Below are 115,343 nucleotides of genomic sequence, written 5' to 3' on the forward strand. Positions count from 1 at the left end.
CGCGATTTTGGCGTCGGTCCAGCCAGGTCCTTCCGTGTCAGCTTTGAGAAGGATCAGCGCCCGCCGTACCTTCTGCGAGGAGCCTTTCAGCTTCTTTACAATCGCCTTCAGTTCTTCCCGTTCTGTATCCGAAAGCCGAACGATATACTTCTTAATCATCGAATCCTCCGTGACTCGTGGGGCAATCGACCTACAAACTCCCGGATTCTTCCGATTCAGGAAACCCCAATTCCTAAGGCTGACAAAGCACTAGGTTAAGCCAGGAAGGACTCCGGTCTCCAATTCGGTCAAGTCAAACAGGCCAAGTTCCGCCAGGAAGCCATTGCTGATGGCCATGCTGGCGTAAGAACTACGCGACGTACGCCACGCGGTCATTCGCATCTTCTGGAGGTCACCACGTACGCCGACCTGCCGCAAGCGGCGAATCAGACGCGTCGGTTTCTTCCACAACGCGAGTTGCTTGGCCCGTAATCGTCGCCGAATCCATCTAGCCAACTCGCGATACAGACCTTTGCAGTTCGCCATCCGGAAGTAGCTGCCCCAGCCGCGAAGCACCGGATTCAGGTCAGCAATGACCTTCTCCAAGTTCACCGGGCTGTTCTTGCGAGTGATCACTTTGACCTTCGCCTTGAAGGCCGCGACTTTCTCGGCAGCAATGCGGGTGTGCATGCTGCCGATCACGACGCCCAAGAACTTCACACCCTCACAGGCTGAAGTCAGGTGCGTCTTATCGCGATTGACGGTCAACTTCAAATCACCTTCCAGAATCTCCACTGCAACGCTCATCGCATGAGCCGCCGAGCGCTTGCTCCGACACAGGATCAGAATGTCGTCGGCGTACCGAACGATTCGGTAACCACGACGCATCATCTCCTGGTCGAAAGCATCCAGGTAAATATTGGCGATCAGGGGACTGACAACACCGCCTTGCGGGCTGCCAAGCTCCGTCGCCTCCCAGACACCTTCGTTCATCACTCCGCTGGTCAAAAACATTTTGATCAGATTCAAAATGCTGCCATCGGTCACCCGACGACGGATCGACGAGAGAATCAAGCCGTGATCCAACCGGTCAAAGCATTTCGAGAGATCCATATCGACGACTTGGTCGAGACCATATCGCCGGATGAACATCGTTGCTTTGGCGACTGCCTGTTGGCAACTGCGGCCCGGTCGGTAACCGTAGCTTGATGGATGAAAGTCAGGATCAAAGATCGGCTGCAGGATGTCCAGCAACGCTTGCTGGACGACTCGGTCGCGAACTGTTGGGATGCCAAGATGCCGCTGGCCGCCTTCCGGTTTCGGAATCGAAACTCGGCGGACCGCACTGGGCCGGTAAGTCTTGCTCCGCAGCTCGCTCACCAACCGCGTCAGCTCCCCCAGCAAATCAGCTTCAAACGCATCGATCGCTTGCCCGTCGATGCCAGGTGCACCCTTGGCACGTCGGACTTTCTCGAACGCGCGAGCCAAAGCTCGGCGATCAAGCAGTCGGTCGTAGAGGCTGTAGTAGGTTCGCTTCATGACTGTCGGTCGGTGGTCTTTCGTTGGGTCGATCGCTTTCTGTCGAATCGGTTGGCAGGGTGGCGGTTCACTCAGCGGGCGCCTCGTGTGCTATTCCAGTAGAGGACAATCGCGAGGCGTCGAGTTTGCTGAGTTACTTCCACGCCGACGGACGAATCGAGCAGCTTAGCAGTTCCCCGCATCGCCACTGTGGACCGGTCCCCGGAGTCTTCGATCTCTCCGGATCGTGTCGGCTGCCGGTTGTTCGTTTTCGGTGTTCTCTCCAATCACAAGTAAAACTTCACCCCTTCGCATCCAGTGATGACCTTTTGAGTCATCTCTGTCCGGCGTGACTCGCTTCGGTTACCGCCGATGCTTTGCACGTCGTCGCCACGGTTTTGTCCTCCAGACTGTTACCAGCTTTCACGGGCCGCGACTTATTCACTACTACGGGTTCATCTGACTCCTGACACCACATCGATCGCTTCTTGTGTTTCCACTTGAAGCGACCTTACCGGCTTCTCACGCTTCGCCTTTGGGGGAGCTAACGCGGCCACGGATAATGTCAGGTCTCCCCAGTTACTGCACTGGCTCCCTGACGATGATGACGTCCCCAAACACTTCCGGCGGCTGTTCATGTATCGGGCATCGCGACTTTTTGCACGCTCGCCCCCGCCGGCAGCCGAATCGGGTTCGCTTTCGCTACGTTCCATCGTCCTCCTATCGCTTCCTTCAGACCCGCAGTCACCGGCGGAACCCTTGCGAATCGGATTCAATTCCCCATGAACAGGGCTTGGTCGGTGACAAGCACCGACTGGGTTTGCCAGCTTCGCTGGGCAAACAAAAAAGCGGCCCGTTTTGGGACCGCGTGTCTGCAAATCTGGGCGTCGTCGCGGAACGATCGACGCCAATGGCAACGTCAGCTGGCGTTACTTCTTGACGACTTCGAAGCCGGTCTTGAACGCTTTTTCACCAAACAGCATTTCCAGCTGAGCGTCCCCTTCGGCTGCCGCTGCTTTGCCTTTGCAGCCGCCACAGCAGAACGCAACTTTGTGGTTGTCGACGGTGACCGATTGATCGGGGTTCGCATCGCGGCCGGCGATCGGGCAATGGACCTGCTTGGCCTGGCCGGTGACGAACAACTGCAAGTTCGCTTTGGCTGCGTATTTCTTCTGATCGGCGACGAATCGCTTCATGCAGCCAGGGCAACAGAAGTAGACCTTCGCATCCTTGTACTGGGTCGATGCGGCGGCATCGCCGACGGTGAATTCGGTCCCGGCAACGGGGCACTTGCACTTCTTGGTCGCAAGCGTGTCGTCAGCCGCACTGGCAAAGCTGGTGAGTGTGGCAACGGCCAACAGAACGCAAATGACAGGATTGGAAGAGCGCATGAATTTCCTCTTGGTGCGTGGAACGGAAGGATGGGAATCCAGAATCGAAAAATCGCGGCTCCCAACAGGAATGGTAACCAAGCCCGACCGAGATCGCAAACCTTCCCCAAGTCGACTGAATTAAAACGTCTCGGGATATATCACGATTTCGACGCGGCGGTTGGCGGCGCGGCCGACGGCGGTTGTATTGTCGCCGCGGGGGTAATTGGATCCTTGCGCGAGCGTGAACAATTGCTGCGGTGGCAGATTGTTGCGTCGCGTCAGATGCTCGAAGACCGCTGATGCTTGGGCGGCGGAGAGTTGATGGTTGCTGCCATACATTCCGCCGTACAACTGCTGGTCGTCGGTGTAGCCTTCGATGCCAATCTTTTGGCGGGGAAAGTTCTGCTGAATTGCGGCTGCGATGGGATCGAGCATCGCCGCGGCGCCTCCAACGATCTGAGCTGAATTCCGCTGGAACAACTGGTCCGAAGGAATACGAATTCGGATCGCTTCGTTTTCGAACGAGACAGGCAACCCGCCCAGGCTCAATTGGCTGGCCGCTTGACGGAGATTGGTGTTGGGCGTGATCGTCGCGCCGCCACGAAAGCGGCTGGAAGCCTGCAGTCCCTGGAACTGCTGTTGAGCGTCGGCGGCGGCGAGGTGCGCCTCCTGCATCCGCCCGGTGACTTCGGCCAACTGAGTCCGCATCAGATTGACTTCATCTTTGTAGACCTGCGACTGCTGTTCGGCTTGGGCGAGTTGTGTATGCAGTTGGCGGTTGTTATCGTCCAAGTGCCGGACGCGGCGTTCGAGATCGGCCAACTGGGCTTGCGCCGCTTGCAGCGAATTCGGATCGGCGGCCATCGCAACTCCAGGCTGCCCGCCGGGCCATGCCGCGCCGGGGTTGCTGGCTAAGCGAGGGTTCTGCGTACAGCCAGCCAAACCTGTTGTAAGACAACAGACCCAAAGCAAGGCGATCGTGTGATTGGTTGTACGCATGTCGGTTGATGTTGAAGTGACCTTCGCAGAAACATCCTTGGGGCCAAGCGTAGCAAGGCTGGCAAAACCACAGCAAGAGCAGTAATGGATGCGGGGGCAGTGATCACACCGCCAACAATTGCTAGCTCAGGCTGGACCGCATAGACAAGTGTCCTACACGATCTCGACCTGAAAGAAAAATAAATGCCAACGGCAGCGCGGCGTTCTGACAAACGAGAACGCGCGGCTCACGGAACCATCTCTGACCAGACGTCTTACAACATGATTGTGATAGGAATCATCGGTCCGCCTGCGGGCGGTAAATCCACCGTTGCACGGGCTCTTGCGGAACAGGGAGCAGCGTGGATCAACGCCGACCGCTTGGCTCACGCTGCGCTGCGGATGGGTCGGGTAAAGAATAAGCTTCGCGAGCACTTTGGCGATTCTATTTTTAATACCGCCGGCGCGGTCCAACGCCCCGCATTGGCAGCGAAAGTTTTTGGGGATGACCCTACCAGTAGACGGCAGTTAGAATATATTGAGAGCGTGCTACATCCGGTCGTTGGGCAGTTGGCGGCCCGGAAATTGCAACGTCTAGCTGCTCAACAGCAGTCCGTGGTCGTAATCGATGCACCGCTGTTGATCGAAGCGAATTGGCATTTCCAATGCGACGAAATTTGGTATGTCGATTCTCCGTGGGAACAGCGGATCCAATGGATTGCTAAGCGATCTTGGACGCCTGAACAACTTCGCCAACGCGAAGCGCGTCAGCTATCGCTTGCGGAAAAACGAAGATACGCAACGCGGATCCTCGACAACTCCCAGGGGCCTCCTCACACCAGGCGGCAGATACTTGCTCTCTGGAGGCAGCTAACCAAATAACAACAAAATCCACCGCAGCGATGGCTGACTGTCCGCGCTATTGCTTTGCCGTGTAAGATAGTGACTGCAAAGCTCTTATCCCAAAGCGTTTGTCGATGCAGGATGCATCCTCACACAACTCAACAATCCTGCCGACAACGATTACCCATCTCCTTCCTGATCGCCCGCTTGCTCGCAAGCTAGGTTAGCTCTCCTATTCGATTGATCCTAATCATGGAACCTCGCAAACCCAATCGCCAAAATTCGTCTCGCCCTCTGCAACGCGGCCGCAATCAGAGCTTTGGTGGTGGTTCGCGACCGCGTCACCCCGACGCTGAGGTCGATCAACGCATCCGAGAACTCGACGCCGAGCGCGACCCGCTGTCGCTGCCCGAAGAGATCGTCGTCGAAGCGACCCGCGCCGGCGGTTCGGTCGGCGTGCCACAACAACGCAGCGACAACGCGCCGATGAACCTGGCGCAGTTGCAGTTGTTGTCGCGCGATGAACTTGTCGCCCTGGCCGAGGCCGAAGGGGTGACCGACATCGAAAAGTGCAGCCGCTTGGATCTCAGCTTCAGCGTGCTCAAACGCCGGATGGCCAATAACGGTTTGATGTACGGGGAAGGGACGCTGGAGATCCTGCCCGACGGGTTTGGGTTCTTGCGCAGCCCCGACGCTCATTACATCTCCTGCCCCGACGACATCTACGTCTCCCCCAGCCAAATCCGCCGCTTCGGTTTGCAGACCGGCAGCTCGGTCGCCGGCCAGATCCGACCTCCCAAAGAAAACGAACGCTACTTTGCGCTGCTCCGCGTCGAAGCGATCAACCGCCGCGATCCGATGGACCGCCAACGGAACGTTCGCTTCGAAGACCTGACTCCGCTGCATCCCAACGCGCGGATTATCATGGAGACCGACGCGCACGAGATGTCGACTCGAGTCATCGATCTGCTGGCACCGATCGGTTTCGGCCAACGCGGCTTGATCGTCAGTCCACCGCGAGCCGGTAAGACCGTCTTGATGCAGAAGATGGCCCGCTCGGTTCTGGAAAACTATCCCGATGCCTACGTGATCGTGCTGCTTGTCGACGAGCGGCCCGAAGAGGTCACCGACATGGAGCGGGAGGTCAAAGGCCCGCACTGCGAAGTCATCAGCAGCACGTTCGACGAACCACCGGCGCGACACATCCAAGTCGCTCAGATGGTGATCGAGAAGGCCAAGCGAATGGTTGAATACGGCATCGACGTCGTGATCTTCCTCGATTCGATCACACGCCTGGGCCGCGCTTACAACTCCGAGGGCGGCGGTACTGGCAAACTGCTCTCGGGCGGTTTGGACGCCGGGGCGTTGCAGAAACCCAAAGCCTTCTTCGGATCGGCTCGCAAGCTGGAAGAGGGTGGATCGCTGACGATCCTAGCAACCGCACTTGTCGACACCGGCAGCCGCATGGATGACGTGATCTTTGAAGAATTCAAAGGGACCGGCAACATGGAGATCGTGCTGGATCGCAATCTGGTCGATCGACGGATCTGGCCCTCGATCGATCCGGGCCGTAGCGGCACGCGACGCGAGGAGATGCTGATGGATGACGAAGAGCATCGTCGGATCAGCATCTTGCGGCGCGTGATGGCGGAATTGAATCCGCCCGAAGCGATGGACATGCTGATCAAACAACTCAAGAAGACCCAAAACAACGCTGAGTTTTTGCTCAGCCTCAAGGAAGTCGACTGATCATGAAGACAGAGATTAACGGAACTCAAGGCCCTCTGCCCGAAGGCAAGGTCGCCATCGTGGTATCGCGGTACAACGAATCGATCACCGGTCAATTGCTGCAAGGAGCCCGCGAGACGCTGCAGGCAGCCGGGCTCGCCGAAGAAGACATCCAAGTGATCTGGGTCTCGGGAGCGTGGGAACTGCCGCTGCCGACCTCTTACGCCGCGCGTCGCAAGGAAACGCTGGCGGTGATCACTCTAGGCGCGGTGATCAAAGGGGAAACGACACACGACGAACACATCAACCGCAGCGTCTGCAACGCATTGATGGACATCGGCCTGGGGACGGGCAAACCGGTCCTGTTAGGCCTGCTGACCTGTAACACCGTCGACCAAGCGATCCAACGCGCCGGTGGCAACATGGGGAACAAGGGATCCGAGTGTGCCGAAGCGGCGCTGGAGATGATCCGCGTCGTCGACCAGATGCAAGACCAAGGGACTCCACGAGTCGGCTTCCATCGCTAAACCGATCGGTTCCTCAAATCGAAGCGACTGCACCGTGGAGCGTCGCGGCGTTTAGCGCAGCAGCGTCCAGAAGCGTGGATCCAGGCGACCGATGATCCATCGCGGCAATCCGCTAACCTGGCGGATGCGGCGCTTGGTTCGTCGCTGCACTTCCAAACAGGTCTGCCGGGCTAGTCGACTGCCGTGGCCGTAGCGTTGTCGAAGATGAAACTCGGTCAGCTTGGCAAACTCCGGATAGATTGACGTCACCCGCGCGGCAAACTCCATTTGCGTTTCGCCATACTCTCGCTGCACTCCCGTTTCAGCCAACTGCAAGATCGTTGCCCGCTGGGTGACGCGGATCAGTTCCTGATCGGCGGCGAAGCGAGGCGACAGCAGGATCCAAGCCTTGGCGGCGTACAACAACGCGATCGCAGCCAACAACGCCCACGGCAGATGGACCATCCGCAACGGAAAGCCACGCGGCGGCTGGACCGCTTCTTGGACCTGCTTCTTATGCTGGTCCTTCTTCCTCGCCTTGTCGGCCAGGAATTGGCTGACCGTTTTATCTGGTTCTGGGGGTACCTGCGTCGACTCGTCGATCTTCTCGGGCATCGCATCGATGATCACCCAACCCGCGGCCTCCAGATAAATCTCTGCCCAAGCATGCGCATCGGTCGATTGAATCAAGATCGATGACGACTTGCCGCTACGTTCGGTGGGGACCATGTAACCAGTACCGATCCGCGCCGGAATGCCAAGCGAACGCATCAGGTAGACGCTAGCGTGGGCGATGTGAACGCAATAGCCATGGCGGGCACCAAACAGAAACTGCTCAGCCGGATTGTTGTGAGGGTCTTCGAATTTGGGGTCGTGCGAATACGTTGTGTTCTTCTCCAGCCAACGCTGGATCGACAACGCCTTGATCATCGCGGAATTTTCCAGATCGTCTTCCAAGTCGGTTGTCGTCTGCTTGAGAACGATCTCATCGGCCAACGCTTTGTAGCGAGGATCGTCGGGAGCTTTGGTGTAGTGGGCCCACACGGCATCGTCCCAGTCGGCGTCGCCGGGATCGTGATAGAACAAGCTGGCGTATAAGTCGTAGACCTCCTCGTCGACGACCGGATCGGTCAATACACAACTGGTCGCGCGATAGGACTGACGAAAGTACTGCGGGTCGGGGTTCGGCAGCGGAGCAAACGAAATCATGCTCGGCAGAGCAAACGGCCGCGGTTGGTCGGCGATCAGATTGACGACCATCGGCACGATCCGATGCATATCCTCGGGCAGCGGGATCCCGCCGATTAGCACCTCGTCGTTGGAAAAGCCGCTGGGAATGTCGGTGTCGAACCGATCGTCGGACGCCACCACCAACCGCTTGCCGTTGAAGTGACTGACGGCCGTCTGACGAAAGTACCAGATCTTCTCGTAGGGCTGAATGTCTTCTTCCAGCAGGACCAAGGCGATCGGTTGCGGAGTGTGCTGCGGGGACGAGGCCGAGGGAAACGGATCGTCATCGGCCGCTCCTCGCGGCGCCGAAGCGGCTCCGCCCCCCGAAGCACCGCCTCCCTGTGAGCCTGCGTCACCCGAACCGGAACCTCCTCGACCGCCCGCCGCCCCCGAGCCGCCAGCTCCCGCGACACCACCTTCTGTTCCCGCGACACCGGAATCGGCCGCGTCTCCACTGCCATCGGATGCGGCGACGGGGCGCACGCCTCCCGGAGGCTCAATGAAATCGGGCGTTGGGTTTCGCAAGAACCGACCGCCGATCCACACCAGCAGAACGAACAGTGCCATCAGCGTCAGAACCGACGTCGCGGCATGCCGTCCCGTCGTCCGTCGCATGTTGGCGATCAGCCCGGTCGTCAGCGCGGCCAGTCCAAGCAAGACGAATAGCGTCGGCAGTTCGTAACCCTCGATCCCTGCCCAGTCGGAGAGGAACCGCGGGTTCCCCCAGTGATAGTTCCGGTGAGCGGCGAACCGCAGACAGATCGCCGCGATCATGACCACTGGGTCGAGCATCGAAAACGCGCGGCAACTCCGGCTGATCGATCGAACCAACAGCACGACGCCCATCGCCAACATCGCCAGCGTCATCCCTTGTATCGCGATCAACGTCGCCGGAATGCCAATCAGAGACGGCACCAACCACCAACGGCCCAGCAGTGCCGGCCCCACCAACCCGACTGCGATCAACGCCATGCCGATCGACGCCGGCACAACATTGCGTAACGATTGGCCAACGTGCCAGCGGTACAGCCAGACTCCCGCAACGGCACCGATCCCAGCGGCGAGCACCGCGGCGGGACTGGCGACTGCGGAGCTGAGCAGCATCGCCGACAAGCCATACCCAGCGGTCAACAGGATCGCCTGCATGCGAGTTTCAGGCTGCCGTGCTTCGACGCCAGAGGCAACTTGGTTCGGCGGAGCGTTTGCGTGACTCATGCGACCTCTCCTCGATATCCGGCGGTCGACCACGCTTGCCCCGAGCGTCGATGGATGATCCGTGTCGAGATCCCAGCGGCCGACAACCGGTCGACCACGGTCTGCACTTGCTGCAATTGAATCATGTCGCCCGGATCGCGATGAAACGCCCACGAGGGAAAGAAGCGATGGCGTCGCGGCGGCGCCGGTTCATCGACGCCGATGATCGCATCGATCTGCAACTGCGACGCAGCCTGGCCGGCGACGACGCGATCGATCCAAGTTCCCGGTTGGCTCGGAACAAACGCGACGCAATGTTTGATCACATGGTCTTGGATCGTCGATCCGATCCCCGCGACGATCCCACCACCGCTCTGCCGCGCGTCGGCCGACAGAATGATCTGCTCGATCGCTTCGGCTGAACTATCGGTTGCCGCCGCCGATCCATCCGCTTGGAACAAGATCTCTTCGCCCGCCTGCTTCAATTCGGTCACGATCGTTCGGGCGACGCCAGCCGACGCTTGGTCGCCAGGCCCCGCAACAAAACACGCGATGGTTTGCGACATGCTGGCGATCGAATTCTCCGGTTGCCGAACCAACAATTGACGCGTTCGCGCATAGTGTTTCCAAAGCACCAATTTCAAGGGATCGCCCGGCCGATAATGTCGCATTTCGACCAGGTCGCCATGCGGTTTGCCATTGGGATGAACCAAGTCATCGCCCTGTTGGTCGCGACGAACCTGCGCGATGCTGCATCCGGCGGCAGGCAACGGTTCGACGCGGACGGCTTGCGCAAAGGTTCTGCAAAACTTCACGCTGCTCAATCCAAAAACGTCGCCGACTTCGAACTGCCGGACGATCTCGCTGCGCTGCATCCGCTGGCTGACACGGATGGTTTCGTGACAACCGTCGCGACCGCGCGACAAATCGACCTGCACGCCGTCGCAATTCAACCAACGCATATTAACGACGACACAAGGAATCGACGCGAGCAACGGCAGCGTCAATCCGGTCTCGCACTGGACCGACTCCATCGCGTCGATCCGATCGGGAACCGGCAGATTACGAAATCGCAACCACAGTCCGGTCGCCAACACAGCTAACGCCATCACCGCGATCACAAACAACCCGCCCACACAAGCCGCTAACAGCAAACGATCATGCTCCTGAAGCGCCAGATACCGCAGCGCGACTCCGGCCACGACAATCGAGACTGCACCGCGCGCGGTCAGCGGGATCCAGTCGAAGCACGCCCGAAGAGAGCGTTTCACCGTATTGAACATACGTATCCTCGCAGCGGACTTGGTGATAAATGGCGTTGGAGCGACCGCACGGCGAACCCAATATTTTTAGAACGATTCGATTAAGATACCGAAATAATGGTCGACTGCAGGGATGCTTTCACTACTTCCTTCAGCTATTTTTTAGATTCCTGCAATGACTACACCGCCTTGTCTCGCTTGCCTTCCCCACGGTTCCGAGGCATCGCAATAGCAGTCGGCGAGTAGCAACCAGTCATTTAGTTCCAACGCGAGCCAGGCACAGTGCAAACGGTTACGACCCTTTCGGATGCCTCCCAAGTTTATCGATCGCTCAAGGCATCCTGCGAAGCGGAGGTGCAGGGGCGTTCCGATGTGATCGATCTGATTCTGATCGCATTGTTCGCCGATGGACACGTGCTGCTGGAAGACCATCCCGGATCGGGAAAGACGACGTTGGCCAAAGCGCTTGGCAATTGCATCCATCGTCCTTCCGATGCCGATCCACGCTTCGCGGCGTTCCGCCGGATTCAATTCACCCCCGACCTGCTGCCATCGGATGTGACCGGCACGACGGTCTTCGATCCCAATCAAAATCAACTGACCTATCACCCCGGCCCCGTTTTTGCCAACGTCGTCTTGGCCGATGAAATCAACCGCACCAGCCCCAAGGTGCAGTCGTCGATGCTGGAAGCGATGGCTGAAAAACAGGTAACGGTCGACAACGTGACGCATCCGTTGGAAGAGACGTTCCTGGTGATCGCGACGCAAAATCCACTGGACCAAGCCGGCACCTACCCGCTTCCCAAAGCCCAGCTCGATCGCTTCTTATTCAAGGTTCGGATGACGTTCCTGTCGCGGGAGCACGAATTGGAAGTGCTGGCGATGAAGTACCCGCAGTGTCGCTTTGATTCATTTGTTGCGGCTGAATTGCTCGATCCGCCGATGCGAGAGATCCGCCCCGAAACGATTGCCCAGGCGCGGCAGGTGATCCAACGGGAGGTCAAAATCGATCGCTCGATCACCGAAGCATTGGTCGAGATCGCCGGTCGCTTGCGCGACGAACCACGCGTCGCCCAAGGGATCTCGACTCGCGCTCTGGTCGTCACGATCCCGGCACTCCAGGCGCGGGCGATGATGCAAGGCCGCGACTTCGTTTCCCCCGACGACATCAAATCGCTCGCGTTTCCGATCTTCAGCCATCGCTTGGAACTGCAACCGGGCATCTCCAGCGGCGACCTGGTTGTCGAACAGGTGATGTTGCCGGTGATCGAATCGTTATGCCGCAAGTCGATCCGATGAACTGCACCCACAAGACCATCACGACGTTCGCGCCGCGTCTGATTTTGGACGGGGTGCTTCTTTTGATCGTGTGTTTCGTTGTCGGCTGCGACAGCGAAATCGACATCTATCCGCCCGCTCCCTTCGAACACGTCGGAGAAGGATTCCCGGAGATCATTGCGCTGACTAGCGAACCGTTGGTGGACGACCAACCGGCATTCGACGAGTACTGGGAGCGAAGGACTGCGGTTTTCGAAAAGGCACGAAACGAGACGATCCTGGCGGAGGCACCAGAAATCGAAAAGGATCTCTTCGACGCAGCCCACGATGAGAACTTCGCGTTGGCTCGCAAGTTGGCCGATCAGGTTCTACAAGAGAATCCCGATTCGCTTGTCGGTCTGTACGCGATGGCTCACGTGGAAGCCTACGCCGAAAACGACTTCGCCTACGCGCTCAATTCGATCCGCCGAGCGCGAGCTCAAGCCGAGGCGATGGGGCGACGCAACCCACGCGATCCAATCGGGCAGGAGTGGTACATCTGGATTCTCGCGACCGAGTGGCACATCCTGTTTTCGCTGGACCGGTCCGAAGAAGTCATCGCGGCGGCGGAGCGAATCGAACAAATCTATGCGCCGGTCCCTTGGATGAAAGATTTTTCGTTGATCAAGCTGGAACGCTTCGACGAGGCCCGCGCGGAGATCGCGAAGTATCGCGGATTGGGGACGTTCGACCTCGATGCCGACAATTCCGTGATGGTCATCGAAGACAAACTGAAGCGACGTGAGTCGAGCCTGGAGGCGGCGCGAGCGATGTGCCAACGGTTCCCCGAACGCCGCGTGCTGCAATACAACCTCGGCTTGGCCGCCATCTCCAACGCGAGTTTTGCTGAAGCGGAGCAAGCGTTTTTGGCGGCGGCCGCGGCGACCGATGACTCAGCCAGCACGACACCTTACGTCCCTTTGGCGGCATTGCTGGTTCAACAGGGACGTTTTCCCGAAGCGCTCGACGCCCTCAAGCAAGCCCAGATCGATCGCGGACAACGCGAGCCCTATACGCTCCATAACGACGAGGCGAATACCAACTTGGCGATCGCGTCGGTCCTGCTCGCGTACAACGAAGCGGACTTGGCATTACGGTTCGCGCGTCGCGCCACCGAATCGCCCGATCGCGCCGGTTCGACCTCCATCAACGAACGCGAGCTACGGATTTCGGACGGCTTGGTCCTCTGGACGATTCAAAAATATGCGCGCGAGGAATTGCAGGAGCAGCTGTCGATCGGCGCTGTGCCGTCGGCCGCCGCACTCGCTCAACTAGCCGGCTTGCAATCCGCGCTGTGGCAGACGAAGCAGAAGTTCACAAGCGAACTGATCCACTCGCTGACCGTCGACCTGGTCCGTCCGCACCGGGCGGGCGGTATCGGGATCGAATCGCAGATCCTGTCGTGGCACCAATTCATGCTGTTGGATCTGATTCCGCTGGGCGTTTTGGAAGTCGCCCTCTCCGCCGCCGAAAAGGGAGAGACACCGGATTGGGTATCGCCCTATCAGCAAGCGATCCGAGCGGGCATCCGGCTGCGGAAGCACGACGATGCCGAGGCGCTGCGACTGGCAACCGCTGCGCTCGAAGAATTACCGCCGCGCGCCGAAAAGGTATTCCGTGGCTTCGTCGCTGCGATCGCGGGACAAGCCGCATGGCGGCTGGATCAACCCGACGAAGCGATCGGACACTGGAGCACCGCGATGCGCGATTTCCCGCAAGCGTTCCGATTGTTAGATATCCAGATCCCAATTCGGCTGAGCCACCAGGGTTCCGACTTGGAACAAAAGGTCGTCGCGACATTGGCGGCATCGAGTCGTTTTTTTGAAGACCCTCGCGGTTGCGAAATCATTGTTCGCCCGTTTCAGGACCAACAGCTATTGATCGAAATGTTCCGCAACGATCGTTCGAGGCATTTGGAAATATTGGTTCCGATCAGCAGCGAAGAGGGCTTTGTCGAAACGACGGTCGAGCTGTTTCATCAGCGATTTTTCCAGCCGCTTGTCGAATTGACACAAGCCGATCTGGGATCGTTGGATGGATCGCCTGTCGCAGCTCGGATGCGAAGAGAAGTCGATCAATTGCTCTCCGACTTTATCCAGGCGGAACAACCGAGCAATGATCCGGAGCCGCAAAGCGACCCGATGTAATCTCATCAGATGCCGCGTCTTCGCTGGCATACAGAAGCAGGACCGCAGCGCTGGCAGTTTGCAGAATGAGCTAGTGACGGCTCAGCGATCCAAGTGTGACGCCACAGCGGAGAGCGTGATCGAGACACGCTTCCTCCGCGAGATCCCACGACGCGGTGGCTTCATCGATTACGAAGCCACTACGTCCGGTCGGTAGTAACCTCGGTGGGTTACGACGTCGTCAATTGATCGAGACGTCCGGTGCTGTCGCCGATCGATTCGACGGGAGCTCCGACGATATCGAGCATCGACATGAACAGATTCGCCATCGGTGTCTCTTCGCCCAGTTCGATATGGCGATTCGTCTTGATGCGACCGCGGGCACCGCCGGCAATCACGATCGGCAAGTCTTCGTGACGGTGACGATTTCCATCGCTCAATCCGCTGCCGTACAGGACCATCGAATGATCCAACAGCGTTCCGCCCGCCTCTTGAACCGAGTCGAGTTTTTGCAGGAAGTAAGCCAACCGTTCGGCCAAGTGAGCGTCGATCTTCTGCAGGTTGGCAACCTTCCCTTCGTGGTTGCTGTGATGGCTGATCTGGTGATGGCCATCGTTCACGCCGATGTCGGGATAGCTACGGTTGCCGCCGGCATTATCCAACATGAACGTCGCCACGCGCGTCGCATCGGTCTGGAACGCGACGACCATCAGATCGGACATCAGGTCGGCGTGTTCGACAAATTGCTTCGGTCGCCCGTGCGGTAGTTCCAGATCGGGAACGCCCTTGCGGTCTTCCGCTTCGGTCATTTCGATCCGTCGCTCCAGCTCGCGAACGCCGGTGAAGTATTCGTCGATCTTGCGGCGGTCGGTCGTCCCCAGCTTCTTGTCCAGCTTGCGGGCATCCTGAGCAACGACGTCCAAGATACTCTTGCGATAGAAGTCGCGTTCTCGCGTTGCTGCGTTGTCGCCGGTTCCAAACAGTCGCTCGAAAGCCAACCGCGGCACGGTCTCTTTGGCAGCCGGTTGATTCTCGCTTCGCCAGCTGACGTTGGACGAATAGGCACAACTGTAACCGGAGTCGCAACTACCGGCGTTGCGGCTGCCTAGAACACCCAGTTCGATCGATGCCAAACGTGTCTCTTGACCGATCTGTTGTGCCGCCAATTGATCGACCGAGACGCCGACCTTGATGTCGGTCGATGTCTTCACCGGGCGAGCGGCGGTCAGGAAGGTCGAACCGGCACGGGCATGATCCCCGGCACCGTCTTTCTTCGCGCGACCGTTGTCCAATGCCAAGCCAGAAACCATCGTCAGCTTATGCTTCAGCGGTTGCAGCGCCTGCAACGATTCCCCGAGCACCAACTCCGGTCCCTTGGCGGGGCGCCATTTCGGAACGATTACACCGTTGGGAAAGAAGACGCAGGCCATTCGCGTCGGCATCGTTTTCGACGACGGTGCAGCCATCACCGAACGAGCCATCGGCGTCATCGCTTCGAGCAGCGGCAACCCCATCGCGACTCCCAGGCCACGCAACATGATTCGTCGGTTGATTTGTTGATTATGTATCATCGTTTTCATCCTCGAGAACAGGGGCCGTTTGGTATCGGAAAGGTCTACTCAACACGATCGCCGTCGCGATGTCCCGGAATTTCCAGCCATCCGCTTCGGTCGCCGCGACGATATCTTCCACCACACACTCGTCCTGCCGCGTCAATTCGCGGCCAAGTGCGTAGGTCATCAATCGCCGGGTGAGTTCGGTTACAAACATCGTGCCGCGAGTCTCTCGCAGCATCGCAATCATCTGCTGTGCATCGTCGAACGATTCTCCGCTAGGGAGCGTTCCGGAGGCGTCGATCGGATGTTTCCCATCGCGATCTCGCCACTGCCCGGTGACATCAAAATGTTCGAAGCTGAAGCCGATCTGATCCATCACGCGGTGGCACGAGGCGCACATCGCATTGTCGCGATGGATCGCCAATTGCTCGCGTAGCGGAGCGTCGGGATTCGACTCGTTAGTCGCCTCCAATTCGGGAACGCCCGCGGGTGGATCCGGCGGCGGCGTACCAAGGATGTTCTCCATCACCCACTTGCCTCGCTTCACCGGCGAGGTGCGGGTGGGGTTACTGGTCAGCATCAGGATGCTGGCCTGAGTCAGGATTCCCTTGCGACCGGTTCCCTTCAGCGAGACGCGGCGGAATTCATCGCCCTCAACGCCTTCGATACCGTAGTGATCGGCCAAACGTTCGTTCAGGAAGGTGTCTTGCGAATCCAACAGGCTCAGCACGCTGCCATCGCCTCGCATGCAATCCGTAAACGTCAGACGCGTCTCCTGGATCATCGCCTCGCGCAGCTTTTCGTCGAATTTGGGGAACTGCTTTGGATCGGGAGCCAAACCGCTGAGGTTTCGCAAGCCGAGCCATTGGTCGGCGAAGTTCTCCACCAACGCTTCCCCCTTGGGCTCTGCGAGCATCCGTTTGACTTCGCTTCGCAGCACCGCTTCGTCGGTCAATTTTCCCTGCTTGGCAAGATCGCGGAGCCGATTGTCGGGCATCGAAGCCCAAAACATGTAGGACAACCGACTGGCCAATTGATACGGATCCAGTGCGACCAGTTCGCCCGGCTTCGCACCTTCGCTTGGCAATTCGCTGCGGAACAGGAAGCGAGGCGAAAGGAGCGACGCGGTGATCGCGACTTGCATGCCCCGTTCAAAAGTCTCTTCGCGTTGGACAGCGACATCGACAAGCGCCGCATAACGAGCGACGGTTTCGTCGTCGACGGGCGAACGGAACGCCAGCGGCAGATAGTCTTTCAGATTCTCTTTGGCAGCATCGAGTGTCGACCGTTTGTTTCGTTGGGGGCGATGGCGAAGCAGTTGCCAGTGCGTTCCCGAAAGTCGCTCCTTAGGAATCCCGTAAGGACCTTCGAAGTACATCCCACGCATCCGGAACTTCGGCAGCGTGTCGTCGTCCTTCTTCTCGTCGTCCTTCTTCTCGTCGTCCTTCTTCTCGTCGTCCTTCTTCTCGTCGCTCTTCTTCTCGTCGCTCTTCTTCTCGTCGCTCTTCTTCTCGTCGCTCTTCTTTTCGTCGCTCTTCTTTTCGTCGCTCTTCTTCTCGTCGCTCTTGACGGCGCGAATGTCGATCGTGTGCTTTCCCTTGGTCAGCTTCACTTTGAGCGTTTGGCGATGGACGCCACCGGTGCTATCGCGGAATTTGAAGGTCGTCTTGCCGAGCGAAGTCTCGCCATCGAGGAAAGCTTCGAGCGTGACCGTCGAATCTTTTTCAACCGCAGCGGCTTCGACGATCAATCCATAATCGCCGTCGTAGGGCGATTCGAACTCGCCGTAGATCTCGCCATCGCCATCGATCGTATGGATTTCAAAGTTATTTGTCGTGTAGTTGCCTTTGATCTGGACCTTGTCGGATTGCCAGCGGGCGTCGATCTTGGTCAGCGTCTTCGGATCGGTGACGGCGACGGCAGCAACCGTCTCCGCCGCTTCGACATATTTCTCCAACAGCATCGGCGGCAGGGTCAGCACGTCGCCGTTGTTGTCGAAGCCAGCTCCCACCTCGTCCGATGGGAACGCGTCGGCGGGACGGATCGTCACGCCAAACAGATCGCGGATCGTGTTGTTGTATTCGTTTCGATTCAGCCGCCGAACGGTCACCTTCCCCGGTTTGGCATCGAGATCGCAATCGTCGCCATAAAGCGCCCCCTCGATCAGCGCCAGCAAAGTCTTTCGCTCTTCGTCGGTGGGCTGGTCCATATCGCCCGGAGGCATCGAACCGAATTCGACCTGCTTGATCGTCTCTTTCCACATGCTCTCCGCAGCGATCAAACTCTCCGCAGCCGCGAAGCCCTCCAGATTGACTTCCGCCTCCTGCGTGTCGTTGCTGTGGCAATCGAAACAGTACTTCTCCAGCAACGGAACCGCTTGGGCGGGCCATAGGTCATCGCCGCGGAGCGCCGTTGCAGCCAAGCACTGTGATAGCAATAGGCCAAACAGAAATCGGAGCTTATACATGCGCAAGCTGTAGCAGAGGGTGTTTGGAGGGGAAGGTTGTTAACCGCCGCAGGCAGTCATTTTCAGGCGGGATTTGTGGCGGGGTGACTATTCATTGTACCAAACCGGCATGCTGCGTCCACTGTGAAATTTTGCCAGCGGAAGTTCGTCCGGGTTGGGATTTGCGGGCCGACACCGTTGCGGTAATCTATTCTCCTAGGCGAAGGGTGGATTGCCAGCAAGCGCAAGTTGCGAGCATCGGTTCAGGAGAGAGACAGCGTGCCGAAAGTCATTCAAGATCAAGGGGAAAAGCCCCTTATCGTTCATTCGGAACTTCGTGGGCCCATTCGCGAGCTGAGTTTCTTAAGGCGTTCATTATTGTTCGCCGAACTCTCGATGATCAGCTACAACGACGAGCGAGAAGCCAGGGAAGCGGCCGAGGCGATCGGCTTTACCACCGTTAAGTTTTTTAACAACGATGGCTCCCAAGCCTACCAATTTGCCAACGATTACGACTGCGTAATCGCGTCGCGGGGGACCGAACCCAACGAATGGAACGACATCCAAGCCGATGCCAACGCAGCGACGGTCTTGGCCGAGACCGCGGGCCGCGTCCACCGCGGCTTCAAAAAAGAGGTCGACGATCTGTGGCCGATGCTCGAAGTAGTGCTCAAAAAAAATGATCGGCCACTGTGGTTCTGCGGCCATTCGCTCGGCGGCGCGATGGCGACGATCTGCGCAGGGCGATGCTTCTTGTCTTACATCGCTAGCAATCCCGAAGAGCTTTATACGTTTGGCAGCCCACGTGTCGGCGACCGGCGCTACGTAAACTACGTCAAACTGACGCACTACCGCTGGGTCAACAACAACGACATCGTCACCCGCGTGCCACCGACGTGGCTGGGATATCGGCACCGGGGCAACGAGATCTATCTCGATTACCAGGGCCGAATCCGCAAGCTCGAAGGCTGGTGGCGAACTCAAGATCGCTTGCACGGATTTTTGCGTGGCTTGCGGAAATTTAACATCGACCACTTCAGCGATCATTTGATTCATATGTACATCGAGGCGATCTTGCGAGCGACGTACGAGGAGGAGGGAATCAGTGAGCCGCCCGAGCCGGTCAAGCTCGCCCCGCCAGCACCTCATCTGCCCGAGAGCCAGCCCAGCCGCTCGACGACGAAATAACGAGCAGCGCTTCGACCGATCGGTGCAATCCACATCGATCGAACGCTTGCAAATTCAAAGCAGGCAAGCTAGGTCGTGTCACGCGAACAGCCAAGCGTTTACGACCCTCCCGATGATTCCAACCGTTCGGCCTTTGACGGTCGATAACGTGGACTGACGCAAGCCGATCGAGTTGCAGGGGTGCACTGCACAGCGATTCGATGGAACGACTTGCGAAACACGTTCCACATCTCTGTTGGCAATCCATCGGGACAAAATCGAATGCGTCCATTGCGTGATCTACTGCTTGGCAAGTCGAAAAAAACCACCTCGAAGAAGAAGCGGGCTCGCCGTGGGCTGCGACTCGAATCGCTCGAGGGGCGGCAACTGTTGGCCGCCGACTTCGGCGGGATCACCGGCACCGTCTACAACGATTTGACCGACAACGGCCTAACCGGCGACGATCTCGCACCATCGACGGTGACGTTGTACCTGTTTCGCGATGGCGGCAACGGCACCTTCGATTCCACCGCCGGCGTGGCCGGTGGCGACGATGTGTTAGTCGACACGCAAACGACCGATGCCAATGGCGAATACGCCTTCGACCGTTTGATCGAAGGCGACTACTTCGTCGAACGGATTCTGCCCGCCGGCCTGATCGCCAAACCGGGTTCGGACGTGTCGGCGATGACTTCGATCACCGCTTCGGAAGCTTCGGGCGTCGACGCGGGTGTCCAGGTCGACGATTTCTCCGAAGGCAGCCAAAGCTTGGAAGCCGATGCCGGAACAACCAGCGACCAAGGCTTCTTCTCTGCTCCCGCCGGCAGCCAATCGATCCTGGGACGCGAACGCGACCTGATGCTGAACTACACCTCCGGATTCCGAGTGAACCTGGACGTCGACACCAACGCGGGCGTGTTGACCTACAGTTCAACCTCCGGTGCCTTCGGCGGCTACACCGTCGATTACGATGGCATCGATGGTTCCTCCTCTCTCGATGCGACGGGACTTGGCGGTGTCGACCTGACCAACGCCGGCAGCGCCGATCAATTGATGGTGATGATGGGAGCCGATATCGCTGGCGTTCCGATCACGATCACCGTCTACACCGACGCGGCAAACTTCTCGACGTTCTCGACAGTAGTTCCGGTCACCGCCGGTGGCGTCGCTTCGGACGAACTGCTGATCCCGATGACCGCGTTCGATACCAACCAGACGGGCACGGGAGCCGATTTCAGCAACGTCGGTGCGATTCGCGCCGAGATCAGCGGCGCGGCGGCGTTCGACAGCCAAGTCTCTGTGGTGGGAACCGTTGGCCAAACCAACAAGACCGTCGACTTCGCCTTGTACGAACCGTTGACGCTCGGCGATCTGGTCTGGGATGATCTGAACAACAACGGTCTCTTCGACTCAGCGACCGAATCGGGGATCGGAAACGTTGCCGTCAACCTCTACGAAGACACCGACGGAAACGGAGCGTTTACGCCCGGCACCGATCTCTTGGCCGACTCGACGACAACCAACGCTTCGGGCATTTATACGTTCACCAATCTGCTGCCGGGCGATTACATCGTCCAGCTTGCCGAATCGAACTTTGGCACCGGCGGAACGTTGAACAACTTTGTCTCCAGCAGCGGCGTTGCCGATCCAAACAACGACGTCAACGACGACGACAACGGGGAAGCGTTGGCAGGCTATGGAATCGTGTCGGCCGCGATCACCCTGCTGGCCAATTCCGAACCAAGCACCGATGGCGATGCCGACAACGACACCAACTTGTCGCTCGACTTCGGCGTTGTCTCGACGCTCGATATTCAGATCGTCAAATCGCTCAGCACCACAACTCCCAACGCAGTCGCGGGGGACGAACTGACCTACGTCCTGACAGTCACAAACGCTGGGCCGATCGACGGCACTGGCGTGACGGTCACCGACACGCTGCCGGCTTCGCTATCGATCGTCAGCGCGACGACCAGCCAGGGATCGGTCACATCCAACGGAAACGGACTGACCGCCAACTTGGGAGATCTGGCTAGTGGAGCGACGGCGACGATCACGGTCGTGACGACGTTGGCTGCATCGGCGACGGGAACGGTTTCGAACACCGCCAACGTGACTTCGAACGAAACCGATTCGGATCCCACCAACAACCAATCGACGGTCGTGAATACCATCTCACAGGAGACCGACCTGTCGATCACCAAGACCGACGTCGGCGACCCGACATCGCCGGGCAACACGATCGATTACACGTTGACGGTTACCAACAACGGGCCGTCCAACGCGACCGGCGTCGTCGTGACCGATAACCTACCGACCGGCGTGACCTTCGTCAGCGGAACCGGATCGCAGGGAACCGTCACAAACAACAACGGTGTGATCACTGCAAACGTCGGGAATCTCGCGTCGGGCAGCACCGCCACGGTATCGATTCGCGTGAGTGTTGCTTCGGGCACGACCGGAACGATCTCCAACCAGGCGACAGTGACGGGCAACGAAAACGATCCGATCACGAACAACAATAGCTCGTCGACCACAACCACGGTCCAACTGGCTAGTCTCAGCGGTTTCTCCTACGTTGATGCCGACAACGACGGAGTGTTCGACGCCGGTGAAACGCCGCTCGAAGGAACCACGGTTCAATTGATCGGCACCGATCTGTTAGGAGGCGTGGTCAGTCGAACCACGGTCACCGACGCCACCGGCGCCTACGCGTTCGACAATCTAAATCCCGGCACCTACCGTGTCGTCGAGACGCAACCGGCGGGCTACCGCGACGGCATCGTTACCGCCGGCACCGGTGCGGACAATAACGGTACCGCGGGCAGCGGCATGATCGACGGAATCGTTTTGGGAACCGGCGACGCTGCGGTGAACTTCAACTTCGGCGAACTGCTGGAAATGTCCAAACGCCGCTTCCTCGCCTCGTTCGTCAACGGACAATAGGCGATTCGGAAGCGACCGGATTCAGCTAACGTGGAGATCGAGCGAGCAGCTCGATCCCACTGCCGGGAACGGAACTGAAGATAACGCGTCCGTTTTCGATCCGGACGCCGTCGGCGGCGTCTTCGGCCAGCAGTGTCGCTCCGTCGAGATCGGCATAGTCCAACAACGGCAGCAGATGAGCGGCGGCCGAGATCCCGACTGTCGATTCGATCATGCAACCGACCATCGTCTTCATCCCGAGCTGACGGGCTTGTCGCAACATCCGACTGCCCGGTGTCAGTCCGCCACACTTGCACAGCTTGATGTTGATGCCATGAAACAAACCGTGGCACTTCTGAACATCCTCTTCCGTTCGACAGCTTTCGTCGGCAATGATCGGCAGCCGGCTGTGCTCAAAAACGTCCAACTGTGCGGCTCGCGGCGCTTCGGCTGGTAGCGGTTGCTCGATAAACTCGACTCCCAACTCCGCCAGCGCTTCGGAATTTGTGATCGTCTGTTCGGGCGTCCATGCGCAATTTGCATCGACGCGAATCACCGCTTCAGTCTCCCGACGCAAGGCGCGAACGATATCCAGATCATGTGGCGTGCCGAGCTTGATCTTGTAGATCGGCCAGTCCGGTTGGGCGCGATACTTCCGCACCATCTGGTCGATCGAATCGATTCCCAACGTATAGCTGGAACAAATTTCGCCGGGCTCTGACAGCCCCAACGTCTCCGTCGTCCGAACGCCATGCAGTTTGCCGTAGAGATCGTAAGCGGCGGCATCGACCGCTGAGAGCGCAAACGTGTCGTCGGGAATCACAACTTGGCAACGTTCGAACAGATCGCTTGGATGGACCGCGTCGCAATCGGCCAGTAGACCCTCGATCCGCTGCAGCGACGCCTCCAATGACTCATACGTATGCCCGTAATATCGATTGCAGGTGACCTCGCCATAGCCGGTGACATCCGCGTGCGAGAGGGTAACGATCAAACACTGTTGGTGATGCATCGTCCCGCGAGCGATCGTAAACGGATCTTTTAAAGGGAGTTCGATCCGGTGCCATTGCAGCTTCACGATCCGCTCCTTTCTTGCATTTGCAAAACAGCATCGACCAGCGGCCCGGGACCGTCGCGGTAGACGTCGCAGACCGGCAATCCCAACTGCTCCTGGACCTCACGTTTCTCGATCTCCGCCTGCTCCGCCGTCAAATTCCGTCCGTTCATCGCAACGCCGATCACCTGCGCCGGCGAACGTGCGGAGGCTAACGCTTCGTATAATTCGCGATAGTGTTGCAGCGATTTCAATGCAACATGAGGCATCCCTTTGACATGCGGTCGGCCCGCTTCATAACAGAGAATCAGCCCCTGCGGAGCGCATCCGTGCAACAAGCCCAGCGTCACCGCGGAGAAGGCGGGATGTGTGATGCTTCCCTGTCCTTCGATCAATAGGATGTCGTGTTCTTCGTTCTGTTGAACCAGGTTTTCGACGGCGCCGTTGACAAAATCGGAGACGACACAATCGACCGGTACGCCGTTGCCGACGACCATGATCCCGGTCTGACCGGTTGCGATGAACTTTGCATTCCGCTGACGCTCCTTCAGCCCGCGTTCCAGTTCCAGCATCGTCACCATTTTGCCGACGCTGCAGTCGTGCCCGACGGCGTGGATTCGCAGGCATCCGTCGCGAAACGCGATCCCGCCGGCGGTCTTGCGATGCAGGTTCCGACGAACATCGATCAACCGACTGCCGCTCTGCTGCGCCGCCTGCCACAGTTCGTCGTCCTCTACCAAAAATTCATGCAGCCCCGAGATCACATCCAGACCGCGATCCACTCCTTCACCGATCGTCGTCCGCAGCGACTGTGGCATCGCTCCCCCGGCGGGAGAAATCCCAATGAACATCGCGTCGGGCGATGCGACGTCGGCGATCGACGCAACGATCGGCGTCTCTCCGCCAACACCGTACACCTCCTGCGTCGTCTTGCCGCGATGAGCGGGATCGATCACCGCAACACAATGCTCCCCGCGGTACCGCAACAAACTGATCGTTGTCTTGCAGTTCGACAGCGGCGCGTCGGTCCCCACGGCGATCGCGATCCGTCGATATTGGAGGATCGAATCCAGCCCAGCCACCGCGGACCTGGAGGTTTCAAGAACAGTCGTATTCATGATGTCATCCTGTCGGTTTCAATTTGTTCTGACGTCGCGGCACACCTTGCCGATCATCGGGCACACGCCCGACCGCGGTCGTAATCTCCACAGCATCGCCACCGCTTGAAGTGCGGCGAGCGGCAACAGTCTTGCGGTCTGACGGCGTCCATCCTACCCGCGGCGACTTGCACCACAATCCGAGAAAGCGCAAACTGATATCGAAAATGCGCACAGCGAAGTTTACTCCTTCCGGGACCTTTCGATGCCCTCCCGCCACGCTCTCACGCCACCGCCAACGATCCCCCACAACAAACAGATCGCGTTGTTGATCGATCCCGATGACACCTGGGGCCGCAGCGTGATCCAGGGAATCGCCTCGGCCGCGCGGAACGTGCTCCCTTGGAATTTGTGGATCGCCCCCCGCGACGATCAAGGACGACTGCGCGTACCGCGCAACTGGCGTGGCGATGGCATCATCGCGGCGATCCGCGACGACAAGACCGCCGAACACGTCGACTCGCTAAAGCTCCCCACCGTGATTGTCTCTTCGTGGGAGAAGGGACCGTCGGATTGGCACCGCGTGAATACCGACGATCGGAAGCGAGCCGAGATGGCGTTGGCCCACTTTCGCCAGCGTGGGCTGAGTCACTTTGCCTACTACGGTCCTCCCAGCCAAAGGTATTCGCCCAGTCGCGGCCAACGGTTCCAAGAGGTCGTCCAGCAGGCGGGGTTCTCGTGCGATACGTACCGCAGCCCATCGCGGCGGCGGGACAAGCAATCGCTGCAAGAGCGAACGCTGCAATGGCTGCACCAAGCGGCGCGTCCGCTGGCCGTTTTTGCTGCCGATCCCCATTCGGGAATCGTGCTCTCGGAAGTCTGCAACGCCGTCGGATTTCGCGTCCCCGAAGAGATCGCAATCCTCGTCGGCGATACCGACGACCTGTTGTGCGAGATCTCCGACCCGCCGCTTTCGAGCATCGTGCTGGCTAGCGAGCAGATCGGAATGACAAGCGTCGGCGTCTTGGAAAAGCTACTGGAGGGAAAGCCGGTCGCGGCGAAGGCTCAGTTTATTCCTCCGCAGCGCGTGATCGAGCGGCAGTCGTCGGAGATGTTAGCGGTCGAAGACCCGTTGTTTGTCGACGCCCTCCGCTTCATCCGAGAACAAGCGCACACCGGGATCCAAGTTGGCGACGTGTTGCGCGTCGTCCCGATCTCTCGCCGTTCGTTGGAACAGCGGTTCAAGCAACTGCTCAACTGCACCCCAGCCGACGAGATCCGCCGGATCAAGTTGGAACGCGTCAAACAGTTGCTGATCTCAACCGAAAACACCGTCGAACAGATCGCTGAGGGCTCCGGATTCTGTGGCCCCGCACAGCTGTGCTTCACGTTCAAGCGACACGTGGGGCTGACGCCGATCGCGTTCCGTTTGAGCAGTCGGCGCGGGATCGCTCCCTGACGGAAGTCACCCGCGCGGCCCTGCGACGGTCAAATCGATCTACTTCGTCACCGGCACAAACTGCACCGAATCAGCGATCACATAACCGTTGGATCCCTGGGTGCCGATCTCGACGGTCGCAGAGCTACCGAAGTCAAAGGCACCGATCTTCGTGAACAGCCCGTCGATCTCAGGAGTCTTGCGTTGGTTGATCGAGTGCGTCGATTCCCCCTCGGCGTGGATAACCTTCACGGGAACCATCGTCGAGCGATTGTTGTTCGCCGGATAAGAAACACGCACCTCGTAGCGGCCCGGTTTTAGTTCGGTTTCAAAACGGGCCAACCGCTCTCCCTGTTGCTCGTTCTGATTGTGAACGTATCCGCTGTCGACAAACTTCTGGTTCGTCGCCGAATGGCTCCAACTGCCGACTAACTTGGCCGCGTTATCGTCAACCACGACGCCTGGCAACTTGCGCGACGAGATCCGATTGGGATCATCCATCAAAAGCACCTGTCCGTCGTCGACCAAACGCTGTTGCAGCAATTGATACGGAACATCTTGGACCGCTTCGCCGCGTTCCAACGCAATCGATGCCGCCGTCGCCGCCGACTGGCCCAAGATCATGAAGACAGGTTCCATCCGGATCGAACCAAACGCGATGTGGCTGGAAGAGACACAGACCGGGACCAGCAGATTTTCGCACTGCGATTTTTTGGGAACGATCGCGCCATACGCGATCTCATAAGGACGCGGCAAGTGGACGCCGATGTCCCCTTCGTTTTGCACCTGACCATCGGGCGTAACGTACCGGCGGACGTTGTGCGAATCGAGCGTGTACGATCCCATCCCGATCGAATCGGGGGTCTCCTTGCGATCCAAACAATCGTGTTCGGTCATCACGTATTCGCCGATCATCCGACGCGCTTCGCGGATATACAACTGATGCGGCCACCCACCATTGTCCAGGAATTCATCCTTCGGCAGTCCCCACTTGGACATCGCCTCGCGAACATCCGCAGGCACCTTCGGATCGTTGGCCATGAAATACATCAGCCCCTGTTGATATACCTTATGCTCCTCGATGATCTCTTGGCGACGCTCGTAATCAGCCTCGGGATAATCGTAGTTCATGCCGATGTTATCGGTGCTGAAGGGACCGTGGTTGTTGGTGTCGGTCTTGTGGTTTGGCATCGGATCGAACTTGCGAAACATCTCTCGCCAGCCGGAATCGAAGACGCGGACCAACAACTGATACCTCGCCCGGTCGTAACCCTCGGGCTTTGGAAACGGAATCCGATTCTCGGGCACGTTGGTCAAACACATCCGGAAACAATACGCCTGTACGCGATGATCCCCTTCGCCGCGAGTACCTGGCGGATCGTCGCTGATCCCGGGCAGCAATTTGCCTCCGGTATCGCCCGATTTGATATAGGGATCGATCGGTTCCTTGAACCAATGCGCGTGATGCAACACGCCGACCTGATTGCCGTTCCAAGTCTCGCCGTAGACCGAATTCGCTTCGCGGCCAACGTGATAGTCGACGCTGGCAGCGGCCATCAAATCGCCTTCGTAAGTCACGTCGACAAACATCTTGCCGTGAAAGACATCGCCAGCGAGGGTCCGAATCGATTTGATCCGCCCCTCTTTTTTGACCACACCGCCGTCGCGATCGAGCCATTGATCGCGGTAGACGGGAATCTTCTCTTCCGCGACCCAGTTGTCGTAGATCTGTTCCGCCACATGCGGCTCGAAGACCCACATCCGCGCCTCATCCTCATCGCCGCCAAGCCCGCTCTGATTGCGATTGCCAAACTTCGACTGCTCTTCCCAATTCCAAGCCTCAGGATTTTGGTAGTGCTTCCAAACGCGATGATAAAACTCACCGCTCAATCCACCGATCGCGGCTTTGTTTCCCGAATCGGTCCACCCCAGCCCGCCTGCGGTCAGCCCGCCGAGGTGCTTGTCGGGACTGACGATCACGACCGACCGACCCATCTGCGTTGCCTGAACCGCCGTAGTCACCGCGGCGCTGGTGCCGCCATAGATCACGATGTCGTGATGGTATTCTTTGGCAAAGGCGTGGGAAAAAGAGAGACTTAACAGCGCAGCGGTCGCGCAGAAGATGGACTTAATTTGCATGAGGGGGAGGGTCTGCAAAAGGCGTAAGTACGCGGATGCACCGGCGTGCAATGGAACGCGCAGAAGAGAGACATTCTGGTCGCTCTGGTGCCAACAAGCAAGCTTTGCAGCGAAACCGCCCCCTGAGCTGTTGAGCAGCCAGTAAGCAGGCATTTTGTTGAACCGCAATACGGTTCAACGAAGGAGCCTCGGACCGTCGAAAGAATTCGCGGCGGGATGTAGTGGACGAGCTTACGAGCCCCAGCCATTTGGTCTGATGCATGCAAAAGGACTCGTAGGCTCGTCCACTACGCTTAGGTGTTTGTGCGTTGGCAACTTAGCCGGCGTGCAACCGGTCCCGGCGCGGCAAGAGCCTCCGACGCTATCGCGTGCCGGCTGATACCGCAAATCGAAAGAGAGACCTGTCCGGCGGAACGAGCCAGGTCACGGCTGGCCCCTGCTTGAGTCTGACGTCAGAAACGCTATTGAGCTGCGGCGCGAAAGACATCCATCAAGTTGCTCGGCTTCGGCTTCGCCACAGGAAGAGCAACCGGCTTGATCGTCTCCGGCTTGCTTGGCACAGGTTGAGTGAACAACGCTTGCGCGGTACCACCGGGGGCGACCGGTGTCGCCATCGAATAGGGAGCTCCAGGCGGAATGGTGGTCGCCGTCGACGCAAAAGCTGCGGCCGGGACGACGCGGCTTTCCGGATATTCGGGCCGTTGGTTCGCGGGCGCCGCAAGATTTGGAGAACAGCACTCACAATGGTTCAACGCGACGGTCGCCTGCTCGCGAACCGCAGGCACCAGCTCTCCTGGATTTCCATCGACGTCGGTCCCCGCGATGCAGACTTGCAGCGCTTTGATCAGTGGCGGCGTGCAGACCGGTAGCGTCGCGATCGTCTTGGCCGCTTCCAATCGCACGCAGACCGAAGAGTCGGCGCGGAGCGCGGAGATCAGCGTCGCTTCGGCTTCCGGATAATAACGGACATCGATTCCCTGCAGTTGAGCGATCGCAGCCTGCCGCTGCGGAGCTTGCATTTCAACCGCCTTGACCTGCGCGGCGGTTCCCTCGGGACCGGGCTGTTCCTGTTCACCGGGCAGCGGCATCTTTTCGCCGGGAATCATCCCACCGGTCAATGCACTCAACGGCCTCAGCAATCCGTCCAACAACTGGCAGACGGGTGAAGCTCGCAGATGGGCGCAGACGCCGCGGCCAGCCGACGCCATCGACTCGATCATCGTCGGCTTCGGCGGATAAGACTGGACCACCAAGCCGGAAAGGCTGATCGGCTCCGGTTCGGCTGAAGCTGGCAAAGTTTGCTGGGCGGAGACCGATGCCCCGGGCAAGCCCAATGCGAAGGCAAGCATCAGCGTGGCGGCGGTTCGAAGGGCCAGTCGCATCCCAATCCCCAAAACGGAAACAAATTTTCAAAGCAGGCGGTGCATTGCTAGCGGCAAACACCGCCGGCCGCACCCGATGGAAGCACTGTTAACGATTCCGCCGACGACACGTCAAGGTCGCTCACAAACTGGAAAATAAAGGCCGATCGGCCTTGAGTTGCTGGCCCGTTCTAATCTACAACCCCGCCGCCAGATCGAGCGATCGAGCACACTGCTCGCTGACCGTCGAGGTCAATGAAACGCTCGTGGGTTGCAAACCCAAGATTTTAAAACCGGATGCCGTCATCGTCACTCTGCCGATTCGCGATCCTGCCGCTGATGTGGTTGTTGGGGATCGCTGCAGTCGGACAAGAGCCGCTGATCCTGCCGCAACCTAGCGGGCCCAGCGCGGCGGGGACGCCTCAACTGCTCCCCTCACCAAGCGCCACGCTGCAACAGCCCGAATATCCCGCCGGCACCGTCGGCGAACCGATCGTGTTGTCCGATCAATCGCTGACCGACATCGGGTACTGCGATTCGGGATACTGCGGTTCCTGCAGCGACGATGGCTCCTGCGTTTCCTGCGGCACCAACAACGCACACAACGACACCTTCAGCGGCCGACTGTACTCCGCCTTCTCCGCAGCACTGTGCGATGGCGATCCGTGTTACATCCCCGAATGGCACCTGCTGGAGTCCGCTTCGTTCTGGGTCGATTCGGCTCGCACGCAGAACCGTACACGCGTCCGCTGGGATTATGGGATCGGCATGATCCTGCCCGATCGCAGCGAATATTTCATGGCCAAGATCGGCGGCAAAGGCCCCTCGCCGCAACCTGGATCGGCTTCCATCAACCGCCTCGACTACCACGAGATGAGTTTCTATACCGAGACCGCTCGCGGAAAGTTTTCGATGTTTACGGTCACGCCCTATCGATCGCTGTACATGGAACAAGCAGGGCACGGCGCGGGATTTGGCGACATCCAAATCGGGACCAAAAGCATGCTGCACGACACGCGGATGCTGCAAGTGACGCTACAAACGACGACGTCGATCCCTACCGGGCGAGCAAAACATGGAGTCGGCACGGGGCACGTTTCGCTGGAACCGGCGCTGCTGATGGGCCTGGCGTTGACCGACCGCGACTTCCTCCAGGCGCAGGCCGCCGAATGGATCCCACTGGGCGGCGACTCCCAGTACGCCGGGGCTCTGCTGCGATGGGGCGTTGCCTGGAACCGGATCGTCTGGCAGCGCGACGCAAAGAATCTGATGACCGTCAACCTCGACTTCGTCGGCTGGTCGTTCCAAGACGGTGCTTACACCGATCCGGTCCTCGGCACGCAATCGTCGAGCAATGGCACCTACGTCTACGTCGGTCCCGGAACACGGTTCCTGTTCTGCGGGAAGTTTGAATTCGGCATCGGCGGACTCTACGCGCTGTCGGAACAACACTTCGCCGAACACCTGATGCGAACCGAACTGACGATGCGCTACTAACGATTCGTATCGCATGCCCTAGGCAGCGGTTCCAGAATCACCGCCGCGTCGATGACGATCGCCAAGCGAAGCGGTGGGCTAGATAAACTCTTCGCGTTTGGGACGGCCAGCGAGCAACTTTCGCAGCGCGGTCCGCAGTTCCAAAACCTTCAACGGCATCGACAACAAGACGCGATGTGGTGCCATTTTGGCCTGGCGAATCAAATTCTGTTGCGATTTATCGGCTAATAGAACCGCCGGGATATCGGCGGTATGTTCATCGCTTGCGAACCGATTAAACGCTTCCAACGCCAACGATCCCAATTCCGAAGCGGAGAAGATTACGCAATCCGCAGGCGGATCATCGCCGGGGACAAACCGCCCCAACGCGCGGACGGGATCGGAAATAACGAGCACGCGGTAGCCACGTTTTTTCAGTCGATCGCGGACGACGTCTTGCAGCGACGCCTTCGATTCGACAAGCATCACAAAACGCCCTTCGCCTTCGTTGGTTGGCATTTCGCCCGACGCGACCTTCGCCGCGACAGCGGGACCTCCCTCGCGGATCTGCTTCATCCGCTCCAACGCCTGCTTCCCTTCCAACTGCAGCGCCGCCGCGCTCTGCAGTCGCTTCTCAGGATCGAACTCCAACGCCTTGGCGACGACTTGGATCGCTGGCACCGGAAGCGTGGGATCGATCTGCCCGATCGGTTTAATATCTTGGAACCGCCCGACATTTAGGCGTTTCATCCGCTCCCGCGTCTCGGTCAACGGCGGTTCGCCACAGAGCATCGTGTACAACATCGCCCCGGCGAAAAAGACGTCGCTGCGTGGATCGTCCTTGCGGACGTTGGTGCCACGCTCGAGAGCGGCATAGTCGATCGCCCGGGCGTTGGGACAATCGGCTACCTTTTCCGGGTTCTCGCGATCGGCCAACGCCGCCAAACCGAAGTCGACAAGCTTGGCTCTTCCCTCCGAAGAGACGAGAACGTTGGACAATTTCAAGTCGCGGTGCGAAATCCCCAGCGAAGCCGCATACGACAGCCCCGATGCGATATCGACCAACAACTTCATCGCGACCTCGGGCTGCAGCTTGCCGCGGATCCGGACCAGATCGCGAAGCGTCTCACCCTCGACAAACTCCATCACCATGAAGGGGTTCTTCACGTTCGGATCGACTTCGTAGATCGAAACGATGTTGGGATGACGCAGTCGCAGCCCCATCCTTCCCTCGCGAAGAAACTGCTCCATCTGAGCGACTTCATCGCGATAGCGTTTCCGCAGCACCTTCAAGGCCACGACCTGATTCGTCTCGCGATGGGCGGCGCGATAAACGCGGGCGAACGTACCCGCACCGATCAGGTACATAACTTTGTATTTGCCGTAGAAGTAGCCTGAACGCTCACCGCGGCGGAGCTTATCGAGCTGCAGGTTCGTCAACAGTCCCTTGCCATGCAAGATGTTGATGAAGTCCTGAATCGTCGATTCACCGGTCCCGACCTCCGAACGCGCCGCCTCCACTTCGGCCATCGGCGCCAGCCCGAGGTCGATGATTCGTGATGCGAGTTGTTCCGGGGTGAATTCAATCATGAGCTTATCGCGTCGCGCGGGTGCGACTTATATAGAAGGGCTTCCAGAAATATGGAATCGGGCAAGGGGGGCAGGCTGCCAAGCGGGCGGCATTCCAGCGAGTGCGGGTTATTCGTGGTCGCCGTTGTTGGTCCCTTCGATCTGGTCTCGCAGGGTGTCGCGTTCGCGGCGAGTCGCTTCGAGATCGAAGACCAGGTATTTCATATCCAAACGCAATTGAGCCAGCGCTTCTTGGACGAGGTTCAAGATCCGTCGACGACGCGAACTGCATTCAACAACGCGGAGCAGCGAAGGAGCTAGCGTTTCGCGATGCTCTTGGGGCAGAGTATCGAACGCTTGGATCAGCTCTTGAATCTCGATCGGGGTGTCTTCGCTGGTCTGTGGTGCGGTGAATGCCATGGGCTCGAACTCCAGTTAAAAAGAAAAGGTTGTCGTGTGGGTGGTAATTGTGGTAGAGCAGTCTCAGTGCCAATTAATCCACCCGAACCATGTTTCGTCCCGCAACTCCTTTGCTGGAAACAACTTACAGCGAATCAGCCTCATGTGTGGGTTGATCTCAAGGTTGCATAAAAGCAACACACCAGACCGTCCATGTTGCCGTAAACGTCTGCCCTGAAACGACTTACGAACCTGAACCCACGCGTCCCCATCGCGATGCTTTAAATCAACAGATGAAGCGACCGCCCCTATCGATTGGCATCCGAAGGCCAAGTGCTATGTGCACTTCCGCTGATAACCATCTTCCGCAACGGGAGCGGGGCGGTCAACAATTAGTCTGGGTAACCTTAGCGATTGCGGTAATTTCTCCGCTGTTTTTCCCAAAATATTCTCGCGCCCAGATCCAGGACTCATTCGACGGCGGCGCTCCCATCTGGCAACTCGACCGCGACGATTGCGGCGTGCAGGTAATCGCTCATCAAAGGATTCCATCGGGGGGGCGTGATGCCGGCCCCTGCGAATCGCTCTCCCTGCAAACCGGTCCCGGCACGCGAGCTGAATTCATCTACCGGATCGTTCCGACCGAGGTGATCAACGAATTGGTCGCATCGGTCTGGTACTGGTCTCAACGTCCCGGAGCGCGGATGTCGCTGCGGGTCCGATTCCCGTTTGCCATCGATCCACGAACCGGGCAACCCGCGGTCGCGCGGATCGGCAACGTCGCCTACACCCAGCCGGGACAATGGCAGCAGTTGTCGCTGACCAATGCCCAGCAACAACTTGTCGTTCAACAGGCGGTGCTGCGGAATTCGATGGGACGCGAAGTCGATCTGCGACAACCGTATATCGATGCCGTCACGATCAACACCTACACCGGACCGGGAACCGAAAACGTTCGCTTGGACGACCTGCGCATCGATCGCGCGCTGCCGGTGCAATTGAACCGCCTGGAAAACCGCAGCACCACAACGATGCAAGCCGACGCCGCGACGCGCGACGCGTTTCCGGTTGGCGTCGTCAAACGCTTCATCGAATACAACGGCGAGGCTTTGCCGTGGCTGAAAGCGAACGGCTTCACCGGGATCCTAATGCAGCGAGTCCCCGACGCGGCGATCTTGCGTGAAGCCAATCAAGCGGGGCTGGAGATCATCGCCCCCTACGCAACCGTCGAGCGGAAGGACCTCGCGAATCTGCTGGCCCCGGTCATCGCTTGGAACCTCGGCGACGCGCTACTGGAAAAGGACCTCCCTCGCAGCGTCGATATCGCCGGCCGACTGCGCCGTCTGCCGGGTGTGTTGCGTCGCGAATTGGTAGCGTTTCCGATCGAATCGCATCGCCAATACCGATCGGTCAGCGATTGCTTGGCGATCGACCTGCCTCCGCCCGTTCGCGGCCTGACACCCGCCGAAGAATCGGCGTGGCAGTCCGAAGCGATCTTGAGCGCCGGGCACGCTCCCCATTTCCTAACCGCGATCGCCAGTGGCCCCAGCGGCGCGCTGCGCGATCAGATCGAAGGGCTGGCACGTTTTACCGACACCACGCCGATCGACGATTTCGGCTGGCATGCGACTTGGCTGCAGACGATGCGGGCGCTCGAGACATCTCCGCGTGGGATCGTGTTTCGATCCAGCGGCGCTTTGGACAGCGGACGCGCCGAGGATTTCCAGCGCGCCGGCGTGCTGCGGTTGATCAACCGCTTCATCACCCTCACCCAAACGATCGTCTCGGCGGGAGCTGCGACGACAGAGCTGACATGTTACGACGCCGCCTATCGGGCGCGGCATGTCCGCAACGGCAATCTCGGCTTGATCATCGCGACGTCGACCAGCAGCGTCGGCACGATGCCTCACGCCGGCAACGGCAAGGTCTTGCGGATCGCGATCCCTCCGGCGCTCCGCGGCCAACAGATCTTTCGCTTCAGCGGGATGCAGTTGGAACGGATGAAGCTGGATGCGACGCCGGGCGGGTCGGCCATCGATGTCGTCGCTCCCGATTTTGTGGAACTGTTTCTCGTCTCCAACGACTCGGCAGCGACAGCCCGCTTCGATCGCCAGCTGCATCAGACGTCCAGCCAAGTCGGGTTCGATCGCTGGCAATTGGTTCGCGAATCGTTGAAGCGAACGACCCGCGACTGGGACACGATGCGTCAGACCGGCCTGTCGGCACCCACCGATCGCGCCTACGCAGTTCTCCGGCAAGGCAACCAAGCGTTGGATGAATCGGCGCGAGTCCATCAATCGGGCGACGTCGCTTCGGCCTACCGCCTGCTCCGCCGCGCCGACGCCTGGAACGTTCAAGCCACCGGGCAATTGATCGATGCATTGGCCTTCGACCAAGACCGAATCGTCAGTCATCCGGCGCTACACGCCCCCAACTCCGCTGCTCTCTATATCGGCATGTTGCCGCAATCCGACAACGGCCATTGGCAAGCTGATCCGACGGTTCTCAACCCGTTCGAAAATCCGCAGCTCTGGGAGCGATCGGGTTGGACTCACGATCGTCGCCGCGAAGACCTGGCTCGATCCGACGTGCAGATCACCGAACGCCCCGAATCCGGGCGAACCGCGCTGACGCTGTCGGTGCAGAGTCTCAGCGGGCAACCGTTGCCCGGTGGTTACGCCGGCACGATGTTGCGCGGTCGCAGCCAAGCGATTCGCTGCCAGCAAGGCGATTGCCTGCGGATCGACGCGCGGATTCGAGTCCGCAGCCAGGGACCGATCCGGCCGCATCGCGGCGCCTTGATCTACGATTCGTATGCCGGTTCGGAACTCGGCCTATTCGTCCGCCCCGACAACAAATGGCACGACATCCGACTGTACAGGGTCGCGACGAACAACCAACCGCTTCAAACGACTTTCGAATTGATCGGCGAAGGCGAACTGCAGTTGGAACAGTTCTCGGTCTCCAAGTGGGTTCCCAAATCGGCCCCCTTGCCGATCCGTCCGTTGGTCGGCGCCCGCCCCGACGCTCTTATCAATGAACCGGTCCGCTAACCGGATCGTCTTTACATCGCCGGCACGCTCTCTGCCTCCGGCACCGGTGTCGGCATATCTGATTGACATCGCAGAACCGGCACAATCGCGCAACTCGGTTCAAGCATCACGGACAACCTAATTCCGGCATCTTTTCAGAACGCCTGCAGCGCACGCCGATACTCCATGTGTAAGGCGAACTCAAACAAAGCTTTTGCTCTACGGCCGTCCATCACGCGACCTCCCAATCCGCGACGGAACGGCCTTTGTTTCCTCCCAATTGTGCTGAAGGCAATCCCATGGTCGAAGAACTAGTGGCTGTTGATCCAGGTCTTGAAGATATCAAAGCGGCGCGTTCACGAACGACTGTGCGAGCCAAAGATCCCGCCGTCCAGTCGCCCCTGGAAACGTATCTTCGCGAGATCAATGAGACAGCACTGTTGTCGGCGGAAGAAGAGCAGCAGTTGGCCGGCGGGATCGCTCAAGGCGACGTGATGGCTCGCGACCGAATGGTCCGCGCCAACCTGCGATTGGTCGTCAACATCGCTCGCGGCTACACCGGCAAAGGCCTCGGCTTACAAGACTTGATCGAAGAGGGGAACCTGGGCCTGTTGCGAGCTGTCGAAGGTTTCGACCCCAACGTCGGCACGCGGTTCAGCACCTACGCCAGCTATTGGATTAAACAGTCGATCAAACGCGCTCTGATCAACAGCGCCAAGACGATTCGGATCCCTGCCTATATGGTTGAATTGCTCAGCAAATGGCGTCGGGCCACGGCGCGGCTGACCGAAGAACTCGGCCGCACCCCGACCAATGAAGAGGTCGCTCGCGTGCTGGGCCTTCCGAAGAAGAAGCTGCCGATCATCAAAAAAGCGATCCGCATCAACAACAGCACGCCGCAGAGCGATCAATCCGAATCGGGATGGTCGCTGGGCGAGATGGTGATGGATGAGAAGCAGAAGAGCCCCGACGACGCGATGCAAGATGACGACATCATGCACCACGCGCTGCAAATGCTCGGCCGCCTGGAATCGCGTGAAGCGACAGTGATCAAGATGCGATTTGGACTCGACGGCAGCGCCCCCCACACGCTGAAAGAAATCGGTGCCGAACTGGGACTGACCCGCGAACGCGTCCGTCAAATCGAAACCGAAGCGCTCAACCGCATGGCCGATGCCCTCAAAGACCCCAAAGAACGTATCGGCCTGGCATAAGTAGAACGCGCCCGAAGCCCCACTTGGATCAAGCGCGTAATGGATCCGAAGGAACGTATCGGCCTGGCATAACCAGAACGCCCCTGATGGCTACGCCTTCACGATAAAGTTCCGCAGGAAATCATGGCTCTGCCGCAGCGCAGCCTTCCGCGATTCCAACGTCCCTTCGTACGCTCGATCTTCGACCTCCACGCAGACCGGGCCGGCATAACCACTGTCCCCCAAGACCGACAGAAAACGCCCCCAATCGATCTCGCCAAGCCCCGGCAGTTTGGGACAGTGGTATTCCAGCGGATTGGCCATGATGCCAACTTGGTTCAAGCGATGCCGATCGACGCGGACATCCTTGGCGTGCGCGTGGAAGATCCGATCGGCGAAGTCCCACACCGGTTGGATGTGATCGATCTGCTGCCAGACCAAGTGCGAGGGATCGAAGTTCAAACCAAAGTGATCGCTCGGGATCGCATCGAACATCCGTCGCCAGATTGCCGGCGTCGTCGCCAGATTCTTGCCGCCGGGCCATTCGTCGTCGGTGAAGAACATCGGACAGTTTTCGATCCCGATCCGCACTCCGTGCTGTTCCGCCGCCGCGATGATCGGTCGCCAGGTTTCCAAGAACCGCGGCCAGTTGGCGTCGACCGATTTGGTCCAGTCGCGGCCGACGAAGGTGTTTAATTGCGGGATGCTCAACTGCTGGCAAGCTTTAATCAGCGCGTGCAGATGTTCGACCGCTGCCGCCGCTTCGTCCAGATCGCCGGCTAGCGGATTCGGATAATAACCGAGTCCCGAAATCGCCACGCCATGTTGTTGCGTGAGTGCCCCGATCGCGTCGACCTCCGCCGGGCCCAGCGCCGCGGTATCGATATGCGTGATCCCGGCATACCGCCGCTCCGCCTTCCCCTGCGGCCAACACATCACCTCGACACAGTCGTAACCGATCTCCGCGGCGACCGAGAACACTTCGTCCAAGGACAACTCGGGCAAAATCGCACTCACAAAACCTAATTGCAACACAGCGGTCAAACTCCTTCAAATCGGTTCAAGCGGTGGCAGATGCCCGCGGCGATGCGGTTGCGGCGACCGCGTCGGCTGCCAGCCACAAGACACAGGTTCCCGAGGCATCAGCGGATCCCCGAGCGGGACGCAGCGAAAACGCTGGATTATACGGGCTGATTCGCGCTGTCGGAACCATCGACGGGGCATCGGATCGGGGCCCGCACCATTGCCCAATACAGCCTCGCCCGGTAGATTCGCTGCATATCTTCAATTAAAGCATTTACTTAAATTGAGATCGCCAGGTTAAGTCTCCTTCCCCCATATAAAAAACATTCCATACGCTGATGTCTACGACCAACTCCGAAACAAACTCCGCGGATCCTTACTTTCAGTCGCTGTTTGCCGAACGGATTGGTGGCAGCGGCTACGGCAAAGGGACGGCGATCTACAAATTCGAAAAGATCAAGCGCGCCAAGCGGAAAGCGTTGGCCGATTTCCCCGATCGCCAGCTGATCGATTTCGGCATCGGTGAAAACGATGGCGTCGCCGACGCGAAGGTCCGCGAGCGGATGGCGGTCGAGATCAACCAGCCCGAAAATCGCGGCTACGCCGACAACGGCATCGGCGATTTCCAGCAGGCGGTCGCTCGGTTCATGCAGCGGAACTTCAACGTCACGCTCGACCCCGCGACCGAAATCAACCACTGCATCGGCAGCAAGACCGCGCTGTCGATGTTGCCCGCCTGCTTCATCAACCCCGGCGACATCACGCTGATGACCGCACCGGGATATCCCGTCGCGGGAACTCACACGACCTATTATGGCGGCACGGTTCATAAGCTTCCGCTGTTGGCCGAAAACAATTTCCTGCCCGATCTCGATTCGATCACCGACGAGATCTGGGAACGCGTCAAGATCCTGGTCCTGAACTATCCGAACAGCCCGACCGGCCGCTTGTGCCCGCCGGAGTTCTTCGAGAAGGTCGTCAAGTTGGCCAAGGAGAAGAAGTTCATCGTCGTGCAAGACGCGGCGCACATCATGTTGACCTTCGACGGACGGCCGACAAGTTTCCTGGAGACTCCCGGCGCGAAGGAGGTCGGCGTCGAAGTCCATTCGCTCAGCAAAGGCTTCGACATGATCGGCTGGCGTTTGGGCTGGGTCTGCGGCAACCCAACTCTGGTCCGCGCCTTCTCCGACGTCAAAGACAACTGCGACAGCGGACAATTCATCGCGATCCAAAAGGCAGCGGTGACAGCGCTCGACGACGAATCGATCCCAAAGCGAGTGAACGCCAAGTATCGTCGTCGCTTGGAAAAGCTGGTCACGATGTTGAACGAATGCGGCTTCGAGTGCCAGATGCCCGGCGGCAGCTACTTCCTGTACACCAAAGCCCCCGTCGCTTCGGCGGACGGCGGCAGCTTCGATTCGGGCGAAGCGGCCAGCCAATATCTGATCACGCAGCACTCGATGGTCACCGTTCCTTGGGACGACGCCGGACCTTACATCCGTTTCAGCGTCACCTACGAAGCGGCTGACGAAGCGGCCGAAGATGCGTTGATGGCTGAATCGAAGAAGCGTCTGATGTCGGCCGGCCTGACCTTCTAGGTCAAGCCGCCAATTGCTTCCGTAGCGGAAGTCGTCAAGACTTTCGAAAGATCACGCCGCCGATCGAAACTCTTGACGAGTTCCGCTACGTGTTAATTCAGTTTCGGTGGGGACCTCCTGCCGATCGAAAGTCTTGACGACTTCCGCTACGACTCACATTACCTTTCGAAAGTCTTGACGACTTCCGCTACGCCCAGAACTTAAAACTTGAAGAGAGCTACGATGGCAGATCCTTCGCCAACCGTCGGCGTGATCATGGGCAGCAAGTCCGATTGGGAAACGATGCGGCACGCCGACGCGATGTTGTCGGCGCTGCAGATCCCGCACGAATGCAAAGTCGTTTCGGCGCATCGGACTCCGCAACGGATGTTCGAATACGCTCAAATGGCCGCCGATCGCGGGATCCAAGTGATCATCGCCGGTGCCGGCGGCGCGGCGCATCTGCCCGGCATGGTCGCTTCCGAAACGCTGCTGCCCGTGCTGGGCGTGCCGGTTCAGAGCCGCGCGTTGCAGGGACTCGATTCGCTGCTTTCGATAGTTCAGATGCCCGGCGGCGTTCCCGTCGGGACGCTTTCGATCGGGACTTCGGGAGCGAAAAACGCAGCCTTGATGGCGGCCCGGATCCTGTCGCTGACCGATCCCGCGCTGCAACAACGGCTCGCCGATTTCGTCGCGCAACAAACCGCAGACGTCCTAGAGGACGCGGAGATCGAAAACGCAGATCTCGAGGATCTCCAACGATGAACCCAACAGCGATCGTCCCACCGGGATCGACCATCGGCGTCTTTGGCAGCGGGCAATTGGGCCGCATGTTTACGATGGTCGCTAAACAGATGGGCTATCGCGTGGTGATCTATTCGCCCGACGCCGATTCCCCCGCCGGACAAGTTGCCGACCGCGAGATCGTCGCCCAATACGACGACCAATCGGCTGTCGAAGACTTTGCTCGTCAGTGCGATGTGATCACGCTGGAATTCGAAAACATCCCCGTCGAAACCGTCGGCTGGGCCGGAGCGATCACGCCGGTCCATCCCGATGCCCGCGTCCTACACGTGGCTCAAGACCGGATCATCGAGAAGCAAACGCTGGCCGATGCCGGACTGCCAGTCACTCCCTTCCGCCCCGTCTTTAATGCCGACGATGTCCGCCGCGCGGCTGACGAACTGGGCTACCCGATCGTCCTAAAAACCGCCCGCAGCGGTTACGACGGCAAGGGACAGCGGATCCTTCGCGATCCCGAATCGATCGAACCGGCGCTAGCCGAACTCGGGTCGGACCGCCTGGTCGCCGAAAAGATGATCGACTTTCAGCGCGAAGTCTCGATCCTCGTCTACCGCAGCCGCAACGGCAGCGTCGGGACGTACCCGCTAATCGAAAACCACCACGCCAACCACATCCTCGACTACTCGATCTGCCCCGCCGCGGGCAGCGACACGCTCCGCGACGCCGCGCGACAGATCGCGATGACGACCGCCAAGTCGTTGGATCTCGTCGGTTTGCTGTGCATCGAACTGTTCGTCCAATCGGATGACCGCTTGCTGATCAACGAACTCGCGCCGCGGCCTCACAACTCCGGCCACCTCACGATCGAAGCGTTCCCCTGCTGTCAGTACCAACAGCTGTTGCGAGCGATCTGCGGTTTGCCATTGGGAACCGAACCGCAAACGCGTCCCGCCGCGATGGCTAATCTGCTGGGAGACGTCTGGGACGGCGGAGCTCCCGCGTTCGAGAACGCCTTGGCGATCGAAGCGGTCCAGCTGCATCTGTACGGCAAGCAAACCGCTGCTCCAGGTCGCAAGATGGGCCACCTGACCGCGACGGCCGATTCGATCGAAGCCGCCCTCGCGAATGTGCTTGCGGCACGCGACCAGCTGAAACGCTAACGCAATCTTCACGGATTGAATCCAGTAACTTCACAAATCTTCTTCGCCCACATTTTACGATGAGGCTCTAAACATCCCCAGCCGCTGCGAAGGAGACGACCATTGAGTGACCAATACGCCGAGCATCTGAATCGACTGCAAGAAGAGTTCCTCGATTCGATCGATGAAGAGATTGAATTGGAGCTGGATGATTCGCGATTTGAGCAGCTGAGTGCGCGTGGCGAGGGTGAGTACGATGCGAAACGGCTGGCCCGCACGACCTACTTCCGCGAGCTGCTGCGGCTGCAACGCGAGCTGGTCAAACTGCAAGATTGGGTCGTCAAAACAAACGCCAAGATCGTCGTGATCTTCGAAGGACGCGACGCGGCGGGGAAAGGGGGAGCGATCAAACGGATCACGCAGCGACTGAACCCGCGGGTCTGTAAAGTCGCCGCGCTGCCGGCCCCCAGTGAACGCGAGAAATCGCAGTGGTACTTCCAGCGATTCATCGCTCACCTGCCCGCCGGCGGCGAGATCCTGCTGTTCGACCGCAGCTGGTACAACCGCGCGGGCGTCGAACGGGTAATGGGTTTCTGCACCGATAAAGAATACGAAGACTTCCTGCAAACCGCTCCCGTCTTCGAAAAGATGCTTGTCGATTCGGGAATCCATCTGATCAAATACTGGTTCTCGATCACCGACGAACAGCAAGAGTTCCGTTTCAATTGCCGGATCCACGATCCGTTGAAGCAGTGGAAATTGAGCCCGATGGATCTCGAATCGCGACGTCGATGGGAACAATACACCGTGGCGAAAGAGCGGATGTTGCAGGCGACGCATCGCCCAGAATCCCCTTGGTGGATCATCGAAGCGGACGACAAGAAGCGAGCCCGACTGAACTGCATCCGCCATCTGTTGGATCAGATCGACTATGCCGAAGTCGAACAGTCGACAGTCGAACTGCCGAGCCGACAGCGCGAACCCGACTACGAACGCAACCCGATCCCTTCGGACATGATCGTCCCCGCGTTTTATTAGTCAGTGAGTCGCTAAAGGAGTCGTGAGGCCGCCAGTGCGCAGCAGAAACACCGGAAGGTGCCGGCTCTAAAAGCCTTCCTCACAGGCGGCTATATAAGCTGGTGCATCGATTCGGTGATCGCCGATTCTGCAGCCCGACGAACCGACCAGCCATATAGAAAACGGCGGGCAACGCGAGCGCTAATACCAAGCCGCTTCGCTGTTTTGTCGTGGCTCAGTCGGAAGTTCCACGCTTTCAACCGAATATCGTCGAGCGGGTCGGTTGTCACGCGAAGATCTTTCGCTGTTAGCCCCATACGCCGGAGGGCGTCGTCGAGACACGGTTTGCGTGATCGGTATTCACGGGCGTGCACGATGTATCCGTCGGTCGGCGTGATTTCCCAGCACCACCAGCGAAGAACGACTTGTTCGCCATCGTAGGCGCGGCCATCGTGAACCAATGCAACGAAGATCCGGCGACTGCCCTCTTCGTACCTCGTCCACGGCCTGCCCGACTCATCCAGTGGCAACGCCGCCTTTCCATCAAACGGATCCGGCATCCGTTCTTGCTCTGCAATCTCAGAGAATTTTTTCTCTGTCGTGAGGCAGCGACTCTTCTTTGTTGGGTCTGGCACGATCTGGCTATAACGCCGCAAAAGATCGACGACGCGGCGGTGCCTGATCCCCGCCGTCTTCGCAATCTCTTTCGCGGTATAGAAGCCCGCAGGCGATGGCGACAAAGAGCCAGTATCGTGCGGCTCAGTGAAGGGATTCGGCAGCCCATGGATTTTCGCCAACGCCTTTACGTCACGCTTCCCCATCAACAGCCGACGCGTCTGAATCTTCGCTGCTTTCGACAGTCCCAACTCTTGGATCGCTTGGCGAACGCGACTTGCCGTTCGGAGCGTGCGGCGGACTTGCGAGATTGTGACATAACCTTCCGGAACGATGTAGTCGACGGAGTGTCGGTTGTCATGATCGACGATACCTGGCGGGATCTCGGCGCCTATGTGCTTGGCAATCTTCGGGATATCCGACTCGCGAACAATCTTCGCCTGGATTTCACCCTCTTCCCAAATGCCAATTTCGTTTTCCCGTGCCCACCGAATAATGGTTCCGGTGGTTCGCCCCATGACCTTTCCAACCTCAGTTGCCGTGTAACGCATTTCCCGTCTCGTTTTGCAAATTGCTTGCACGCTGCAATTACGATAGTGGCGGTTAACGCCTCAACTCATGCCTGCTCTATTTCGCTTTACGCGGACGAACACCGGTTGGTTTCGCATCGGCGATGATACGACGGCCCGACGTCGCTTTGAGCTTCCCAACCTTGCCACGTTCACGACAGGGATTGCCCGGACCGTCGTATATTAGCCCGCGCACTTTCTCGGCCTCGTCTTTCGTTAGCACTGTAACATTCGATGGGAATATCTGTCGGCCAATCCCCTCACGATCGCACCATCTCCAGATGGTGGTGCGGTTTACGCCGAAATCCTTTGCCAGTTCGCTCAGGGTATAGACTCGTTCGTCGACTGTTTCATCCGCAGTTGAAGCCATTGGTTCCACCTTTTTCAATCACAATGCGCATTGCATTAATGGAGAGGACGAAATCTGACCGTGCCCCCACTATCAACAGCGGTAGTCAGCCAAAAATTGGATCGACAGCGCACCGGAGCAAAAGTGATTCAAGCACCACAAAAGGCTAAAATTGCTTGAAAGACTCCCTGGCCTCGCGGTAACAGGACGGTGCGACTGTCGAGTGGAGGATAACGGACTTGAACCGATGACCTGCTGCATGCGATGCAGCTGCTGCATGCGATGCAGCTGCTCTCCCAACTGAGACAACCTCCCGGATCACGCAATGGGCAAGCAGTACTGCCCAACGCACCTGAAGCCTAAATGGAGCAAAACCACAAGTCAATAGGGTGGATTCCTGCATAGGCAATGAACACGCTTCGAGACTGAGAATCTCTAGCCGTTCAAGTCAAAATTTTTGCATTCCGGGACACGCGTTTTCCGACCAGTGCCGATTAGTTCTGACGGGTGCATCGCGAACCCGACTACGAACGCAACCCGATCCCCTCGGATATGATCGTCCCTGCGTTTTATTAACGCGGGCAGACACGTGTCGCCATATCCTTCAGTTGATCACTTCACTCGCTGGCTGCGAGGAAGCCCAGGTGATGCGCCGCGTGGCAGGAGTGGAATCGTTCCAGCGAGGCGTGATCAAATTTCCCAAACCCTGGATGGGGATGCAGGTATCCGGTATGCGACTGGAACCGCCGTACGCTTTCGGTAAACAGCGCCACCTCTTCGGCGTCGCTCAAATCTTCCGCGGGCACAAAAGTCGAAGCGGTCTTAATCCCCGCGGGAGAATCGCCACGCAGCAGCTTGGGCAGCATCAGCCAGCGCAGCAGCGGCCTCAACGGCTTCCCAATCGCCATCCATTTGGGATAGCCGTCGATGCTCGAATCGATCGTCATCCGCATGTGATTGCAGATCTGCGCCAGCGACCAATTGCCGTTGCGTTCGTACCCCGACTGCAACAGCTGATCGCACAGGGCGGCCGCGTCGCTTAGATTTTCGAAGTGTATTTTTCGCCGCGACATGAGTTTCGATATTCCTTTTAACGATCGCCTCGCCAGCCGACAAACGCCGGCCGCTCTACCACCACTCTTTTTTTAGTGCAATCGCTCACCGCACGCCTAGGTCGTGCGACAACCTGCGACACGAACGGCCCGTATCAGGCCGGGGCGACTACTCGAACAGCATCTTCAGGTCGTCGATCGACAGCTGGCTGATCAGGCTGCCGTTGGCTGTCACGACAGCTTCAGCCAACTCCCGCTTGTGCTCCTGCAAGTGCACGATCTTCTCCTCCACGGTATTGCGACAGATCAACCGATACGCGAGGACCGGTTTGGTCTGTCCCATCCGATGCGCCCGGTCGATCGCCTGGGACTCCACCGCCGGATTCCACCACGGGTCGAGGATGTAAACGTAATCGGCGGCTGTCAGATTCAATCCGTGCCCGCCCGCTTTGAGACTGATCAAGAAGACCTGGCAGGCCGGGTCCTCCTGGAACCGCTGCACATGTTCGTTCCGGCGAGTCGTTTTGCCGTCGAGATATTCGTAGACGATCCCGTGCCTATCCAGTTCCTTACGAACCAAGGCCAGCAGACTTGTGAACTGCGAAAAGACGAGCGCCTTGTGCCCCTCGGCCGTCACCTCGTGCAACTGTTCCATCAAGCGACCGATCTTCACGCCGTGAGCCGCTTGAGCGCCGTCGACCAAACGCGGATCGCAGGCCGTCTGACGCAGACGCAACAGCGCCTCGAGCACATGCATCTTCGAACGCTTCAGCCCCAACTCTTCCACCACGCCCGTCAGATGCTGGCGGTAGTGCGATCGCAATTCGTCGTACAGCTTATGTTGCTTGGGCGTCATGTCGCAGTACAACGTCTGCTCGCTCTTCTCGGGCAACTCCGTCAACACCTGCTCTTTGGTCCGCCGCAAAATGAAAGGCTGCAACGCATTGGTCAGCCCCGCCAACCGCTGGCTGCCCGCTTCTTCGTTGGCGAATTGAGCGACCGACAGCTTGCCAAGCATTCCCGGATTCAGGAACTCCATTAGCGACCAGAGGTCTCCCAAATGATTCTCCACCGGCGTACCAGTCATCGCCAAACGATGATCGGCGTCGATCAACCGCGCCGCCTTGGCCGATTGGCTGTTCGGGTTTTTAATCGCTTGAGCTTCGTCGAGGATCGCGTAATCGAATTGAAGCGAAGTCAGCTGTTCGACGTCGCGACGCAGCGTTCCATAAGTCGTCAACACCAGATCGGCTGATCCCAAACGATCGACGAGCGCGGCGCGTTGGTTTCCGGTGTAGTCGATGATGTTCAGGCGCGGCGCAAACTTCTTCGCTTCGGCGATCCAGTTGAAGATCAAACTCTTGGGCACCACCGCCAGCGAAGGCTTTCGCGTCTGGCCCGCTTTGGGCCGCGACAGCCGCCGCGTTTGCAACAGCGCCAAGACCTGGATCGTCTTGCCCAACCCCATGTCGTCGGCCAGGCAGCCGCCGAATTGAAAATCGCGGAGGAAATTCAACCAACCGAGTCCGTCCTTCTGGTACTCGCGAAGTTCGCCCTGAAAACCGCGAGGTGCATCGGCCGGTTTGACCCCGGAAAACGAACGCATCCGCTTCCGCCAAGCGTTGAACGAACGATCGGTCTTCACGTTCTCCTGTTCGGACAATAACATATCCAACAACAGGGCCTGGTTGCGGCGATAGCGAACGCTATCCCCTTCCATCCGGCCCGCTTTGGACAGATCGACAAATTGATTCAGCCACTGTTCGGGCAGGACCCCGCGGCTGCCGTCGTCCAAGACGACATAGGAATCCCTCCGCTTCAGCGACCGCAGCAGCGTTGGCAACGCGACCGCCATGCCATCGAATTCGACCTCGGCCTTGAGATCGAACCAGTCTTCGCCGCTGGAGACCTCCAGATTGAACTCCCCAGGCGATCGCATCCGCTGCCCGTCGGCAACAACCAACCACCCTCGCCCCGTCAACTTGATCACCGCGGGAGGGAGCGCCCATCGCGAAATCCGCAGCTCGGTGTCGCGGAACCGCGGATAGTGTTCGCGAAAATCGCATTCCCTTAAAATCTGGATCGTCGCGATTTCGGCATCGACATCGCGACTCATCAGAACGCGCGACGCTTCATCCCAGACGGCCTTCGCATGATCGTCGATCTGAACCTCTCGATCTCCATAGAGCATCGAGACAACAGCCACCAAATGGTAGGTGCGATGTTCATCGTTGGGTGGCGAAAGGGTCAGCTTCGGTTGCGGCTTCCCCTTGGCAATCGACACGTCCAACGCATCGGCAAGCTCCAACCGCGGCGGTTCGGGAGCCGAAAAGAACGCTTCTAAAAAGGTCCCGATCTCCTCGGCGGGCAACTGCAAATCGCCGATCCGCTGCCACCCACGCACCCACGACGCGACCTTGGGATCGATCGCGGCGATGCAATCGTCCATCAAAAGCACCCCCGAATCGCAGACCGCCATCACTCGCCCGATCTCGCGACGCTCGGCCACCTTCTCCGCGACGCGTTCTAAACGAGGCATCACCGCCAGCATCGCCTTCTTTTTCGCTCGCCCCCGTTTTCCGTTGGGCTTTGCGGTCGCGGAGTCGGACGGAGCCAGCGAGACGGCAAAATCCCAAGCGGCTCCGGTCCCGTGAACGATCGGTGTCCGCTCGCTCTTCGGCGAAGCGACGTCGAGCGTCCAGGCCAGTCGCTGCGATCCACACAGCTCCGCCAACGTCTCTTCGACAAGATGCGGATGGATCCGAAACCGCGTGGCTCCCCCCACGCGGCGATCGGCTGCGACGGCGGCTGGGAAATCGGACTCCCACTGCAGCATCGTAAAGATCCGCTGCTCAACCGCGTCGCGCAAACGAACCGTCTCGGCGCGCGAGATCCTCGCCGGCTGCGGCTCGCTCCATCGTCCCTTCGGGTCCTGCGTCGACCGCATCAACTGCAAATCGATGCTCGACGAATTCGCTTGGTCGGCCAGACTGATTACAAATTCGTGGCGACTCCGCTGCCCCGTCTCCACCGGACGGGGCGGAGCGACGACTGTGGGGGCTTTGACCGACGCGATTTGCGCCGCGACATTCAATTGCTTCAGCCAAGCCGGTGCCGGTTTGCCCTGCAGCGTCGTCAATGCCGTCTGCGTCGGCTGGTAGTTCGAGACCTCCAACGGCTCCCCGATCTCGAAATCCTCCATGTCGGATTCATCGATCTCAAACGCCCCTCGGCCGCGGAGTCGATCGTCTTGCACGCGATCGAGTTCTAAGATCGTTGCCCAGATGTGCTTGCACAGGTAACCTGAGGCGAATCTTGGGCAGGTGCATTTGACGAACAGAACGTCGTCGCCAGCCTCTTCGAGATCGATCAGAACGCCATAATCGTGTTCCGGTCCGCTGACGACCGCCCGTACCCCAAGCGTCCCCAGTTCCAGGATGTTCACCGCACCGCCGGCTTGATATTCCTCGCCACGTTGACGATCGCCGCGATTAAATTCCGATTGACAGCGTTGAGAAAATATTGCTTCCATGCCCTGGTCTGTATCGCAAGTGAACTTTCGAATACCTCGTCTTCTCCTATCATACCGCAGCCTGTTTCGCGACCGAAGCACACTCCCGCTAACATTCCATGCCAGCACCCGACACCTCCGCCATCGACCAACGGATCGCCCAGGCGATGCGCAGCGACCGTTTCCGCCTGCAACGCCAGCTGCGGCAATTGAGCCACGTCAACGACGATCCCCAGCAAATCGAGCGGTTCCGTGAACAACTAGAGGAGTCGGTGGCGCTGGCCGAACTGCGAGCCGCTTCGATCCCTCAGATCACCTACCCCGAGGAATTGCCGGTCTCGTCGCAGCGCGACACGATCGTCGAATTGATCCGCACCCGCCCCGCCGTGATTGTCTGTGGCGAGACCGGCAGCGGCAAGAGCACCCAGTTGCCGAAGATGTGCCTGGACGCCGGACTGGGGCGCAGCGGGATGATCGGGCACACCCAACCGCGGCGGATCGCCGCCCGTTCGATCGCCAGTCGCGTCGCCGAAGAACTGGGGACGTCGGTCGGCCAATTGGTCGGGTATAAGATCCGCTTCGCCGACCAGACAGCTCCGACGTCGTTGATCAAATTAATGACCGACGGAATTCTGTTAGCCGAGACGCAAAGCGATCGCTTCCTGGATCAATACGATGCGATCATCTTGGATGAAGCCCACGAGCGATCGCTGAATATCGATTTCCTGTTGGGGATCTTCAGCCGGCTGCTGCAGAAACGTTCCGACCTGCGGCTGATCATCACAAGTGCTACCATCGACGCGGAGCGGTTCGCCAATCACTTCCGCGACGAACACGGTCCGGCACCGATCGTCAATGTCGAAGGCCGCAGCTATCCCGTCGACATCCAATACCTTCCCTCATTCCAGTCGTCCGAAAACGGCGACGATCGCGGCCAGGGGATCGCCGCGCACGTGGCGGCGGGCGTCGATGAAGCCTGGGCGCATGGCGTCGGCGACACGCTGGTCTTCCTGCCGACCGAACGGGACATCCGCGAAGTCGCTCGCCATCTTGGCGGGCACTTGCGCCGCCAAGGGCTCGAAAATCGAACCGACATCCTGCCGCTGTACGCTCGACTGCCCGCCAGCGAACAGCAGAAGATCTTTCACGGTTCGAACAAGCCGCGGATCGTGCTGGCGACCAACGTCGCCGAATCGTCGCTGACCGTCCCCGGAATCCGCTACGTCGTCGATACCGGAACGGCTCGGATCAGCCGCTACAGCCCACGCAGCAAGGTCCAACGGCTGCCGGTCGAAGCGGTCAGTCGAGCCAGCGCCGATCAACGCGCCGGCCGCTGCGGACGCGTCGGCCCCGGTATTTGCATCCGCTTGTACGACCAGGACGACTACGAATCTCGCGAACACTTTACGACTCCGGAGATTCGCCGCACCAACCTCGCGTCGGTGATCTTGCAGACCAAGATGATGCGGTTGGGATCGATCGACGAGTTCCCGTTCCTCGACGCGCCGCGCCCCGAATCGATCAGCGAAGGCTTTCGCACGCTGCACGAAATCGGAGCGATCGACGAGCGGAGAGAGCTGACGAAAATGGGCCGCGTTCTGGGCAGCCTGCCCGTCGATCCACGCGTCGGACGGATGATCATCGAAGCCGATCAAAGGGGCTGCCTGCCGGAGATGCTTGTCATCGCGGCGGCGCTGGAGGTGCAAGACCCGCGGATTCGGCCGCCAGAGAAGCAGCAAGCAGCCGACGCGGCGCATGCGAAGTTCGTCGATCAACGCAGCGATTTCCTGAGCTATCTGCGGATCTGGCGGTTCTACCGCGGCCTGCAGGAAGATCTCAGCCGGAACCGTTTGGCGCGAGCTTGCCAAACGAACTTTCTGGGGCTCAGCCGGATGCGAGAATGGGTCGATGTCCATCGCCAGTTGAAGGCGATGGTTCCCGATCTTCGCCGCCAGCAAGCCGACAAGCGGGGCAAGCGTCGCCGCGGCGGAAGCGAACGCGGCGATGGCGAACACGGCCTATCGAACGTCCGCGTGACGGATGCCTGCGAACCCGATCAAGCGACTGTCGACGACAATCTGTACGCATCGATCCACCAATCGCTGCTGACCGGTTTGCTGTCGGGCGTGGCGATGGCTGGCGAGAAACATCAATACATCGGGATCGGTAACCAGGAGTTTTTCCTGTGGCCGGGGTCGGGCGTTTTTGAGAGCAAACCGAAATGGATCGTCGCGGGGGAACTTGTCGAAACGTCGAAGCGATTTGTCCGCAACGTGGCTCGCATCGATCCGGGCTGGCTGGAACCGCTGGCCGAACACCTTGTCAAACGCAGCTATGCCGATCCGTTCTGGAGTCGCAAGGACCAGTCGGCGTTTTGTTATGAACGCGTCTCGTTGTTTGGGCTGCCGATCGTCGTCAAACGACGTAAAGCCCTCGCGCCGATCGATCCCGAGACAGCGCAGCGGCTGCTGATCGATGAAGGCTTGGTCGCCGGAGAGTTGGTGACGCGAGCGAAGTTCTACGCCCACAACCAACAACTGCGAGAGGTGATCGCCAAGCTGGCTCACAAAACGCGGCGGCGTGATCTGATCGTCGACGATTACATTGTCGAACACTTCTATCACGCTCAGCTGCCCAGCGACGTGGTCGATCGATCCAGTCTGCAGAAGTTCGACGAACAGCAGCCGCGTCCCGATTGGGTCGACCTCTGCCAGAGCGAATCGGATCTGGTCGCCTGGCTCGACCAACCGTTGGACGCCGGGGAATCCAGCTCGCTCTACATGCGTCCGGCCGACCTGTTGCCGGGGCTCGTCGAGAAGCTCGATCCGAACGCTTTTCCCGATCACCTGCAAGTCGGCCCGACCTCGCTTCCGCTGCAGTACAACTTCGATCCCTCGGCCGACAACGACGGCGTGACGGTAACGATCCCCAAGGTTTTGTTGGGGCAGATCTCCGACGACCGACTCGGCTGGTTGGTCCCTGGGCTGATCGAAACGAAGCTGATCGCGATGATCAAGGCGTTGCCCAAACGGATCCGCCGCAACCTGGTCCCCGCCGCCGATTCCGCCCGACGCGTGCTCGAATCGCTCGACGACCAGATGGGGCAGACCGCGTTCATGTCGACCGTTTGCCAACGACTGGCCGAGATCGCTGAAGTCCCGATCAGCCCGTCCGATTTCGATCCCGACAAGCTTCCCGAATCGGTTGGATTTTACATCCGCGTCGTCGACGATGATGGCAAGCCGCTGGGAGAAGGACGCGACCTGCAGGAGCTGCGGCAGGAGGTGATCGGCGACGACGAAGCCTCTCCCGGATCGATGGCGAGCGTTGTCGACGTGCCCGACGACGTGTTGCAAGTCGATGGTTTAAAAGACTTTACGATCGACAACCTGCCCGAACGGGTCGAGCGAGAGCGAGGTGGCGTGCGCGTGACGCTGTTCCCCGCCCTTGTCGACCAAGGCGATTCGGTGGCGGTTCGACTGGTCGATAACGCAGCGTCGGCGGAGCACCAGATGCGGCGTGGGCTGGTCCGCCTGTTCACGCTGACCGACCGTAGCGAGATCAACAAACAGGTCCGTTGGTTGCCGGGATTCGATCAGGCCGCGGTCCAGTTGTCGCGCGTGATCCCTGGCGATTCGATCAAGCAGGGGCTGGCCGATTTGATCGCCAACATCGCCTTCGTCGATCGCCAGCCGTTGATTCGATCGCGGTCCGAATTCGAAGCGCGTCGCAAGAACCGCGGCGAGCGGATCGCGATGGCAACGCAAGACATCGCCAAGCTGCTGGGGCCGCTTGCGGAAAGTTATCACGGCGTGCGGTTGTCGATGGAAGCCTGCAAAGCGGGGCACCTGGCGTACGTCCGCGACGACATCAAGCGTCAGTTGAGCGAGCTGTTCCGCGACGACTTCTGGTTGACGACGCGAATGGAAACGCTGAAGCAATACCCACGCTACCTCAAAGCGATCAGCGTCCGCTTGGAGAAGCTCAGTTCGACCGCCAACCGCGATCGCGACGCGCACAACATCGTCGCCGCGTTCCAAGACGACTACTTCCGCCGCACCGAATCGTACACCGTCGACCGCGCCGTGTTGGACGAATACCGTTGGATGATCGAAGAGCTGCGAGTGAGCCTGTTCGCGCAAACGCTCGGCACCGCCATCAAGGTCTCCCCCCAACGGCTCGAAAAATTGCGAGCCAAGTTAGACAAATCGTAGAGACGACGGGAGCGCGGAGTAGAGATCGGGGTGCGGTGAGTAGAGATCGCAGTGCGGTGATTCGGTGGCGCGGTGGGGCGATAGCGCGGTGGGGCATCGTCGAAAACCTGGGGCTGGCGCCACCAGGCTCTATGCGACCGCCGCTCCGCGGCTGGGCCGAATGGGGATCGGTGGTTAGTTGGCTCGCCGGGATTCGCCGTTTGCCTGGGGCTTGCGCCACCAGGCTATATGCGGTCACTGCTCCGCAGTTTTAAAACCCTGGTGACGGCGGCCCCCCGATTCTTAGCCGCGGAGCGGCGGTCGCGTAAAGCCTGGTGGCGCAAGCCCCAGGTTCGAAAAACGCCAACGCGCAATTATGCCCCAATCCCTCCTCTCCCCAGCCACGGAGCGGCGATCGCATAAAGCCTGGCGGCGCAAGCCCCAGGTTCGAAAAACGCCAACGCACAATTCCATCCAATAACCAACACACGCCACAACGCATCGTCACGCAACGTGTTCCTCTTCGAACAAATAACGTTCGTCGAACTCGATCCCATGGCGTTCTAAAAGAGCTCGATACTCATCGCGAAACGTCAGCTTTCGATGATGCTCGGCCTGCGTCTGGATATAGCTTGTCACTTCGAGGACGTTCGATGCGCTGACGGAGAATGCACCGAATCCACGTTGCCAAGCAAACGGCAGCTTGGGGGCCAGAGTTTCATTTACCCACTTGGATGAATTCGCTTTTACAAACCTCAACACGTCGGAGATCGCGACGGCGGGGCTGAGCTTGGCGAGCAGATGCACATGATCGGGCATGCCTCCGACTTCCAACAAGATCCCTTTGTGTTCCCGGACCACGCCGCCGATGTATTCGTAGAGTCGTGGTTGCACGTCGGCTCCGATCATGTCGCGCCGGTATTTTGTGCTGTAAACGATGTGGAATAACAAGTTGGTATGCGTGCTGGACATGATCGGATCTCCATTGATTGAGGGACCGGGGACATTACCGCGTGCCTGGGGCTTGCGCCGCCAGGGTGCATGCGATCGCCGCTCCGCGGCTGAGGCGGAATGGGGATCGGTGGTGAGGTAAAACGGTGGTGCGGCGGGATTCGCCGTTTGCCTGGGGCTTGCGCCGCCAGGCTTTATGCGATCACTGCTCCGCAGTTTTAAAAAAACGTGTGACGGCGGACGCCCGCCTCCCAGCCGCGGAGCGGCGGCCGCATAAAGCCTGGTGGCGCAAGCCCCAGGATCCCACGACGACAATGCGTAAGCACGCGTCCCGGCATGCAAAACGCCCACACCGACACACCGACACACCAACATCCACGCCTCTCCAGCCGCGGAGCGGCGGTCGCATATAGCCTGGTGGCGCAAGCCCCAGGACCGCAAATCGCCAATGCGCAAGCACGCGCCGAGATTCGCAAATCCCCCATGCGCAATCACGCGTCCCGGCATACAAAACGCCATACGCGCAATCACTCGCCCGGGGACATCAATACATCCTCTGTTATGCTAACGCGCACGGATCGGGCGAAAAATCGCACCGCTGGGGGAGAGACCAACCGGCGGGGATGGCGGCGTGGGGCCGCTGAGATCGCTGCTCCCGTGACGCTGGGCCACGGGAGGCGTTTCTAGATATTGCTGCGTTTCGCAGGCGGAACTACGCGAGGTCGCGGTCTTCGAACAACAGCAGCGAGACGACTAGCACGACGACCATGAAACAGGCGAGGTAGGTGAACGCGCCGGCGAGATAGATCGGCGGGATCGGATTACCGGCGTCGACCGCCGCCTGAACATTAAATGTGTTCAGGTTCGGGAAGACGACAGCAATCAACCGGCCGACAAATCTGACCAGCTCGTTATCCTCCGCCGAGGCCCTGACAATGGGCGATGTGATGTTTCCAATCACGTAGATCGTAAAACAGATCACGAAGTTGGCGATCACAGGCAATCGGGTTGCGATCGCCACGCTGATACCGGCGATCAACGTCGTCTCCATGAACAACAGACACAGCCCCGGTGCGGTGGTCACCATTTCGAGATGGCAGGTTTGCCACGGCGGCTGCTCGGTCGTGTTCTCACGCGAATCGTAGATCGGTTTGTAGGCGGTGACGACCATCAACAGCAGCCCCAAGATCACAAACATCAACAGGATCGTCCACATGATTCCCAGATACTTGCCGATCATGAACGATTGACGACTGACCGGCTTGCTGAGCACGGTCAACGCGGTGCGGCCTTCGATCTCTTCGGAGACGCTGGTTCCCGACGACCAAACCGCTTGGATGATGCTGAAGATCATGATCAGCGTCATCCCCGAATCCTTGAGGACTTTGATGTCTTCGCCCAAGGTGTGGAACGGAACCCAGATAAAGAGCACGATCGCGGCGAAACCGATCAGCAGCAGCGTCACGTACAGCGGCTGAGCCAATTCGCTTTTCGCCGTCGCCAACGCGATCGCACTGACTTGCGGTGCCGCTTGGCGGATTGTGATCATCGCCGTCAGCAACAGCACGACAATAAAGGCGGTCACCCAGATCGTCAGCGCTTCGGGAGCAGCCGGTTTAGTCACGATCGCGATCTTGACCGTCGCCGGATCGACTTCGCGGTTTTGGAAGTAGACGCCATTGGTTGGATCCAACGGCAGCGGCAGGACCGAACGGATCAACGGATTCTCTTTGCCTCGGCGCCAGACGACGGGATCGTCCGATTCGAACCGCTGAGGACTCATCGTAAAGTTGTCGGGCGATTCGGCATCGGCGATCATGATCGTGCGGTCCGAAACGATCACGACTTCGGAAACCGCTTCGGGATCGTATTGAACCAGGTCATGACGTTGGAACGGCGATTGATCCGCAGGCAGATCGGCGGGAGCAGGGTCGAGCGTGATCGTGGTTTCCCAACGGTCGCTCTCCAATACCGCAGGCAGCGAGCTGAGGATTTTGTCGCGGTCGGTGACCAACATCGTGGGGGCGAGCCCCAGGATGATGAATCCGACGAGAGCCATCAGCAGATATCCGGTGATCCCTTCGCGAGCGATCTGAAAGAACTCTCGGATCGTTCGCTTCCAGAAGCCAAAGACCAAGCCCCAGCCAACGATCACGCCCAGGCCGACCATCGGCAGGATCAGGTAAGCGCTGTGCGCCGCAGTTGGATTCTCCTCCCCCGCGACAGTGATCTCGGGCGAATCGGCAAAGACAACCGTCTTCAGAATGCCCAGCCCCGCGACAACGATCGCGATCCCCATGGCGACAAAGGTCGCTTTGCGGGTGTCTTCGGCGAGATTCCCCAAGGCGGGAATGCGAGACAGCGCGGCCAGCACGAGATAGATCGCTGCGGTAGCGACCAGACCAAGCAACATACCGATGGCAAGGATCCAGATCGGCGTCAGCCACGACGAAAGCCAAGAAACTTGTTGCAGCGGGATCAAAGCGAAAACCGAAGCCATTGGAGGAGTGGTCCGTTACGGGCAATGAAAACTAAAAAACACCGAGTTCGGTCGGCTTGTTACGCAACGACCGCCAGTTTAGTTCAATGCCGATTCCCACCAGTTTCTACTGGCCGGATCCCAAAAAGAAAGCCGCTGCAAGTCGTCCTGTACTTGCGAGCGGACCATGGGACAGAAATTTCTGTTTACGGTGCTGACGATTTCATATCGATCAACAAATCAAACGGCTTCGCAGCGTTGTTTTCGAAACAAACAACCGTTCGAGAAAACTCAAGTTCCCTTGTTGCGAACGGCGCGTTTGATCAGCGACCGCAGCGAATCTCGGGTCTGAAAGCCAGTCAACTGAGTTCGGGTCCATGATCCTGCATTGCCTTTGGAAAAGACAATGATCTGGGGCATCATCGGGCCACGCATCAATTTCCCTGCCAAGCCGGGCTGCGTGTCGCGATTGACGATCGCCATTTCCACACCTTCCAAATCGCCCGCCTGCTTCAACGACGCGATTGTGTTTTGCTTGAGATTCACACACGCTGGGCACCAATCGGCACCCACGACTACCATCAACGGCTTCCCCTCTTCTTGAGCCGACCGATATGCAGTTGCATAGTCGGGACTGGGCGCTTGCTCCGAAGCAACGACCGAGAGTAAAGCAGTCAGTAGCACTGAAAACATTCGAAATCCCCCATGATCCTGGGTAAAACAAGGCCGAACGCGAAGGTCGATACGTCTCAACCAATCCGATTACACGTTCGGTATCTCCTGAAAATTCAAAGAGATCGCGAGTGTCGTCTCCCCGATGGGCAACCTCCGTGGGCCCCGTGACTTCAGTCGGTCGGGGGGGGCTTTGGAAAAGAGAGGCCGTTTGGCGAACTCGCGCTGAGGGGGCGATTGTAGGCCTCGGGTCGACCTTGGCAACCACGAAAACAAACCCGTTTCGGAAAAACGAAATGCCTCCACACCGCTAATTTGCTTCAAGATGGGCAATTCGTGCTCACAACCTTCTTTGCCCCATGCCTTTACCGAAAGCGAAAATTGCCGCCAGGAACCGCCAAGCATTTTGCTGTGCGACGCAGAGCCCCACCCATGCGGGCGCAGTGCGGTGGCACCGCAGTGCGTAGCTATCCCCTCGCCGCTGCAGGTCACTTCATCAAATTCGCCTCCGCCGAGGCCTGCCCTTGGATGCCGGCAGCCGCCGGGGCGAGTGGCGGAAAGCTCGAAAACGCCTGCGAATCGGGAGAAGCGTGACACCCTGTGGCGCAGACTGTATAAATAGCAAATCGGCGGATCGCAGCTTTCCAGACAACGCGGGAGGCCCGATTCCTGTACATTAAACCGCTTTGATCTGCTTATCATTTCTCTCCCGCACTACGCGATTGGTCTATGCGACTTCGAGTTGGCGTTATTGGTCTTGGGCCCGCGTGGCAACATCGGCATCGGCCCGCATTGATGATGATGCGCGATCGCTTTCAGGTTCGAGCGATCTACGCGCCGGTCGCTCACCTCGCGGCTCAAGCGGCTCGCGACTTCGAAGCCGAAACGATGGACGGCTACCGCGCTTTGATCCATCGCTCGGACATCGATGCAGTGATCGTGTTGGACAGCAGTTGGCAGGGCTGGCTGCCGCTGGTCGCCGCCTGTGAAGCGGGTAAAGCGGTCTACTGGGCCAGCGATCTAAATATCGACGCCCACCGAGCGGCTCAGCTGAAGGAACAAGTCGACAAATCGGGGATCGCCTTTATGGCTGAATTCCCCCGCCGCTACGCACCGGCAACGCTACGGTTAAAAGAACTACTGGCGACAACGCTCGGCAAACCCCAGCTGCTCTTTTGCCATCGCCGACTGGGACGCACCGAACCGACATCGACCAACCTGGTTTCGGACGTTCCGCAGCATCAAGAGCGGACGACGCGCGAGCTGGTCGAGATCGTCGATTGGTGTCGCTACGTCGTCGCCGACAACCCAACTCATTTGAACTCGACGGTCTACGGCGAACCGGGCAAAGAGGCGTATCGCCAGTTGAGCATGCGATTTGGGACCGGGCCAGGAGCGGTTTGCGCCCAGATCTCCGCCGGCCAATACGTTCCCTCCAGCTGGCAAGAAGCGATCGGATTTCGCCCTAGCGCCGACATGCAGATCTGTTGCGAACACGGCCTCGCCTTCATCGACTTGCCCAGCACTTTGGTCTGGTTCGACGACGCCGGCCGGCACGTCGAATCGCTCGAGACCGAGCTGCCGGTTGGTGAACAGCTGTTGATTCAATTCCATCGCAGTGTCACCAGTTTGGTGCGAAAGATGGCAAACCTGCAGGATGCACACTACGCTTTACAGGTGATTCGTCTCGCCCAGCAGAGTGCAGAGACGGGCCAACGCATCTGTCTGAACGAATTATTCAGTCCTACTCCTCCGATTTAGTCCTCCGCGCCGCTGGCGAAAGGTTGAACTCACACCATGCACGACTCTCACTTCACCGCCCAGTCGCCGTTGTCGCGTCGCCAGTTGTTGACAAGCTCGATCGCCGCAGCCTCCTTGGCCGCGATTTCGCCACAACTTGCTGGCGCTGCCGAGATGATTCCGGGACGTCATGCACCGAAGTTCAAGTTCTCTTTGGCCGCCTACAGCTACCGCTCGCTGCTGCAGGGAAAAGGTGATGCGGCGCCGAAGATGGACCTGCTGGGCTTCATCGACGAATGCGCCCGGATGCAATTGGATGGCGTGGAGCTGACCAGTTATTACATGCCCGAAGAGCCGACCGAAGCCTATCTGATCGGGCTGCGTTCGCATTGCTTCCGCCAAGGCCTCGCCGTTTCGGGAACCGCGATCCGCAACGACTTTGGTCACAGCGAAACCGCGACTCGGAACCGCGAACTGGAACACGTGCGACGTTGGATCGATCACGCCGCCACGCTTCACGCTCCGATGATTCGGATCTTCGCCGGCCACGGGCAAAAGGGAAACTCTCCCGAACAGACCCACGAACTGATGGTCGAAGGGATCCAGAAGTCGTGTGAGTACGCGGGGAAACACGGGATCTATTTGGCGTTGGAAAACCATGGCGGCGTGACCGCATCGGCTGACGGGCTGCTGAAACTGGTTCGCGATGTCGATAGCCCTTGGCTGGGCGTGAACCTCGACACCGGCAACTTCCGCTTCGGCGGCGAGCCCTACGAACAGATGGAAGCTGTCGCCAAATATGCCGTCAACGTACAGGTGAAAGTCGTTGTCAAAGACGCCGATGGCAAACCGCAACCGATGGACTTCCCACGGTTGAAAAAGATCCTTACCGACGCCAACTACCGCGGCTTCGTCGTGCTCGAATACGAAGAACCCGGCGATGTTCCAGCGGAGTGCCGCCGCTATGTCCAGCAGATGCGCACCGACCTCGCGTTATAACGCGACCCTTGCGCCGCGGCATCCGATCGCGACGGGGCTGAAAACCAAAGCCCCCCCTTCCCCACAAACACGTCCCTAAACCGACACCGAAAGTTTCAACATGTCAGACGGTCGATACACGCTCGATGCCTTTTTGGAAAAGACCCGAGATCGCGATCTGAACCAAGGACTGTTCGAACTCGAATCGGACCGGATGCTCGACATCAACCTCGATGGCGAGGTTTGGATCAAGCTAGGGGCGATGGTCGCTTACACCGGCCAGGTGAAGTTCGAGCGCGAGGGAATCCTCTCGCGCGGGATCGGCAATATGTTAAAGAAGGCGGTCTCGGGCGAAGGGACTTCACTGACCAAAGCGACTGGCAACGGATCGGTCTTCTGCGCCGATGCGGGAAAGAAGATCACGATCCTGCAGTTGCAGAACAACGCGATCTGCGTCAATGGAAACGATCTGCTGGCCTTTGAAATGTCGCTGAAGTACGACATCAAAATGATGAAGCGGATGACGTCGATGCTAGCCGGCGGCCTGTTCAACATCCGGCTCGAAGGGACCGGAATGGTGGCGATCACCAGCCACTACGATCCGATGACGCTGCCGGTCACGCCAGCTCAACCCGTCACGACCGACCCAAATGCAACGGTTCTCTGGTCGGGGAATCTTGAACCGGAACTGAAGACCGATGTCCAACTGAAGACCTTCTTCGGACGTGGATCGGGCGAATCGGTCCAACTGCAGTTCCGCGGCAACGGATTTGTCGTCGTGCAACCGTACGAAGAGGTCTACTTCCAACACGGCGGCAGCTAGCGCCGACCACTCAAATCGCCAACCACTTGGTTCCGCAAGAACCTTTCGTTGGCGACGTCGACCGGAGCCTTAACGCCAGATCGGCGAAGGCAACCATTGTCGCAACCGATCGGCGATACTGGGGGCCGTTTCCAACGGCGGATCGGTCTGATCGACAGTATCGGTGACCTCCAGTTGTTCGGCTGGCAGCCCCAACACATGCCGCCCCCAATACGAATCGAGCAAGCGACCGCAGGCGGAAAGGTCGCCACCGCGCATCCGTTCGACGGCGACAAACACGCGACTCTGCAATTCCTTGCGCTCATCGCTGGTCAGAAACTGATCGTACAACATCACATCGTCGATCCAAACCTTGCCGGGACTGGCGAGGTCAAACGCGATCCGCAATTCTTCCAGCCCTTCGACCGGCAGATCGGTGACTTCTAAGCGGAATGGCATGCTCGACCAGTCCGAATTGGGAACGCCTTCGGGCGCTTCGCCGATCACCGTACTGCGGCGAATCGATCGGTCGCGGTAGCGTCCTTCGAGAGACATTCGCAGCCGGACCATATCGGTTTTCGTATCGCGTCGAACGCGAGCGTGCACGGCCAAACGCCCCGATGCGGGTGCCTTAAACGGATGACTCAACAGCCACGTCTTCGCATTAGTCTCGCCACTGTTGGTCAGTTGCACCGCTTGACTGCCCAACACGCCGGCAGCGACCACTAACTGAACACTGCCAGCGGGATGTTGAGCCGACAACCAGCCGGGGATATCGCTTTGGGTCGCCGCAGATTGTTCGAAGTCTCGATTGGCTAATCCTTCATACGGCTTGGGCTGCCCCAATGTACCGACGGTCTGCGTCAGGCGCTGCAGCTGCACACCGAGATGTTCGCGAAGCGCCGGCAGGCCGGGAATCTCTACATTCCATACGACGATGTCCGCCTTGGGCGAATCGATTCGATAGGCGACCAATTGCCCCGGCCGCAGCGTTTCGACAAGCGTTCGCGATTTCGGCAGCTCGCTACCACGACGACCCAACGGATGGATCGCCGCCTCTTCGGGATTGTTCAGTTCGATCTTCACCTGAACCATCCAAGGAGCCGGGTTCAAGGCATACAGATAAAAGCCGTCTTGAGTCCGCAGCCGACGAACGATCGCCAACTGAGCCGCTTCGGGATCTTCGGATTGCACCGATTCAAACCGCCCCGGCGGCAAAGCGCGGTAGCACTGCAGGAACTGGCGCGACGCGGCTTCGCTGCCGCGCGGCGTGGTCCAGCCGCCAACGGCTAACACATTTGCATCGGCTGGCATCAAAATCTGAGCCAGCGTTCGTTTACCATCATCGCTCGAGAAGACGCCATGGGCGAACAGCCACGCCTGCGTGTTCTCTGCGCCCCAAGGGCTCTGCGACTCGAAAGCGCCCAGCCGAACATCGGTTGGCGGTCGCATCAACATCGCCCCCGAAGCGGGAAGCGCCGCAAGGTGATTGTCCCACAAAGTGTCTTGCGCCAGCAATGCATCGACGCTCTGTCGGGCATGATCGGCCAACGGTTGCGAGCGGTGCAACCGCATCGGGATCACTCCCGCAGCACCGCCGATCGACTCCCAATCGATCCCCGCATCCAACGCGCGTCGCTGCGGATCGTTAGCTCCTGCAGCGGTGTCGGACATCCAATCGGCAGTCAGCAGCAGGACAGGTCGGTTGCCGGCAGCTTTCGCCAACTGGCTGAACATCCCCGCCAAACGGCGACCTCGCCAATCGAGAAACGCTCCCTGCCCGTCTCTTTCGATCCAACCGATCATTTGATTGTTTGAAACCGGCGCTCCCGACAGAGTCGAGCGAAATTCGTCCAGCGTCCGCTGGTCGACGCCCCAGTCGATACCGGGCAATTGCATATACGTCTTGCCGCCTAGGTGCAGGCCAACACCATGCAGCGAGGCGTGGCTGCCGTAGCGTGTCTGCAGTTCGGCGATTACGTCGGTGATCGCATTTTGAACGCGTCGGTCCAACGGATTGTAAAACGGTGCCAAGCCGTGCTCGGCTGATGAGATGTCGACGTAACGGTGCCCCGCCGAATTGATCGGCTCAATCCCCAACGATTCCTTCGAATCTCGCAACTGCCGTTCGAGCGCCGTCAACGGCGTCGCCAATTCGACGGCAGGGACCAGCTTCAGCCCCGAGCGGTCGAACATCCGCAGCAGCAATTCGAGGACATCCTTTTTGTTCGGATCGATTCCACGCGACGAGAAGATTCCCATGTCATGGCGGGCCGTCGCGCTCATCGTGTCGGTAGGATAAAGCGATGTTCCCTCGCTGTTGACCGTGATGATCGCGCCATTAAAACCGGCCCACTTCACGTATTGCACCAATCGCTGGCCGGCTTCCAAGAAGGTCTGCCAGTCGTCGATCAGGGTCGCGCCATCGGGATCAAGCGATCGCGTGCAGCCAAACGTGTCGGCCAACAACGGCTTGTCCAGATAGAGCGCAGTCAAGCGATGTGGTTCATCGGGATCGATCCCGCCGTCGGCCAGATCGTCTTGCGCGGCCAGCGTATCGGGCCCCGCTTCGATACTCAGGCTCGCAAACCAGGCGGGCTTCGAGGAGTCGAAGTTTGTCAACAAGACCATCGGCTGGCGCGTCTTCGGCCAGAAAACGACTCGATGCTCCAGCAGTTCCGGCTGAGATGCGATCGCCTTGGGCAACACCGCAACTCCCGAATCGACTCCCAACGGGATCACCTTTCCGCTGGCGTTGGGTTCCAGCACGCTGACTCCCAACCGCATCGCGCGATCGTTGGGATAGCGAACAACCAACACATGCGGCTTGCCGGGATCTTTGATCTGCAGCGGATAAGATTGCCAGCCGCCCGGCTGCAACTCCGAAACCACATGATCCTGCCAAGCGATATGCGTTAGCGGTTCGCTGCTGAGCGGTTGTTGACGCGCCGGAACAATCGAAGGAATTGCATCGGGGACTAATTTTCCGGGGATCAAACGATCTGGCATCCAGACCGGATTCCACCACTGCCGCTTGGTCGGTTCGATCCGAGCGACTTCGATGAAGGGACGCAGGTCTTCGACCGGCGGCGCGTCGCTGACAACAACAAACTGAACGCTTCGCTCGATGCTGCCAGAGTCTTGAGCCCAGGGAACTTCGAGCGCCAAATAGCGTCGCTCCGACGTCAAGCGAACGTTGATGTCGTAGGCGGCTTCGGCATCGGGGATCGTCAACGGGCCCGCATCGACCGGGGCAACCTTGCCATCGGCATCGGTCGCAACCTGCCACTCGCGCTGCAGAATCGGTTTATTGGATCGCGCTTTGGTGAGCGTCATCAACAGACGCAGCTTTTGATTTGGTGCCAGGCCGGTCGCATTGGGAACGATCTTCAACGGCACGCTTTCGCTGGGCCGAAAGAGCAGGTTCTCGCGATCCAGTTGTACGTGCAAACGATCTCCCGGCGCACGAGCGATTACCAACTTGATGCGCCCCCCTGCCAGTTCCAGCTCCTGCGGCTGGTCGATCAGATCGGCGAGGATCACCGTGGAACCAGTTGGCGGATCAGCAGCGTCGCCGCCAACGGGCGATTGCCGCAGCGTGAGGATCGCTTCGGGAGTTCCGTGAGCTACAAATTCCACACCGCCGCGCAGCGACGCGGTTCGCGAGTGAATCGAAATCTGCTTGCGATCGGGCGACAGGTCCAAGCCGCCAGTCGAACCGGCGTCGAGCGAGAGGTTCCGCAGTCGACCCAACCGACCGCTGTCGATTTCAACCGCCAGCGCCGGCCGTTCGGGGAGAGCGGTCTGCCAGTGAACGCGCACCCTCAGCTCGATCTCTTGCGAATAGAGCGTTGATGGTAGCGCATCGAGCAGCAAGGCAATCGCTCCGCAAATTGCGAGCGAGCGAAAGAACCTAACAAATCGAAGCGGACGTCCTTGTCCGTGCATCGTGAGCAGCTAAGAAAGGGAATGGGATGTGCGAAAGAATCAGCCATCGGGCTGTCGCCGATCCTACACAGCGGAGCGGAACGGGGTAAATACCAGTCGCTCTCGCTGCGATTCCGCCGCCCTACCGCCTCGATTGACCTGCGACTGGGGGGGGACATCACCCGCCCTCTGAGCGAAGGCTCAGGAGAACTTGCGGTTCTCCAGCAGTTCGTGCATGTCGTCGATCATCGCCCGCATCGATTGATAGCGTGCTGTCGGCTTCTTCTGGATCGCTTTCATCACGATCTCATCCGCCGCCGGTGGGATCTCTCGATCCGGAGAGCGCTCGCTCGGCTTGGGAGGATCGACGTTCTGGATGTTGTTAAACGTCTCGTTGATGTTGCGTCCACGGAACGGCTCGCGAATTGCCAGCATTTCGTAAAGCACGATCCCCATGCTGAAGATATCGCTCCGCTCGTCGAGATATTTGTAGCCGCGAACCTGCTCGGGAGACATATATAAGGGAGTCCCCGGCCGCTGTCCCCCGCCAGTAAGGGTGCGCAACTGCATCTCCTCGTCTTCCACGTCTTCGCGGCGGAACAAAAACGATTCCGATTCGTCGGAGTGTCCCCAGACTTTTGCGACGCCCCAGTCCAACAGGATCACCTCGCCGAAGTTACCGATCCAGATATTTTCGGGCTTCACATCGCGATGGATCACACCACGGACGTGCGCATAGGCGAGCGCTTGCGCCGCAGAGATCGCGATCTCGATACGTCGCTGCAGCGAATAAGCTTCCGTTGTCGCTTCGTCCCCCATCGCGATCCGCTTGAGCGCCTGGAAGAAGTTTTCCCCCGAGATCCGCTTCATCGTGAAATAGATCCCCACCTCCGGATCGTGCCCGATCTCGTAGACCGGCACGGTATTGGGATGCTGCAGCATCGCGGTGATCCGCGCTTCGCGGAGGAACCGGCGGTTTTCCTTGGGATCGTGGATGAACTTCGGTTGCAAGGTCTTCATCACGACCAAGCGATTGACAACCGTGTCCCAACAGGAGCGCAGCTTCCCGCTCCCCCCCTCGGCCATGTCCTTGAAGTTCGTATATTTCGACAATCCAACAGGCATCGGATCGGGAAGCCGATGGTCGGTCGCCGAGAGAACGATGCCGGTCGAGGTATGATCAGCCATCTGAAATTCCGTTTCGCCCAGGAACAAAAAAAACCGACCGCCCACACTTGGGCGATCGGTTCAATTTTAACGAGTTTTGCCGACCGCGTTATGCGTTGACGGGCAGTTTTGCGCTCTTAACGGTCGCGATAATCGCACTGGCGACCATGTACGGATCCGCATTCGACGCTGGGCGACGATCTTCCAGCCAACCCTTCCAGCCGTGCTCGACGGTGAAGATCGGAATTCGGATCGAAGCACCACGGTCCGAAACGCCGTAGCTGAACTTGTCGATCGACTGTGTTTCGTGCAGACCGGTCAAGCGCTGATCGTTGTCGGCACCATAGACATCGATGTGTTCTTTGATGCGTGGTTCGAAGGCTTGGCAAACCGCTTCGTAAACTTCTTGGCTGCCGCAGGTACGCAGCAGGCTGTTACTGAAGTTGGCGTGCATACCGCTACCGTTCCAGTCGCCCTTGACTGGTTTGCAGTGGTAATTGATCTCGACGCCGTGGCTTTCCGCGGTGCGATCCAACAGGTAACGAGCCAACCAGATTTGATCGCCAGCGTCGCGTGCACCCTTAGCGAAGATCTGGAATTCCCATTGTCCCAACATCACTTCGGCGTTGATGCCTTCGACGTTCAGACCAGCTTGCAGGCACAATTCCAGGTGCTCTTCGACGATCTCGCGGCCAACCGCTCGGCCACCACCAACGCTACAGTAATAAGGACCTTGAGGGGCTGGGAAGCCTTGCTCAGGAAAGCCGACTGGCTTTTGTGTTTCCGAATCCCACAGAGTGTATTCCTGCTCGAAACCGAACCAGAAATCGCCATCGTCGTCGGCGATCGTCGCCCGACCATTGGTCTTGTGCGGCGTGCCGTCGGAATTGAGGACTTCGCACATGACCAGGAATCCAGTTCCGATACGGCCTGGATCGGGGATCACTTTAACGGGCTTGAGCAACAGATCCGACTTGCCGCCGGTCGCTTGTTCGGTAGACGATCCGTCAAATGACCACATCTTGGCGTCTTCAACGTTGCCGCTGAAATCATCTTCGATCTTGGTCTTGCTGCGGAGCAATTGTGTTGGCTGATATCCATCGAGCCAAACGTATTCGAGTTTGCACTTGGTCATGCGGAGCTTCCCCCAAAGGAACCTAAAACAAAAGAATCGTGTAACAATTCGATCGAACCTATTCGACCGATGACAAACTTCCAATGATGAGCGGCTGTGTCCGCGAGCGGATCCTCCGGCCCATCGTTGTTCGTTCTCGCGTCCGCCTTACCAAACCGCTGAGAGTCGCACATCCTTGCGCTGTTACAGATCAATATCGAATCCAAGGGTTGCCTAGACCCAGACCGTTTCTCTGTCGAACCAATTCACCTTAATATCTTTTCGACTCGGCTGAAAGTACTTCTGCGCATTATTTTGCCCTTCGCAGCCGCGCAGCTAACGCTAACGCCGTTTGGTGAGACTTCAGCGGCCGACAACACCACCCAAGCGGCAGGTTATTGCCCGCTAAACGGTTAGCGCCCCAACTGATCGGCGAGAAACGGCGCACCATAAATTTTTTCCAAAGCCACCCGAATTGCGGCTGCCGAAACCGAAACCGCTCGTGCCTGATCGGACGTATAGATGTAATCGGCCGTCAAACTCTGGATGTTCCCGTCGAAGATCAGCCCGACCAGTTCGCCGGCGCGATTCACGACCGGGCTGCCGCTGTTGCCGCCGATAATGTCCGCCGTACAAACAAAGTTCATCGGCGTTGCCCGCGGGATCGCGGCGGCCGCACGCTGCCAGCTTTCGGGAAGTTCGTAATCTTCCTGCCCCGCATGTTTCGCTGCGTAATCGAAGATCCCCTCCATCTTCGTCCAGGCCGGAACCTCTACCCCGTTCTGCGAATACCCTTTGATCGTGCCGATCGCCAGTCGCAGCGTGAAGGTTGCGTCGGGATACTTCGACGTGCTGCCGGCGGCGAGCGAAGCTTCGGTGATCTGCGTGTAAGCCTGTTTCTCCTGTTCGTCCAGTTCGTCGCGGATCTTCCGCAATCGTTGGTATTCCCCCTGCATCGCTCGGGCCAGCAGGATCATCGGGTCCTCCGATTTGTCGATCAACGGCGCGCCGACTTCGACGAACTGCTTCCGCGTCTCGAGATCGCCGACCTTGGTGCCGAAGACGAGTTCGGCCGCGCGGACGTCGGGTCGTTTACCGTCGAGAATCTCGACGACCAGCGGATCGTCGCCACCGCGACGCTCCGCCAACCGCATCAGTTCATCGGTCAATTTGACTTGCTCCAGATCGTTGTAGATCGGCGCAGTGCTCAGTAGATCCTGCAGCAGCGAATCGCGATTGGAGACGCGCAGTTCGGGCAATCGCTCGGAATTCGGCTTCTTATCTTCAGCAGCCATCAAGACCAGCGTCTCCGCCAAATCGTACAGTCGCGACCGGAAGCCGCTGGTCTGATCGAGGATTTCGACACGTTGTTGTTGCAGTCGAGCGATCGTTTCCCAGGCCGCTGCCGCTTCGGGCTGTTTGGACCGGACCGCTTCGAGCACCCGCTGCTGACGACGGACCTTCTCCTGCATCGTCTTGGGATCTTGCAGCCCAGCCAACATGCCACCGTACGCTTTCCGCGAGTTCTGGATACCGAACAGTTCGTCCTGAGCCCGGCGTGATTCCTCTTTGCCACGAAGCCCAAACTGCTGCATCAGCACCTCTTTGCGCCGCAAGTAATCAAGCACATAAGGAAGCCGGTGGTCGCGCAAGTACTTCAGCGCCTCGACAGTAAAGATCCGCTGTGTCCGCCCCGGATGCCCGGAGACGAAGACCAGTTCGTGCTCATCGATCTCCGTATCGCTCCACGGCAGGAAGTTCTCGATCTTGGCCGGCTTCCCCTGTTCGTAGACCCGCAGGATCGTGGCGTCCATGCAGTAGCGAGGGTATTCGAAGTTGTCGGCGTCGCCGCCGAAGAAGGCGATGCTGGTCTCGGGAGCCCAGACCAAACGGACGTCGGTGTACTTTTTGTATCGGTACAGATGATATTGCGCGCCGCCGAAGAGCGTCACGACATCCGACCGCAGCCCGGTCCGGTCGAGCGAGTCCTTTTCGATCTCTGCGATCACGGCCCGCCGCGCGGTGACGGCGTGCTCGGGAGACATCGCTGGCGTGACCGCGGCAGCCACCTTTTCGGTGACGTCGATGATCTCAACCAACTGGTTTATTTCGAGGTCGGGGGCTTTCAGTTCCTGTTCGTGCGATCGCGCAAGAAAACCCTCTTCGATCAGGTTGCGATCGGCCGTGCTCAGTTTATGCAGCGTGTCCGAGGCGACGTGATGGTTCGTCAACACAAGTCCATCGCTCGACACAAAAGAGCCCGAACCGCCGGAGTTCAGCCGCACCGAGGCCTGCATCAGTCGCTTCACCCAAGCGTCATCGGCTTTGAAGCTGTAGCGATCTCGCAAGTATTCGTTGGGAAGGTCGTTGAACAACCACATCCCTTCGTCGGCAAAACTGCTGCTGGATAACAAGAAAGCGAGCACTAGAGAAACCTTGTTCATCGAAGTCGTCCGTGATCCGCGGGTGGAATTGTTTTTCTGGCGACGAAGATTGGTACAATCGCATCGACAGGGCGACATTCTATCGGGTCGCTGTGCGGCTGTGAATACAATCCGGCAGTGCCCCGCCCGAGGGCGAACGGGCGTTTGCTGGACCGGGCGCCAACACGTGCCACGCTGATAAAACGTCCGCTCGTGTCCCCTATATACAAGTCTCTTCTCAATCCTCCTTGCTGGCCTGTGCTGTGGCTGTCGATTCAAAATGGTTACCAATTTCGCGAGCGGAGATCCTGCCCAAGGTGCTCGATGGCCTGCAGCAGCGGTTCATCTACAGCGACGAAATCGGTGACGTCCTTTCGGCGGCACTCTACGAACCGTGCAATCTGCTGCTGTGGGGACCCGGCGGACACGGCAAATCGGACATGGTCCTGGCCGCACTTCGCGCGATCGGCCTGACCGACGACGAGATCTTCATCCAATCGTTTGGGGAAGGGATGAGCGAAGATCGGCTGTGGGGCGGCCCCGACATGGCGTCGCTGGACACCTGCGTGCGGTACGACACCTCGCGGTCGTTCCTCGCCCCGCAATACAAAGTGGTGATCTTCGAGGAATTGTTCGACGCCCCGGCGCAGGCCCTGCTGCCGCTGAAGGATGTGCTCACGCGGCGGGTCTTTATGAACGGTCCCGATCGCGTCCCGATGCACGCCAAAGTCGTGATCGCTTGCACCAACAAAGATCCCCGCGATTTTGTCGAGGGAAACGACGCGGTCCAAGCTTTGATGGAACGCTTCTTATTACAGAAGGAGGTCCGTTGGCCGCAGTACGAAGAGAAGAACTACCGCGAATTGTTCGCCAAAGTCCACCCAAACGCATCGGCCGCCGGATATGAATTCCAGCGATTGCTGAGCCGCGTGATCGCCGGGCTGAACGAAGAGGCGTTTACCATGTCGCCCCGGATGGCGCTGCAATCGCTGGAAGTCGTCGCCAATTGCGCGAGGATTCGAGGGGACAATCTGATCACGGCCGACGCGTTCCAGAGCATTCGTTTTGTCCAAGGGATGCAGTCGTATACGGCGGACCTGAGTCGCAAGATCGAGAAGCAGCTGCCCAGCGGGGCGATCAAATTGAAGCTGGAAACGAGCGACCTCCGCGACGCGAGCGAAGATCCGCTGCGGACGTCGCGTGCTCAGATCCCGGCGCTGATCTCCAACAGCCTCAAGTCGCGCTACATCCACTGCGACGAGATCATCCAAGTCCTCACCCACGCCTTCTACCAACCGTGCAACGTCTTGTTGTGGGGGCCCGGCGGGCATGGCAAGTCGGACATGGTGATGACCGCGCTGCGCAAGCTGGGGTATGGCGAGGAGGAGATCTTCCTGCAGTCGTTTGGCGAAGGGATGAGCGAGGATCGGCTGTGGGGCGGCCCCGACATCTCCAAACTAGACGAGTGCCTTGAATACGATACGGCCCGATCTTTCCTGCCGTATGAGATGGTGGTGTTGGAGGAGATCCTCGACGCTTCGTCGCAGGCGCTGCTGCCGCTGAAAGACGTCCTGACGCGGCGGACGTTCATGAACGGCAGCCGCCCGGTGCCGATGAAAAGCAAGGTGATCATCGCCTGCACCAACAAAGATCCCCGCGAATTCGCCAAGGACAGCGACGCGATCAAAGCGTTGCTCGAACGGTTCCCATTGCAACTGGAGGTCCGTTGGCCATCGTACGTGCAATCGGATTACGAAGCGTTGTTCGCCAAATCGCAGCCCGACGCAAGCAGCGACAAACGGAAGCTGCAGCGAATTTACGCCCATGTGATCGCCAGCCTGAACGACGAACGCGAGGCCGGATTTAAGGTATCGCCACGGATCGCGTTGGGCGGTTTGCGACTGGCCGTCAACAGCGTCGGGCGGCATGGGCGGAAGCGAATGATCGTCGAGGACATCCTGACGATCCGCAACGTGCAGGGGATGGAATCGTACAAGCGGGACGTGGAATCGCTGATCCGGTCGGCTCTGCTGGAAGGGGGGATCGAGGTCTTGTTGAGCGATATCGACGAGCGGGCGATCAAATTGCGAGGGGAGATGGATGCGATCAACGCAAAATTTGACGCCGCTAGAACATTTGAAGGCGAAGCCCGCAGCGAGATGAACGACCTGGCGATCGAAGCGATGATCGAACTGATCAGCAGCGTCGACCGGCTGCGGATGGAGCTGGTTCAGATCGTCGTAACCGACCCCAAATTGATCCAATGGAAAAAGTTGTCGGAAAAAAATGTTGAGGAATTGGCCGACGAGATCGAAGCGGGGACGTAACACCGCCGAACAAGAGTAGGGACAGTCGCGATAAATCGGCTGGTACCGGTTTGGCGGATTTTGATTTGGATCGCTTTTCCAATTCACAGCCTCGCCGATCTGACAACGTTTAGCTATAATCCCTTGCTTAGCGGCTTTCGATGCGGTCTGGCACCGTCGTGTGGCTGGGACCGATCCGATCGGGCCCAAATCGAACGGAAGAAAGTTCGCTTTTGTGCTCGCGAGATTGCTCGCTCCCCTCCAATTGCCTCTTGCCCCAATTCAACGCATGGTGTCCGAGAAAATCCCATCCGCCGCCCCTTCGCGACTCGCTACCCTCTGCATTCCGTTGCGGCTGGCCACAGGTTGGGGGCCCTATCCCAAGAAACTGAGCCTGCTGGCAGCGTTGATGCTGATCCTGCTGCGACTCTCCGTCGGCTGGCAGTTCTACAGCGAAGGGACTGACAAAATCCAAAACGGCTTCGATTCGAGCCGCTTTCTGAGCGCCGCCCGTGGCCCGTTTGCCGAACACTTCCACGCTGTTGTCTGGGACCGCGACGGCGGCCTGCGATTGGACGACGAAGCGACTCAGCGACGTTGGCAATGGTACCGCAACACCGCCGGTTCGCACTTCGGCTTCGACGATGCTCAGCAAAAGCAAGCTGATCAAGTGCTCAAGCGAACCCTGAACCAATACCAATTTGTCCTCGACAACAACGTCGACGAACTGGCCGAAATCGATTTCGGTCGGCAACGCCTGGCCGATCTGGCGCAGCGTCCGGAGCGGAACGACGTGACGAGCCTGATCGGACAAAAAGAAACAATCGAGCGAGAATGGCGACAAAAACTGGACCCGATCTTGAGCGAGGTGGATAATGCATGGGAGAACCTGCAGCGCGACATGAACGCCGTTGCCAGCGACGACCAACTGCGCCGTCACGGTCACCTGGAACTGCCGCCACTTCGCAACCAACGAATCGACACCACCGTGATGGACAAGTTTGTTCCATGGTTCGATTGCACGATCGGCGTTTTGCTGATCTTGGGGCTGTTTACTCCAGTGGCTGCACTTGCCGCCGCGGGGTTCCTGTTTTCGGTTTTCCTGAGCCAGTTCCCACCGGCGACGGGACCTACATCCACGTATTATCAATTGATTGAATCGATGGCCTGCCTGGTCATCGCTTCGACCGGAGCCGGACGATTCGCCGGCCTCGATTCCATCATCCATGCTGCCTTCAATCGAGGCGGCTCCCACGAACAAGGGTGATCCCCATGGTCGATAAACTATCCGACGAAGCACGCCAAATCGGTAGTGCCAACTATTACGAAGCCGTTGGCGTCACGCGACGCGATTTCCTGCAGGGCGTTGTCGCTGCGGGAGCCGTCAGCGGTGCTGGCCTCGGCGCGATGTACTTCGGTTACGACAAGGTCACCGACCCGGTCCGCATCGGCGTGATCGGAACCGGCGATGAAGGAAGCGTTCTGATCGGCGGCTGCAACCCCGACTACGTGACCGTCAAAGCGATCTGCGACATTCGCCCCTACAACATCCACCGGGCGTTCCATGGCGATGTCAGCAGCCCCGCCGCGCAAGCCGCTCGACCAGGCCTGATCAAGCAATACGGCTACAAGAGCGAAGCCGAAGCGCGCAAGGAAGTCCAGGTTTACGACAGCAGCAACGGTGGCATCCAGGCGATTCTGGACGATCCCGATATCGAAGCGATCATCATCGCGTTGCCGTTGTTCCTGCACGCTCCAGTCGCCATCCAAGCGATGATGCGTGGCAAGCACGTGCTGACCGAAAAACTGATGGCACACAGCGTCGCGCAGTGCAAAGCGATGGCTCGCGGTGCTCAAGAAATGACCACCAAGGGAGGCGATCCGCTTCATCTGGCGACCGGTCACCAACGTCACTACAGCGTCAAATATGACAACGCGATCAACCTGATGCGTTGGGGTATGTTGGGCCAGATCCACCACATCCGCGCTCAATGGCACCGTGGCAACGTCCCGGGTGCCGACAGCTGGAAGATGCCGCTGCCAGGTGGCGAAGCGATCAACGGAACCAGCAAGCGATACGACAAGATCGCCGACCAGTTGAGCAGCATGAAGCGTAAGCTGGATGCCGAGACCGATCCGGCAACCGCGGAACTGTGGGCCAAGAAGATCGCCCAATGGGAAGCGTGGGATGCCGACAAGGGTGTCGACGCATCGGGACACGGATACGAAGACGGTTCGATCGGCGATCGCGTTCGCCCCGCTCTGGAAGAACTTTGCCGCTGGCGTTTGTTCGACCGCACCGGTGGCGGACTGATGGCCGAACTGGGCAGCCACCAGTTGGACGCTGCAACGATCTTCCTCAGCTCGCTGCGGAACGATGGCAAGAAGGCGCACCCGTTGAGCGTTTCCGCTGTCGGTGGTCGTCACATCTTCCCACACGATCGCGACGTCGACGATCACGTCTACTGCATGTTCGAATTCCCCGGCCCAGAATACGATCCGAAGTTCGGCGTCAAATACTATGATCGCGTCGAAAACTACCCCAACCCCAGGGGCGAGATCGAGGGCTACAACACCGATCCCGCCAAGAAGGTTGTCGTTACCTATTCGACGATCAACGGCAACGGTTTCGGCGGTTACGGCGAAGTCGTGATGGGTACTAAGGGAACGTTGGTTCTCGAGAAAGAGAAAGACGTCTACCTGTACAAGGACAGCAACACGTCAGCCAAAGTGGGCGTCAAGAAAGATGGCGACATGGCGGCGATGGACACTCAGGCCAGCGGAAGCATGGCCGCACCGGTGGCTCAAGCTGCCGACAGCGGTCCCGTCAGCCGTGGTTACAACGAAGAGATCGAGCACTGGGCGTATTGCATCCGCAATCCGTCGCCAGAAAATCGCCCGCGTTGCTACCCCGAGGTGGCGATGGGCGATGCGGTGATCGCGTTGTCGACCAACGTTGCGATCAAGAACGCTAACCAAGGCAAGGGCGGTTACCTGCAGTTCGACCCCGAGTGGTTCGAGCGTGACAGCGACAAGACCCCCGATGGCAGCGATGTGGCTGCGGAAATGAAGGCTTTGAAGGACTGGAAGCCCGTCTAGTTTGCGGCTTGCCAGAGAGTTGAATCAACCGGATTTGATCCGGTTGCGAAGCGCCGGGGCAATCGCCCCGGCGACCGCCTGTCGATAGCGGTTTGCGGCTGAGGGATCGGTTTTGCTACGATTGGGCTGATGAGCAGTTGGACGACGCAGCCGATTTTTGATTCGCTCGGGCTGATCGGCCTGGTGGCGATCCTCTTTGTGCTCACGACACTTCTTGTCGTTCCGCAATCGACTCAGCTGACACAGCGTCGGCGACGCACCCTGATCGGGCTGCGATTGATCGCCGCCACCGTCTTGGTCTTGGCACTTCTGCGGCCGACGCACGTCGTCACGCTCCAACAACCGGCGGCCGCAACGCTTGCGATTCTTCTGGACGGTTCACGCAGCATGACCCTTCCCGCCGGCGGCACTAAGTCGCGATGGCAATCGCAGAACGAAGTTTGGCAACGCATCGCGCCAATGCTCGACAGCGGCGACCCGACGCTAAAAACCGCCGTCTACGAATACTCCAGCGACCTCTCCCCGCTCGATCCGGCGACCGGCGCGGTCGATGCGTTTCTCCAGGCGCAGCCCGACGGAAAGCAGACCGATCTGGCGGCAGCCCTTCGCGACACGATCACCCGAGCCGCCGGCAGCCCGCTGGCCGGGATCGTCTTGATCGGCGACGGAACTCAAACGGCCGACATCGACATCGGCCCGCAAGCTGTGGCGCAGACGCTGGCCTCGCTGGAGGTGCCGCTGTGGACCGTCCCGATCGGCCCCAGCCAAGACACCTCCGCCGCCCGCGACGTCGCGATCGACGGGATGCCCGACCAGTTCAGCGTCTTCGCTAAGAACCTGTTCCAGGTCACGGCCACGCTCTCTGCCCAGGGACTCGACAACCGCTCGATTCCGCTGCGGTTGATGCTAACCAACGCTCAAGGCGAGACCGAGGAGATCGCCCAGCGGGAGATCGTCGCCCAGGGAGGCGATGACGACCAACGGATCGCAATCGAACTGCCCGCCCCCGCGCCGGGCAACTACCGGCTGGACCTGATCGCCGAACCGCAAGATGGCGAGATCCTGACCGACAACAACCGGCAAACCGCCTTCCTCGATGTTCGCGATGGCGGCGGCAGAGTCCTTTACCTGGAAGGGCAACCGCGCCCCGAACAGCTATTCCTGCGACGCAGCATCGCCGCTTCGGCTGATTTCGAGCTGACGTTCGAATGGATCGAGCGGATCGGCCAGGGCAAAAACTGGCCCGTCGATCTTGGGACTGCGTTTGATCCCGATCGCTACGACATCTACATCCTGGGCGATCTCGATTCCCAGGCGTTGGGAGAAAAGCAACTGCAAGCACTCCGCCAACGGATCGACGAAGGAGCGGGCTTGTTAACCCTGGGCGGCTTCCACAGCTTCGACGCCGGCGGTTACGGCAGCTCTCCCCTAGCCGACGTCCTTCCCGTAAAAACCTCTCCCGATCGCCGCCAAGCGTTTGGGCAACCGCCCGACCGCCAACTGCAGATCGAAGGTTCGGTGCCGATCCAGATCACCCGCCCCCACCCGATCAACCAACTGGTCTCCGGCGGCCCACAACAGGCCGCCTGGGATCGTCTGCGCCCACTCAAGGGAGCCAACCGCTTGCTGGGCCCCAAGCCGATCCCCGGGGTCGAGGTGCTGCTGGAGTCACCCTCCGAGGAGCCTCTGTTGGTGATCGGCGATTTCGGCAACGGCCGCTGCGCCGCCTTTGCCGGCGACAGCACTTGGCAATGGTGGCGACAAGGGCAGCGCGAGGCGCACCAGCGGTTCTGGCGACAGGTATTGCTATGGCTGATGCGGCGCGAACTCGCCTCCCCCGACCAGATCGTCTTGCAGATGGATCGCCGCCGATTCGCTGCAGATATCGAGGTGCAATTCCAGGCGAGTATCGGCGGCGAGGCGGACGATTCGCCGGAGCGAAAATTGACGGTCCAAGTGATCGACGCCGACGACAAAGCGATCGACGTGCCAGCGACAAGAGGCGACGCGGAACCGGGGGCGGCAACCGTCTGGACGGGCAAGCTGCCCGAACTGGCCGACGGGATGTATCGCTTGCGAGCTGTGGACACGACCGCTGGCAGCAAGATCGAGCCGAAAGAACTCGCCTTCCAAGTCGCGTCGATCGACCGCGAACTCAGCCGCCCGGTAGCCGATATCGCTCAGATGCAGCAACTGGCTCAGGTCACGTCGGAGATCGGCGGCCGATCGATCCCGCCCGACCAGATCGAATCGCTCCGCGAACTGATCGCCCAAAACCGCCAACGATCGGTCTCACCCGTCGTGCAACAATGGCGCCTGGGAGACGAACCGGTCAGCGGCTGGTTGACGATGCTGATCTTCGGCGGCCTACTGACCAGCGACTGGGTACTGCGGAAGCGTTGGGGCATGGCCTGATCCCGACCAACGAGAGCCCACGAATTCGCAGGCCCAGGCTTCCAAAGCGCACAGATTTACGCTGGGACAGATTTACGCTGGAGACGGGCTCGCAAAGAGCCTTCGCGCTAGATCAAGTTCGTCTTGCGATGCTGCACCGCGGGCTCGACCGGCGGGTCGCAATCGGTCAGCTTCAGGAACTGTGACGAGACCACATCATAGGCAAACACCTGTCCCGTCTCGATTTTGTAGACCCAACCATGCAGATGAAGATCTCCCTTGGCAAGCCGCGCGGCGACCGATGGGAGGGTCCGCAGGTTCTCCAACTGAACGAGAACGTTCTCCTCGACAGTCGCGCTCAACAACCGGTCCCCTTCCAATTCGCTGTAGTTCTCTTTCATGATCCGCCGCGTTGAGTCAGCGTTCGACAACCAAGCTGCAACGGCAGGCATTTCGACTAGCTGATCCGGATCGAGTATGCCCTTCATCGCACCGCAATGGGAATGGCCACAGATGATAATATCTTTCACACCCAGCCCGGCAACCGCGAACTCGATCGTTGCCGCTTCGCCCCCGCCAGCACCGTGCGGTGGCACGATATTCCCTGCGTTTCGCAAGATGAACAGATCGCCCGGCGGAGTCCGCGTCAACAGTGTCGGATCGATCCGCGAATCGGAACAGGTGATGAACAGGGTATCGGGAGACTGCCCCTTTGCCAGCTGTTCAAACAATCCCTGCAACGGCACGAAGCTCTCGCGTTGAAATTGATGGATTCCTTTGATTAACTTCTGCACGCTCGACCTCGATTCAAAACTGGCAATTTAACTTGGGGATTAACACGAATCTGATCGTCCGTGAACCTCCAGTTTTTACGCCACAGGACGCCAAGGCAAGAGCCCCAGACGCTGCCAGCACGCATTCCGCCAAATGAATTCAAAATCGGGTCGCCAGCGATCTGCTGACATTAAATCGAGTAGGGTGAGCCAGCGGAGCGACCGCTGACTCAGCCCTCTCACAGAACCGTACGTACGGGTCCGTATACGGCTCCTGTTTTACTTGCCTAGGTTAATCCAGGAAGGCCTCCAGTCTCCAATTCGGTCAAGTCAAACAGGCCAAGTTCCGCCAGGAAGCCATTGCTGATGGCCATACTGGCGTAAGAACTACGCGACGTACGCCACGCGGTCATTCGCATCTTCTGGAGGTCACCACGTACGCCGACCTGCCGCAAGCGGCGAATCAGACGCGTCGGTTTCTTCCACAACGCGAGTTGCTTGGCCCGTAATCGTCGCCGAATCCATCTAGCCAACTCGCGATACAGACCTTTGCAGTTCGCCATCCGGAAGTAGCTGCCCCAGCCGCGAAGCACCGGATTCAGGTCAGCAATGACCTTCTCCAAGTTCACCGGGCTGTTCTTGCGAGTGATCACTTTGACCTTCGCCTTGAAGGCCGCGACTTTCTCGGCAGCAATGCGGGTGTGCATGCTGCCGATCACGACGCCCAAGAACTTCACACCCTCACAGGCTGAAGTCAGGTGCGTCTTATCGCGATTGACGGTCAACTTCAAATCACCTTCCAGAATCTCCACTGCAACGCTCATCGCATGAGCCGCCGATCGCTTGCTCCGACACAGGATCAGAATGTCATCGGCATACCGAACGATTCGGTAACCACGACGCATCATCTCCTGGTCGAAAGCATCCAGGTAAATATTGGCGATCAGGGGACTGACAACACCGCCTTGCGGGCTGCCCAGCTCCGTCGCCTCCCAGACACCTTCGTTCATCACTCCACTGGTCAAAAACATTTTGATCAGATTCAAAATGCTGCCATCGGTCACCCGACGACGGATCGACGAGAGAATCAAGCCGTGATCCAACCGGTCAAAGCATTTCGAGAGATCCATATCGACGACTTGGTCGAGACCATATCGCCGGATGAACATCGTTGCTTTGGCGACTGCCTGTTGGCAACTGCGGCCCGGTCGGTAACCGTAGCTTGATGGATGAAAGTCAGGATCAAAGATCGGCTGCAGGATGTCCAGCAACGCTTGCTGGACGACTCGGTCGCGAACTGTTGGGATGCCAAGATGCCGCTGGCCGCCTTCCGGTTTCGGAATCGAAACTCGGCGGACCGCACTGGGCCGGTAAGTCTTGCTCCGCAGTTCGCTCACCAACCGCGTCAGCTCCCCCAGTAAATCAGCTTCAAACGCATCGATCGCTTGCCCGTCGATGCCAGGTGCACCCTTGGCACGTCGGACTTTCTCGAACGCGCGAGCCAAAGCTCGGCGATCAAGCAGTCGGTCGTAGAGGCTGTAGTAGGTTCGCTTCATGACTGTCGGTCGGTGGTCTTTCGTTGGGTCGAGCGCTTTCTGTCGAATCGGTTGGCAGTGTGGCGGTTGGCTTCGAGCGGACGCCTCGTGTGCTATTCCGGTAAAGGACAATCGCGAGGCGTCGAGTTTGCTGAGTTACTTCCACGCCGACGGACGAATCGAGCAGCTTAGCAGTTCCCCGCATCGCCACTGTGGACCGTTCCCCGAGACCTTCGATCTTCTCGGATTGTGTCGGCTGCCGATTGCTCGTTTTCGGTGTTCTCTCCAATCACAAATAAAACTTCCCCCCTTCGCATCCAGTGATGACCTTTTGACTCATCTCTGTCCGGCGTGACTCGCTTCTCGGTTACCGCCGATGCTTTGCACGTCGTCGCCACGGTTTTGTCCTCCAGACTGTTACCAGCTTTCACGGGCCGCGACTTATTCACTACTACGGGTTCATCTGACTCCTGACACCACATCGATCGCTTCTTGTGTTTCCACTTGAAGCGACCTTACCGGCTTCTCACGCTTCGCCTTTGGGGGAGCTAACGCGGCCACGGATAATGTCAGGTCTCCCCAGTTACTGCACTGGCTCCCTGACGATGATGACGTCCCCAAACACTTCCGGCGGCTGTTCATGTATCGGGCATCGCGACTTTTTGCACGCTCGCCCCCGCCGGCAGCCGAATCGGGTTCGCTTTCGCTACGTTCCATCGTCCTCCTATCGCTTCCTTCAGACCCGCAGTCACCGGCGGAACCCTTGCGAATCGAATTCAATTCCCCATGAACAGGGCTTGGTCGGTGACAAGCACCGACTGGGTTTGCCAGCTTCGCTGGGCAAACAAAAAGGTCGCCCAAGCATTCGCCTGGGCGACCAAAACCATGCAAAGATGGCTAGACGCAGATGCTATTTAGTGCAGCAAGTTGCATTGCACTGATCGCTGCATTGGCAGGGACCGCCGACATCGCACGCACACTGATTTTCATCGCAAGCACACGACTCGCACGTGCATGATTCGCCACAGCAGACGCAAGGCGCTGCCGCTGAGGATTGAGCGAACGGGGCGACGGCGATTCCACCGACCAAAGCGAGACCGACAAACATAAGCTTAAACATAGGTAATACTCCAAACTGAAATGTTGTTATCAAAAACAGACTAACTTCAGCGTGGAGGCCTATTTCCGCCAAACACACAACGTCGCTTGCCGCCGGTTATGACACCAGGGTAGCGGAGCAGAAGAGTGATCGAGTGCAGCGAGAGACGCATGCGGCGGCACAGTCGGAACAAAGACCGCCCAGGCGACAGGCGGAAGTTCAACCGAAGCGTTTGCTTCGCTTGGCACCGCGGGTTCGCTGGCCAATGGGGCAGAGAGGTCGCAACATGAATTGCAGCCTTCGCCCTGCGTGCTGTCGCAGCAAGTACGCCCTGCGGTCGCAGGCCGCTCGCAGCAACAAGAACCGAGATCGGACTGAGGTGCACAGCATTCACCGGGCGACTGCTCAACCGCGCAACGGCAGCTGGAGATCCCAGGAACTGGAATCGCTATCGCGAGGCAAATGATTGCCACGAAGAGAGGGCGAAGTGCGATCATGCTTCAATGGTACGACCAGTCGAGACAAAATTCAACTCTTTCGCATCGCACCCCTGTGCCGATGCGAGCGCCAGTTGGCAGCTGAATGCTGAAATACCATCTTCTCCGCAGCCAGTCCACGGCTATTTTTGCGAAGCGTTCTGCTTCTGAAGGAAAGCTTCGGCGCGATCCAACCAAGCCTGAATCTGAAGGTCTGCAGGAAACCGCTCGACGGCACCGCGTGCCAACACAACTGCGGCTTCAAATTCTTCGGTCTGCCCCAACAAATGGATCAACCGCCCCGTAACGTCCGCATCCCAAGGATTGATTTTCAGATACTCGCGTCCGTATCGAATTCCAGCACGCAACGAATTCGATTCGTGAGCGAGCATAAACAACGTCTTCAGCGCCAATTCATCCTGTGGCCGACGCTGAAGGACATACTCCAGCTTCTCCTGGGCTCGTCTGCTGTCGCGAGTCAAATGATACAAACTGCCGGCATGCAAATACATTGAAAGGTCGTCGGGATGCTTGGCGAGATGCGCCTCGATCTTTGGCGTAAGCAACAACGCGCTGTGCTGATCGTGCTCTGCGATGCAATGCTTTGCCGCGATCTCCAGCAGCGCCCGATCGATCGTTTCGCTGGGCAACCGCAACGCCGCATCGTCAAATGCCTGCAGAAAATCGGTTGTACCGGCCGACTCATCGGCAACCGGCGGCTGGTCGTAGTTCCTTAACACGCGATGGTCGGTCGTGGAGGTGTGCGCGACGTCGGACGACAAGGCTTTGGGCATATGGCACTGCATGCACGAATCCTCCTTGCTGACCGCTAGCCGTTCAGCCGGCGGCATGCTGCACTGAACCGACGCATCGTTATGACAAGCGATACACTGCTGGCGATAAAAGGAGACAGCCTCAGCTCCGGTTGGCGAAAAATGCGGATCGTGGCACGACGTACATTGCATCTGCGGCGTGCTCTTTTGAAAACAGGCACTCGAACGCATCTGCTCTACCTGCGAAACCGCGTTCTGGCTGTCGTGACGTCCCGAGACGGGCTCGACAAAACAAACCCAAGTCTCTTCCAAGTTGTCGCCCGGGCGAAAGTCATAGGCGGTCTTCCCCTCGCGTAAAACGCGATCCGCCGCGACCAAGTGGCACTGGTTGCAGATGCTCGCCTGTTTCGCCGGCTCCAGTTTCGAGATGGCAAGGATCGGGTCGCTACTCTGATCCCCCTCGGCTCGCTTTCCGTTGTGCCAATCGACATGGTCAGCCGCTGCGCCGTGGCAGTTTTCACATCCGATAGCAAACTCCGAAAACATCGGCTGCTGAAATCGGTTCGCAGCATCTTCGATCGGACTGGGACGCCCGAAATGACACGCCACACAAGCCCCCGAAACGCGGCGATCGAAGTGTCGGTTGTTCTGATGGTATCCCGGAGACAAGTCCCAGCGACCAGCCTGCGAATACCAAGTTATCGGAGACTGAAAGAGCATATCGTTTTTCGCGATCAAATAAGACCTGCCCCGCTCCCCCGAACCAACGTAAAAATCGACAGGGAATGACTGAGTGTACTGAACCTCGCTTTCCGTCGGCGATTGCTCCTGATGGATCATCTCTCCGTCGGCAGATCGCTCTACGCGATAACCGAACCCCAACTCAGAAAACTCACTCTTTGCCGGATCAAAATCTTCGATCACGCGCATCGATGCGTCGGCAAGCCCAGCAGAATTCGCCATCGGATGAGCACTATACCGCTCGGCAATCTCTTGATGACACGCAGCGCAACTGGCACTCCCCGCATACCGCGGCGGCTCCACATCGGCAACCTCAGCCGACACCTGGTTCGCAGGTGGACCGGACTCCAGCGACTGTGCATCGCAACCAAGGGATAGCGTCAAAGCGACACCGGCAGCAATCCATCCGAACAGCGACCGGGAAACAACGGGAGCTCCATTCATGCGTTCAAATGCCTATGGTGTCCTGTCGGTGGTGTGCACAGCCAATTCAGCGGGCTGGCGAATCGTAACCTGTCGGTTCGGTTCTACAACAACTTGCGTCGATTGATCCGACCACGGCCAATGGACAGTCAGCTCGCACGGCTCGCTCCAATCTCCGAGCCCAAAGAATAGACGAGATTCGTGCGACGTGCAGTAACTGGAACCCGACACCAGTTGACGCGCGACCTGCCGATCTCCAAACCGCGCCACGACGCGTGCCCCCAGCCCACGGCGATTGGCTGCCGATCCAATCAGATCGACCGACAACCAATTCCCCGCTTCGCTGCGGTTGCTGAACAGCGAAACGTTGTCCAACTGGTTCGCCATCAAAAGGTCGGGTAAACCATCGCGATCGACATCGCCCACCGCCAACGCTCGCCCAAGGCGTGGCACTGAGAGACAGGGAATGTTTCCGCCGGTCTCATGCCATCGCTTGCCATCGAACGAAAACAGCTGAGGCACCATCTTCCCCGCCGCCCCAAAATTAACGTGCCCATTGGCAACAAACAGATCCATCGATCCATCGCAATCGAAGTCCTGCATGCTACATCCAAAACCAAGCAGGCTGAGCGTCGGACGATGCAATCCCTGCCGGTTCGTAACGTCGCGAAAACCGTTCCCCAGACTGGCATACATCGTGTTGGAATCGGCAGAGAAGTGAGTCACATAGAGGTCGGGCGCACCGTCGTTGTCATAATCTTCACATGCAATTCCCATGCTCGCTTGATTCAACCCCGCACCACTCATGGCGCATCCCATCGCAATCCCCTGCTCGCGGAAGCCTCCCTCAGCATTGGCGAGAAACAGCAGATTTGGCATCACGTCGTTTGCGACATAGATATCCAGACGGCTGTCGAGATTCATATCCGCGATAACCACTCCCAACGACTTGCTGTTCTCAGCCTCCAGCCCCCAATCCACCAAGCGATCGCGAAACCGACCATCTCCCAGATTTTCGAAGCAAGCGTTCTCAACGGCGCTCAAGTCGCTCGGGTTGCAGATCGCGGGCTTCCCCGACTTGGAATAACAAGGAAAGGGCGAGCGGACGTCGTAGTCCAAATAATTGCAGACGTAGAGATCCAGATCCCCGTCACCATCCAAATCGCCCCATGCCGCCGACGTGCTCCAACACGTTTCCCCCGTCCCCGATTCCTCGGTGATATCGCGAAACGTACCATCCCCTTGATTCTGCAAGAGGATGTTTTCGTCGATGTTGGTGACGTAGATGTCTTCAAATCCATCCCCATCAAAGTCGGCGATGGCGACGCCGTGCCCATAGCCGTGATGCTTAATGTCAGCAGCGAGAGTCACGTCGGAGAAGCGCGTAGTGGCGGATGTCGAGGCATTTCGGAACAGCCGATCGCCCGCCTCCGGCTCCAACAAGTCGCCTCCCTGCACCAGAAAGATATCCTGTTGACCATCGCGGTCGTAGTCGATCCACCCCGCGCCGCCGCCGGTCGCTTCGGGCATCAAGAAATCACCCCGCGCCCCGGTGTCAAAGACAAACTGCAGCCCGCTCGCCAAAGCAATATCGGCAAACGCTATCGACTGTTTCGCTACCTGCGGCTTGGGCGGCTTCCTCTCAGGGCGGTCGCTTGCCGTGGGCTCCCGATCAACAACAACCGGCTCCGCAACAACAGCTTCCCGCTCGGGCGAATCCACCTCGCGAGGACTGGTATCGCAGCCCAACAGCAACCCGAACCAGATCCCGAAAACCCATGAGCTTCGAATCGACATGCCTTATCAACATACCTATGGCGGTGCATCGAATAAATTCGCGGCAGCGGTCGCGCCGCGGAAGATAAGCACAAAAACTATCTCGGCGCAAAGCATTGGGGTGCAGTGCACCCCAATGTATCTTCATCTACCGATTTCAGTTTTCAGAAACGCTACGGAAGTTGGACCGATTCACCACCACTCATCGTAGCCATTCCCATCTGCACGAGAACGTCGACCGTCTCGCCGACGAATCGCACCGATCCGTCCCCCATCACCGCCTGAGCACCGCCGGGATGCGTACTGCTCCAACTGTTGCAGCGACCATCCTCATAGCCGTTGCCGCCGGGAATGGTTTCGGGTCCCGTGTTCATGGTCTTGATCAGCGAATCAGCCGCAGTGAACGGAAAGAACCAACTCGCTTGCTTGTTGATCATGTTCGGCTTGGCCTTGCTGCTCGCCCAACTGTGGTTTTCAAAGACGGCAATCGTATTGGACATTCCGTCGACGAAATCGGCATCGTCACAACCTGCGTTGCGATACCAAAACGGCCCCTTCAAACGTTGCAGCCGACCGGCATCCCCCTGCCAACCAAACTCACGTCCGCTTTCGACCCATTCATCACCGGCAACGATTCCCGCCAGGCTCGTGTCACCACAATCTTTCCAACCCGACCAGATAAAGCCCATGTTGCCGACGTAATCGGTTCGCGTCGTGTTGAAAGAAGCGCGAGCATTTCCGTTGACCAACACGTCTTGGGTATCGCGAGCGGCACCTCCTTGGAAGTGTTCGGGCTGCGGATTGCTGGGGCACAGGTAGCCAGGAATGACGGTATCGCGAACGATTCGCGCTGGCGCATTGTCCAGCGAACCATGCCACGCCGACGCTCCCATCACGGTCTCAAAGTCCAATTGCTCGTACAGCGGCCCCTGCTCGATGAACGGCAGGATCCCCGTCATCCACGACACACAGGTAAACTGGTTTGATGGAGCAACGCTGGCCTTGGTAAGGTCTCGCTGCAGAGGAAGATGGCGGTAGGTGTCGAGGTAATTGTGGATCGCAAGCCCCAATTGCTTACAGTTGTTTCCACACTGCATGCGGCGAGCCGCCTCGCGGGCCGCTTGCACAGCGGGTAACAACAACCCAACCAAAATTCCGATAATCGCAATCACGACCAATAATTCCACGAGCGTAAAACCCGTGCGACGGACACTTCTTCTAAACATTTCTGAATCTCCCGATACGAACCTGAGATAAAAAACAACAGCGACGCGGCTTCGATACATATTGAAACAGCTCGGGAAATGAAACCGACCGAACTGTGAAGTGATATAGATCCGATGCCAGCAAACGAAATAACTTTCGCTTGCCTAGCCTCACTTGGTTTTTACGTCGATCGTGACGACGCTGTCGCCATCTCCCACCTCGACCGTTGTCAGTTCAGCCGAGTTTGGGTTCGAATACTGTGGTGGAAACTGGACTTCGACCGGTGCTTTGTTCGAGCTGTAGTCGACTTCGGCGCGAGGAGCACTTAACAAGACCTTGTACGTGCCTGTCGGCGCCCCCTGGTATCCCCCGGCTGCCACAATCTCAAACGCGCCTTGATCGTCGGTCACTCCAGTCAGCCCCATCGCAGCGGAGCCTTCACTAACCAAAGTGACCCCGATACCTGCGGTGGGCGTCCCATCGACAGTAATCGTCCCCGTTACGGGGTGCACTGGCACGCCCCCGCCACCACAACCGAGTACGGTCGCGGCAAAACCAACCCACAGCAACATGCGAACTTTTAGCATTACTGGCCCTCGATAGAGTCAAACACCGATCAATCTGGAAATGAACAAGACCACCCTACCTTAAGGGAACTCCACCGCAAAAGCCAGGTGTCCCTCACACGGAAAGGGGAACTACTTCCACCGTCCGGCCACCGTTCCGGCGCGAACCGCACCCGTCACGCCCCGCCAGCCCCACGCCGAAACGCTCTTTCGGCCACAGAATCCCCACATTTCCTGGCATACTCACCGAGTTTTTCAGCATTCACGGTGGACAACTGGCTTGCAGAGGGCAGCTCTTTCAGCGTCCGTTCCAGCTCCTTCCCCTCCGCCGCCAGTTCCGCATTGGCCGCCGCACCATCGACTCCTAACGCCCGCTGAAGCGTTGCCATTTCGTTCCTAGCTCTCCAATCGAGAGGATGGATCGACAGCGACTTCCGATAGCTTGATAGACTGGTTTCGAGATCGCCGGACATATCCTGCAACCAGCCGAGATAACGCCAATATCGGTAATCGCCCTGCAACTCAGGCTGCCACCGCGACAGCGCCTCGCGGACCTGCTCAACCTCTCCCCGTTCCATCGCGTGATCGATCCAAAACGACAGCAATTCGATATTGTTGGGGTAACGCTCCTGCATTCGACGTGCGATGTCGAGTGTTCCATATTCCGGGACCTGCGAATCGAGCATCCTCAACACGCGGTTCGACTCGTTACCGCTAGCCCTCGCCAAATAGATGGCATAAGCAACTTCCAGCGGCTCGCGGCCGGGCGTCGCTGCCCGCCATCCGGCAACACGAAACAGCCCGTCGGAGAAGTTGAGCGCTGACATCGTCGTCAGATAAACGCCCGCCTCGACCGGTTGCGCACCACGCTCGATGGCCTGCCGAATGACCGCCTGCAGTTTTGCTTTCTGTAGCGTCATGCTGTACAGAAAAATCAAACGCTGATACGCCTGCTCGTTCCGAGGATCGATCGCCAAGATCGCCCAGAACAGACGCTCGGCGCGATCGATATCCTCAAGATGATCGATCGCAACATCACCGGCGACCGCTAGCGAGGGAACCAGATATGCATTGCTAACGGGCAACTGTTCGACAGCGTCGACAAATCCAACCCAGTCTTCGAGCGATTTTTTTGCCGTCGCCAGATGCATGATCGCCTGATCATTAAAGGGCTGCAGCGCAACCCATCGTTCCGCTGCCCGCTGAAGCTCTTGCCAGCTACCCGCCTGCTCGGCAAGCCGGCACGCACGGCGAAGGTCGCTGAGCTCCGCGGCGCGGCGGTACTGCATCACACCCCACCCAGCAAACAGAACGAAAACAGTAGCAACCGTTGCGACCAGCCATCGACGACGGCTCGCCGTTGGTGGCACCGCCGACAACTCCGCTTCAACCCGCTTCTCCTTCTTACGCGTACGCAAATGCAACCTCTCTCGTCCCGCTGCGCCACTTCAAGTTTCACCCCGGGAGGCGATACCGCGTCCCGCGACGAACAACTCAATGCGACCGTTAAACCGCAACCAAGGGAACTATCCCTCGCCCACATCATATACAAGCGGAATACCGCCGTGAGCAAGCAGCACCTTCACTTCAGCCATTCACAGCCAACAGTACCGCCATCACGCCCCGGCACATCCTCCGGTTATCACCGCGAGTAAAAGAGTTTGCTCCAACGACTCAGTGCGCCGCGTGCGGGAAGCTAGCTTGACTCTGCGGCTTGGATGCCCGTCGAATTCCGGTCTGTCGCACGACGCCAGTTGCCCAGCTCGCGAGACAAAAAAAGACGCAGCCCACCGCGCCGCGCGGACGCATCATGAAGGTCGACCGCAAGCCAGCGCGACAACTGCGACTCCGCACTGCCGTCGCAGGGCGAGCCAGCAGCGCCGCGGTGGGGAAAACCACGTCTTGCGCGAGGGAACAAAATGGCGCAACAGCAGACAAAATCGGGCTCATCAAAGCAACACATTCAAGGTTGTGAACCTTTGAAACGATAAGAATGTCAAAGTTCGAGGGAGAAAGGCTGAAATATAGTTCCAAAACAGGCCAAATTCGCCTTGCCCTCGATTGCAAGATCGGTAAACTCTCGTCTTCTTAGCGTGGAGTTTATCCAGCCAGCGTAGCTCAGTTGGCAGAGCAGCGGTTTTGTAAACCGCCGGTCGTGGGTTCGAATCCCTCCGCTGGCTCTTCGACGACCTGGTTGAAGCGACGAATTGCTAAGAAAAGGTTGAATGTCCGAGTGCATTCAGCCGACCCAAACAGAATTGTTTGGGGGGTTGCCCGAGTGGTTAAAGGGGGCGGACTGTAAATCCGCTAGCTTTGCTTACACAGGTTCGAATCCTGTACCCCCCATAGGCTAGCGTGCCGCACATGCGTAACATAACGCAAATGTGCGCCGACAGCCTTCGACGAATGTCGCTGCACATGTACCGCAACTGGGCCATGGCAGCCGAAAAGTGGTGACGGAAGAGGTTTGCGGGTGTAGCTCAATGGTAGAGCCACAGCCTTCCAAGCTGAAGACGAGGGTTCGATTCCCTTCACCCGCTTTCGCCATCAGCTGCTGTAGCTCAGTGGTAGAGCACTTCCTTGGTAAGGAAGAGGTCATGGGTTCAAGTCCCATCAGCAGCTCTTTGCGAATTTTAAAATGTATCGTTTCTGGCGGTTGACCCGAGTGTCGGGTGCAGCCAAGCGGTTGCTGGCGATTCGACGTTGTGTCGGCCATCAACTGGACTAACACATAGAATCTTGTAGGTGAAATAAAGCGATGGCCAAGGAGACTTTTGAGCGCACAAAGCCTCACGTGAACGTGGGTACTATCGGACACATTGACCATGGCAAAACCACAACCACGGGTGCTATCCTTGCAGTTCAAGCTGCAAAGGGCTTGGCGAAAGCCAAAGGCTACTCGGATATCGCCAAGGGCGGTACCGTCCGTGACTCGACCAAAACGGTAACAATCGCCGTTGCTCACGTTGAGTACGAAACTGCGGCTCGTCACTACGCCCACATCGACTGCCCGGGCCACGCTGACTTCGTTAAGAACATGATCACCGGTGCCGCCCAGATGGACGGAGCGATCTTGGTCGTTTCGGCTGCTGACGGCCCGATGCCACAAACCAAAGAACACGTTCTGTTGGCTCGCCAAGTTGGCGTTCCTTACATCGTGGTCTTCCTGAACAAGGTCGATCTGGTCGACGATCCCGAGCTGTTGGAATTGGTCGAACTGGAAGTTCGCGAATTGCTCAGCAAGTACGACTTCCCTGGCGACGACGTTCCTGTCATCCAAGGTAGCGCTCTGCCAGCCTACAACAACCCAGCAGATCCCGATGCTTCGAAGTGCATCAGCGACCTGATGGACGCTTTGGACGAATACGTCCCAGAACCATCGCGTGAAGAAGATCGCCCATTCCTGATGGCGATCGAGGACGTCTTCTCGATCGAAGGTCGTGGTACTGTTGCTACCGGTCGTATCGAACGCGGTGTCATCAACGTCGGCGAAGAAGTCGAAATCGTTGGCTTCCACGAAGAGAGCAAGAAGACGATCTGCACCGGCGTCGAAATGTTCCGCAAGCAAATGGACAAGGGCATCGCTGGCGATAACGTCGGTTGCCTGTTGCGTGGCGTTAAGCGTGAAGAAATCGAGCGTGGCCAAGTATTGTCCAAGCCCGGCAGCATCACTCCGCACACCAAGTTCGAAGCAGAAGTTTATTGCTTGAGCAAAGATGAAGGTGGACGTCACACTCCATTCTTCAGCGGATATCGCCCACAGTTCTACTTCCGTACCACCGACGTTACCGGAACTGCAAACCTGGTTGGCGCCGAAATGTGCATGCCTGGCGATAACGTGAAGGTTGAAGTTGAATTGCACAAGCCAATCGCGATGGACGACGGTGTTCGTTTCGCGATTCGCGAAGGTGGACGTACCGTTGGTTCGGGCGTTGTCACCAAGATCATTGCCTAATTCAGCAAGTCGCAATCACAAAGCCAACTGGTTGACGTGTGAGCGATAAATGAAGATCATGCTAAGTGGCAATGCGATGCCAAACCATCGCCGTTGCCACTTAGTTTTATGTGGACCGCTTTTCGAAGCCTCGGTCTGCATTGCTAGGGGAGTAGCTCAATTGGTTAGAGCACTGGTTTCCAAAACCAGGGGTTGCGAGTTCGAGTCCCGCCTCCCCTGCTAGCATATGCTTTAAAGGTAATTGACTGCAATCGCGACCGGCCCCGTGCCGCAAACGCGACGACTCGCAGCGACCTTGGATGCAAGTTTTCGAACTTGACCTGTCCATTGAATGGTAGCGCGGTGGCAGTTGTGGTCACAGCCGAAAAAGAAATACATTGAAACACGATTCGTCGGGAGTTCGCCCGGATGTCCACGGAAGTAGCCGGAAATTCAACAGCCCCCTTGTTGCCTGAACTGTTCAAAGGTCAGGTTTACAAGCGGAACCAAGGGCGTCTGGTCCGCCAGATGACCTGCTTGGCGTTTTGGGTGATCGTCGCCCTAGGCTGCAAAAGCCTTTACGATTCCCTGCAAGGCTTCTTCGACGAAAGCTCGGCGGCCCTCGAATTGGCGATCCCAGCGATCACCTGCTTGGTCGGCTTCTGGATCTCGTTCCGCTTGGTCAACTGGCCTCGCTTTGCCGACTTCCTGATCGCTGTCGAAGCGGAGATGAACAAGGTCTCATGGCCCAGCAAGGCCGAATTGATCCGCGCTTCGATCGTCGTGATCTTCACGATCTTTTTCCTAGCGATGTCGCTGTTTACATTCGACATCATCTGGCGGGCAATTTTCGAGTTTATCGGCGTTGCCGCTTAACGAAATTGCAAACATAGATAGAGCCCCAGGCGCAACAGCCTGAGGCTATTAAGAAAGGCTGAACTGCGGTGGACGGCGAAGACAAACGCGAACAGGACGAACAACTTGAGGCTGCTGCGGCATCCGAGCAGGCAGAGGATTCGTCCGACGCGGCGGAAAAGTCCGACGTCAGCGTAACCGAAGAACTCGCATCGGGCGAAGCTATCGGCGGTTCGAAAGCTGCCGCCCCTCGCGAAGAAGAAGCTGTCGATCCCATTCTCGAAGACGAATTCGAGGCTCCCACGCGGCGGATCAAAAAGCCCGAGGTCGACGTCGAAGACGAGATTCTCGATCCCGATGAAGCGCCCAAAGAGTGGTACATCCTAAAGGTTGCGTTCAACCGCGAAGAAACCGTTCGCGACGCGATCATCAAACAGATCAACATGTCGGGCATGGAAGGCTATTTCGGCGAAGTCTTGGTGCCAACCGAAGACATCGTTGAATTCAACCGCAGCGGCAAACGCAAGATCGTCAAACGGAAGCTCTATCCGGGCTACCTGATGATCTACATGCACGTCAACGACGACACCTGGTTCCTGATTCGCGACACCACCGGCGTCAGCGACTTCACAGGAACCGCTGGCAAGCCAGCTCCGATGGATCCCGCAGAAGTCGAACGCGTGATCACATCGAATGAAGACGGTGAAGATGGCGAGAAGCAGCTCAAGACGTCGATACCGTTTAAAGTCGGCGAGCGAGTTCGCGTCAAGGAAGGTAACTTCCAAAATCAGGAAGGCGAAGTTGAGAAATTGGATGAGGCGAACGGTCGCATCTCAGTTAATATCAATATTTTTGGCCGATCCGTGCCAGTAGAGCTTGACCATTGGCAGGTCGAACCGCTCTAGTATTCGCTCGCTGATTTGTGTACGCCGCCAACCGGAGCGTTCGAGCTCCGTGTTAGACCCCAGGCGGCGTAGGTCAGATCCCCAAGAAAGACATTCCTGGCGGCAGGTTGAAGTCGGTGACGTAAACCGAGTACAGCCGCGATGGACCGCCTCGAGAAAGTAGACATTAAAGATGGCAAAGCAACTTGTTGGCCAGGCTAAGTTCCAAGTGCCTGGTGGACAAGCGACTCCCGCACCTCCCGTGGGTACGTCGCTTGGTAAGTTTGGTGTAAACCTTGGGCAGTTCGTTCAAGCGTTTAATGATCGCACCAAGGAGTACGCAGGTACCCCGATCCCCGTGATCGTTTCTGTATACAACGATCGCAGCTTCGACTTTGTCACAAAGAGCCCGCCCGCGGCCTCTTTGCTGAAACAGACAGCTGGAATCGCTAAAGGTTCTGGTGTGCCTCATAAAGACAAGGTCGCATCCGTCTCTCGCGCTCAATGCCAAGAGATCGCCGAAAAGAAGATGGCCGATCTCAACGCACGCGATATCGAACATGCGATCCGCATGATCGAAGGGACTGCGCGAAGCATGGGAATCGACGTCGTAGGTTAAGTCGCGACATTGTGACCCCGGCATTCTGCTTTGCGGTGTTCCGCGAAGTGCCGATTGCCAGCGGTCGCGAATCTTTCACGCGACCATGAACCATGGACACTCAAGGAATAAACCAAATATGCCACAGCAATCAAAACGTTATCGTGCGATGGCCGCCAAAGCGTCGGCGGAACCAAAGCCACTCAGCGAGGCTGTTGTCTCGCTGAAGGAATTCAATACAACGAAGTTCGACCAAACCGTCGAAATTCACATGCGGCTCGGAATCGACCCGAACCAAGCCGATCAGATCATCCGCGGTAGCTTGGTCCTGCCTCACGGCATCGGCCGAACTCAACGCGTCGTCGTGTTCGCAAAAGGCGAAGCGGCTGAAGCTGCCAAAGCAGCTGGTGCCGATGAAGTTGGCCAAGAGGATTTGGCTAAGCGAATTAAAGATGGTTGGACCGACTTCGACGTCTGCATCGCGACTCCTGACATGATGGGTGTCGTGGGACCTCTGGGCCGTGTCCTGGGTCCTCGCGGTTTGATGCCTGCACCACGTGCCGGAACCGTCACTCCCGATGCTGGCAAGGTAGTCGCTGAATACAAAGCGGGTAAAGTCGAGTTCCGCAACGACAAGGGTGGCAACGTCCACGCGGTTGTTGGCAAGTTGAGCTTCGACGCCGAAAAGCTGTCCGAAAACATTCAGGCGTTCATCGATCTGGTTGTGGGAATGAAGCCACAATCGGTCAAAGGGACCTATCTGAAAGGTATTGCGATCGCCGCCACGATGAGCCCTAGCGTTCGCGTCGCTGGTTAGTCCGCAATCGACACACGATTGGTCTTCCAGAGCGTAGGGCTTTGGATGCGTCAAATATAAAATTCGCAATCCGGCTTGCGACGCCGCTTCGGTGGTGTTCAGGCTGCAAGTGAGACAGAAATATGAGTAAGTTCGTCAAAGAATTAGTAACTCGCGACATCAAGAATCGTCTTGATGGTGTCGAGGACGCAGTGATCGTAAGTACGGTTGGGATGGACGCCAACACGACGTGCGAGCTTCGCGCGGAACTGAGGCAGAAAGAGATCACCATGTTGGTGGTTAAAAACTCCTTGGCGCGAAAAGCAACCGAAGGAACAACGCTTAGTCCGATGTTCGAAGGTGCCGGCGGTTCGCTGGCGGTCTGCTTCGGTGGCAGCGACTTCATCTCGCTCGTGAAGGAAGTTGTCCGTCTGGACAAGGACAGCGAGAAGTTCGGAAAGTTCGTTGCCGCTGGCGGCGTGATGGACGGCGAAGCGTTGGACCCCGATGGGCTCAAAGCAGTCAGCAAGTGGCCGAGTCGCGAAGAGCAGATCTCGATGCTGGTTGGCCAGATCCTCGGCCCAGGTGCAAACCTGTCCGCCGCTTTGCTTGGCCCTGGCAAGACGCTCAACGGCCAAATCAAGAAGATTTCCGAAGAGGAAGAGTAGTCGTATTGCGACGGCCTCCGACGAGGCTTTCGCGGTTTGGTCCGGGATGCCATCAACGCGATCCCGCAGGAAAGTAACCCAGCCACCCACCGGGTGTCTGTTTTAAATAACCCTTACGTTGTGTACCTCACCCGTCGCGAGGCGGTGTTGTGGGAGGTTGAAAAGGCGGGCATTTGATGGTGCTCGTCTCACAATTCATCCGCCTTTTTGAATAGGAAAGAATACCCATGTCGGAAGACACCGCAGTAGCTGAAGTCAGCGCCGAAACTAAAGAAATGGGCGATAAGATCGCTCAACTGACCCTCAAGCAAGCCAAAGAATTGAGCGATTACCTGAAGGACGAGCATGGCATCGAGCCAGCTTCCGGTGGTGGCGCTGTCATGATGGCTGCTCCAACCGACGGTCCTGCTGCTGAAGCAGAAAAGACTGAATTCGACGTCGTTCTGACCGGATTTGGCGACAAGAAGTTGAACGTCGTTAAGGTTGTTAAGAACCTGACCGGCGCTTCGCTGATGGACGCCAAGAAGATGGTCGAGAGCTGCCCTGCAACTCTGAAAGAAGCCGTCTCGAAGGAAGATGCCGAGAAGGTCAAGGCAGAAGTCGAAGAAGCTGGCGGAAGCGTCGAACTGAAATAGTTCGCCCATCCAGCGTCGTCACAATCGCGGTTCGCCGCGATCGTCCGACCGACATTTAATATAGAAGAGGGTGTGTTCCAGCGAATCTGGAACGCACCCTTTTTTCGTTTGATGAGTTTCGCTTCGGCGCTCTCCACATTGGCACCGATTCGACTCAGTTCCCCGAGTTGAATCCGTCACCCGGCGCGAGCCGTCCACCTCGGTGTAGTGATCGATTCTCCTAGCGTCCAACTGGCTATGTAGCCGCGGATGCGGCGGCCGCATAAAGCCGCGGCGCCAGCCGCCCGCTTCGGTGGGGGGATCGATTCTCCTAGCGCCCAGCTCGCAGTATAGCCGCGGAGCCGGCGGCCGCACAAAGCCTGCGGCGCCAGCCGTCCGCTTCGTTGGGGGGGATCGATTCTCCTAGCGCCCAGCTGGCAGTATAGCCGCAGAGGCGGCGGCCGCATAAAGCCTGCGGCGCGAGCCGCAGGAACTTTCGAAGCATCATCCGGCTGCATCCCCTACACCATCCATTCCACCTGCTTTGGCAGAGCGTTGGTCGATGCATTGGGACGGCGGACCAAGCGTCGCAGCTTGAGTACCGTCCGCAGGTACCAACGTGGGAAGACGGTAACCGACATCCAAACCCAAGTCATGCAGATCAATGCCGCTGCCAATGGGCGACGGTACGTCATATGGCTGAAGAGCGAGCCCTGGCCGACGCGCGGCATCTCTGCCGGTGCGATCGCCAATCCGTAGGACTCCGCGATCTGTTTCGCATCGACGACGTTTACAATCGGGACGCCTTGGGTGAGCATTCGCGAGGCGACACAGTCGGGGACCTCTTGATCGCTTGGAGTCGATCGATGCACGCCAGCGCTGAAACAGGCGTTGCCAGCGGTTCCGCCGATCGAAGCCGATCCGCCACCAACATTGATGTAGGCGGCATACGGTTGCTCGGAGCCAGCGTTTTGATAGATCTCCATCCGCTGCCCCACCGAATCTTCGATGTCGGCGACGTTCAGCACGGGGACGCCGTTGCGGGTCGCAGCCAATTCCAGCATCTCACGCGTTGGTTCGGTCATCCCGGCCGCGCGGTCGAACAGGCCTCCCAACGAAGCGCTCTGCGCGGCGAAGGACTCTGGAAAAATCCCGGCATCGCGGAGCTGGCGTTCCATGTCGACCCACATCATGTCGGGGGAGTTTGCGCCGTATTGGCTCGCTGCCACCGACAGTACGATTGTCGGCTTCAGCTGCAGCGTTTCGGCGGCGGCATAGACCGCGATGTTCAGCGCCGGCCAAGATCCGCTCGCTCCGATCGCGATCGAATCCCCTGGCTCGACGCCCGCCTGCTCCAACCAACGGACGACCACTGCCGCGAGGTTCGGGTTAATCGAGGTCTGCTTCGATTCCAAAGAACCGAGCTTGCTGGTGACCATCGACATCGATGGGCCGATCAGGTGGGATCCGCTGGGGTCCAGTTTGGGTAATGCGCGATGCCCCTGAGCGATCCGCAGATCTTTGATGTGGCGGAGCGCTTCGTCCGCCTTTTCGGCAGCGGCTGTCAATTGAGGCGACGGGGCGGCAACTTGCTGAGGCCACCATTCGACGGCGAACAAACCGGCCAACGAGGCGAGCATGCCGGCCCACAGCCATCGCCGCGAGATCTTCTTGGGACGCCAATACATCACCTGGAACGGTTGCGCAGGATTCATTTTGAGGAACGATTGCCGATTCATGAGAAGTTCTCCACGCCGATGGTGATCAAGGTCAAACGAACCAACACCGCCGCCGACATCATCGGGGACAGCGTTTCAATAAAGCCTTGGCGTTCAAACCACAGCGCGATCAGGCCGGGAATGATGAAACCGATCATCACCACGGGGTTCATCGCATCTTCGGCCGGCACCCCAGCCAAACTGTTCGCCAGCAGACGGAACATCGTCCCGACAACAAATCCAAACAGCATCGTCAACACGACGCGTCGGCGGCCGTACAAGATCACCCACCGGGAGACTTGGCGAATGATTCCCCAGGTCACAAGCGCCGCGACGATCGTCATCACCACAGCGATCGGATGATGCATCGACAGCGCGATGTATCCCGGCACGATCATCCCGCCGACACTTAAACCGAAGACCTCGGTCACCACCAGACTGACGACCAGACCGATAGCAATTGCAAGCAAAGTGGCATCCATTACACGGCCTCCTGCAACTGGGGTTCACGGGTTTCGCAGCTGCCCGAATCCTGGGCGTGTTGAAAATAGTTCAGCAGATCCATTCCGGGCCCGGCAATGTTTCCCATCCCCATGACCATCGAGCTACGCCCCGATTGGCCCTGCATCAATTCGACGATCCGCGCGGCAGGTTGATGCTCCGCACAGGTCAATCGATCTCTGGAGAGTCCCTTCTGAATCGCTCGGCGAGCAAACGTCTCGGTCCCCGTTCCCGAAAGAATGTAGTGGTCGGCGGGGCGCCAACGGACACAGGCATCGGCCAGTTGCAGCGATCGGTCGATCCGATCCTCGCGGCAATTGAACAATGCGATCCGCCGTTCGACCTTTTCGTAGCGGTCGACCAAGGTGTTCCAGCTGTTCCCGGTCGATTCGGGATCGTTCGCCGCAAATCCGTTGACGAAGACCATCTCCCGCTCGGGATCGGCGATCCGGTACAGTCGCATTACTCCAGGATCGGCGTCGGCGGCCCACATCCCTTGCAGCGCTGTCTGCCGGTCGACTCCCAGATCGCTGCAGATCCGCAGCGCGAGAGCCAGGTTGTCGGGATGTTCGATATGAGAAAACCCGGCCAGTTCGTCCCAAGTGACCTCGGCGACGCTGTCGTCCAGAATCGAAACCATCTTCGATCCGCGATCCTTCGCCGCGTCGGCGATCACGTCGCGCGGCATCTGCCGCTGTTCGGCGGTATACATCGTTCCGCCGACAGGAACCGTCCCCGCCAGGGCGCGAGCGACGCCGCGAACATCGGGCCCCATCACATCCAAGTGATCGGCGCGGGCGTTGGTGATCACGCCGTGAGTCGATTGGATCAACTGCAATTCACACAGCGATTGCAGCTGAGGTTGCAGCGCCATGCACTCGACGACAAGCGCCTCGGCTCCCAATCGAGCGGCCGCGCGGACGACCCGTCGCTGTTCGATCACGTTGGCTCGGGAGGGACGAAAGACCGATGCCTCGCTGCCGTCGGGGAAGATCATCCGCGGCACGGTACCGGTTGTCTTGGCACACGTGCGAATCCCGCCAGCTCGCAAACCGGCGGCAATTAAGCGCGTAACACTCGACTTCCCACGCGTCCCATTAACATGAATCCGTACCGGGATCTTATGAAGGTTGTGGTTGTGCCACCAAGATTCGGCGATACCCGCAGCAGACAACGCGAGCGCACCACCAGCCATTACCAGAGTGCCGTCCATGGCCTCTCCTTTGCATCGAAGCAATTGAGTTAGAAAAGATAAGCAGAAAAGTTTTTACATCTCCGGTGGCGAACCGCTTCGTCTCCGCAACGCCGATGTAAAAATGTCGGTTCGAGCGGTAAACGTTACAAACCCAGTACAGGTCTGACTACCAACCCGTCTGATTCCCTAGGCTTTGCAGTCCCGAGAATCGTTGGGAAACAAGCACCAAGCTGATTTGTAAATTTTTCAAATCGGCTTGGACATTCCCCAACCGCCATCTGGAAAGAGAACAGTTGCAACCTGCGTGCCAAACGCAAAATGAAATCAGTGACCAACAAGCGAGCGTCCGCTTCTTAGGCCGGAGGCCGACACATGCGGGCGATGCAGGTGTCGCTCCAACCAGAAGTGCGGTGCCCGCCTCTACAACGGCGAAAGGGACAGGAACATTCCTCACAGACCTGGCGTGGGCCGAAGGTCCAGCAATTTGCATAGCCCAGCCTGCAGGGCTGGGTCTCAGCCGACGTCGCCCGGTTTCATTTCACAACGGGCGAAGGGGCAACGCCCCGGGGTAGGTGGTGCCAATTGACCGGGCCTACAGCCCAACCATGTCAACCATCGCCGCTAGACCCCAGGCCGATGGCCTGGGCTAGGCAAATGGTCGAGCCTGCGGCCCTGACTCGGATGAATGCGATGGGCAACGGTCTGCGACGAACGAAAGACATCTCACTAGATTGGCAAGCGTTCGGTCGCGACAACTCAAAATGACTTACGTATAACTGCCGGACGTGCAAGCCTCCGGTCCACGGCAGCCCCCCAAAACAAAGGCCGGAGGCCGACACACGCGGGCGATGGAGGTGTCGATCCAACCAGAGGTGTGTTGTCCGTCTCTTAGAGAGACATCAGCCGCCGACGTTTTGTCGGCGGCAACTGAATCGGGCTGATGCAAATCGAAGCGCGTCAGCTTTGCAGCAGCTTCGCGATCGGTTCCCCGCGGTCGGTGATCGGGACCGGGCGGTCGCCGGCGTACAGATTCTTCGTCCAATCGATTCCGACGGCGGCGCAAATCGTGGCGAAGAAGTCGGGGACGCCGACCGGGTCGGAGACGATCTTCTTGGACAGTTCATCCGTCTCGCCCCAGGCGCCTCGATGCGCCAGCCCGCCGCCGGCCAAGACGCACGTAAACGCACGCCCTTGGTGGCCGCGACCGCCACCGCTATCAAACTCCGGCGGCCGGCCAAATTCGCTGGTGATCACGATCAACGTTTTATCGAGCAGCTTCTTTTGTTCCAGGTCCAGGATCAACGTCGATACGGCGGTATCCATCTCTTGAATCAGTTTGTGCTGCTGCAGGATGCCCGCATTGTGCACGTCCCAGCCGGCGCCGTTTAAGAAATTCAGGTTGTGAGAGACTTCGATAAACCGGACGCCTCGTTCAACCAGTCGGCGGCTGAGCAGACACCGCTGCCCAAACTCGCCACCATAACGCTGACGCAGATCGTCCGGTTCGTTATCGAGATCGAAGACGCGAGTGAACTCCGGCCCGCTCAGCTTCAAGCTCTGTTGGATCGCTGCGTCGTAATCGGCCAGTTGCTGCTGTGCCGCCGCCGCACCGTTTTGTTGCAGCGTCGCCAAAAAGCGTTCGCGTCGCGATTGGCGATCCGGCGTGATCCCATCGGGGCGACTGAGTCCCGCCGGGCCGCGGCTGGTGTCGGTCAGATAGAGATAGCTGTCGCGAGCTCCCAAGAAACCGGGACCTCGCGTGACGTTGGGATAACCGATCAGAACGTACGGCGGAGCGATGTCGTTGGCCGCACCGCGCTCGTGAGCGACGATCGATCCGATCGAAGGATAGGAGATCGTACCGCTGATCGGCCGGCCGGTGTGCATCCGGTTGGTCGCGGCAGCATGTTCGTCGATCATTTCATGGTGCACACTGCGGACCGCCGTCACGCGATCCATCAACGGAGCCATCTGCGACAAGTGCTCGCAGACCTGCACGTCGGGAACGGCGGTATCGATCGCATCGTAATAGGCGCCCGCTTTTCGGTTGGCCGGATCCCCTTTGCGTTTCGGATCGAACGTGTCGATCTGCCCCATGCCGCCGCCCAGCCAGATCGAGATCACATGCTCGGCTTGGCCCATCATCGACGGGAGGGCGGATTCGGCGGAGGCCGATCGTGGCAGGGCGATTCCGCCTGCGGCCAGCGCACCTGCACTCAACAGGTCGCGGCGAGTGATAGATGATTTCATAAGAGTTTCTCCGTTACGGAATCCAAACAAATTCACGGTGGTTTACCAGGCTCCAGACGATGTCCTCATAGACCTCTCGCCAATCTGCTTGCAGCCGGGGGTCGGGAATTGGGCCCGCGTTTGCGCGGCGTTCCATTTCAACTTGAATTTCATTTGCCTTCGGACGCAGATGGTTAAACCACGTCACCTGTTGCAGTCGCGGTGGCGGCTCGGGCATCACGATCTCGTCGTCCGGGACGATCCGCGCGTCGAAGCCATCGGCCAACGCCAAGGTGAACGCTTGGCGTTCGGCATCGGTTGGCGTGCGACATAAAAATCGCAGGAACAACGTCTCGACAAGCTGGTCGGGGGAATCGACATCGAGCGCCAGTTCCGCCAAATCGCTTTTATAAGCGGCCCGCGTTAGGTTCATCGAAAGCGTGCCGTTGGCGAGGATGCCAGGCTGCAAGACGTTGGGATCGGTCTCGCGGTCGACGATCGGCATCTGCCGAGCTCCCGTCCAACCGAAGGCTTCCAACACGTCGACGACAGCCCGCGCCTTGGGGAGCGACAAACTAGGTCGATCGCGTTCATTCTTTAGATCGCCAAACATCCATGCACGGCTCGGGCTGCCCAGCGTTTGCCGGCTGCCCAACGCGGCGCGGCCGTCGTGCACGAAGGTCAACGGCTCGACATCGATCTCCCGTCCGGTCGCTTGATGCAGCGAATCGACCACTTGTTCCGCAGTCAATCGACGTCGCTCGGTCGCATTAAAAAATCGCAACTCAGCCGACGCGGCCAGGTTCTTCCCCGTCGCGGCACGTTGGTAAGTGTCCGACGTCGCGATCAACCGTACGATGTGACGGGTGTCGTAACCACTGGCGACCAGCTCGCGAGCGAGCCACTGCAGCAGACCGGGATGGCTCGCGATGCTCCCCTCCCAATCGTGGACCGGTTCGACCAAGCCCGCACCGATCAATTGCTTCCAGATCCGATTGACGATCACTTCGGCGAACCGCGTGTTTTGCGGCGTGGTGATCAGAGCGGCCAGTCGTTCCCGCGTATCGGACGGCTTCATCATCAACGCATCGATCTCGGGACCATCAGCGGCGCCGGTCGCCGCGGCGAAAGGCCACTCGGCGGTGACAGGTTCGTCCGGCTTCAGCGTCACTTGGATCAGCGAGACGCGATCTTTTTGGCTTTCAAAAAACGCATCCGGCACGCGACTGGTCTTCGGCACAGTGACCGATTTCCGCCCCATCATCGCCGCCAGCGAATAGAGATCGCGTTGCGAAGTGCTGTGGTAGGGAGAATCGTGACAGCGGGCGCATTGCAGTTCGATCCCCAGGAAGGCCGATGCGATGATGTGCCCTTTGGCCGCCATCGGAGCATCGTTTTCGGCGGCGATGCCGAACCCGGCACTTCCCCCTTCGGCAGCTCCGCCTCGCAGCATCAACAGCTCGGTCACCATCCGATCCAGCGGCTTGTCGTCTCGCAACGCTTCGTACACAAACCAACGAAACGGTCCGGTGCTGTTGAGCGATGCGTTCAGCAGCGACGGGTTTTCGGCGAGCGCGTCGAGCCAGAAACTCATCCAATGGTCAGCGTATCGCGGATCGTCCAGCAAGCCATCGATCAGTCGCGTTCGCTTGTCGGGATGCGAATCGGCGAGAAACGCCTGGGCTTCGGCGAACGTCGGCGGAACGCCCACGGTATCGAGATAGATCCGCCGAAGAAACGCTTGGTCGTCGACGACCGCCGCCAGTGCAACGTCGGCGTCAGCCAGCGGCGGCGCGGGCCAAACCGCTCCGTCTCGCACCCATTGCTCCAGTAGTTCGATCTGTGGTTCGGAGAGTCCATCGTCGGTCGGCGGCATCGCGCCGCTGCGAATTTGCGAAATCAATTCGCTGGCATCGAGATCGCCCGGCACCACCGCGGGGATCTCCGATTCGCCCGCCTTCAACGCCGCTTCGCGCGAGTTCAGCTTCAGATCCCCTTTGCTCTTCTCGCCGTGACATCGGAAGCACTGCTCCCGCAACAGCGGCAAAACTTTGCCATGAAAATGTTCGGCTTGCTTCGGATCGGTGTCCGCTGATGCAGCGACGGCGCCAGCGATCTTTGCCGCGACAAACCTGTCGATCGGATTTTGATCGTCGGCAGCCTGCGCCGCGACATCCACGTCGGCAGGATTTTCAGCCGCCCATTGCCGCGCGATTTCGTGACGCCGATCCCAATACGGATCTTGAGACGCTGCAGCGGCACGCCGCCGCTGGTCGTCCAGTTGAACGAGTTGTTGTTCGATTCGATCGATCGCTGGCACAACGGCTGCGTCGGTCAGAGGCAATCGTGTGTCGCCGGCACCCAGCAGGTCGTACCGCTTGCCGTCGGGAGAGAGCATCGCAACGCAGATCTCTCCCGTTTCGGTCCGGCGGCCAGGACCGCCGACAACCAGTTCCAAGACGACGCGGCAGCGACGCGTTTCGCTGTCCCCTGCGGTCTCGATCGTCGCTTCGCCAACGACCTCCTGCTGGCGGTAACCTGGCAGTCGATGTCCGGGCAGCGGCGGCTGAGTCAGCGGCTGCATCGGTTCTTCGCCATCGGGCGGACGTCCCGTCGACGATTTCGTCTTGGCTACCAATTGGCCGTCAACCCACAATCGCGCTTGCTCGCGAACCCGCATCAAAAACCGATGCGTTCCCGCTGGCAATTCGACGTCGGCGGCCATCCGCAACAACAGCGGCGCCTTCCAGCTGGACCGGATGCCCCAGCTGTCGTACTCCATCGGAAGCCGCGACAACAGGAATTCGTCTCCCGCCCATCGCATCGATTCGGCCGGCCATTCCTCACCTTCATACAGCCACCGCTCTCGCGACGGCAAGCCGCCCGAAATTTGGAACATCACGCGTCCCTCGGGAAGGTCTTGCAACTGCGGCATGACTTCGGGTTGCAGTCGGGCGATGCGAGCTTCACCGACGCGGCGGAAGCGAGCCGCCATCACTTTTTCGTCCAACACTTCGCGATGGACCGCAACCGCATCGATCAGTCCTTTGAAACCGCTGCCGATGCGGATCTCATCGTCGTCGACCACCGGCGCCAACTTGGTCGCTCCGCCCATGTCCCAGGTCCCCGTCGTCGGTTCCCCGTTGATGTAGCCGCGGATCGAACTCGGATCGCCGAAACGATAGGAGATCGCGATGTGATACCAACCGGTGTTCGTGCGGAAACTCTGCTTCGACGTCCAACGATGCCAATGCCGATCGCCGCTGCCTAACTTCGACGCGAACAGGAAATTGACTTTCGCTTCGCTTCCCTTCCCGGCCAAACGCAACGCCCAGTTCTGGTTGTCGCGAGCGAATTTCGGAGAACCGGTCCGTCCCTTGCCTATCACCACGTGCGGCGAACCCGTAATCCCGCCGATCGGGCTGACCCAAGCTTCCAGCGTGATCGCGTCGCCGTTGGTGAAGTCGAACTCGCTGTCGGCTCCCGAGTCGGGAATGCTGAAATAGCCGCCGTCGAAACGGACCGCGGTGTTGCTGGCGTCCAAATCGGGGAACTCCGGCGGCCGCGGGCCGGCCTGGTCGCGTTGGAGATTGCCGTTGGCTTTCATCGGCGTCGCTTCTTCGCTGCCAAAGTCCCAGCGTGCGACCGGCGGAGAATCACCGGGCGACCGGCTGGCGGTTGCGACAACAATCGAAATAACGGCAAGCAGGGTGGGGAGGAATCGGTGCATTGGGGAATGAACTCCGAGCTGGCATGCACTGCCAGCAGGTCGGTTGAGCAAAGGAATGAGGTGGGAAATCATGGTGTCTCTCCTGAGGCAGCCGCCATCGCTGGCAGGCCGCCAATAAATACGGGATCGACGTGGTGGCGGTCGTCCATCGCATCTTGAATGAACAGGCCGTCGACGCGCTGGCCATCGGCGTAGCCCAAATCGGAAAGGTCGATGCCGACGGCTAAGCCGCGGAATTTGAGCACCTTGCCGTTGGGGAAGCACTCCTGCGTCTGCAGGTCCGCAATCGAATCGACCGGCTGGGCGAACTGATGAATGTAGAAGGCGGTCAGATCCCGCGCGTTGGGCGACTCCATCGTCAGGTCGTAGACGCGGATCGAATGCGATCGCAGTCCTTCGCGGAAGCGAAGCGGGCTGACGTGAAAGGCATCGCCATCGGGCGGGTTGGAAAACGTTTGAAGATCGAAGAACACGACGTCGGGTCCGGGACCGTTTTCGACTGGGCTGGCGAACTTGATCGCCATTCCAGGCGTGGCGGAGGGGCCGCTCAATACGGGGTCGCTCGTCAACGGTTCGCGGCTTCCGCCGGGATTGATCGCGCCGGTGACAAGGCTGCGATCGGAAGAGGTGACGATCCGTCCGTCGGGAAGCGTCTGGCCCGTGCTAACAAAAAGGGGCCCCGGTTCGGTCGCTTTAAACGACGCAACGCGAATCGGAATCAGGTCTTCCACGGGAACGGTCACGACGCGGCCACCGCGCTGCAGCGTGACGCCGGTCAGATTTTCTGCGCCTCCATCTTCGGCGGCTGTCGTTGTTTCGTAAGCGATGATGCGATCGGGCAGTCGACTGCGATAGCGGCTGGCATCAAACGGAATCGCACGGCCGGCAAAAGCTTGGCCGCGGCTGAATTTTTGAGCGTCGCCGTCGGTCATGCGAATCGTCGGATCGCGATCGGGCATCGGTTCGTCCTCGCCACCGATGTCGTAGATGTCCGCCGCTCCTTCGATCACTTGCACCTCGGTCTCGCTCGTCTCCGAAACGTTCACCGAGAACCGCGTGCCACGATCGACCACACGCGTGGCGGGCGTCTCGACGCGAAAGCCTTCGGCGCCGTCGGGGGCGTGGACCGAACAACTCCCCACATCCAAGGCGAGGCATTCGTCGGACATCACGCGAAAGACCGCCGGGCCCTCCAGGATCGCCGACGCGCCGGCCGGGAAGGCAACTTCGATCATGCCGCTCATCAGCACATAATCCCGTTCGCCAGCAAGCACTGCTCCCACGGGAGGGGACAGTTCGCCGAAGAACTTCGCATTGGAATTGCTCGCCAAACGAACATCCGCTGCCGCCGTCGCGCCGCCAATGGGCTGGGGCGTGGTGTCGTGAGCGATCTGCGGTTGAGTTGGATTTCCGAAGTAAAACGCTGCCACAGCGGCCAGCATGATGGCGGCGGCGATTCCGAACGCGGCAGCTTTCGTACGAAACGCGTTTCCCTTCGGCAGCGTGGCAGGCGTCGACGCATCGGGTTCCATGTTGGACATCACGCGACGGACGAAGGCATCCTGATTGTCGGGCAGTCGCGACATCGCTTCGCGGACAAACTGATCTTGTCGCGACTTGGATTCGTCGACCGCCAACGCTAACAAACGATGCGTCTGAAACATGTCAGCCGCCAACGTCACGCGCTGCGGATCTTCCGCCATCAGTTGGCGCAGCTCGGCCAGACCTTGCTCGTCGAGTTCTCCCTCGAGATAGTCGGTCCAGAGCTGGGCAAAACGATCGAAAGCGTTCATTGCAGACCTCCATCGGCCCGCGCCAGTCGCGTTTCGACGCATTGTTGAAGCGCCTGGCGAGCCTTCCATAATTGTTTTTTGACTGCGGCGACCGAACGGCCGCAGCGGGCAGCCATCTCCTCGAGCGGGATTTCTTCTTCGTACCGCCAGTCGACGAAACGGCGGAGCGGTTCGCTCAGCGCATCCAGGCAAAGGTGCAAGCTATCCAAACGCGTGTCCCAGCGCTGGGGAGCTTCCTCGCTGCGGCGGTCCAATTCGCGTTGCAGCAGATCGGGCCCGTAACGCGAATGGTAATCGGCGATCCGCCGCAGCCGAGTGGTTTCGGTGCGAAGCTGGAATCGGGCGATCGTGAACAGCCAGGCGGCGAATTGCGTGCCGGGTTGGTAATCGGACAGCCGGCAATAGGCGGCGACAAACGTTCGCTGGGCCACTTCGTCGACATCGATACCGGGGGGCACGTGGCCAGCCAACCAACTGCGCAGCGGCTTCTCAAACCGGCGAATCACGGTTTCGAAAGCAGCCTTGTCGCCATCGCGGGTGCGGCGAATCGCGTCTTCAAGGTGGGCGTCGTTGGAGGGGGTGGGATCGCTCATCAGTAGATTATGGCAGCACCGGCGGTGAGGTTACCCGTGACGCCCGTTTTTTGGGAAAATTAGTCACCGCGATGTCGGATTGCACGTTTTACACGCCGCGGGCAAGCTCGAATTGCGCTGCGGAAAGGGGCGATCAGTGCCCGTAGGGGGAACGCAAAACAAGTGAGCAGCGAGTCCCCCCCGCGACGGACTTCGGATCTGGCGGGGCGCACCGCGTTTGCAATTTAGTCTGGTATGGATGCCGCAGACGCTTCAGCCGAGGTGACGCCGGTGCAAGCTCGCCGCGAGCGCCCACCCCTTTGACGTCTACACTTGCTGCAGGATAATTCGATTCGAGAATCGCGCACCGGTTGCGTTGGTTCGGTCGTGGGGCACATTTTACGAGAGCCATGTTCGATTCGCTGCAGACTTGGTTTGGCATTCCGCCGCAGGAACAGCCAGCCAATCACTACCGCTTGCTGGGCATCGAGCTGTTCGAATCCAGCGTCGAGACGATCGATGCTGGGTTCGAACAGCGGATGACGTATCTGCATGGCTGTTCGACGGGAGAGCACGCCGAACAAGCCGAAAAGTTGATGAACGAGGTCTCCGCGGCTCGGCTGATCCTGCTGAATCCTGAGAAGAAGGCGAGCTACGACGCTTCGTTGCGGCGATCGTTGGCCGCTCCCGTCGTCGCGGTCGCGGCGGCACCAGTCGTTCCCGCAGCCCCCGCGGCTCCAATCTCTCCTCCAGCCCGACCTGCACCGCCGCGTCAGGCTCGGCCGACGCTGGCTCCACCGGTCCGTCCGTCGGCCCCTCAAAATCCCTTTGGTTCGCTCAGCCCTCGTTCTGCCACGGACGCCAAGAACTTTGCGATCCGGACGCCCGAGAGCGACTCGCGCGACGCGGAGACGCCGAAGTCGAACCGCAACGCTCAGAACTGGATCATCGTCGGCTTTTCGGTGCTAGTCAGCTGCCTGCTGCTGGGGCTGGTCGCGTTGATTCTCGCCCTGGTCAATCCCTATGTCCCACCTAGCCCGGGGCAAAGCCAACCGAGCGCCGTCCGCAATTCAGCTCCTTGATCAGACCAGCGCGAGCACGTAGAGGAAGTCGTCAAGACTTTCGTTCCACCGCCCACAGGGCCGACCGTTCGCACGGATTGCCAGGTCTCGATACACTATGATTCGGTTGAGAACCACGTGGGTAGATCCGGTGGCCCGATGGCGACTAACGCTAATCTCTTGTCGCACCTGCACGTGAATCAAAACGTGTAACTCAATCTTCCATCCGCACCAAAAATCAAACCCGAAACCGAATTAGATGAAACAAACCAAATCAGTCATTCCCCACGGGACTCTGGCCCGCCGACTCGTCGCCGTCGCGCTGACGACCACACTTTTCGTCGGTTGCAATAAAAAGGGCGACACCATTTCGTCGGCAGAGGAGGCTGACAAGAAAGCTGGCATTGCCGCCCCCGGCATCGAGGAAACCAAAGCGATCGCCGAGGAGGGCTTCATCTACGGACTGCCAATCGTGATGAACTATGCGGTGATGAACGAATTCAGCGTCGACAAGAACTCGGGGCAGTTCAAGGCCCCGTTTAATGTCCTCAATAGCGAAGCCCGAGTCGCCACTTATAAGGATACGGCGGTAGTCACCCCCAACAGCGATACACCGTATTCCTTCCTGTGGCTCGACCTGCGCAGCGAGCCGATGGTGATCTCGGTTCCGGCCGTGGAGAAGGACCGCTACTACTCGGTGCAGTTGATCGATGGCAATACTTATAACTACGGCTACATCGGCAGCCGTTCCACGGGAACCGAGGCGGGTAAATACCTGGCTGTTGGGCCCGACTGGAAAGGCGACAAGCCGGCGGGCATCGACAAGGTCTTCCACTCCAGCACGCCGTTTGGTGTAACGCTTTTCCGCACCCAACTGTTCAATCCTGCCGATATGCCCAACGTGGTGAAGGTTCAGGCCGGCTTCAAGGTGCAACCACTGTCCGCCTTCCTGAATCAACCAGCGCCCCCTGCCGCACCGGAAATCGATTTCATCCCGGCGACCACCAAGGGGATTAAGAAGAATTTCTACGAATATCTCGACGCCGCGCTCGCGACCGTGCCGGAGACACCGGAAAACAAGCCGGTTCGCGAAAAGCTGGCCAGCATTGGTATCGGACCGGGCAAGTCGTTCGAATTCAAGGATCTCTCCGACGAACACAAGGCGGCCGTGCTGCTGGGGATGAAAGAGGGCGACGACAAGGTGAAGGCGTTCATCGCTGGAGCAGGCAAGGATCAGAATGGCTGGCAGGTGGGAGGGGTCTCTGGTGGAGATCATGCCTACTACAACAGCGACTGGCTCAAGCGTGCTGCGACGGCAAGCGCAGGGCTCTACGCAAATGACGCCGCCGAAGCCACCTACCCGTTGACCCGCAAAGACGCCGATGGTGAAGAGCTGGATACCAGCAAGCACAACTACACGCTTACATTCGACGAGGGCAAACTGCCACCAGTAAATGCCTTCTGGTCGGTGACGATGTATGACGGCAAGAGTCAATTGCTGATCGAGAATCCGATCGATCGCTATCTCATCAATTCGCCGATGTTGCCGGACATGAAGAAGAACGATGATGGCTCGGTGACAATCTACATCCAGAAGGAGAGCCCTGGCGCCGACAAGGAATCCAACTGGCTGCCCGCTCCCAACGACACCGCCTACCTCGTGATGCGGCTCTATTGGCCTAAAACCGAGGCTCCTTCCATCCTGCCGCCGGGCGAAGGCACTTGGCAACCGCCGGGAATCGTCAAGACGAACTAGTTCTTTTCGATTCGACGACACGCGATCGAGCCGCTCCCCTACCGGAGCGGCTCGCGTTTTTTACCGCTCGACCGTAAATCACTCTGGCGTAGCGGAAGTCGTCAAGACTTTCGTTCCACAGCCCAGCATTCACGAAACTCTTGACGAGTTCCGCTACGGGAGCCGCGCACCTGTCGGGGCTGAGCCAATAAATGAAGCCCGTTCGGGACAGGCATGAAGCGCATTTTCGTTTAACCGCGGTGGCAACGCCCCGCGCGTCCATAGCCATGCCTTCCCGCAGCGTTTGAGTCCTTTAGACCTAACCGAAGCGATCGCCCCCAACCGGGGCTGAGCCGATAGTCGAAGCCCGATCGGCACAGGCTTGAAGAGCATTCTCGTTTAACCGCGGCGGCAACGCCCCGCGCGTCCATAGCTAGGCGCACGCATGACGCCGTTCCTCCTTGGCGTAGCGGAAGTCGTCAAGACTTCGTTCCCCAGCCCCGGCATTCCGAAACTCTCGACGAGTTCCGCTACGTGGTTCAGTGAACGATTTCGGGCACGTCAAACCGGGACGGAGAATGGATCTTCGATCGCGGGGTTCCTCTTGTTACAATAGGGCTCCAGCGGGGATTTTGCGTCGACCAGATTGACGCCTCGGGCAAACTTCAACAACGGAAACGGGCTCTTTCGGCGTTCGTTTCACTTCTTTCGAGCAGCACCTACTTGAACCAAAAAGCAGACAATATCGTCGGCATCGACCTGGGAACCACTTTCAGCGTCGTCGCGCATCTCGACGCTGCGGGGATTCCGCGGACGGTGACCAATGCCGAGGGAGACCTGACGACGCCCAGCGTGGTGATGTTTGAAGAGAACGAATTTGTCGTCGGCAAAGAGGCGGCCAAGGCGGCGGCGTTGTTTCCCGACAAGGTGGCGGAGTTCGCCAAGCGGGAGATGGGCAAACCGATGTTCTCCAAATCGTTTGGCGGCCAATCGTTTCCGCCGGAGGTGATCCAGTCGCTGATCCTGGAGAAGTTGAAACGCGACGCGGCCGACAAAATTGGCCCGATCACCAAAGCGGTGATCACGGTGCCGGCCTACTTCAACGAACCCAAACGCCGCGCCACTCAAGACGCCGGTCGACTGGCGGGGCTCGAAGTCTTGGCGGTGATCAACGAACCAACCGCTGCGGCGATCGCCTACGGTGTCTCCGAAGGCTTCTTAAATGCTCAAGGCGAATCGCAGCGAGCTGAAACGATCCTGGTCTACGATCTCGGCGGCGGCACGTTCGACGTGTCGGTGATGCGAATCGATGGTCAGCACTACGAAGTGATCGCCACCGATGGCAACGTGATGCTGGGAGGCGCCGATTGGGATCGCTGTTTGGCAAAACATCTGGTCGATCGATTCGCCGACGAACATCTGATCGATCCCTGCCAAGATCCCAATGCGATGGCGCGGTTCATGCGCGAAGCCGAAGAGGCCAAGCGGACGTTAAGCGCTCGGTCGCAGGCCAACGTGTTGATCGAATTCGCCGGCGCGGTGATGCGAACAACGGTTACGCGGGCGGAGTTCGATGAACTGACAGCCCATCTGTTGGAACGGACGCGGTTCACCGTCAACAAAGTCATCAAAGAAGCGGGGCTCGGGTGGGACGAGGTCACGCGGGTGCTGCTGGTTGGCGGTTCGACGCGGATGCCGCAGGTCGGCCAGATGTTGAAGCAGCAGAGCGGCCGGGCGGCCGATCGATCGCTTTCGGCCGACGAAGCGGTTGCTCACGGAGCGGCTCTGTACGGCAAGATCTTGCAATCGCGGCAAGCTGGCCAGCCCGAATCGATCCAGGTGACGAACGTTAATTCGCACGCACTGGGCGTATTGGGAATCGAAAAAGCGACCGGCCAACCTCGCAATCGCGTGATGATTCCCCGCAACTCACCTCTCCCTTCATCGCACACAGCTCAATTTGAAACGCACAAATCGGGTCAGCCCAACGTGGCGGTCCAGGTGGTGGAAGGAGGCGACAGCAGCGGCCAGAATTCCACGATGATCGGCAAGTGTGTCGTCCACGATCTGCCGCCGGGCCTGCCCGCCGGAACGCCGGTCTGGGTGAAGTTCCAATACGACGCCGACGGGATGTTAGGCGTCGCCGCCAGCCTGCCGAGCGTTGGCATCACCGCGAGGTTGCAGATTCAACGCCAGAGCGGACTGACCGACAGCGCGTTGACCGATTGGAACGACAAGATGAAAGAGATCTACAGCGCCCTCGATTTGGACTGATGCGATCGTGGCTGTGGAACTCTCACTCGACAACGGCCAATGCCAAGTCTTCGCGAAAAACGAAGTCACCGTCGGTTGCGCCAGCCGATGCGACTTCGTCATTCCGCCGCTCGATGGAATCAACGACACGCACGCGGTGATCCGCCGCGTCGCCAACCGTTGGATGATCCAAAGCAGTGGCCCGTGGCAGCTGTTCCCCGCCGAAACCCCACCCGACACGCGGCACTGGATCGAATCTGCGACCGCGATCGATCTAGCCCAGCGCGGCCCAACGCTACACTTCCGCATCGATCCGACAGCCGTTGTGGCCGCCGATCGGCAACCGATCTCCGCTGCCCAACCTCCCAAACCAACTCCGCTCCAAGCTCCACCACAACCGATCGCAACATCGCAGCCTGTGCCGGTGCGTCCCAGCCAGCGGCCGACAGCACCGGCTGAATTCGACGACCGCGGATCGCCGCATCCCGATCAACATGGTCGCCCCTTCAACGATCCGGCAGAAGGATCACGCTCGGGGCATGCCTCCGCAATTCCGCGGCTCGGCCGCGCCGACACATTGCGTCGCCGGCGCTCCCTCGGGTTCATGGGCTTTGTCGCTGAAGCGATCAAGGTCGTCCTGGGCGCCGCCGTTGGGCTCTCTTGCAGCTACTACATTATGTGTCGCTTCCTGCCCGACTCTGCGCTGCTGCAGTTAATCGCTGCCGAACTGCCGGCAAACCTGCAGCCGGAGGTGATTCGGGGAGAGCAAATCGGCGGCGAACAAAACAGCGATCCGCCGCAGTGATCTTGTGTTATGATATCGGCTCCCCGGCTGCGACCTGCACGCCTCACCAACCTGATAAAATTCCAGTTATTGGAGAACCCTCCCCGATGGTCCGAACTCTCGTCTCCCTCCTGATCGCAGGTGTCATGATGACGCAGTCCTTCGCTGTCGAAGGCAAACAGTATTTCGAAATCCGCCAATACAAACTGAAAGAGAACGCCGACCCAACGCTGTTGGATGCCTATCTCTCCGACGCCCTGCTGCCGGCGCTAAACCGAATGGGCATCGAGCCGGTTGGATTGTTCAAGACCGATTCGAGCGAAGAGCAGGAATCGCGGTTCGTCCTGATCCCGCTGGACGACGCCGGTCAAGTTGCCGAGATCCCAGCCAAGCTGGCGGCCGACAAAGCTTATGCCGAAGCGGCGACCGAATACAATCAGATCCCACCATCGACACCGATCCTCGATCGCGTCCGCAGCGAGTTATTGATCGCGTTCGACGTGCTTCCCCGCTTGAATCAGCCCGAGCTGAGCAAAAACAAAGAGCAGCGGATCTTCGAACTGCGAACCTACGAAAGCGCCACCGAACACCGCGGCGATCTGAAAGTGGAGATGTTCAATTCGGGTGAGGTTCCGATTTTCTTGGACTGCGGAATCCAACCGATCTTCTTCGGTCAAGCGATCGTTGGCGACAAGATCCCCAACCTGACCTATATGACTGTCTATCCAAATCAGGAAGCCAAAGACGAAGGTTGGAAGAAGTTCCGCGTCCATCCCGATTGGAAAGTCCTGAGCAAGAAGGAACGTTATGCCAACACGGTTAGCACGATCCACAAATGGAACCTGTTGCCGCTGCCCGCAAGCCAGCTGTAACATCCGATGAACGCAGCGGAATCCCAGCCGCTGCAACGTCTCGCGAAGGCCGATGCCATGCATCTGCCCGGAGGACGGTTTACGCTGGGATTGCCCGATGCGAGTCGCCACGCCGCGGCCGTCGGGATCGGTAATTCCATCTGTTGGATTCCCGACAGCGTCCGCTGGCGGCGCCCGCTCTACGCGGTCGTCAGTTCTCGGATCGGCCGCCATCTGCATCGTCGATGCGATTGGTTTGCGTTGTTGCGACAAGCGATCGCCGCGACGCAGCAGGATGGGGCAACGCTGTTGATCAGCGAAGGAACTGCCGCAGCCCCTTGGGTTGGGCGGGCTGCCCAACGTTTCGCGTGCCCCGCGATCACGATCTGCGTGAGCCCCGACAACGAAGACTTCGACCGCTGGCTCGGCCGGATTCAAAAGCATCCGCCAGCCGATCGGATCGCGATCTCGCCTCCCATCGCTCCATCGACCACGCTCGCCGACGCCCCTCGCCGCGATGCTGTGGCGATCTTTCTCGCCGATCGAGTCTATGCGCCGTTGGTCTCCCGCGGCGGCAATATCGATCGCCTGTTGGATCGACGCCTCAACGATCGACGCTGGAATCCTGCAAGCGTTTGGATTGCGATCGATCCCAAAAATCGTGGCGTCCCGTCGCACATCGATCGCGGCGCCGTCGGCTGGATGATCTCCGCAAGAAATGATCCGGTAGCTGTCACGCCGGGCGAAGTGCCACGAGAAGGGGACCTCTCACTCGGTGAACTGTTATCGCAGCGAGGCGAATCGGATGCTGCCGACCGCTGGCCCTATCTGGTCCACTGCACGCGAGAGCGGGATGGGGCGTGGCCCGATCAAAGCGAAGTCGACTTTCACGACGAACTGCTCTCGGGCGACTGCAACTGCGAATCGGGACCGCTGGCGACGCTGCGGCGGATCTTGCAGACCGGGCGGCTGTTAGCGACTGATCGACTGACGCGCGGCAGCCAGCCGGTCGTCTGCCTTTCGGCTCGCCCGCTAGCCGATCTACTGGGCGGCCGCGTTTTCCGGTCCCATCTGGGACGCTGGGACTACGAACCGTATGGGATCGCGATCCACCGCAGCCTACTGGAAACGCAGGGCGGCCGGCCGGCGATTTACGGCGACGCGGACGACTTCGACGCGCTGCCACCAGCCGATCGAACCTATTTCCAAGATCGTGGCACCACCCACGACTGGCGACTGGAAAAGGAATGGCGAATCGCAGCGGATATCGATCTGACGACGATTGCCAGCCACGAAGCGTTTGTCTTTGTCCGCTCGGTTAGCGATCTACCGCCGATCGCTCGCTACTGCCGATGGCCGATTGTCGTCGTTGGCGTATAATGCCATTTGAATCGCATGCCAACTCGCCGAACGGTTGGCTCAACATAAATAAGGGTGTATCTCGTGTCTGTATCGATCCAACCTTCGGAGGCATTGCCGCTGAAGCCCTACAAATCGCTCTCCAACACCGAACTGTCCCAACGCATCCAAACGGTGCGTCAGCAATTGGGCGATTCGCTGCTGATTCTGGGGCATCACTATCAGCAGGACGAAGTGATCGAGCACAGCGATCTGCGTGGGGACAGTTATCAGTTGAGCCAGATGGCAGCCGAGAGCGCCGCTTGCAAGACGATCGTTTTTTGTGGTGTCCACTTCATGGCGGAAACCGCCGACATCTTGGCTAACCGCCCCGAGAAGCTGGAACAGCGCGACGGCCAACGCGTCAGCGTGATCCTGCCCGACATGGCGGCTGGTTGTTCGATGGCCGACATGGCGGCGATCGATCAAGTCGAAAACGCTTGGGCCGACATGGGCGAAGTGATCGACACCAAATCGGTGATCCCGGTCACCTACATCAACAGTGCGGCCAGCCTGAAAGCGTTTTGCGGAAAACATGGCGGCATCGTCTGCACCAGCAGCAACGCGCGGGCGGTCCTGGAATGGGCGTTTGAGCGCGGCCAACGCGTCTTCTTCTTCCCCGATCAACATCTCGGCCGCAACACCGCCCTGACGATGGACATCACCAACGACCAGATGCCTGTCTGGGATCCGTACGAAGATGAACTTGGCGGCAACGACGAACAAGCGATCCGCGACAGTAAAGTGATCCTGTGGAAGGGGCACTGCAGCGTGCACCAAATGTTCCGCCCCGAACATGTCGACGCGTTCCGCAAGAACCACCCCGGCATCAAGATCTTGGTCCACCCCGAGTGCCCGCAAGACGTCAACGACCTAGCCGATGTTTCGGGCAGCACCGGCAAGATCATCAACACAGTCAAAGAGAGCCCGGCGGGAACCAAGTGGGCGATCGGAACCGAATTGCATCTGGTGAACCGATTGAAGCAGGAACATCCCGAACAGGAGATCCATTTCCTGTCGCCAGTGATCTGCATGTGCGCAACGATGTACCGCATCGAT

78 protein-coding genes and 6 tRNA genes (2 of these 84 cut by a window edge) are annotated in these 115,343 nt (G+C 58.9%); 43 read left to right on the top strand and 41 right to left on the bottom strand.

Annotated elements, in window-relative coordinates; all coding sequences use genetic code 11:
- The 4 genes from CA51_RS20845 to CA51_RS20860 form a co-directional block, all read right to left on the bottom strand.
- Window positions 1-156 (bottom strand): IS630 family transposase gene (locus tag CA51_RS20845; RefSeq protein WP_145124286.1) (it extends 977 nt beyond the left edge of the window). Within the gene, window positions 1-156 belong to an annotated coding region that runs on past the window's edge; the region does not span the whole gene.
- A 93-nt stretch (window positions 157-249) separates the two neighbouring features.
- On the bottom strand, window positions 250-1,518 hold the full coding sequence (ltrA, locus tag CA51_RS20850; protein WP_145117572.1) for a group II intron reverse transcriptase/maturase: 1,269 nt from the start codon (window positions 1,516-1,518) through the stop codon (window positions 250-252).
- Between the two features lie 908 nt (window positions 1,519-2,426).
- On the bottom strand, window positions 2,427-2,888 hold the full coding sequence (locus CA51_RS20855; protein WP_145123099.1) for a YHS domain-containing protein: 462 nt from the start codon (window positions 2,886-2,888) through the stop codon (window positions 2,427-2,429).
- A gap of 120 nt (window positions 2,889-3,008) precedes the next feature.
- Window positions 3,009-3,869, bottom strand: coding sequence for an OmpA family protein (locus CA51_RS20860; RefSeq protein ID WP_145123100.1), 861 nt, complete (start codon window positions 3,867-3,869; stop codon window positions 3,009-3,011).
- A 261-nt stretch (window positions 3,870-4,130) separates the two neighbouring features.
- Here CA51_RS20860 and coaE point away from each other — a divergent pair, with 261 nt between their 5' ends.
- The 3 genes from coaE to ribH all read left to right on the top strand — a co-directional run bounded on the left by coaE (window position 4,131) and on the right by ribH (window position 6,946).
- Entirely contained in the window at window positions 4,131-4,730 is a 600-nt protein-coding gene (coaE, locus tag CA51_RS26550; protein ID WP_197451362.1) for a dephospho-CoA kinase, read from the top strand.
- A 213-nt stretch (window positions 4,731-4,943) separates the two neighbouring features.
- Entirely contained in the window at window positions 4,944-6,440 is a 1,497-nt protein-coding gene (rho, locus tag CA51_RS20870; protein ID WP_145123102.1) for a transcription termination factor Rho, read from the top strand.
- 2 nt (window positions 6,441-6,442) lie between these two features.
- Window positions 6,443-6,946 (top strand): 6,7-dimethyl-8-ribityllumazine synthase, encoded by a 504-nt coding sequence (gene ribH, locus CA51_RS20875; protein ID WP_145123103.1) that lies wholly within the window; start codon window positions 6,443-6,445, stop codon window positions 6,944-6,946.
- Between the two features lie 51 nt (window positions 6,947-6,997).
- On the opposite strand, the gene CA51_RS20880 is transcribed toward ribH, so the two are convergent.
- Complete coding sequence (locus tag CA51_RS20880; RefSeq protein ID WP_145123104.1) at window positions 6,998-9,370, bottom strand: transglutaminase domain-containing protein; 2,373 nt, start codon at window positions 9,368-9,370, stop codon at window positions 6,998-7,000.
- Window positions 9,367-10,620 carry a DUF58 domain-containing protein gene (locus CA51_RS20885; protein ID WP_197451363.1) on the bottom strand — a complete coding sequence of 418 codons (1,254 nt, stop codon included), beginning with the start codon at window positions 10,618-10,620 and terminating at the stop codon, window positions 9,367-9,369. The genes CA51_RS20880 and CA51_RS20885 overlap by 4 nt, the downstream gene beginning before the upstream one ends.
- A 273-nt stretch (window positions 10,621-10,893) precedes the next feature.
- On the opposite strand from CA51_RS20885, the gene CA51_RS20890 reads away from it, so the two are divergent.
- Both CA51_RS20890 and CA51_RS20895 read left to right on the top strand, forming a co-directional pair.
- Window positions 10,894-11,910, top strand: coding sequence for an AAA family ATPase (locus CA51_RS20890; RefSeq protein WP_145123106.1), 1,017 nt, complete (start codon window positions 10,894-10,896; stop codon window positions 11,908-11,910).
- Window positions 11,907-14,075 carry a tetratricopeptide repeat protein gene (locus CA51_RS20895; RefSeq protein WP_145123107.1) on the top strand — a complete coding sequence of 723 codons (2,169 nt, stop codon included), beginning with the start codon at window positions 11,907-11,909 and terminating at the stop codon, window positions 14,073-14,075. The genes CA51_RS20890 and CA51_RS20895 overlap by 4 nt, the downstream gene beginning before the upstream one ends.
- 209 nt (window positions 14,076-14,284) lie before the next feature.
- On the opposite strand, the gene CA51_RS20900 is transcribed toward CA51_RS20895, so the two are convergent.
- Together CA51_RS20900 and CA51_RS20905 are read right to left on the bottom strand one after the other, a co-directional pair.
- The gene (locus CA51_RS20900) at window positions 14,285-15,625 is read right to left on the bottom strand and encodes a DUF1552 domain-containing protein (RefSeq protein ID WP_145123108.1); all 1,341 of its coding nucleotides are present in this window, start codon (window positions 15,623-15,625) and stop codon (window positions 14,285-14,287) included.
- Window positions 15,615-18,077 (bottom strand): DUF1592 domain-containing protein, encoded by a 2,463-nt coding sequence (locus CA51_RS20905; protein ID WP_145123109.1) that lies wholly within the window; start codon window positions 18,075-18,077, stop codon window positions 15,615-15,617. Before CA51_RS20905 ends, CA51_RS20900 begins: the two co-directional genes overlap by 11 nt.
- A gap of 357 nt (window positions 18,078-18,434) precedes the next feature.
- Here CA51_RS20905 and CA51_RS20910 point away from each other — a divergent pair, with 357 nt between their 5' ends.
- Window positions 18,435-19,244, top strand: a complete 810-nt coding sequence (locus CA51_RS20910) for a lipase family protein (RefSeq protein WP_231745815.1) — start codon at window positions 18,435-18,437, stop codon at window positions 19,242-19,244.
- 261 nt (window positions 19,245-19,505) lie between these two features.
- Window positions 19,506-22,169 (top strand): DUF11 domain-containing protein, encoded by a 2,664-nt coding sequence (locus CA51_RS20915; RefSeq protein ID WP_145123111.1) that lies wholly within the window; start codon window positions 19,506-19,508, stop codon window positions 22,167-22,169.
- 25 nt (window positions 22,170-22,194) lie between these two features.
- Here CA51_RS20915 and CA51_RS20920 read toward each other — a convergent pair whose 3' ends face one another.
- Both CA51_RS20920 and CA51_RS20925 read right to left on the bottom strand, forming a co-directional pair.
- Complete coding sequence (locus CA51_RS20920; protein WP_145123112.1) at window positions 22,195-23,226, bottom strand: dipeptide epimerase; 1,032 nt, start codon at window positions 23,224-23,226, stop codon at window positions 22,195-22,197.
- The gene (locus tag CA51_RS20925; RefSeq protein ID WP_145123113.1) at window positions 23,223-24,320 is read right to left on the bottom strand and encodes an N-acetyltransferase DgcN family protein; all 1,098 of its coding nucleotides are present in this window, start codon (window positions 24,318-24,320) and stop codon (window positions 23,223-23,225) included. Before CA51_RS20925 ends, CA51_RS20920 begins: the two co-directional genes overlap by 4 nt.
- A gap of 244 nt (window positions 24,321-24,564) precedes the next feature.
- Between CA51_RS20925 and CA51_RS20930 the strand changes: the two genes are divergently transcribed.
- Entirely contained in the window at window positions 24,565-25,758 is a 1,194-nt protein-coding gene (locus tag CA51_RS20930; protein WP_145123114.1) for an AraC family transcriptional regulator, read from the top strand.
- A gap of 39 nt (window positions 25,759-25,797) precedes the next feature.
- On the opposite strand, the gene CA51_RS20935 is transcribed toward CA51_RS20930, so the two are convergent.
- A complete protein-coding gene (locus CA51_RS20935) occupies window positions 25,798-27,876 on the bottom strand; it encodes an FAD-dependent oxidoreductase (RefSeq protein WP_145123115.1) in 2,079 nt (692 codons plus the stop codon).
- A gap of 461 nt (window positions 27,877-28,337) precedes the next feature.
- Entirely contained in the window at window positions 28,338-29,258 is a 921-nt protein-coding gene (locus CA51_RS20940; protein ID WP_145123116.1) for a hypothetical protein, read from the bottom strand.
- Between the two features lie 276 nt (window positions 29,259-29,534).
- On the opposite strand from CA51_RS20940, the gene CA51_RS20945 reads away from it, so the two are divergent.
- Window positions 29,535-30,734, top strand: a complete 1,200-nt coding sequence (locus CA51_RS20945; RefSeq protein WP_145123117.1) for a hypothetical protein — start codon at window positions 29,535-29,537, stop codon at window positions 30,732-30,734.
- 78 nt (window positions 30,735-30,812) lie between these two features.
- Here the strand turns inward: CA51_RS20945 and CA51_RS20950 are convergent, their stop codons facing one another.
- Window positions 30,813-32,303, bottom strand: a complete 1,491-nt coding sequence (locus CA51_RS20950) for a serine/threonine-protein kinase (protein WP_145123118.1) — start codon at window positions 32,301-32,303, stop codon at window positions 30,813-30,815.
- A gap of 108 nt (window positions 32,304-32,411) precedes the next feature.
- Window positions 32,412-32,702: a transcriptional regulator gene (locus tag CA51_RS20955; protein WP_145123119.1), complete on the bottom strand. Its 291-nt coding sequence runs from the start codon at window positions 32,700-32,702 to the stop codon at window positions 32,412-32,414.
- Between the two features lie 317 nt (window positions 32,703-33,019).
- On the opposite strand from CA51_RS20955, the gene CA51_RS20960 reads away from it, so the two are divergent.
- Together CA51_RS20960 and CA51_RS20965 are read left to right on the top strand one after the other, a co-directional pair.
- Window positions 33,020-35,734 carry a hypothetical protein gene (locus CA51_RS20960; RefSeq protein ID WP_145123120.1) on the top strand — a complete coding sequence of 905 codons (2,715 nt, stop codon included), beginning with the start codon at window positions 33,020-33,022 and terminating at the stop codon, window positions 35,732-35,734.
- 278 nt (window positions 35,735-36,012) lie between these two features.
- The gene (locus tag CA51_RS20965; protein WP_145123121.1) at window positions 36,013-36,927 is read left to right on the top strand and encodes a sigma-70 family RNA polymerase sigma factor; all 915 of its coding nucleotides are present in this window, start codon (window positions 36,013-36,015) and stop codon (window positions 36,925-36,927) included.
- 90 nt (window positions 36,928-37,017) lie between these two features.
- On the opposite strand, the gene CA51_RS20970 is transcribed toward CA51_RS20965, so the two are convergent.
- A complete protein-coding gene (locus CA51_RS20970; protein WP_231745816.1) occupies window positions 37,018-37,941 on the bottom strand; it encodes a sugar phosphate isomerase/epimerase family protein in 924 nt (307 codons plus the stop codon).
- Window positions 37,942-38,267: 326 nt separating this feature from the next.
- Between CA51_RS20970 and CA51_RS20975 the strand changes: the two genes are divergently transcribed.
- From CA51_RS20975 to ppk2, 4 genes are all read left to right on the top strand, one after another.
- Window positions 38,268-39,527 carry an LL-diaminopimelate aminotransferase gene (locus tag CA51_RS20975; RefSeq protein WP_145123122.1) on the top strand — a complete coding sequence of 420 codons (1,260 nt, stop codon included), beginning with the start codon at window positions 38,268-38,270 and terminating at the stop codon, window positions 39,525-39,527.
- Window positions 39,528-39,749: 222 nt separating this feature from the next.
- A complete protein-coding gene (purE, locus tag CA51_RS20980; protein ID WP_145123123.1) occupies window positions 39,750-40,271 on the top strand; it encodes a 5-(carboxyamino)imidazole ribonucleotide mutase in 522 nt (173 codons plus the stop codon).
- The gene (locus CA51_RS20985; RefSeq protein ID WP_145123124.1) at window positions 40,268-41,410 is read left to right on the top strand and encodes a 5-(carboxyamino)imidazole ribonucleotide synthase; all 1,143 of its coding nucleotides are present in this window, start codon (window positions 40,268-40,270) and stop codon (window positions 41,408-41,410) included. Before purE ends, CA51_RS20985 begins: the two co-directional genes overlap by 4 nt.
- 102 nt (window positions 41,411-41,512) lie before the next feature.
- Entirely contained in the window at window positions 41,513-42,427 is a 915-nt protein-coding gene (ppk2, locus tag CA51_RS20990; protein WP_145123125.1) for a polyphosphate kinase 2, read from the top strand.
- Between the two features lie 89 nt (window positions 42,428-42,516).
- Here ppk2 and CA51_RS20995 read toward each other — a convergent pair whose 3' ends face one another.
- The 5 genes from CA51_RS20995 to CA51_RS21015 form a co-directional block, all read right to left on the bottom strand.
- Complete coding sequence (locus CA51_RS20995) at window positions 42,517-43,572, bottom strand: hypothetical protein (protein WP_145123126.1); 1,056 nt, start codon at window positions 43,570-43,572, stop codon at window positions 42,517-42,519.
- Between the two features lie 76 nt (window positions 43,573-43,648).
- A complete protein-coding gene (locus CA51_RS21000; protein WP_145123127.1) occupies window positions 43,649-43,960 on the bottom strand; it encodes a hypothetical protein in 312 nt (103 codons plus the stop codon).
- A gap of 203 nt (window positions 43,961-44,163) precedes the next feature.
- Window positions 44,164-44,253 (bottom strand) — tRNA-Ala (locus CA51_RS21005).
- 303 nt (window positions 44,254-44,556) lie between these two features.
- Window positions 44,557-45,012: a DUF1569 domain-containing protein gene (locus CA51_RS21010; RefSeq protein ID WP_145123128.1), complete on the bottom strand. Its 456-nt coding sequence runs from the start codon at window positions 45,010-45,012 to the stop codon at window positions 44,557-44,559.
- A 148-nt stretch (window positions 45,013-45,160) separates the two neighbouring features.
- Window positions 45,161-48,523 carry a DEAD/DEAH box helicase gene (locus CA51_RS21015; protein ID WP_145123129.1) on the bottom strand — a complete coding sequence of 1,121 codons (3,363 nt, stop codon included), beginning with the start codon at window positions 48,521-48,523 and terminating at the stop codon, window positions 45,161-45,163.
- 98 nt (window positions 48,524-48,621) lie between these two features.
- Between CA51_RS21015 and hrpA the strand changes: the two genes are divergently transcribed.
- Window positions 48,622-52,716: an ATP-dependent RNA helicase HrpA gene (gene hrpA, locus CA51_RS21020; protein WP_145123130.1), complete on the top strand. Its 4,095-nt coding sequence runs from the start codon at window positions 48,622-48,624 to the stop codon at window positions 52,714-52,716.
- Between the two features lie 483 nt (window positions 52,717-53,199).
- Here hrpA and tnpA read toward each other — a convergent pair whose 3' ends face one another.
- From tnpA to CA51_RS21035, 3 genes are all read right to left on the bottom strand, one after another.
- The gene (gene tnpA / locus CA51_RS21025) at window positions 53,200-53,667 is read right to left on the bottom strand and encodes an IS200/IS605 family transposase (RefSeq protein WP_145123131.1); all 468 of its coding nucleotides are present in this window, start codon (window positions 53,665-53,667) and stop codon (window positions 53,200-53,202) included.
- A gap of 691 nt (window positions 53,668-54,358) precedes the next feature.
- Window positions 54,359-56,146: an ABC transporter permease gene (locus tag CA51_RS21030; RefSeq protein WP_145123132.1), complete on the bottom strand. Its 1,788-nt coding sequence runs from the start codon at window positions 56,144-56,146 to the stop codon at window positions 54,359-54,361.
- Between the two features lie 270 nt (window positions 56,147-56,416).
- Window positions 56,417-56,818, bottom strand: coding sequence for a thioredoxin family protein (locus CA51_RS21035; protein WP_145123133.1), 402 nt, complete (start codon window positions 56,816-56,818; stop codon window positions 56,417-56,419).
- A gap of 438 nt (window positions 56,819-57,256) precedes the next feature.
- On the opposite strand from CA51_RS21035, the gene CA51_RS26425 reads away from it, so the two are divergent.
- The 4 genes from CA51_RS26425 (at window position 57,257) to CA51_RS21050 (ending at window position 60,338) form a co-directional block, all read left to right on the top strand.
- Window positions 57,257-57,391, top strand: a complete 135-nt coding sequence (locus CA51_RS26425; protein WP_261343038.1) for a hypothetical protein — start codon at window positions 57,257-57,259, stop codon at window positions 57,389-57,391.
- Window positions 57,392-57,526: 135 nt separating this feature from the next.
- A complete protein-coding gene (locus CA51_RS21040; RefSeq protein ID WP_145123134.1) occupies window positions 57,527-58,558 on the top strand; it encodes a Gfo/Idh/MocA family protein in 1,032 nt (343 codons plus the stop codon).
- A gap of 36 nt (window positions 58,559-58,594) precedes the next feature.
- Window positions 58,595-59,536 carry a sugar phosphate isomerase/epimerase family protein gene (locus CA51_RS21045; protein ID WP_145123135.1) on the top strand — a complete coding sequence of 314 codons (942 nt, stop codon included), beginning with the start codon at window positions 58,595-58,597 and terminating at the stop codon, window positions 59,534-59,536.
- Window positions 59,537-59,636: 100 nt separating this feature from the next.
- Window positions 59,637-60,338, top strand: a complete 702-nt coding sequence (locus CA51_RS21050; protein WP_145123136.1) for an AIM24 family protein — start codon at window positions 59,637-59,639, stop codon at window positions 60,336-60,338.
- Window positions 60,339-60,407: 69 nt separating this feature from the next.
- Here the strand turns inward: CA51_RS21050 and CA51_RS21055 are convergent, their stop codons facing one another.
- From CA51_RS21055 to CA51_RS21070, 4 genes are all read right to left on the bottom strand, one after another.
- A complete protein-coding gene (locus CA51_RS21055; protein WP_145123137.1) occupies window positions 60,408-64,193 on the bottom strand; it encodes a hypothetical protein in 3,786 nt (1,261 codons plus the stop codon).
- Between the two features lie 252 nt (window positions 64,194-64,445).
- A complete protein-coding gene (locus CA51_RS21060; protein ID WP_145123138.1) occupies window positions 64,446-65,432 on the bottom strand; it encodes a serine/threonine protein kinase in 987 nt (328 codons plus the stop codon).
- A gap of 88 nt (window positions 65,433-65,520) precedes the next feature.
- The gene (locus tag CA51_RS21065; RefSeq protein ID WP_145123139.1) at window positions 65,521-66,546 is read right to left on the bottom strand and encodes a glutamine synthetase beta-grasp domain-containing protein; all 1,026 of its coding nucleotides are present in this window, start codon (window positions 66,544-66,546) and stop codon (window positions 65,521-65,523) included.
- A 392-nt stretch (window positions 66,547-66,938) separates the two neighbouring features.
- Window positions 66,939-68,969 (bottom strand): S46 family peptidase, encoded by a 2,031-nt coding sequence (locus CA51_RS21070; RefSeq protein WP_145123140.1) that lies wholly within the window; start codon window positions 68,967-68,969, stop codon window positions 66,939-66,941.
- Window positions 68,970-69,211: 242 nt separating this feature from the next.
- Between CA51_RS21070 and CA51_RS21075 the strand changes: the two genes are divergently transcribed.
- From CA51_RS21075 to CA51_RS21090, 4 genes are all read left to right on the top strand, one after another.
- Entirely contained in the window at window positions 69,212-71,275 is a 2,064-nt protein-coding gene (locus CA51_RS21075) for an AAA family ATPase (RefSeq protein ID WP_145123141.1), read from the top strand.
- A gap of 268 nt (window positions 71,276-71,543) precedes the next feature.
- Window positions 71,544-72,521, top strand: coding sequence for a DoxX family protein (locus CA51_RS21080; protein ID WP_145123142.1), 978 nt, complete (start codon window positions 71,544-71,546; stop codon window positions 72,519-72,521).
- Between the two features lie 5 nt (window positions 72,522-72,526).
- Window positions 72,527-74,353 (top strand): Gfo/Idh/MocA family protein, encoded by a 1,827-nt coding sequence (locus tag CA51_RS21085; protein ID WP_145123143.1) that lies wholly within the window; start codon window positions 72,527-72,529, stop codon window positions 74,351-74,353.
- Window positions 74,354-74,482: 129 nt separating this feature from the next.
- Entirely contained in the window at window positions 74,483-76,768 is a 2,286-nt protein-coding gene (locus CA51_RS21090; protein WP_145123144.1) for a glutamine amidotransferase, read from the top strand.
- 107 nt (window positions 76,769-76,875) lie between these two features.
- On the opposite strand, the gene CA51_RS21095 is transcribed toward CA51_RS21090, so the two are convergent.
- The 7 genes from CA51_RS21095 to CA51_RS21130 all read right to left on the bottom strand — a co-directional run bounded on the left by CA51_RS21095 (window position 76,876) and on the right by CA51_RS21130 (window position 87,533).
- Entirely contained in the window at window positions 76,876-77,541 is a 666-nt protein-coding gene (locus CA51_RS21095) for a carbonic anhydrase (RefSeq protein WP_145123145.1), read from the bottom strand.
- A gap of 266 nt (window positions 77,542-77,807) precedes the next feature.
- Window positions 77,808-79,076, bottom strand: a complete 1,269-nt coding sequence (gene ltrA, locus CA51_RS21100) for a group II intron reverse transcriptase/maturase (protein ID WP_145120251.1) — start codon at window positions 79,074-79,076, stop codon at window positions 77,808-77,810.
- Between the two features lie 1,697 nt (window positions 79,077-80,773).
- Entirely contained in the window at window positions 80,774-82,588 is a 1,815-nt protein-coding gene (locus CA51_RS21110; protein ID WP_145123147.1) for a cytochrome c3 family protein, read from the bottom strand.
- 12 nt (window positions 82,589-82,600) lie between these two features.
- On the bottom strand, window positions 82,601-84,364 hold the full coding sequence (locus tag CA51_RS21115) for a CRTAC1 family protein (protein WP_145123148.1): 1,764 nt from the start codon (window positions 84,362-84,364) through the stop codon (window positions 82,601-82,603).
- Window positions 84,365-84,516: 152 nt separating this feature from the next.
- The gene (locus CA51_RS21120; protein WP_145123149.1) at window positions 84,517-85,629 is read right to left on the bottom strand and encodes a DUF1559 family PulG-like putative transporter; all 1,113 of its coding nucleotides are present in this window, start codon (window positions 85,627-85,629) and stop codon (window positions 84,517-84,519) included.
- A 90-nt stretch (window positions 85,630-85,719) separates the two neighbouring features.
- The gene (locus CA51_RS21125; RefSeq protein ID WP_145123150.1) at window positions 85,720-86,136 is read right to left on the bottom strand and encodes a hypothetical protein; all 417 of its coding nucleotides are present in this window, start codon (window positions 86,134-86,136) and stop codon (window positions 85,720-85,722) included.
- 155 nt (window positions 86,137-86,291) lie between these two features.
- The gene (locus CA51_RS21130) at window positions 86,292-87,533 is read right to left on the bottom strand and encodes a tetratricopeptide repeat protein (protein WP_145123151.1); all 1,242 of its coding nucleotides are present in this window, start codon (window positions 87,531-87,533) and stop codon (window positions 86,292-86,294) included.
- Between the two features lie 689 nt (window positions 87,534-88,222).
- Here CA51_RS21130 and CA51_RS21135 point away from each other — a divergent pair.
- The 12 genes from CA51_RS21135 (at window position 88,223) to rplL (ending at window position 94,485) form a co-directional block, all read left to right on the top strand.
- A tRNA-Thr gene (locus tag CA51_RS21135) sits at window positions 88,223-88,295 on the top strand.
- Window positions 88,296-88,379: 84 nt separating this feature from the next.
- Window positions 88,380-88,461: transfer RNA gene (locus CA51_RS21140), tRNA-Tyr, on the top strand.
- Between the two features lie 123 nt (window positions 88,462-88,584).
- Window positions 88,585-88,655 (top strand) — tRNA-Gly (locus tag CA51_RS21145).
- 10 nt (window positions 88,656-88,665) lie between these two features.
- A tRNA-Thr gene (locus tag CA51_RS21150) sits at window positions 88,666-88,737 on the top strand.
- Window positions 88,738-88,873: 136 nt separating this feature from the next.
- Window positions 88,874-90,070: an elongation factor Tu gene (gene tuf, locus CA51_RS21155; RefSeq protein WP_145123152.1), complete on the top strand. Its 1,197-nt coding sequence runs from the start codon at window positions 88,874-88,876 to the stop codon at window positions 90,068-90,070.
- Window positions 90,071-90,215: 145 nt separating this feature from the next.
- Window positions 90,216-90,289 (top strand) — tRNA-Trp (locus CA51_RS21160).
- Window positions 90,290-90,478: 189 nt separating this feature from the next.
- Window positions 90,479-90,925 (top strand): preprotein translocase subunit SecE, encoded by a 447-nt coding sequence (secE, locus tag CA51_RS21165; RefSeq protein ID WP_145123153.1) that lies wholly within the window; start codon window positions 90,479-90,481, stop codon window positions 90,923-90,925.
- A gap of 68 nt (window positions 90,926-90,993) precedes the next feature.
- The gene (gene nusG / locus CA51_RS21170; RefSeq protein ID WP_231745818.1) at window positions 90,994-91,809 is read left to right on the top strand and encodes a transcription termination/antitermination protein NusG; all 816 of its coding nucleotides are present in this window, start codon (window positions 90,994-90,996) and stop codon (window positions 91,807-91,809) included.
- A gap of 172 nt (window positions 91,810-91,981) precedes the next feature.
- On the top strand, window positions 91,982-92,407 hold the full coding sequence (gene rplK / locus CA51_RS21175; RefSeq protein WP_145123154.1) for a 50S ribosomal protein L11: 426 nt from the start codon (window positions 91,982-91,984) through the stop codon (window positions 92,405-92,407).
- 118 nt (window positions 92,408-92,525) lie between these two features.
- Window positions 92,526-93,203 carry a 50S ribosomal protein L1 gene (rplA, locus tag CA51_RS21180; RefSeq protein ID WP_145123155.1) on the top strand — a complete coding sequence of 226 codons (678 nt, stop codon included), beginning with the start codon at window positions 92,526-92,528 and terminating at the stop codon, window positions 93,201-93,203.
- A 122-nt stretch (window positions 93,204-93,325) separates the two neighbouring features.
- The gene (gene rplJ, locus CA51_RS21185) at window positions 93,326-93,850 is read left to right on the top strand and encodes a 50S ribosomal protein L10 (RefSeq protein WP_145123156.1); all 525 of its coding nucleotides are present in this window, start codon (window positions 93,326-93,328) and stop codon (window positions 93,848-93,850) included.
- Window positions 93,851-94,077: 227 nt separating this feature from the next.
- Entirely contained in the window at window positions 94,078-94,485 is a 408-nt protein-coding gene (gene rplL / locus CA51_RS21190) for a 50S ribosomal protein L7/L12 (protein ID WP_145123157.1), read from the top strand.
- Between the two features lie 500 nt (window positions 94,486-94,985).
- Here rplL and pgsW read toward each other — a convergent pair whose 3' ends face one another.
- The 7 genes from pgsW to CA51_RS21225 form a co-directional block, all read right to left on the bottom strand.
- Window positions 94,986-96,203, bottom strand: coding sequence for a poly-gamma-glutamate system protein (gene pgsW / locus CA51_RS21195; RefSeq protein WP_145123158.1), 1,218 nt, complete (start codon window positions 96,201-96,203; stop codon window positions 94,986-94,988).
- The gene (gene pgsC / locus CA51_RS21200) at window positions 96,200-96,664 is read right to left on the bottom strand and encodes a poly-gamma-glutamate biosynthesis protein PgsC (RefSeq protein ID WP_145123159.1); all 465 of its coding nucleotides are present in this window, start codon (window positions 96,662-96,664) and stop codon (window positions 96,200-96,202) included. Before pgsC ends, pgsW begins: the two co-directional genes overlap by 4 nt.
- A complete protein-coding gene (pgsB, locus tag CA51_RS21205; RefSeq protein ID WP_145123160.1) occupies window positions 96,664-97,896 on the bottom strand; it encodes a poly-gamma-glutamate synthase PgsB in 1,233 nt (410 codons plus the stop codon). The genes pgsC and pgsB overlap by 1 nt, the downstream gene beginning before the upstream one ends.
- Window positions 97,897-98,835: 939 nt before the next feature.
- On the bottom strand, window positions 98,836-100,128 hold the full coding sequence (locus tag CA51_RS21210; RefSeq protein ID WP_145123161.1) for a DUF1501 domain-containing protein: 1,293 nt from the start codon (window positions 100,126-100,128) through the stop codon (window positions 98,836-98,838).
- 13 nt (window positions 100,129-100,141) lie between these two features.
- Entirely contained in the window at window positions 100,142-103,837 is a 3,696-nt protein-coding gene (locus CA51_RS21215) for a DUF1553 domain-containing protein (RefSeq protein WP_145123162.1), read from the bottom strand.
- 68 nt (window positions 103,838-103,905) lie between these two features.
- Window positions 103,906-105,630 carry a FecR domain-containing protein gene (locus CA51_RS21220; protein WP_197451366.1) on the bottom strand — a complete coding sequence of 575 codons (1,725 nt, stop codon included), beginning with the start codon at window positions 105,628-105,630 and terminating at the stop codon, window positions 103,906-103,908.
- Window positions 105,627-106,223 (bottom strand): sigma-70 family RNA polymerase sigma factor, encoded by a 597-nt coding sequence (locus CA51_RS21225; RefSeq protein WP_145123164.1) that lies wholly within the window; start codon window positions 106,221-106,223, stop codon window positions 105,627-105,629. The genes CA51_RS21220 and CA51_RS21225 overlap by 4 nt, the downstream gene beginning before the upstream one ends.
- A 389-nt stretch (window positions 106,224-106,612) precedes the next feature.
- Here CA51_RS21225 and CA51_RS21230 point away from each other — a divergent pair, with 389 nt between their 5' ends.
- The 7 genes from CA51_RS21230 to nadA all read left to right on the top strand — a co-directional run.
- A complete protein-coding gene (locus CA51_RS21230; protein WP_145123165.1) occupies window positions 106,613-107,284 on the top strand; it encodes a hypothetical protein in 672 nt (223 codons plus the stop codon).
- Window positions 107,285-107,522: 238 nt separating this feature from the next.
- Window positions 107,523-109,019, top strand: coding sequence for a DUF1254 domain-containing protein (locus tag CA51_RS21235; protein ID WP_145123166.1), 1,497 nt, complete (start codon window positions 107,523-107,525; stop codon window positions 109,017-109,019).
- 702 nt (window positions 109,020-109,721) lie between these two features.
- Entirely contained in the window at window positions 109,722-111,272 is a 1,551-nt protein-coding gene (locus tag CA51_RS21240; RefSeq protein WP_197451367.1) for an Hsp70 family protein, read from the top strand.
- A 7-nt stretch (window positions 111,273-111,279) separates the two neighbouring features.
- Window positions 111,280-112,056, top strand: a complete 777-nt coding sequence (locus CA51_RS21245; protein WP_145123168.1) for an FHA domain-containing protein — start codon at window positions 111,280-111,282, stop codon at window positions 112,054-112,056.
- An 86-nt stretch (window positions 112,057-112,142) separates the two neighbouring features.
- A complete protein-coding gene (locus CA51_RS21250; protein ID WP_145123169.1) occupies window positions 112,143-112,907 on the top strand; it encodes an NIPSNAP family protein in 765 nt (254 codons plus the stop codon).
- Window positions 112,908-112,913: 6 nt separating this feature from the next.
- Window positions 112,914-114,266 (top strand): hypothetical protein, encoded by a 1,353-nt coding sequence (locus CA51_RS21255; protein WP_145123170.1) that lies wholly within the window; start codon window positions 112,914-112,916, stop codon window positions 114,264-114,266.
- Window positions 114,267-114,329: 63 nt separating this feature from the next.
- On the top strand, window positions 114,330-115,343 hold the 5' portion of the coding sequence (gene nadA / locus CA51_RS21260) for a quinolinate synthase NadA (protein ID WP_197451369.1). 126 nt of this gene lie beyond the right edge of the window; only the first 1,014 of its 1,140 coding nucleotides appear in the window; its start codon is at window positions 114,330-114,332; its stop codon lies off the right edge, out of view.

It is taken from the genome of Rosistilla oblonga (assembly GCF_007751715.1).
GTDB classification, from domain to species: domain Bacteria; phylum Planctomycetota; class Planctomycetia; order Pirellulales; family Pirellulaceae; genus Rosistilla; species Rosistilla oblonga.

Coding starts and splice junctions, on each gene's coding strand:
- CA51_RS20960 (WP_145123120.1), top strand. CDS start 33,020: ATGTGCACTTCCGCTGATAACCATCTTCCGCAACGGGAGCGGGGCGGT.
- CA51_RS21125 (WP_145123150.1), bottom strand. CDS start 86,136: ATGCTAAAAGTTCGCATGTTGCTGTGGGTTGGTTTTGCCGCGACCGTA.
- CA51_RS20995 (WP_145123126.1), bottom strand. CDS start 43,572: ATGCGTTACACGGCAACTGAGGTTGGAAAGGTCATGGGGCGAACCACC.
- rplK (WP_145123154.1), top strand. CDS start 91,982: ATGGCAAAGCAACTTGTTGGCCAGGCTAAGTTCCAAGTGCCTGGTGGA.
- CA51_RS20880 (WP_145123104.1), bottom strand. CDS start 9,370: ATGAGTCACGCAAACGCTCCGCCGAACCAAGTTGCCTCTGGCGTCGAA.
- hrpA (WP_145123130.1), top strand. CDS start 48,622: ATGCCAGCACCCGACACCTCCGCCATCGACCAACGGATCGCCCAGGCG.
- CA51_RS21015 (WP_145123129.1), bottom strand. CDS start 48,523: ATGGAAGCAATATTTTCTCAACGCTGTCAATCGGAATTTAATCGCGGC.
- purE (WP_145123123.1), top strand. CDS start 39,750: ATGGCAGATCCTTCGCCAACCGTCGGCGTGATCATGGGCAGCAAGTCC.
- CA51_RS21070 (WP_145123140.1), bottom strand. CDS start 68,969: ATGAACAAGGTTTCTCTAGTGCTCGCTTTCTTGTTATCCAGCAGCAGT.
- CA51_RS20930 (WP_145123114.1), top strand. CDS start 24,565: ATGCCCTCCCGCCACGCTCTCACGCCACCGCCAACGATCCCCCACAAC.
- CA51_RS20985 (WP_145123124.1), top strand. CDS start 40,268: ATGAACCCAACAGCGATCGTCCCACCGGGATCGACCATCGGCGTCTTT.
- CA51_RS20855 (WP_145123099.1), bottom strand. CDS start 2,888: ATGCGCTCTTCCAATCCTGTCATTTGCGTTCTGTTGGCCGTTGCCACA.
- CA51_RS21215 (WP_145123162.1), bottom strand. CDS start 103,837: ATGCACCGATTCCTCCCCACCCTGCTTGCCGTTATTTCGATTGTTGTC.
- CA51_RS20925 (WP_145123113.1), bottom strand. CDS start 24,320: ATGAATACGACTGTTCTTGAAACCTCCAGGTCCGCGGTGGCTGGGCTG.
- CA51_RS21000 (WP_145123127.1), bottom strand. CDS start 43,960: ATGGCTTCAACTGCGGATGAAACAGTCGACGAACGAGTCTATACCCTG.
- CA51_RS21110 (WP_145123147.1), bottom strand. CDS start 82,588: ATGAATGGAGCTCCCGTTGTTTCCCGGTCGCTGTTCGGATGGATTGCT.
- CA51_RS21220 (WP_197451366.1), bottom strand. CDS start 105,630: ATGAACGCTTTCGATCGTTTTGCCCAGCTCTGGACCGACTATCTCGAG.
- pgsW (WP_145123158.1), bottom strand. CDS start 96,203: ATGAATCGGCAATCGTTCCTCAAAATGAATCCTGCGCAACCGTTCCAG.
- CA51_RS21030 (WP_145123132.1), bottom strand. CDS start 56,146: ATGGCTTCGGTTTTCGCTTTGATCCCGCTGCAACAAGTTTCTTGGCTT.
- coaE (WP_197451362.1), top strand. CDS start 4,131: ATGATTGTGATAGGAATCATCGGTCCGCCTGCGGGCGGTAAATCCACC.
- CA51_RS21225 (WP_145123164.1), bottom strand. CDS start 106,223: ATGAGCGATCCCACCCCCTCCAACGACGCCCACCTTGAAGACGCGATT.
- secE (WP_145123153.1), top strand. CDS start 90,479: ATGTCCACGGAAGTAGCCGGAAATTCAACAGCCCCCTTGTTGCCTGAA.
- CA51_RS21065 (WP_145123139.1), bottom strand. CDS start 66,546: ATGACCAAGTGCAAACTCGAATACGTTTGGCTCGATGGATATCAGCCA.
- CA51_RS20895 (WP_145123107.1), top strand. CDS start 11,907: ATGAACTGCACCCACAAGACCATCACGACGTTCGCGCCGCGTCTGATT.
- CA51_RS20915 (WP_145123111.1), top strand. CDS start 19,506: ATGCGTCCATTGCGTGATCTACTGCTTGGCAAGTCGAAAAAAACCACC.
- CA51_RS21230 (WP_145123165.1), top strand. CDS start 106,613: ATGTTCGATTCGCTGCAGACTTGGTTTGGCATTCCGCCGCAGGAACAG.
- ltrA (WP_145120251.1), bottom strand. CDS start 79,076: ATGAAGCGAACCTACTACAGCCTCTACGACCGACTGCTTGATCGCCGA.
- CA51_RS21010 (WP_145123128.1), bottom strand. CDS start 45,012: ATGTCGCGGCGAAAAATACACTTCGAAAATCTAAGCGACGCGGCCGCC.
- CA51_RS20905 (WP_145123109.1), bottom strand. CDS start 18,077: ATGTATAAGCTCCGATTTCTGTTTGGCCTATTGCTATCACAGTGCTTG.
- CA51_RS21255 (WP_145123170.1), top strand. CDS start 112,914: ATGAACGCAGCGGAATCCCAGCCGCTGCAACGTCTCGCGAAGGCCGAT.
- rho (WP_145123102.1), top strand. CDS start 4,944: ATGGAACCTCGCAAACCCAATCGCCAAAATTCGTCTCGCCCTCTGCAA.
- ltrA (WP_145117572.1), bottom strand. CDS start 1,518: ATGAAGCGAACCTACTACAGCCTCTACGACCGACTGCTTGATCGCCGA.
- CA51_RS20935 (WP_145123115.1), bottom strand. CDS start 27,876: ATGCAAATTAAGTCCATCTTCTGCGCGACCGCTGCGCTGTTAAGTCTC.
- CA51_RS21080 (WP_145123142.1), top strand. CDS start 71,544: ATGGTGTCCGAGAAAATCCCATCCGCCGCCCCTTCGCGACTCGCTACC.
- CA51_RS21090 (WP_145123144.1), top strand. CDS start 74,483: ATGAGCAGTTGGACGACGCAGCCGATTTTTGATTCGCTCGGGCTGATC.
- pgsC (WP_145123159.1), bottom strand. CDS start 96,664: ATGGATGCCACTTTGCTTGCAATTGCTATCGGTCTGGTCGTCAGTCTG.
- CA51_RS20950 (WP_145123118.1), bottom strand. CDS start 32,303: ATGATTGAATTCACCCCGGAACAACTCGCATCACGAATCATCGACCTC.
- CA51_RS21235 (WP_145123166.1), top strand. CDS start 107,523: ATGAAACAAACCAAATCAGTCATTCCCCACGGGACTCTGGCCCGCCGA.
- CA51_RS20940 (WP_145123116.1), bottom strand. CDS start 29,258: ATGCGACTGGCCCTTCGAACCGCCGCCACGCTGATGCTTGCCTTCGCA.
- CA51_RS21060 (WP_145123138.1), bottom strand. CDS start 65,432: ATGGCTGATCATACCTCGACCGGCATCGTTCTCTCGGCGACCGACCAT.
- tuf (WP_145123152.1), top strand. CDS start 88,874: ATGGCCAAGGAGACTTTTGAGCGCACAAAGCCTCACGTGAACGTGGGT.
- rplJ (WP_145123156.1), top strand. CDS start 93,326: ATGAGTAAGTTCGTCAAAGAATTAGTAACTCGCGACATCAAGAATCGT.
- CA51_RS20965 (WP_145123121.1), top strand. CDS start 36,013: ATGGTCGAAGAACTAGTGGCTGTTGATCCAGGTCTTGAAGATATCAAA.
- CA51_RS21250 (WP_145123169.1), top strand. CDS start 112,143: ATGGTCCGAACTCTCGTCTCCCTCCTGATCGCAGGTGTCATGATGACG.
- pgsB (WP_145123160.1), bottom strand. CDS start 97,896: ATGGACGGCACTCTGGTAATGGCTGGTGGTGCGCTCGCGTTGTCTGCT.
- CA51_RS21085 (WP_145123143.1), top strand. CDS start 72,527: ATGGTCGATAAACTATCCGACGAAGCACGCCAAATCGGTAGTGCCAAC.
- CA51_RS20945 (WP_145123117.1), top strand. CDS start 29,535: ATGCCGTCATCGTCACTCTGCCGATTCGCGATCCTGCCGCTGATGTGG.
- CA51_RS21040 (WP_145123134.1), top strand. CDS start 57,527: ATGCGACTTCGAGTTGGCGTTATTGGTCTTGGGCCCGCGTGGCAACAT.
- CA51_RS21115 (WP_145123148.1), bottom strand. CDS start 84,364: ATGTCGATTCGAAGCTCATGGGTTTTCGGGATCTGGTTCGGGTTGCTG.
- CA51_RS20955 (WP_145123119.1), bottom strand. CDS start 32,702: ATGGCATTCACCGCACCACAGACCAGCGAAGACACCCCGATCGAGATT.
- CA51_RS21120 (WP_145123149.1), bottom strand. CDS start 85,629: ATGTATCGAAGCCGCGTCGCTGTTGTTTTTTATCTCAGGTTCGTATCG.
- CA51_RS21050 (WP_145123136.1), top strand. CDS start 59,637: ATGTCAGACGGTCGATACACGCTCGATGCCTTTTTGGAAAAGACCCGA.
- rplA (WP_145123155.1), top strand. CDS start 92,526: ATGCCACAGCAATCAAAACGTTATCGTGCGATGGCCGCCAAAGCGTCG.
- CA51_RS20900 (WP_145123108.1), bottom strand. CDS start 15,625: ATGATACATAATCAACAAATCAACCGACGAATCATGTTGCGTGGCCTG.
- CA51_RS21210 (WP_145123161.1), bottom strand. CDS start 100,128: ATGAAATCATCTATCACTCGCCGCGACCTGTTGAGTGCAGGTGCGCTG.
- CA51_RS20975 (WP_145123122.1), top strand. CDS start 38,268: ATGTCTACGACCAACTCCGAAACAAACTCCGCGGATCCTTACTTTCAG.
- CA51_RS20860 (WP_145123100.1), bottom strand. CDS start 3,869: ATGCGTACAACCAATCACACGATCGCCTTGCTTTGGGTCTGTTGTCTT.
- CA51_RS21035 (WP_145123133.1), bottom strand. CDS start 56,818: ATGTTTTCAGTGCTACTGACTGCTTTACTCTCGGTCGTTGCTTCGGAG.
- rplL (WP_145123157.1), top strand. CDS start 94,078: ATGTCGGAAGACACCGCAGTAGCTGAAGTCAGCGCCGAAACTAAAGAA.
- tnpA (WP_145123131.1), bottom strand. CDS start 53,667: ATGTCCAGCACGCATACCAACTTGTTATTCCACATCGTTTACAGCACA.
- ribH (WP_145123103.1), top strand. CDS start 6,443: ATGAAGACAGAGATTAACGGAACTCAAGGCCCTCTGCCCGAAGGCAAG.
- CA51_RS21045 (WP_145123135.1), top strand. CDS start 58,595: ATGCACGACTCTCACTTCACCGCCCAGTCGCCGTTGTCGCGTCGCCAG.